General features: G+C 55.2%; 113 protein-coding genes. 67 read left to right on the forward strand and 46 right to left on the reverse strand.

Annotated elements, in window-relative coordinates; translation table 11 throughout:
* Positions 1-50 precede the first annotated feature (50 nt).
* The 39 genes from AB8846_RS19475 (at position 51) to AB8846_RS19665 (ending at position 30,289) form a co-directional block, all read left to right on the forward strand.
* Positions 51-275 carry a DinI family protein gene (locus AB8846_RS19475; protein ID WP_063441146.1) on the forward strand — a complete coding sequence of 75 codons (225 nt, stop codon included), beginning with the start codon at positions 51-53 and terminating at the stop codon, positions 273-275.
* A 107-nt stretch (positions 276-382) separates the two neighbouring features.
* On the forward strand, positions 383-625 hold the full coding sequence (locus tag AB8846_RS19480) for a hypothetical protein (RefSeq protein WP_072034227.1): 243 nt from the start codon (positions 383-385) through the stop codon (positions 623-625).
* A gap of 39 nt (positions 626-664) precedes the next feature.
* Positions 665-1,267: a DUF1367 family protein gene (locus tag AB8846_RS19485; RefSeq protein WP_370733438.1), complete on the forward strand. Its 603-nt coding sequence runs from the start codon at positions 665-667 to the stop codon at positions 1,265-1,267.
* Between the two features lie 4 nt (positions 1,268-1,271).
* On the forward strand, positions 1,272-1,472 hold the full coding sequence (locus AB8846_RS19490) for a hypothetical protein (protein ID WP_071957454.1): 201 nt from the start codon (positions 1,272-1,274) through the stop codon (positions 1,470-1,472).
* Positions 1,473-1,474: 2 nt separating this feature from the next.
* Positions 1,475-1,837: a crossover junction endodeoxyribonuclease RusA gene (gene rusA, locus AB8846_RS19495; RefSeq protein ID WP_370733439.1), complete on the forward strand. Its 363-nt coding sequence runs from the start codon at positions 1,475-1,477 to the stop codon at positions 1,835-1,837.
* Positions 1,834-2,667: an antitermination protein gene (locus tag AB8846_RS19500; protein ID WP_370733440.1), complete on the forward strand. Its 834-nt coding sequence runs from the start codon at positions 1,834-1,836 to the stop codon at positions 2,665-2,667. Before rusA ends, AB8846_RS19500 begins: the two co-directional genes overlap by 4 nt.
* Before the next feature lie 192 nt (positions 2,668-2,859).
* The gene (locus AB8846_RS19505) at positions 2,860-3,051 is read left to right on the forward strand and encodes a hypothetical protein (protein ID WP_370733441.1); all 192 of its coding nucleotides are present in this window, start codon (positions 2,860-2,862) and stop codon (positions 3,049-3,051) included.
* Between the two features lie 612 nt (positions 3,052-3,663).
* Entirely contained in the window at positions 3,664-3,888 is a 225-nt protein-coding gene (locus AB8846_RS19510) for a class II holin family protein (protein ID WP_370733442.1), read from the forward strand.
* Entirely contained in the window at positions 3,866-4,360 is a 495-nt protein-coding gene (locus tag AB8846_RS19515; RefSeq protein WP_370733443.1) for a lysozyme, read from the forward strand. The genes AB8846_RS19510 and AB8846_RS19515 overlap by 23 nt, the downstream gene beginning before the upstream one ends.
* On the forward strand, positions 4,357-4,818 hold the full coding sequence (locus tag AB8846_RS19520; RefSeq protein WP_370733444.1) for a lysis protein: 462 nt from the start codon (positions 4,357-4,359) through the stop codon (positions 4,816-4,818). Before AB8846_RS19515 ends, AB8846_RS19520 begins: the two co-directional genes overlap by 4 nt.
* A gap of 935 nt (positions 4,819-5,753) precedes the next feature.
* Positions 5,754-5,927 (forward strand): GnsA/GnsB family addiction module toxin, encoded by a 174-nt coding sequence (locus AB8846_RS19525; RefSeq protein WP_065419808.1) that lies wholly within the window; start codon positions 5,754-5,756, stop codon positions 5,925-5,927.
* Positions 5,928-6,004: 77 nt separating this feature from the next.
* The gene (locus tag AB8846_RS19530) at positions 6,005-6,994 is read left to right on the forward strand and encodes a terminase small subunit (protein ID WP_370733445.1); all 990 of its coding nucleotides are present in this window, start codon (positions 6,005-6,007) and stop codon (positions 6,992-6,994) included.
* Positions 6,972-8,279: a terminase large subunit domain-containing protein gene (locus tag AB8846_RS19535; protein WP_181616708.1), complete on the forward strand. Its 1,308-nt coding sequence runs from the start codon at positions 6,972-6,974 to the stop codon at positions 8,277-8,279. The genes AB8846_RS19530 and AB8846_RS19535 overlap by 23 nt, the downstream gene beginning before the upstream one ends.
* A 1-nt stretch (position 8,280) precedes the next feature.
* On the forward strand, positions 8,281-9,669 hold the full coding sequence (locus tag AB8846_RS19540) for a DUF4055 domain-containing protein (protein ID WP_211437932.1): 1,389 nt from the start codon (positions 8,281-8,283) through the stop codon (positions 9,667-9,669).
* A gap of 1 nt (position 9,670) precedes the next feature.
* Entirely contained in the window at positions 9,671-10,768 is a 1,098-nt protein-coding gene (locus tag AB8846_RS19545) for a phage minor head protein (protein ID WP_370733446.1), read from the forward strand.
* Between the two features lie 80 nt (positions 10,769-10,848).
* Positions 10,849-11,619 (forward strand): hypothetical protein, encoded by a 771-nt coding sequence (locus tag AB8846_RS19550; RefSeq protein ID WP_370733447.1) that lies wholly within the window; start codon positions 10,849-10,851, stop codon positions 11,617-11,619.
* 11 nt (positions 11,620-11,630) lie between these two features.
* Positions 11,631-12,584, forward strand: a complete 954-nt coding sequence (locus tag AB8846_RS19555) for a major capsid protein (protein WP_046092056.1) — start codon at positions 11,631-11,633, stop codon at positions 12,582-12,584.
* Between the two features lie 53 nt (positions 12,585-12,637).
* Complete coding sequence (locus AB8846_RS19560; RefSeq protein ID WP_370733500.1) at positions 12,638-12,865, forward strand: Ig-like domain-containing protein; 228 nt, start codon at positions 12,638-12,640, stop codon at positions 12,863-12,865.
* A 36-nt stretch (positions 12,866-12,901) separates the two neighbouring features.
* The gene (locus AB8846_RS19565; protein ID WP_370733448.1) at positions 12,902-13,384 is read left to right on the forward strand and encodes a DnaT-like ssDNA-binding protein; all 483 of its coding nucleotides are present in this window, start codon (positions 12,902-12,904) and stop codon (positions 13,382-13,384) included.
* Entirely contained in the window at positions 13,384-13,734 is a 351-nt protein-coding gene (locus tag AB8846_RS19570) for a hypothetical protein (protein WP_370733449.1), read from the forward strand. Before AB8846_RS19565 ends, AB8846_RS19570 begins: the two co-directional genes overlap by 1 nt.
* Position 13,735: 1 nt before the next feature.
* A complete protein-coding gene (locus tag AB8846_RS19575; protein WP_370733450.1) occupies positions 13,736-14,320 on the forward strand; it encodes a hypothetical protein in 585 nt (194 codons plus the stop codon).
* Complete coding sequence (locus AB8846_RS19580) at positions 14,317-14,727, forward strand: DUF4128 domain-containing protein (RefSeq protein ID WP_370733451.1); 411 nt, start codon at positions 14,317-14,319, stop codon at positions 14,725-14,727. Before AB8846_RS19575 ends, AB8846_RS19580 begins: the two co-directional genes overlap by 4 nt.
* 66 nt (positions 14,728-14,793) lie before the next feature.
* Positions 14,794-15,465, forward strand: a complete 672-nt coding sequence (locus AB8846_RS19585; protein ID WP_370733452.1) for a phage tail protein — start codon at positions 14,794-14,796, stop codon at positions 15,463-15,465.
* Positions 15,466-15,529: 64 nt separating this feature from the next.
* Entirely contained in the window at positions 15,530-15,841 is a 312-nt protein-coding gene (locus AB8846_RS19590) for a phage tail assembly chaperone (RefSeq protein WP_024907206.1), read from the forward strand.
* A gap of 47 nt (positions 15,842-15,888) precedes the next feature.
* Positions 15,889-16,152, forward strand: a complete 264-nt coding sequence (locus tag AB8846_RS19595) for a DUF1799 domain-containing protein (RefSeq protein WP_370733501.1) — start codon at positions 15,889-15,891, stop codon at positions 16,150-16,152.
* Positions 16,149-19,061: a phage tail tape measure protein gene (locus tag AB8846_RS19600; RefSeq protein ID WP_370733453.1), complete on the forward strand. Its 2,913-nt coding sequence runs from the start codon at positions 16,149-16,151 to the stop codon at positions 19,059-19,061. The genes AB8846_RS19595 and AB8846_RS19600 overlap by 4 nt, the downstream gene beginning before the upstream one ends.
* A 113-nt stretch (positions 19,062-19,174) precedes the next feature.
* Positions 19,175-19,456 (forward strand): hypothetical protein, encoded by a 282-nt coding sequence (locus AB8846_RS19605; protein WP_370733454.1) that lies wholly within the window; start codon positions 19,175-19,177, stop codon positions 19,454-19,456.
* A gap of 62 nt (positions 19,457-19,518) precedes the next feature.
* Positions 19,519-19,866 (forward strand): phage tail protein, encoded by a 348-nt coding sequence (locus AB8846_RS19610; protein WP_370733455.1) that lies wholly within the window; start codon positions 19,519-19,521, stop codon positions 19,864-19,866.
* The gene (locus tag AB8846_RS19615) at positions 19,863-20,618 is read left to right on the forward strand and encodes a phage minor tail protein L (protein ID WP_370733456.1); all 756 of its coding nucleotides are present in this window, start codon (positions 19,863-19,865) and stop codon (positions 20,616-20,618) included. The genes AB8846_RS19610 and AB8846_RS19615 overlap by 4 nt, the downstream gene beginning before the upstream one ends.
* A gap of 1 nt (position 20,619) precedes the next feature.
* A complete protein-coding gene (locus AB8846_RS19620; protein WP_370733457.1) occupies positions 20,620-21,330 on the forward strand; it encodes a C40 family peptidase in 711 nt (236 codons plus the stop codon).
* A 33-nt stretch (positions 21,331-21,363) separates the two neighbouring features.
* Positions 21,364-21,993, forward strand: coding sequence for a tail assembly protein (locus AB8846_RS19625; protein WP_370733458.1), 630 nt, complete (start codon positions 21,364-21,366; stop codon positions 21,991-21,993).
* A complete protein-coding gene (locus AB8846_RS19630; protein ID WP_370733459.1) occupies positions 21,990-22,256 on the forward strand; it encodes a hypothetical protein in 267 nt (88 codons plus the stop codon). The genes AB8846_RS19625 and AB8846_RS19630 overlap by 4 nt, the downstream gene beginning before the upstream one ends.
* A 54-nt stretch (positions 22,257-22,310) precedes the next feature.
* Entirely contained in the window at positions 22,311-25,760 is a 3,450-nt protein-coding gene (locus AB8846_RS19635; protein WP_370733460.1) for a host specificity protein J, read from the forward strand.
* Positions 25,760-26,062, forward strand: coding sequence for a hypothetical protein (locus AB8846_RS19640; protein ID WP_370733461.1), 303 nt, complete (start codon positions 25,760-25,762; stop codon positions 26,060-26,062). The genes AB8846_RS19635 and AB8846_RS19640 overlap by 1 nt, the downstream gene beginning before the upstream one ends.
* The gene (locus AB8846_RS19645; protein WP_370733462.1) at positions 26,062-26,739 is read left to right on the forward strand and encodes a hypothetical protein; all 678 of its coding nucleotides are present in this window, start codon (positions 26,062-26,064) and stop codon (positions 26,737-26,739) included. Before AB8846_RS19640 ends, AB8846_RS19645 begins: the two co-directional genes overlap by 1 nt.
* A 111-nt stretch (positions 26,740-26,850) precedes the next feature.
* Complete coding sequence (locus tag AB8846_RS19650) at positions 26,851-27,084, forward strand: cor protein (RefSeq protein WP_370733463.1); 234 nt, start codon at positions 26,851-26,853, stop codon at positions 27,082-27,084.
* Positions 27,085-27,142: 58 nt separating this feature from the next.
* Entirely contained in the window at positions 27,143-28,402 is a 1,260-nt protein-coding gene (locus AB8846_RS19655; RefSeq protein ID WP_370733464.1) for a phage tail protein, read from the forward strand.
* Between the two features lie 196 nt (positions 28,403-28,598).
* The gene (locus AB8846_RS19660; protein WP_252046687.1) at positions 28,599-29,018 is read left to right on the forward strand and encodes a translesion error-prone DNA polymerase V autoproteolytic subunit; all 420 of its coding nucleotides are present in this window, start codon (positions 28,599-28,601) and stop codon (positions 29,016-29,018) included.
* Positions 29,019-29,020: 2 nt separating this feature from the next.
* A complete protein-coding gene (locus AB8846_RS19665) occupies positions 29,021-30,289 on the forward strand; it encodes a Y-family DNA polymerase (RefSeq protein ID WP_370733466.1) in 1,269 nt (422 codons plus the stop codon).
* Positions 30,290-31,204: 915 nt separating this feature from the next.
* On the opposite strand, the gene AB8846_RS19670 is transcribed toward AB8846_RS19665, so the two are convergent.
* From AB8846_RS19670 to rstA, 4 genes are all read right to left on the reverse strand, one after another.
* On the reverse strand, positions 31,205-31,882 hold the full coding sequence (locus AB8846_RS19670) for an SOS response-associated peptidase (RefSeq protein ID WP_047647951.1): 678 nt from the start codon (positions 31,880-31,882) through the stop codon (positions 31,205-31,207).
* An 88-nt stretch (positions 31,883-31,970) separates the two neighbouring features.
* Positions 31,971-32,426 carry a hypothetical protein gene (locus AB8846_RS19675; RefSeq protein WP_370733467.1) on the reverse strand — a complete coding sequence of 152 codons (456 nt, stop codon included), beginning with the start codon at positions 32,424-32,426 and terminating at the stop codon, positions 31,971-31,973.
* Between the two features lie 450 nt (positions 32,427-32,876).
* Entirely contained in the window at positions 32,877-33,137 is a 261-nt protein-coding gene (locus AB8846_RS19680) for a hypothetical protein (RefSeq protein WP_063142992.1), read from the reverse strand.
* Positions 33,138-33,387: 250 nt separating this feature from the next.
* A complete protein-coding gene (gene rstA / locus AB8846_RS19685; protein ID WP_063143057.1) occupies positions 33,388-34,104 on the reverse strand; it encodes a two-component system response regulator RstA in 717 nt (238 codons plus the stop codon).
* A 128-nt stretch (positions 34,105-34,232) separates the two neighbouring features.
* Between rstA and AB8846_RS19690 the strand changes: the two genes are divergently transcribed.
* Positions 34,233-34,568 carry a GlpM family protein gene (locus tag AB8846_RS19690; RefSeq protein ID WP_063142993.1) on the forward strand — a complete coding sequence of 112 codons (336 nt, stop codon included), beginning with the start codon at positions 34,233-34,235 and terminating at the stop codon, positions 34,566-34,568.
* On the opposite strand, the gene folM is transcribed toward AB8846_RS19690, so the two are convergent.
* The 3 genes from folM to ydgH all read right to left on the reverse strand — a co-directional run bounded on the left by folM (position 34,565) and on the right by ydgH (position 37,838).
* Entirely contained in the window at positions 34,565-35,287 is a 723-nt protein-coding gene (gene folM, locus AB8846_RS19695) for a dihydromonapterin reductase (RefSeq protein ID WP_121423518.1), read from the reverse strand. The genes AB8846_RS19690 and folM overlap by 4 nt on opposite strands.
* 39 nt (positions 35,288-35,326) lie before the next feature.
* Entirely contained in the window at positions 35,327-36,709 is a 1,383-nt protein-coding gene (locus tag AB8846_RS19700) for an amino acid permease (protein ID WP_023311472.1), read from the reverse strand.
* A gap of 184 nt (positions 36,710-36,893) precedes the next feature.
* Positions 36,894-37,838: a DUF1471 family protein YdgH gene (gene ydgH / locus AB8846_RS19705; protein WP_024909331.1), complete on the reverse strand. Its 945-nt coding sequence runs from the start codon at positions 37,836-37,838 to the stop codon at positions 36,894-36,896.
* Between the two features lie 535 nt (positions 37,839-38,373).
* Here ydgH and pntA point away from each other — a divergent pair.
* Together pntA and pntB are read left to right on the forward strand one after the other, a co-directional pair.
* Complete coding sequence (pntA, locus tag AB8846_RS19710; RefSeq protein ID WP_370733468.1) at positions 38,374-39,903, forward strand: Re/Si-specific NAD(P)(+) transhydrogenase subunit alpha; 1,530 nt, start codon at positions 38,374-38,376, stop codon at positions 39,901-39,903.
* 10 nt (positions 39,904-39,913) lie between these two features.
* Positions 39,914-41,302, forward strand: a complete 1,389-nt coding sequence (gene pntB / locus AB8846_RS19715; RefSeq protein ID WP_063142995.1) for a Re/Si-specific NAD(P)(+) transhydrogenase subunit beta — start codon at positions 39,914-39,916, stop codon at positions 41,300-41,302.
* 123 nt (positions 41,303-41,425) lie between these two features.
* Here the strand turns inward: pntB and uspE are convergent, their stop codons facing one another.
* The 7 genes from uspE to AB8846_RS19750 form a co-directional block, all read right to left on the reverse strand.
* A complete protein-coding gene (uspE, locus tag AB8846_RS19720) occupies positions 41,426-42,376 on the reverse strand; it encodes a universal stress protein UspE (RefSeq protein WP_023335478.1) in 951 nt (316 codons plus the stop codon).
* A 109-nt stretch (positions 42,377-42,485) separates the two neighbouring features.
* A complete protein-coding gene (locus tag AB8846_RS19725) occupies positions 42,486-42,668 on the reverse strand; it encodes a hypothetical protein (RefSeq protein ID WP_014883604.1) in 183 nt (60 codons plus the stop codon).
* Positions 42,669-42,814: 146 nt separating this feature from the next.
* Positions 42,815-43,567 carry a fumarate/nitrate reduction transcriptional regulator Fnr gene (fnr, locus tag AB8846_RS19730; protein WP_006174991.1) on the reverse strand — a complete coding sequence of 251 codons (753 nt, stop codon included), beginning with the start codon at positions 43,565-43,567 and terminating at the stop codon, positions 42,815-42,817.
* A gap of 183 nt (positions 43,568-43,750) precedes the next feature.
* Positions 43,751-44,266 (reverse strand): methylated-DNA--[protein]-cysteine S-methyltransferase, encoded by a 516-nt coding sequence (gene ogt, locus AB8846_RS19735; protein WP_047647947.1) that lies wholly within the window; start codon positions 44,264-44,266, stop codon positions 43,751-43,753.
* Positions 44,267-44,276: 10 nt separating this feature from the next.
* Positions 44,277-45,803 carry a p-aminobenzoyl-glutamate transporter gene (gene abgT, locus AB8846_RS19740; RefSeq protein WP_063142997.1) on the reverse strand — a complete coding sequence of 509 codons (1,527 nt, stop codon included), beginning with the start codon at positions 45,801-45,803 and terminating at the stop codon, positions 44,277-44,279.
* A 33-nt stretch (positions 45,804-45,836) separates the two neighbouring features.
* Positions 45,837-47,282, reverse strand: a complete 1,446-nt coding sequence (locus AB8846_RS19745; protein ID WP_370733469.1) for a M20 family metallopeptidase — start codon at positions 47,280-47,282, stop codon at positions 45,837-45,839.
* On the reverse strand, positions 47,282-48,592 hold the full coding sequence (locus tag AB8846_RS19750; protein WP_370733470.1) for a M20 family metallo-hydrolase: 1,311 nt from the start codon (positions 48,590-48,592) through the stop codon (positions 47,282-47,284). The genes AB8846_RS19745 and AB8846_RS19750 overlap by 1 nt, the downstream gene beginning before the upstream one ends.
* A gap of 175 nt (positions 48,593-48,767) precedes the next feature.
* On the opposite strand from AB8846_RS19750, the gene AB8846_RS19755 reads away from it, so the two are divergent.
* Complete coding sequence (locus tag AB8846_RS19755) at positions 48,768-49,679, forward strand: LysR family transcriptional regulator (protein WP_370733471.1); 912 nt, start codon at positions 48,768-48,770, stop codon at positions 49,677-49,679.
* Positions 49,680-50,035: 356 nt separating this feature from the next.
* On the forward strand, positions 50,036-50,599 hold the full coding sequence (smrA, locus tag AB8846_RS19760; protein WP_063143001.1) for a DNA endonuclease SmrA: 564 nt from the start codon (positions 50,036-50,038) through the stop codon (positions 50,597-50,599).
* Between the two features lie 27 nt (positions 50,600-50,626).
* Here smrA and AB8846_RS19765 read toward each other — a convergent pair whose 3' ends face one another.
* Entirely contained in the window at positions 50,627-52,288 is a 1,662-nt protein-coding gene (locus AB8846_RS19765) for a methyl-accepting chemotaxis protein (protein WP_370733472.1), read from the reverse strand.
* Positions 52,289-52,431: 143 nt separating this feature from the next.
* On the opposite strand from AB8846_RS19765, the gene AB8846_RS19770 reads away from it, so the two are divergent.
* Positions 52,432-53,298, forward strand: a complete 867-nt coding sequence (locus AB8846_RS19770) for an aldo/keto reductase family oxidoreductase (protein ID WP_063143003.1) — start codon at positions 52,432-52,434, stop codon at positions 53,296-53,298.
* Between the two features lie 45 nt (positions 53,299-53,343).
* On the opposite strand, the gene AB8846_RS19775 is transcribed toward AB8846_RS19770, so the two are convergent.
* Positions 53,344-53,544 carry a hypothetical protein gene (locus AB8846_RS19775; protein ID WP_032657653.1) on the reverse strand — a complete coding sequence of 67 codons (201 nt, stop codon included), beginning with the start codon at positions 53,542-53,544 and terminating at the stop codon, positions 53,344-53,346.
* A 287-nt stretch (positions 53,545-53,831) separates the two neighbouring features.
* Here AB8846_RS19775 and umuD point away from each other — a divergent pair, with 287 nt between their 5' ends.
* Positions 53,832-54,266, forward strand: coding sequence for a translesion error-prone DNA polymerase V autoproteolytic subunit (gene umuD, locus AB8846_RS19780; protein ID WP_111965702.1), 435 nt, complete (start codon positions 53,832-53,834; stop codon positions 54,264-54,266).
* Positions 54,250-55,512 carry a translesion error-prone DNA polymerase V subunit UmuC gene (gene umuC / locus AB8846_RS19785; RefSeq protein ID WP_370733473.1) on the forward strand — a complete coding sequence of 421 codons (1,263 nt, stop codon included), beginning with the start codon at positions 54,250-54,252 and terminating at the stop codon, positions 55,510-55,512. The genes umuD and umuC overlap by 17 nt, the downstream gene beginning before the upstream one ends.
* A gap of 7 nt (positions 55,513-55,519) precedes the next feature.
* On the opposite strand, the gene AB8846_RS19790 is transcribed toward umuC, so the two are convergent.
* Positions 55,520-56,416: a LysR family transcriptional regulator gene (locus AB8846_RS19790; RefSeq protein ID WP_331412452.1), complete on the reverse strand. Its 897-nt coding sequence runs from the start codon at positions 56,414-56,416 to the stop codon at positions 55,520-55,522.
* 97 nt (positions 56,417-56,513) lie between these two features.
* On the opposite strand from AB8846_RS19790, the gene AB8846_RS19795 reads away from it, so the two are divergent.
* Positions 56,514-57,569, forward strand: a complete 1,056-nt coding sequence (locus tag AB8846_RS19795) for an SDR family oxidoreductase (RefSeq protein WP_370733474.1) — start codon at positions 56,514-56,516, stop codon at positions 57,567-57,569.
* 75 nt (positions 57,570-57,644) lie between these two features.
* Positions 57,645-58,091, forward strand: coding sequence for a hypothetical protein (locus AB8846_RS19800; protein ID WP_063143013.1), 447 nt, complete (start codon positions 57,645-57,647; stop codon positions 58,089-58,091).
* A gap of 66 nt (positions 58,092-58,157) precedes the next feature.
* On the opposite strand, the gene AB8846_RS19805 is transcribed toward AB8846_RS19800, so the two are convergent.
* Positions 58,158-59,138 carry a nitronate monooxygenase family protein gene (locus AB8846_RS19805; RefSeq protein WP_063143014.1) on the reverse strand — a complete coding sequence of 327 codons (981 nt, stop codon included), beginning with the start codon at positions 59,136-59,138 and terminating at the stop codon, positions 58,158-58,160.
* A gap of 135 nt (positions 59,139-59,273) precedes the next feature.
* Between AB8846_RS19805 and AB8846_RS19810 the strand changes: the two genes are divergently transcribed.
* A complete protein-coding gene (locus AB8846_RS19810) occupies positions 59,274-60,158 on the forward strand; it encodes a LysR family transcriptional regulator (RefSeq protein WP_370733475.1) in 885 nt (294 codons plus the stop codon).
* On the opposite strand, the gene AB8846_RS19815 is transcribed toward AB8846_RS19810, so the two are convergent.
* Complete coding sequence (locus AB8846_RS19815; RefSeq protein ID WP_370733476.1) at positions 60,130-61,584, reverse strand: PLP-dependent aminotransferase family protein; 1,455 nt, start codon at positions 61,582-61,584, stop codon at positions 60,130-60,132. The two genes, AB8846_RS19810 and AB8846_RS19815, sit on opposite strands and share 29 nt — an antisense overlap.
* Positions 61,585-61,680: 96 nt before the next feature.
* Between AB8846_RS19815 and AB8846_RS19820 the strand changes: the two genes are divergently transcribed.
* On the forward strand, positions 61,681-62,448 hold the full coding sequence (locus tag AB8846_RS19820) for an arylamine N-acetyltransferase (protein WP_370733477.1): 768 nt from the start codon (positions 61,681-61,683) through the stop codon (positions 62,446-62,448).
* Positions 62,449-62,470: 22 nt separating this feature from the next.
* Here the strand turns inward: AB8846_RS19820 and AB8846_RS19825 are convergent, their stop codons facing one another.
* From AB8846_RS19825 to AB8846_RS19840, 4 genes are all read right to left on the reverse strand, one after another.
* Positions 62,471-65,548 (reverse strand): efflux RND transporter permease subunit, encoded by a 3,078-nt coding sequence (locus AB8846_RS19825; protein WP_370733478.1) that lies wholly within the window; start codon positions 65,546-65,548, stop codon positions 62,471-62,473.
* Positions 65,545-66,693 (reverse strand): efflux RND transporter periplasmic adaptor subunit, encoded by a 1,149-nt coding sequence (locus AB8846_RS19830; protein WP_331412444.1) that lies wholly within the window; start codon positions 66,691-66,693, stop codon positions 65,545-65,547. Before AB8846_RS19830 ends, AB8846_RS19825 begins: the two co-directional genes overlap by 4 nt.
* A gap of 78 nt (positions 66,694-66,771) precedes the next feature.
* Positions 66,772-67,968: a sensor histidine kinase gene (locus AB8846_RS19835; protein ID WP_370733479.1), complete on the reverse strand. Its 1,197-nt coding sequence runs from the start codon at positions 67,966-67,968 to the stop codon at positions 66,772-66,774.
* Complete coding sequence (locus AB8846_RS19840; RefSeq protein ID WP_193939780.1) at positions 67,965-68,660, reverse strand: response regulator; 696 nt, start codon at positions 68,658-68,660, stop codon at positions 67,965-67,967. The genes AB8846_RS19835 and AB8846_RS19840 overlap by 4 nt, the downstream gene beginning before the upstream one ends.
* 124 nt (positions 68,661-68,784) lie before the next feature.
* On the opposite strand from AB8846_RS19840, the gene AB8846_RS19845 reads away from it, so the two are divergent.
* The gene (locus AB8846_RS19845) at positions 68,785-69,570 is read left to right on the forward strand and encodes a MipA/OmpV family protein (protein ID WP_331412442.1); all 786 of its coding nucleotides are present in this window, start codon (positions 68,785-68,787) and stop codon (positions 69,568-69,570) included.
* Between the two features lie 12 nt (positions 69,571-69,582).
* On the opposite strand, the gene AB8846_RS19850 is transcribed toward AB8846_RS19845, so the two are convergent.
* Both AB8846_RS19850 and yajD read right to left on the reverse strand, forming a co-directional pair.
* Complete coding sequence (locus AB8846_RS19850) at positions 69,583-69,852, reverse strand: hypothetical protein (protein ID WP_063143023.1); 270 nt, start codon at positions 69,850-69,852, stop codon at positions 69,583-69,585.
* Positions 69,853-69,904: 52 nt separating this feature from the next.
* Positions 69,905-70,252 (reverse strand): HNH nuclease YajD, encoded by a 348-nt coding sequence (gene yajD / locus AB8846_RS19855; protein WP_003857471.1) that lies wholly within the window; start codon positions 70,250-70,252, stop codon positions 69,905-69,907.
* A gap of 178 nt (positions 70,253-70,430) precedes the next feature.
* On the opposite strand from yajD, the gene AB8846_RS19860 reads away from it, so the two are divergent.
* The gene (locus AB8846_RS19860) at positions 70,431-71,456 is read left to right on the forward strand and encodes an LLM class flavin-dependent oxidoreductase (RefSeq protein WP_331412440.1); all 1,026 of its coding nucleotides are present in this window, start codon (positions 70,431-70,433) and stop codon (positions 71,454-71,456) included.
* 28 nt (positions 71,457-71,484) lie between these two features.
* Positions 71,485-72,432 (forward strand): zinc-dependent alcohol dehydrogenase family protein, encoded by a 948-nt coding sequence (locus AB8846_RS19865; RefSeq protein WP_370733480.1) that lies wholly within the window; start codon positions 71,485-71,487, stop codon positions 72,430-72,432.
* A 3-nt stretch (positions 72,433-72,435) separates the two neighbouring features.
* On the opposite strand, the gene AB8846_RS19870 is transcribed toward AB8846_RS19865, so the two are convergent.
* Positions 72,436-73,470: an AI-2E family transporter gene (locus tag AB8846_RS19870; RefSeq protein ID WP_213328439.1), complete on the reverse strand. Its 1,035-nt coding sequence runs from the start codon at positions 73,468-73,470 to the stop codon at positions 72,436-72,438.
* Positions 73,471-73,891: 421 nt separating this feature from the next.
* Here AB8846_RS19870 and mdtJ point away from each other — a divergent pair, with 421 nt between their 5' ends.
* The 3 genes from mdtJ to AB8846_RS19885 all read left to right on the forward strand — a co-directional run bounded on the left by mdtJ (position 73,892) and on the right by AB8846_RS19885 (position 76,816).
* Positions 73,892-74,254, forward strand: a complete 363-nt coding sequence (gene mdtJ / locus AB8846_RS19875) for a multidrug/spermidine efflux SMR transporter subunit MdtJ (protein ID WP_029739354.1) — start codon at positions 73,892-73,894, stop codon at positions 74,252-74,254.
* Positions 74,241-74,570 (forward strand): multidrug/spermidine efflux SMR transporter subunit MdtI, encoded by a 330-nt coding sequence (gene mdtI, locus AB8846_RS19880; protein WP_024909144.1) that lies wholly within the window; start codon positions 74,241-74,243, stop codon positions 74,568-74,570. The genes mdtJ and mdtI overlap by 14 nt, the downstream gene beginning before the upstream one ends.
* A gap of 83 nt (positions 74,571-74,653) precedes the next feature.
* Positions 74,654-76,816, forward strand: coding sequence for an EAL domain-containing protein (locus AB8846_RS19885; RefSeq protein ID WP_370733481.1), 2,163 nt, complete (start codon positions 74,654-74,656; stop codon positions 76,814-76,816).
* A 1-nt stretch (position 76,817) separates the two neighbouring features.
* Here the strand turns inward: AB8846_RS19885 and AB8846_RS19890 are convergent, their stop codons facing one another.
* The 8 genes from AB8846_RS19890 to puuD all read right to left on the reverse strand — a co-directional run bounded on the left by AB8846_RS19890 (position 76,818) and on the right by puuD (position 85,749).
* Positions 76,818-77,639 (reverse strand): serine protease, encoded by an 822-nt coding sequence (locus tag AB8846_RS19890; RefSeq protein ID WP_063143028.1) that lies wholly within the window; start codon positions 77,637-77,639, stop codon positions 76,818-76,820.
* Positions 77,640-77,919: 280 nt separating this feature from the next.
* Entirely contained in the window at positions 77,920-78,390 is a 471-nt protein-coding gene (gene asr, locus AB8846_RS19895; RefSeq protein WP_370733482.1) for an acid resistance repetitive basic protein Asr, read from the reverse strand.
* A 148-nt stretch (positions 78,391-78,538) separates the two neighbouring features.
* Positions 78,539-80,026: a carboxypeptidase M32 gene (locus tag AB8846_RS19900; protein ID WP_370733483.1), complete on the reverse strand. Its 1,488-nt coding sequence runs from the start codon at positions 80,024-80,026 to the stop codon at positions 78,539-78,541.
* A gap of 150 nt (positions 80,027-80,176) precedes the next feature.
* A complete protein-coding gene (puuE, locus tag AB8846_RS19905; protein ID WP_370733484.1) occupies positions 80,177-81,448 on the reverse strand; it encodes a 4-aminobutyrate transaminase in 1,272 nt (423 codons plus the stop codon).
* Between the two features lie 25 nt (positions 81,449-81,473).
* Complete coding sequence (locus AB8846_RS19910) at positions 81,474-82,754, reverse strand: FAD-binding oxidoreductase (RefSeq protein ID WP_331412435.1); 1,281 nt, start codon at positions 82,752-82,754, stop codon at positions 81,474-81,476.
* Positions 82,751-84,244, reverse strand: a complete 1,494-nt coding sequence (puuC, locus tag AB8846_RS19915; RefSeq protein WP_370733485.1) for an aldehyde dehydrogenase PuuC — start codon at positions 84,242-84,244, stop codon at positions 82,751-82,753. Before puuC ends, AB8846_RS19910 begins: the two co-directional genes overlap by 4 nt.
* Positions 84,245-84,401: 157 nt before the next feature.
* Entirely contained in the window at positions 84,402-84,959 is a 558-nt protein-coding gene (puuR, locus tag AB8846_RS19920; protein ID WP_013096835.1) for an HTH-type transcriptional regulator PuuR, read from the reverse strand.
* Between the two features lie 25 nt (positions 84,960-84,984).
* Positions 84,985-85,749, reverse strand: coding sequence for a gamma-glutamyl-gamma-aminobutyrate hydrolase (gene puuD / locus AB8846_RS19925; protein WP_063143032.1), 765 nt, complete (start codon positions 85,747-85,749; stop codon positions 84,985-84,987).
* A 214-nt stretch (positions 85,750-85,963) separates the two neighbouring features.
* On the opposite strand from puuD, the gene AB8846_RS19930 reads away from it, so the two are divergent.
* Together AB8846_RS19930 and AB8846_RS19935 are read left to right on the forward strand one after the other, a co-directional pair.
* The gene (locus tag AB8846_RS19930) at positions 85,964-87,382 is read left to right on the forward strand and encodes a glutamine synthetase family protein (protein WP_063143033.1); all 1,419 of its coding nucleotides are present in this window, start codon (positions 85,964-85,966) and stop codon (positions 87,380-87,382) included.
* A 356-nt stretch (positions 87,383-87,738) separates the two neighbouring features.
* The gene (locus tag AB8846_RS19935) at positions 87,739-89,130 is read left to right on the forward strand and encodes an APC family permease (RefSeq protein ID WP_370733486.1); all 1,392 of its coding nucleotides are present in this window, start codon (positions 87,739-87,741) and stop codon (positions 89,128-89,130) included.
* A 75-nt stretch (positions 89,131-89,205) separates the two neighbouring features.
* On the opposite strand, the gene AB8846_RS19940 is transcribed toward AB8846_RS19935, so the two are convergent.
* On the reverse strand, positions 89,206-90,459 hold the full coding sequence (locus tag AB8846_RS19940) for an MFS transporter (RefSeq protein ID WP_370733487.1): 1,254 nt from the start codon (positions 90,457-90,459) through the stop codon (positions 89,206-89,208).
* A 121-nt stretch (positions 90,460-90,580) separates the two neighbouring features.
* Between AB8846_RS19940 and AB8846_RS19945 the strand changes: the two genes are divergently transcribed.
* From AB8846_RS19945 to bioD, 3 genes are all read left to right on the forward strand, one after another.
* Positions 90,581-91,513 carry a LysR family transcriptional regulator gene (locus tag AB8846_RS19945; RefSeq protein WP_370733488.1) on the forward strand — a complete coding sequence of 311 codons (933 nt, stop codon included), beginning with the start codon at positions 90,581-90,583 and terminating at the stop codon, positions 91,511-91,513.
* 94 nt (positions 91,514-91,607) lie between these two features.
* On the forward strand, positions 91,608-92,828 hold the full coding sequence (mlc, locus tag AB8846_RS19950) for a sugar metabolism global transcriptional regulator Mlc (RefSeq protein WP_063143038.1): 1,221 nt from the start codon (positions 91,608-91,610) through the stop codon (positions 92,826-92,828).
* A gap of 130 nt (positions 92,829-92,958) precedes the next feature.
* The gene (gene bioD, locus AB8846_RS19955) at positions 92,959-93,654 is read left to right on the forward strand and encodes a dethiobiotin synthase (protein ID WP_063143039.1); all 696 of its coding nucleotides are present in this window, start codon (positions 92,959-92,961) and stop codon (positions 93,652-93,654) included.
* Here bioD and clcB read toward each other — a convergent pair.
* The 6 genes from clcB to AB8846_RS19985 all read right to left on the reverse strand — a co-directional run bounded on the left by clcB (position 93,589) and on the right by AB8846_RS19985 (position 99,657).
* Positions 93,589-94,899, reverse strand: a complete 1,311-nt coding sequence (gene clcB, locus AB8846_RS19960) for a voltage-gated ClC-type chloride channel ClcB (protein ID WP_370733489.1) — start codon at positions 94,897-94,899, stop codon at positions 93,589-93,591. The genes bioD and clcB overlap by 66 nt on opposite strands.
* Positions 94,900-95,001: 102 nt before the next feature.
* Entirely contained in the window at positions 95,002-96,150 is a 1,149-nt protein-coding gene (osmV, locus tag AB8846_RS19965) for an osmoprotectant ABC transporter ATP-binding protein OsmV (RefSeq protein WP_370733490.1), read from the reverse strand.
* Positions 96,150-96,797: an osmoprotectant ABC transporter permease OsmW gene (gene osmW / locus AB8846_RS19970; RefSeq protein WP_023311514.1), complete on the reverse strand. Its 648-nt coding sequence runs from the start codon at positions 96,795-96,797 to the stop codon at positions 96,150-96,152. The genes osmV and osmW overlap by 1 nt, the downstream gene beginning before the upstream one ends.
* Positions 96,798-96,805: 8 nt before the next feature.
* Entirely contained in the window at positions 96,806-97,705 is a 900-nt protein-coding gene (gene osmX / locus AB8846_RS19975) for an osmoprotectant ABC transporter substrate-binding protein OsmX (RefSeq protein ID WP_033145383.1), read from the reverse strand.
* Between the two features lie 18 nt (positions 97,706-97,723).
* Positions 97,724-98,434, reverse strand: a complete 711-nt coding sequence (gene osmY, locus AB8846_RS19980) for an osmoprotectant ABC transporter permease OsmY (RefSeq protein WP_045356906.1) — start codon at positions 98,432-98,434, stop codon at positions 97,724-97,726.
* Between the two features lie 275 nt (positions 98,435-98,709).
* On the reverse strand, positions 98,710-99,657 hold the full coding sequence (locus AB8846_RS19985) for an NAD-dependent epimerase/dehydratase family protein (protein WP_370733491.1): 948 nt from the start codon (positions 99,655-99,657) through the stop codon (positions 98,710-98,712).
* Positions 99,658-99,749: 92 nt separating this feature from the next.
* On the opposite strand from AB8846_RS19985, the gene AB8846_RS19990 reads away from it, so the two are divergent.
* Positions 99,750-100,199 (forward strand): MerR family transcriptional regulator, encoded by a 450-nt coding sequence (locus AB8846_RS19990; protein WP_048989567.1) that lies wholly within the window; start codon positions 99,750-99,752, stop codon positions 100,197-100,199.
* Here the strand turns inward: AB8846_RS19990 and AB8846_RS19995 are convergent.
* From AB8846_RS19995 to AB8846_RS20010, 4 genes are all read right to left on the reverse strand, one after another.
* Positions 100,149-100,886, reverse strand: a complete 738-nt coding sequence (locus tag AB8846_RS19995) for a YoaK family protein (protein ID WP_370733492.1) — start codon at positions 100,884-100,886, stop codon at positions 100,149-100,151. The genes AB8846_RS19990 and AB8846_RS19995 overlap by 51 nt on opposite strands.
* Before the next feature lie 155 nt (positions 100,887-101,041).
* Complete coding sequence (locus AB8846_RS20000) at positions 101,042-101,665, reverse strand: glutathione S-transferase family protein (protein ID WP_370733493.1); 624 nt, start codon at positions 101,663-101,665, stop codon at positions 101,042-101,044.
* Between the two features lie 72 nt (positions 101,666-101,737).
* On the reverse strand, positions 101,738-102,934 hold the full coding sequence (locus AB8846_RS20005; RefSeq protein ID WP_370733502.1) for an MFS transporter: 1,197 nt from the start codon (positions 102,932-102,934) through the stop codon (positions 101,738-101,740).
* 49 nt (positions 102,935-102,983) lie between these two features.
* Positions 102,984-104,111, reverse strand: coding sequence for an alpha/beta hydrolase (locus tag AB8846_RS20010; RefSeq protein WP_370733494.1), 1,128 nt, complete (start codon positions 104,109-104,111; stop codon positions 102,984-102,986).
* Positions 104,112-104,224: 113 nt separating this feature from the next.
* Here AB8846_RS20010 and AB8846_RS20015 point away from each other — a divergent pair, with 113 nt between their 5' ends.
* A complete protein-coding gene (locus AB8846_RS20015; RefSeq protein ID WP_370733495.1) occupies positions 104,225-105,109 on the forward strand; it encodes a LysR family transcriptional regulator in 885 nt (294 codons plus the stop codon).
* Between the two features lie 329 nt (positions 105,110-105,438).
* Positions 105,439-105,894, forward strand: a complete 456-nt coding sequence (locus AB8846_RS20020) for a hypothetical protein (RefSeq protein ID WP_370733496.1) — start codon at positions 105,439-105,441, stop codon at positions 105,892-105,894.
* Between the two features lie 44 nt (positions 105,895-105,938).
* Here the strand turns inward: AB8846_RS20020 and AB8846_RS20025 are convergent, their stop codons facing one another.
* The gene (locus tag AB8846_RS20025) at positions 105,939-106,349 is read right to left on the reverse strand and encodes an SgcJ/EcaC family oxidoreductase (RefSeq protein WP_370733497.1); all 411 of its coding nucleotides are present in this window, start codon (positions 106,347-106,349) and stop codon (positions 105,939-105,941) included.
* A gap of 673 nt (positions 106,350-107,022) precedes the next feature.
* Between AB8846_RS20025 and AB8846_RS20030 the strand changes: the two genes are divergently transcribed.
* Entirely contained in the window at positions 107,023-108,246 is a 1,224-nt protein-coding gene (locus AB8846_RS20030) for a reverse transcriptase family protein (RefSeq protein ID WP_370733498.1), read from the forward strand.
* A 16-nt stretch (positions 108,247-108,262) separates the two neighbouring features.
* Positions 108,263-108,717: retron Ec48 family effector membrane protein (locus AB8846_RS20035; protein WP_370733499.1), on the forward strand; the 455-nt coding region annotated here is incomplete at its 3' end.

Consider the following 108,717-nt stretch of genomic DNA (forward strand, 5'->3'; position numbering starts at 1 on the left):
GTTTATAAATATACTGTATATACATACAGTAATTCATTGCGGAGGGAAAAATGAAAATCGAGTTAACCATTGATCGCATGAAGAAACTTCCTGATGGATCTATACCTGCGCTCGAGTCAGAACTGCTGAAAAGGCTCAGCAAGCAGTTTGATGATTGCCAGCTTACGATTAAGCGTGCCAGCCATGATGGGCTGACTGTTTTCGGGGGTGACAAGAAAGAGGTCGAACATATCGTGCAGGAGACCTGGGAAAGCGCTGACGAGTGGTTTAATTAATCGCGTGAATTTCACTGGAGCAGTTTCAAAGAGTATTGCTGTTTGCGCTCCCCTGGCTGTTCCCGATTACTGTTTATCGTGTCAATAAGTCGCTCTGGGGGAAAATAGTGTGTAGTGCAGATGCCTTTAATGCAGATGATCAATGGTACGACGTGGTCAGAAGGGCCGATAACGCAGTCATCTATAGCTTCCCGGCGGAAGGGAGATATCTGGTTTATCGAGTAAATGGAATAGTTTCATTACGACCGTTACTCGACGAGGAAGAAATCTTCACTCTCAACGGGTTTATGCAATTTGCAAAACGACTGGGGTACCGAGTTACACCACCGTCTGATATTATTCTTTCATAGGCCTGAACACCCTATACCTGATGCGCCACGGAGAGAACCATGGCGCTAGAATTACAACTTATCAAACACCATTCAGGAATACTGATCCCGGCTACTCCCGAGACCAGCGATATCCTGCAATCCAAAACCCGGCTCGGCGATGTTCTTGTGGCCGAGTTCAGACGTGTACGAAACCCGGCATTCCACCGACGCTTTTTCGCGCTTCTCAATCTCGGTTTTGAATACTGGGAACCAACCGGCGGGGCTATCTCGAGTAACGAGCGGAAGCTGATCACCGGCTACGCCAAGTTCCTGGCTTCGTATGGCGGGAATGAAGGCGCGCTTATCGATGCTGCCGAGCAGTATCTTGAGCAGGTTGCTTACCGGCGCGTCACGAATGGCATTAGCCTGTGTAAATCCTTCGATGCTTACCGCTCATGGGTGATCGTCGAGGCAGGGCACTTTGATGCCATTCAGCTACCTGACGGCACACTCAAAAAGCATCCTCGCAGCATTTCATTCGCCAACATGGACGAGCTCGAGTTCCAGCAGCTCTATAAAGCCGCGCTCGATGTCCTCTGGCGCTGGGTCCTGTCCCGTTCATTCCGCAGTCGTGATGAGGCAGAAAATGTCGCCTCTCAGTTGCTTGGCTTCGCGGGGTGATGGAATGAAGTATTCCTGGTTCCACCACACCGATTGCAGCACCGAACAGGCCGATGAACTGGTTAAGCGTTACAAAGCACGTGGCGTCCGGGTTGAGCGTAGCCTTAACCCGGATTACGTGACCTGGACTGTCAGTGCATTTCTTCCGACCTCAAATACGCCAGCCCGCCCGGATAGCCGCTGGCGAAACCGGATGTGGGGGTGAACGTGAAGACATATCAAATCACTTTGCCCTGGCCGCCGAGCAACAACCGGTATTATCGACACAACCGCGGGCGCACGCATATCAGTGCTGATGGCGTCGCGTACCGCTATGACGTGGCCAGTATCATTCGAAGCGCCCGGCTTAATATCCGGACGGCTGCACTACTCAAAATCCGAATTGAATGTCACATGCCCGACCGCCGGCGCCGCGATCTGGATAACCTGCAGAAAGCTACATTCGACGCTTTAACCAAGGCGGGATTCTGGCTGGATGACTGCCAGGTTGTCGACTATCGCGTTGTGAAAATGCCTGTCTTTAAGGGCGGGAAATTAGAACTCACCATTACTGAGCTGGAGACCGCATGAACCTTGAAAACACCCTCAAATATCACTTCGCCAAATCGACAATGATCTGCGACTCTCCGCGTGCAACGGCGTCAGACTCGTTAACCGGGACGGATATCATGGCTGCGATGGGCATGACGCAGGAACGGGCAGCTTTGGGATACAGCGCCTTTCTCGGGAAGATGGGTATCAGCAACAATGACCGGAAGAGGGCGATCGAACTGCTGGCCCAGTACTCGTTGACTAAGTGCGATCGGGTGGCTGCGCTGCGCAAACTGGATCCAGGGGTTAAACCATTGGTGATGCATCAGCTGGCCACCTTCGCGTTCGAAGACTATTCCCGCAGCGCCGCCAGCGTGAAGCAGTGCTATGGCTGCAATGGGGAAGGGTTTATTGACGCTGAGGTTTTCAGCATGAAGTCTCACACTCCGGCAAAAGAGAAGAAGTTCGTGAAGATCTCCCTGAACATGGGCGCAGAGGATATTCGTCCTTCTGAGTATGAGGTGCGTAGAGAGGTCAGGGAAGTAGCGCGCGTAATCTGCCCGCAGTGTAAGGGGAAGAAGGTTGTCAGCTGCGCCTGTAGAGATTGTCATGGACGCGGGAAAGCCGTTAATCAGGCTCTTACAGAACAGCAAGGTGTTCCGGTTCTGGCTGATTGCAAGCGCTGCAGCGGGCGCGGGTATGAACGAATTCCATCAACTGAGGCTTACGCCGCGATGTGCCAGATAACGGATGCAATCAGCCTCGATACCTGGAAGAAGTCTGTTAAGCCATTCTACGATCAGTTGATTACTAAGTTTGACATCGAAGAGGCATGGACAGAAGCGCAGCTCAAGAAGATAACAGAATAGGGCATGAATTTATCGTGAGCTATTTACTTTTCCCGAATCTGTGGTAATTTTGCTCTAACGATGGGTTATTGCCTTCGTTTAAAGCCCTGCGGTTAACACCGTGGGGCTTTTTGCTTAATAGCGATTTAAGAATTTCTAAAACCAACCACCCCCGCGGTGACTTATAATTTTCCCAACCACGCAGGAGGGAAAATGGAAGAAGGTTTCTACTGGATACAGCACAACGGCAGGATTAAGGTTGCCTACTACACCAATGGTGTAACCGAGGATCTTGAAACTGGCCAGACTATAACTGGTGTCTGGCATCTGACGCAGGGAGATCCCCTCTGCGATAACGGAGAAGCGGAAGTTCTCTCCGGCCCGCTTTCTCCACCAATTAGCTAAGAAGATTTATCGCACGTTATTGCACTGTATTTATTGCACTTCATCCTTTTCGAACTACTCTTCTAAATATCCGGTGGAATGGATATGGAAGTGCTTTGTATTTAGTGCGTTCACTAACAGCGTGCATGCTGTTAGCGTCTGGTTGCCTGCTCCTATGAGTAGGCTTTTTTTTGTTCAAAGATAATTCATTGACCACAGGAATGAATAGCACGTAAATTATTTCTGTGGTGAATCCTTTTTAAGCGAAAGGGCGTTCCAGTCAACTGCTATCTGCAGGTATGCGCGCGTCTTTGCTGACTGAGGTAGAGTCACCGGGAGGCACCCGGCACCATGACAACAACAATACAAGTTTCAAATTCCTTGAGAGCCTGCCATAAAAAGCAGGCCTTTTTTTATGGTTTTGTAATCTCCTGCTACAGCTTTGAGCTGTGGGATGTGCCTAATTCTTCGGTGGTTCTCCTGAGCCTATAGTGAATCAGCCGATACAGTTTCACTCCTGAGCATAGGTCTCACTCACACCTACCTTGCAAATAGTCAACTCATTGGCCCGCTTCGAAAGAGCGGGCTTTTTTTATTCCCAAATTTAGCACCCGCACAGAGCGAGGTGAGAGCATGTATCGCATGGACAAATTAACCACCGGCGCTGCATACGGCGCTTCAGCCGGCAGCATCCTAAACGGCATGCTGAATGCCTACAGTCCCGAACAGTGGAACGCTATCGGCGTGCTGGTGGGCATCATCATTGCAGTGATGACGTACCTTACAAATCTCTATTTCAAAATCCGCGAAGACAACCGCCGTTGCAGGAGTCAAGATGAACCCGACACTCAGAAATAAGCTGGTGGGCGTCATTGTTGGCGGATCCGGTGCAATCTCTATAGCAGCGATCATGCTGGGTAATGCTGATGGTCTGGAAGGGCGACGATATTACGCTTATCAGGATGTCGTTGGTGTCTGGACTGTTTGCGATGGGCACACCGGTGTCGACATACGCCGAGGTCATCGCTATACCGATAAAGAATGTGATGCCTTACTGCAGTCAGATCTGCGCAAGGTTGCTGCAGCTATCGACCCGCTAATTAAGGTCCACGTCCCTGAGCCTACCCGCGCCGCACTTTACTCTTTCACCTATAACGTGGGGGCTGGCGCATTCAGCAGATCAACGCTTCTGAAAAAACTGAATGCCGGTGATGTTCCGGGAGCATGCAAAGAGCTGCAGCGCTGGACGTATGCCGGTGGCAAACAGTGGAAGGGGCTGATAACCCGTCGTGAGATTGAGCGGGAAGTATGCGAGTGGGGCCAGAAATGAGCCGATTAACAGCCATCATCTTCGCTGTCGTTATCAGCCTTCTAGTTTCCATGGCTTGGGCGATTAACCACTACCGCGACAACGCCATCGCTTATAAAGACCAACGCGATAAAGCCACTGAGAAACTCAGCCTGTCGATCGCCACCATCAAAGACATGCAGACCCGCCAGCGTGACGCAGCGGCACTGGATGCTAAATACACGAAGGAATTAGCCGATGCGAAATCTCAGCTTGCAGATCTGCAGCGTTGCGTTAGCACTGGTAAGTGTGGGCTGCACGTCAACGCCAGATGTCCCGCGAACGGAGCGACCAGCACCGGCGGCATGGGCGATGCTACCAGCCCCAGACTTACTGACTCCGCTGAACGGGATTATTTCACCCTCAGAGAAAGAATCGTCACAGTGACAAAGCAGGTCGGATATTTGCAGGACTACATCAAAGAGCAATGTTTGAAATAGAGCCGCATCCGTAAGGTTCTGTCACTATCTCGCTCTTGGACACTAGCATTATCTAAAATTTTAAGCGCAACCTGATAGGTTGGGTGATGCCAAAAAAAAAGCCCTCGCAAGGAGAGCTAAAGGAGTCTCAGTTTCACTTGCTCTTTTTATCGATGATTCCCTGGAGTTGGCATTCTCCGCATCAGAGTCTTGGATAGCCTGGCAGTCAACCAATAATCAACAAGCGTAAGCGAAAAGTATTAGGAATTTCCTCAGGCTGACAGTCTTTGATAGTTCTTACTTGTTGCATATGCTTCACATGATATTCCCAATAATCAGATTAAATTTTACTCGAAATCACATGCACAAAAAGGAATGGGTAGAACTGCGTTCTGCCATAAAAAATGCCCCTTGTGAGGGGCAATTATGAGTTGAATCTTTTGTTTTATTTGTGTGCTTCTTGCTCTAAGGCTTTGGCAAAATAACATCTCACACAAATATTGCAAACTAAATACACCTTTAAATGCAATAATGTGAAACCTCGCATCTTGCGGTTGTTGATCCTTGACGGAAAAGATAACCACTGCCTACAGGTTTCGCTGTAGTGGAAGGTTCCCTGTTCATAGTGGCAGTGACGTGTCTGATGGGTCTTCTTGTCATGCGCCAATCTTTAACAAATTAGGCTGCGGGCTTCCGGTGACTAAGCGACGATTCATCAGGAGGTATCCTGCACCATATGGCAAAAGCCCTTGTAATGATGATGGAGATTTTTTTATCATTCTTTAGGGCATTACTGATGCTGGGGTCCTCCTGTAGGTGACTAGTTGAACGTTAGCCCATTCAGCATCTGTTACACAGGTAGTCTACTATTTACATACAGTTAGGTTAGCGGCAATTTATCGATAACTGTCGCCTCACTTGATAATGGAAATAGTAAACGGCCAAAAGAGGTAATAATGAAAATTGAAGAACTGACGCACAAGGCAGAAGAAGAAATTTCTGCCCTCATATCAAAAAAAATTTCAGAGTTACGAAAAAAAACAGGCCATGAAGTTTCCGAAATTGAGTTTATCGCTCGTGAAGCGATGACAGGTCTTGAGGGGTACGAGGTCAAAATCAAACTCCTTTAATCGTATCTTCACAAAACAAGGTCGCTCATGCGGCCTTTTTTATTGCTATTTGACAGTGAGTGACGCAAGGAAAAAACATGGCAAAACCGGACTGGGGCGAGCTTCAGCAACGGTTCCTGTCCGAACATGCCGCAACCGGCGTATCACCGAAAGAGTGGTGTGAAGCGCAGGGACTGAATTATGCGACTGCCCGCCGATACATCAAAAAACCTCATGCGCAAACTGCGCAAAATTCTGCGCAAAAAAAAGTGCGCACAACGCAGAAAGAACAATGCGCAGAAGAGCTGGTGGACATAAAGCTTAGCGCGAAGGTAAAGCGCTTTATTGCTGAATACCTGAAGGACAATAACGCGACAGCCGCCGCTGCACGTGCTGGTTATAGTGACTCAAACTACGGTCGTCAGCTCATAGCGAATCCTAACGTTGCGCAGGCAATTGCGCAGCAGCAAAAAGCCTCCATTGCGCGCACGCTTGGCAGCGCCGATGAAGTCCTTGCGCAGATGTGGCAGCTCGCCACTTTCGATGCAAACCAGCTTTCGCAGTATCGCCGCGGCGCGTGTCGTTACTGCTGGGGCTTCGGTCATCATTACCAGTGGCGCGATGCAGTTGAGTTTGACGAAGCACTCGCAAAAGCGGAAGGCAAAGAGGGTGTAAGACCACCCAAGGACACTGGCGGCTACGGTTACGATCACAACCGAGAGCCTAACCCTGAATGCCCGCGCTGTAATGGTGACGGCATTGGCCAGCCTTACTTCCCTGATACACGCAAACTCCCGGCTGTTTCCAAGCTTGCCTATTCAGGCGTGAAGGTTGGCAAGAATGGTGTCGAAATCACAGCCATCAGCCGCGAAAGAATGTTCGAAGCGGTGATGAAGCGCCTGGGCCTGGCTGACAGCGAGTTCGCGCAGCGCCTGCAGCAGATTGAAATCGAACGCCGGCAGCTTGAGGTCGAGAAACTCCGTAAAGAGCTGGCCGGTGATGGTGACGACGACGAGCCAACCCCAGTACAGATCAATATCAATGTAGTGGACGCGAGGGCAGATGATGGGGATCAGCCCGACACTTAATATTCCTCAGGCGCGCTTCCTGGCAATGCAGCACAAGTTCAAAGCCTACGTTGCCGGATTCGGTTCCGGTAAAACGTGGGTGGGTTGTGGCGGCATCTGCAAAGGGATGTGGGAACACCCGAAGATTAACCAGGGCTATTTCGCGCCGACGTACCCACAAATCCGCGACATCTTCTACCCGACGATTGAAGAGGTAGCCTTCGACTGGGGGTTAACCGTCAAAATCAACGAAGGGAACAAAGAGGTTCACTTCTACGAGGGACGGCGCTACCGCGGGACAACCATCTGCCGTTCGATGGAGAAACCCGGCTCGATAGTCGGCTTCAAAATCGGTAATGCGATGGTGGATGAGCTGGACGTCATGGCGGCTGCCAAAGCGCAGCAGGCGTGGCGAAAAATCATCGCTCGTATGCGTTACAAGGTTGATGGGCTGCGTAATGGCATCGATGTAACGACGACGCCAGAAGGGTTCAAGTTCGTCTACCAGCAGTTCGTGAAGGCGGTACGTGAAAAGCCAGAGCTTGCGGCGCTGTATGGACTGATTCAGGCCAGCACATTCGACAATGCGAAGAATCTGCCGCCTGATTACATACCATCGCTGCTGAGTTCTTACCCTGACGAACTGATTCAGGCCTATCTGCGCGGGAAGTTCACCAACCTTAACAGCGGGACCATTTACCACACCTTTAACCGCAAGCTGAATAACTGTTCTGACGAGATTCAGGACGGGGATCCGCTGTTTATCGGTATGGACTTCAACGTTGGAAAAATGGCCGCGATTGTTCACGTTAAGCGTAATGGCCTGCCGCGTGCGGTTCGTGAGCTGGTGAAGGTCTACGACACGCCGGCGATGATTAAGCGCATTCAGGAAGAGTTCTGGCGCTACGAGGATGGTCGCTACGTGAAGAGCCGGGAGATTTACATCTATCCGGATGCCTCAGGCGACTCCCGCAAATCCCAGAACGCCAGCAAGACCGATATTGCTCAGCTCAATGATGCCGGATTCAGCGTCATTGTTGATGATGCCAACCCGCCGGTTAAGGACCGTATCAACTCAATGAACGCCATGTTCTGCAACGCCAACGGCGAACGCCGCTATCTGGTGAACGTTCAGAACTGCCCGGTTTACACCGAGAGCCTCGAGCAGCAAATCTGGGCGGCCAATGGCGAACCGGACAAATCAGCTGATAACGATCACCCCAACGATGCTGGTGGGTACTTCATCGTGAAAGATTACCCGATCGTGAAACCGGCATACTCAATCACCATGGACACCACTTTCTGATATGGCAAACGACGACATCACCTGGGTTCGACCAGAACACCGGGCGGCTTCTGCTGCTTGGCGGAAATACAGGGACTTTTGCAAAGGGGCTGAAGCTGTAAAGGCAGCGGGTAATAAGTACCTACCTTATCTTGATCCAACCGATAAATCCACGCGCAACCGTAAACGTAATGAGGACTATCTGAACCGCGCGGTGTTCTATGCCATTGCGGGCAATACGAAGATCGGCATGCTTGGGATGGCGTATCGCAAGGACCCCACGTTTAACGGTCCTGAAAAGCTGAAATACCTGCTGGACAATGCTGACGGGGCCGGTACCAGTATCTATCAACAGTCACAGCTGGTGGCCGAGAACGTGCTGGAGGTTGCGCGAGAGGGGCTTTATGTCGACTACGCACAAGCATCCGATGAGGCGATCATCCTCCGCTATCCGGCAGAGAACATTATCAACTGGCGAACAAAGCGAATTAACGGGCGCGATCAGCTGGTGCTTGTGGTTCTGCGCGAATGCGTAGAAGAGCCGGATGGTTACGCTTACAAGGACGAAATACAGTATCGCGAGCTGGCGCTGGAAGAAGGGCGATTCATCTGCCGGGTGTGGCGCCGGGCTGGTGGCACAGCAAGCGGAACCTACACCGTCGATAGCGAATATCATCCTAAGCCTAAAGGGCAGGACTACTGGGATGAAATTCCGTTCACATTCGTCGGGGCCCAGAACAACGATCCTACCATTGATGATTCACCGCTGGCTGCGCTGGTGGAGATAAACCACGGGCATTACCGTAACAGCGCTGACTATGAAGACAGCGTATGGTTCTGTGGCCAGGTGCAGCCGTACATGACCGGGCTTGATACCAACTGGCGCGATCACCTCGAAAAGAAGGGCGTGAAAATTGGTTCCCGATCACCGCTTTTGCTTCCCAAGGAGGGGGCGTTTGGCTATGCCCAGGCGCAGCCGAACATGCTTGCTAAAGAGGCCATGGACAGCAAGCGCGATTACATGGTGCAGCTTGGCGCCCGGTTGATTGAGCAGAACGCCACGGCGAAGACGGCAACCCAGGCAAGCGGGGAGCAAACATCCTCAACGTCGGTGCTCGGTATCTGCGTATCAAACGTTTCTGAGGCCTATACGCTGGCGCTGGGATGGTGTGCGAAATACCTCGGCATCAAGGGCGAAACGACGAGTTACACCATCAATCAGGAATTCATAGCGAAGGTTGCCGAGTCGGGCATGGTGACGGCAATCGTCAACGCCTGGCAGTCCGGTGCGCTGCGCGATAGCGATATGATTCGTGCACTGCAGAAACTCGATCTCATTGACCCGGCCGACAGCCCGGACGAGGTTATTGATGCGCTTCGCAATCAGGCACCCATGTTGACGGGAGGCTGATATGCCCACCATTAACGAAAACCTGCATGATGAATCGATTGCGCATTCCGTCTGGTTAAGCCGCTACGCCACCGGCGTGGCAAACCGGATGGTGAAGTTGCTTAACGAGATGGATGCTGACCTGTCGGCACGTCTACTGGATGCGCTGGACAGATTGCCTCCTGAGAGCTTCACCGTTAGCCGTCTGCAGAGTTTACTGGGCAACGTGCGTGAGCTTAACCATCAAGCCGTAGCGTCCATGCAGGCAGGGCTCGAGAGTGAGCTGGTGGCGCTGGCAAAGAACGAAGCCAGTTATCAGCTGAGCCTGTTCGATTCCCTTCTGCCATCACAGGTCTTGTCTCACTATCCGCTGCAGGGCATCACCGCCGATATGGTGTATGCCGCGGCGATGGCGCAGCCCTTTCAGGGGCGGCTGCTGAGTGAGTGGGCGGTTAATCTGGAATCGGACAGGCTGGCGCGTATCGTGAACGCTGTCCGCAGGGGTTATCTTGCCGGCGACACGGTAGAAACTATAGCCCGCAATGTTCGTGGCCACGCCAACAAAGACTATCGCGACGGCGCGCTGCAGATGAGCAGGGCAAATGCCGCCAGCATCGCTAAAACAGCCGTAAATCATCTGGCTGCCACAGCACGCAACAGCTTCACCATTGCCAACAGCGATATCGTAAAAGGCAAACAGTGGCTGTCTACGCTGGACAATAAAACCAGCCACGACTGCATTATTCGTGACCTGCTGCGCTATACCCTGGATAACAAACCGGTCGGGCATAAGGTGCCTTACCTACAGGGACCCGGGAAAATTCATTTTTGCTGTCGTTCTACTGAAACCCTGATCCTCAAGTCGTGGCGCGAACTCGGCATTGATATTGATGAGATGGACGAGGGCACTCGAGCCAGCATGGATGGGCAGGTACCGGCGAAAACCTCATATCTGGAATGGCTCGCGCGTCAGCCCGCTCAAAGACAGGATCAGGTTCTGGGTGCCGAGCGTGGCCGTCTGTTTCGAGCGGGTGAAATCGACCTGGCTGATATGTTCACTGACAAAGGGGAATGGATCAGCCTGGAACGTCTGAAGCAGCTCTCAGGCACAGACAACTAACAATCACATCTTACTCCACGCCCTGGCATCCGCCGGGGCTTTTTTATGGGCTAGGCCCGGCAAAATCCCGAGGGGAAATTATGTTAATTCGAAACATGCTCTTGAAATTTTACGCACCAGAAAGTGGCGGCGAGGGCAGAGGTGGCGGTGGTATCGAAATCACCCCAGAAATCCAGAAGCTGATTGATGAGCGTGTGACCAGCGAAGTCACTGGCCTGAAATCGAAAAACTCTGAGCTGCTGGGCACCATTAAACAGCAGAAAGAAAACCTGTCCCGCTTTGAAGGTATCGATCCAGACGCTGTACGCGGCATTCTCCAGCGTTTTTCCGACGACGAAGAGGCAAAGCTGATTGCCGCAGGGAAAATCGATGAGGTGCTCGATAAGCGCACCGAGCGTCTGCGTGCTGACGTCGATAAGCAAATCAAAGCCGCAAACGAGCGCGCGGACAAAGCCGAAGCGTTCTCCAATAAATTCCGGGATCGAGTTCTGGGCGATGCAATCCGTGCAGCAGCCTCAAAAGCTGGCGCGCTGCCGGAAGCATCCGACGATCTGATCCTACGTGCCAAAGGCACATTCCAGCTCAACGACGAAGGCGAGGCCGTAGCAGTTGATGCAAATGGCGATGTTCTGTTCGGTAAAGACGGCAAAACTCCACTAAGCCCGCTTGAGTGGGCGGAGTCTCTTAAGGAGACGGCTCCGCATCTGTTCCCACGCGCAGAAGGCACCGGCGCGGGCGGACACAAACCAAACGGCGGTGGCAGCCTGAAACGTTCCGAAATGAGCGCCAGCGACAAAGCGGACTACATCCGCAAGCATGGCCAGCAGGCCTTCCTCAAACTTCCGAAATAAGGAATTAACCCATGTCTACCACTGTTAATAGTGACCTTATCATTTATGACGATCTGGCGCAGACCGCTTTCCTCGAGCGCCGCCAGGACAACCTGGCAATTTTCAACGCGTCCTCCAACGGTGCGATCCTGCTGGATAACGAGCTGATTGAAGGCGATTTCCGCAAGCGAGCTTTCTACAAAGTGGGCGGCTCAATCGAATCGCGTGACGTTAACTCCACCGAAAAAGTGACGGGTAAGAAGATTGGCGCCGGTGAAGCCGTATCAGTCAAAGCGCCGTGGAAATACGGTCCATACGAAACTACCGAAGAAGCGTTCAAACGCCGCGGCCGCTCGGTTGACGAGTTCTCCGAAGTGATCGGCACTGACGTGGCTGACGCGACGCTGGAAGGCTACGTGAAATACGGCCTGAAGGCGCTGACGGCAGCTATTGGCGCCAACGCGGATATGGTGGTCACCGCCGATATCGAAACAGACGGTAAGAAGACCCTGACGCGCGGCCTGCGTAAGTACGGCGACAAGTTCAACCGTGTTGTGCTCTTCGTTATGCACTCCGCCACTTACTTCGACATCGTGGATGAGGCGATCGCCAACAAAATCTACGAAGAAGCTGGCGTGGTGGTCTACGGTGGTCAGCCAGGCACCCTGGGTAAACCTGTGCTGGTGACCGACACCATGGACGCTGATGCGATTCTTGGGCTGGTAGCCGGAGCGGTTACCGTCACCGAGTCTCAGGCGCCGGGGTTCCGTTCCTACGACATCAACGATCAGGAAAACCTGGCGATCGGGTACCGTGCTGAAGGCGTGGTGAATGTCGACCTGCTAGGTTACAGCTGGGATACCTCGAAAGGTGACAACCCGGACCTGACCAAAATCGGCACTGCAGGTAACTGGAAGAAGCACTTCACCAGTAACAAATCTACGGCTGGCGTGCTGATTAAGCTGGGATCCGCAGCGGGGGAGTAACGCTGTCAGCGGATAAAACCTCCGCAACCGCTGACAGCACCGATGCGGTCACCATTTCCCTTAAGTACGCGCTAAACGGCGCAGGTGTTTCCGGCAAAACCGTTGCCTGGAATTCAACCGGCGGCACGCTCAGCACTGTCAGTTCTCTAACCGGCTCTGCTGGTGGGGCGACGGTCAAACTTACCTCTGATATGGCAGGTACTTTCACAGTCACTGGTACTGTTGATGGTATTGCTAAATCGAGTGAGGAAATCACCTTCACCGCACCTGCAGCTGGCTAATCGATGGGGCGTAAGCCCCATTCACCGGATGCTCAGATGATTAATACTGATATCACCGCCGCTGACGTTAACAGTTACGCCAGCGAAGATGAACTGGCGTCATTTGCCGCGCTGAGAGGGATTGAGCTGCCTGAAAAGCTCGCACCGTTACTGATTAAGGCGATGGACTACCTGGAAGGGCTTGATTGGGTAGGTTCCAAAGCAGACCCTCGACAGCCGCTGGCATGGCCACGCGTGAATGTAGTTCTGGATGAACATGATTTCCCGCCGGATGAAGTTCCACGGCAGGTTATAACCGCGCAGTGCATGCTGGCGGTAGAGGCAGTCGACGGCGATTTACTCTCCAGCGTGCGCGAAGCCGCTGTGAAAACCGAACGTGTCGAAGGCGCCGTAACCATGACCTATGCGGTTGCCGACGGTGAGGTGTTTACGCCAACTTACCCGGCGGTAATGGCTATTCTCGGCGACCTGGCTGGTGGGCGTGGATATGCAATCAATACTTTCGCGGAGCGCGCGTAATGGCCATCAACTATCAGCGAATGCAGGCGACAACGACTCGTATGCTCAAGCAGAACGGCATTGCATACAACGTCACGCGTAAGGGCACGTTAATCGTCATCGGTGGTGTGGAGCATCGTTACGAGGATATCCAGTTCACCGCCACAGGAGTTAAGACGGATTACGCGCCAGGCGAAATTGATGGAACCGTCATTGAAAACGGTGATGTACGGATTGTCTTCACTGCTGAGAAGGTAATTAAAACCGGCGATCTGATCGTCGTGGACGGCGTAATCCACCGCGTAGTTAAACCTAACCCCGTGAAACCGGGCCCTGTGGTGATCTGCTACAAAGCTCAGTTGAGGGCATAACATGGACGATAATAAGGCGTTCACGGCTGCCATCACCGCGTTCGTGGACAAAGCCAAAGCTAATCAGGTAGCGGTCGTACGTGCTGTCGGCATTCGGATCCTTAATCAACTGGTGATGATGTCCCCAGTGGGCAACCCGGAGTTGTGGGAAGTTAACCAGACAGCCGTTTCCTATAATCGCGCTGTGTACGACCACAACGAGGCGCAACGGGCGAACCCCGACAACCTGACCAAAACAGGACGGCTTAAGAAAAAGGCACGGCTGGTGGATGGGATGGATATCAAAGCGCCGCCCGGATATACCGGTGGACGGTTTCGGGGCAACTGGCAGGTGTCTTTTGATGCACCGACAATAGATGAAACAGGCCGTATTGATAAAACCGGAAATCTGACAAAAGCCGCAGGAAATTACACGCTGTCGCTGTTCAAAGTCGGGATGAAGGCTATTTATTTCTGCAACAACGTCCCTTACGCGTATCGACTGGAGATGGGGCACTCTTCCCAGGCTCCGGGAGGGATGGTACGCATTACTGCTGCTGAGTTTCAGCGATTTTTTGAGGAAGCAGTAAGGGAGGTGACTAAATGATCCCCGATATCGCGGCGGCGCTAGCCGCAAGGCTAGGCGAGTGGGCTGATGCCGAAGATGTCCCGGTTGCCTGGGAAAACGTACCGTTCACACCGCCATCTGATGGGCTCTATCTTGCTGTCCATGACATGCCCGCCACGCCGCGTACGGTAGACCTTGGATTGCGCTGCCGCATTTATTCAGGTGTATACCAGATTAACGTTGTGGCCCCAGCAGGCACAGGCCGTACCGATGTTGCGGCCCTGGCTGATCGCGTGGCTGAATTGTTCCCCGAGGGGCAAGAGATTGAAGGCAGTGGCTTTACATGCTGGATAGATCAAACGCCTGGTGTTTTCCGCGGTATCACTACATCTGTCTCTTATACCGTTCCCGTTAGTCTCAATTATCGAGCCGATATCTCCAGCTAATCCTTGCAACCTTCTAAACCTGACCGGCACTTTGCCGGTTTTCCCGTTTCTAAAGGAGTAACCAATATGGGCTTTGCATTGCCTAACGGCGCTCACGTCTATCTGGCATCGGGTTATGGCCCAGCCATTACTTTCACTGGGGCGACGAACGCCGAAAATATGGTGATCACCGTGAGTGAAGCGGACGCACTCAAGGTGGGTGATATTGTTCATGTGAACTGCAATTGGTCCGGTGTTGATAACGTCATTGCAAAAATTGATGCGATTGCCGAAAGCGCCGTAACTCTTCGCAATATCAATACCACCAACAAAAACAAATATGCCGCTGGTGGCGGTACCGGTTCGATCCGCAAGGTGCTTGAATGGACCGAGCTGCCGCAAATTACTGAGGTGTCGAAATCTGGTGGCGATCAGAACACCACACAGATTCAGTTCCTCAGCGATGATCGCCAGCGCAACCTGAATACCTATAAATCCGCAGTCTCCCAGACCTACTCGATCGCGCATGACTCCACTCTCCCCGTATATTCGCTGCTTCGCCAGTTGGATGAAGACGAAGAGACGGTTGCGGCTTACATGTACGTGCCGAAGGCGAAGGAAAACCGTTACTGGGCGGCCACGGCGTCTTTTGACGATACGCCAACTACTGCGGTTAACGAGGTAGAGACAGTAAGTGTGGTGCTGAACCTGCAGTCACCGGCGATGACGTTCTACAAGGTGACTGACGCTGCCGCCTAGCCGTCAGAGCTTTCACTATTCCATGCCTCCCATTGTGGAGGCTTTTTTCCGTTAAGAGGTATCGATGGCGACCAAATTCACTCTTCAGCCCAAACCAACATTTAAGGCCAATGTCTCGATCCCCCGGGCCGGCGATGAGGATGGCGTGTTGACGTTCACGTTTAATCACAAACCACTTAAAGAACTGGCTGACCTGGAAAAACTCGAAGGCAAAACCGCCACTGATTTTCTGATGGAAATCATTGCTGGCTGGGCACTTCCCGACGCATTCAACGCGGAAAACCTGTCGGTGCTGCTGGAGAACTATCCGGCGGCGATGAAGGCCATCCCGGAAACCTACTACCGTGAGCTGATGGGACAGCGCGAAAAAAACTGATAGCGGTTGCCTCTGCGTTCTATACGCCTGAACCCACCGCGGCAGATCTGGCGCCTTACGGGCTTACGCCGGATGACTATGACGATAATTTCGTAGATGTCTGGCCCGATATCTGGCCTTCATTCCTGGTGTTTCAGGCTGTCAGCACGCAATGGCGAACGGGAATGGGCGGCGCGTCCGGGCTCGACTATAACGTTTTGCCCTGGGTAATGCGTCTGCACAACATTGACGACGAGGTAACCGCGCTTTCTGATATCCGGGTGATGGAGAGCGCCGCACTAAAAGTTATGCATAAAGAGAGGGCGGAATGAGTAACGATATCGCCACGATTTCCCTGCGTGTAAATACCGGCGAGCTGGAGCGCGGTAATCAGGCACTGGATCGCTTTCAGGAGACCGCGTCCGCCGCGGCAGGTAAAGCGGATGACCTGAACAGTACGTTCCGCACCGGTATCGACAACCAGAAGAAGAACAGCGAAAGCCTGAAGCAACAGCGCCAGGAGCTGCAGAACCTGCTGAATAAAATCAGCCCGGTCAACAAGGCGCTGGATGAACTGGATACTATCCAGGAGAGCCTGGCGAAATTTCGCGTTAAAGGGCTGGTGGGAGACGAGGATTTTACTCGCTACAACAGCGTGCTTGAGACGACCCGAGCTAAACTGGCGCAGGTCATGGAGTCTGAGACCGCAGAGGGGCGGGCTCGCATTGAACAGGCACAGGCAGCGCAGCGTGCAGCTGCGGCGGGCAAAACCTTTATCGATTCGCTGGAAGAGCAGGTCACAGCAATCGGGAAAACGCGCGCAGAACTGTTAGAGCTAAAAGCAGCCCAACTTGGCGTGTCCGATCGTGCTGCACCGATGATCGCCCGACTGAAAGAGCAGGAGGAAGCGTGGAAGTCAGGAGCGATCAGCGCGGGGCAATACCGCAACGCGATGCGTTATCTTCCAATGCAAATGACCGACATTGTAACTTCATTGGCGTCCGGTATGCCGGTTTATATGGTAGCCATTCAACAGGGCGGCCAGCTGCGCGATTCGTTTGGCGGAGTAGGCAATGCTCTGAAAGCGATGTTGTCGATGGTGACTCCTGCCCGAGTGGCCATTGGTGGCCTGGCCGGTGCTGTACTGATTGCGGCCAAAGCGGGATCGGACTACTTCACCGCCTACGACGAAATCAACAAGGCCATTATCAGGACTGGCAACATTGCCGACACGTCAGCGCTCCAGATCATGGCTTCCTCCCAGTCTATTGCTGCCTTTACTGGCGCTACTGTAGGTACCGTTCAGAGTTTGATGACTGAGCTGGTTGGTATGGGATCGATGACACAGCAGCAACTTGAAAAAGCGGCGGGCTCCACGGCGATGGCGGTTCAGACCGGTATAGTCTCGGCGCAGGACATCGCCAAAGCCTATAAGGACATCGAAAAAGACCCTGTTAAAGCGCTGCAGAGTCTCAACGAACAATACAACTTCCTGACCGTTTCACAACTTAAGCATATTGACGATCTGATAAAGCAAAAGGACCAGACCGCGGCCGTTACGCAGGCTATGGACCTGTTTGGCGATACGATGGCAAAACGTGGAGAGCAGGCTTACGACTCGCTGACACCGTTTGGGCGCCTGTGGCTGGATATCAAAGGCTGGGCGTCTGAGGCCATGCAGAGTATCGGTCAGTGGGTTGCTGAGCTGACATCAAACACACTGAAGGAATTCAACGCAATTTATTACAGCGTTGCGATCGTTTTCCAGAAGCTGAACCAGATTATTTCTTCCTCTATCGCTGCCGCGATTAATCTCGTTCCCGACTGGGCGAAAACAGATACTCTGCAGGGATGGCAGGACTACAACGAACAAATGGCAGGTGCTTATGGCGACAGCGTTTCTCAGCTGAAAAAAGACTGGGATGCGGCTGATATCAGTGCAGGTAAATACCTCGATATGACCAGAAAGATAAGTACCGCAACCACCCAGAAGGATCGTGAAGGAGTCGCTTCTTTTGGTAAAAAGACGAAAACCGGAAAGCAGGGCGCTTTATCGGCTGGCGATCGCAGCACGGCTGCTGCCCAGGCCGAGCTACTGGCGCTTCAGGCACAGTTACGCGCGCTGCAGCAGCATAAAGGGCTGAACGACACTATCAGTCAGCAGCGCAAAGATCTGTGGACGACTGAAGCGAAATTTCAGGTGCTGGAGGAGGCCTCGCGTTCACGTTCACTGACAAAGCAGGAGCAATCCCTGCTGGCGAGTAAAGACCAGGTGCTTCAGTTGGCACGGCAGAAAGCCCTGTTAGGTGATCAGATTACCGCGCAGGAACAGCTAAACAAGCGAATGGATACCTCGCAGAAATACGTCACGCAGATGGCAGAGAAACAGGCTGCATTAGTGAACGGTGCCGGGATGAGTGACCGTCAGGCACAACGTGAGCTGGCAAAAAGCCAGCTTTCTTCTGGCTGGATCAACTCCGGCGGCACGCTTGACGACGAGGGATATCAGAAGCAGCTTAAAGCGGCGAATGATTACTATGATGCAGAGGACAGGTTGCGTGACGACTGGTTGACCGGCGCGAAAAAGGGCTGGGCTGAATTTGAGGACAGCGCGACCAATGTTTACTCGCAGGTGCAGACGATTACCAGCAATGCGTTCACCGGGATGGCCAGCACACTCACTGACTTTTTTACTACTGGTAAATCTAACTTCTCAGACTTCCTGACTACCTTCCTGAAGGGCATAGCCCAGATGCTGACTCAACTGGCTCTGGTTAATGGAATGAAGTCAGCCTTTGGTGGGACGAGTATCGGGGCTTTTTTTGGTTTCTCTGGTGGCGGTCTGGTGCCGGGATTCGATAGCGGCGGTTACACCGGTGATGGCGGCAAATACCAACCGAAAGGTGTAGTTCATGGTGGTGAGTTTGTATTTACGAAGGAAGCGACCAGTGCATTGGGTGTGGGCAATCTCTATGCGCTTATGCGTGGAGCTCAGGGGTATGCAAACGGCGGCTATGTTGGTACTGCCCCATTGTATGGGCTGCAATCAAATGCAGCTGGTGGCGTAACCGTTCAAACTTCCGTGGTCGTTCAAAACCAGAACACTCACCAGCAGACTTCTGGAAACAACGAAGCTATTTCTCGGGCCTACAAGCAGACCATTGATCAGTCAGTGCGTGCAGGGATTGCGAGGCAGCTCCAACCAGGTGGTTTGATCTGGAATGCAACGAAATCACGTTAGAAGGCAAAACGACTATCCAATGAATCAATGCGCGTAAAACCGCGTAAATCCGCTAGGTTGTTCTAGAACTTGGCCGATAAAACACTCTACAAGCACTTTTCATGGAGTTGGCAGTGAAAGCAAAAATTGCTATTTGGTTAATTGGTTTTGTATTGGGCGTGCCGGTGACGATAGCAGGTGTCGAATGGGCGATGTTCAAATACAACAAGCAACTTGTTAACTGCGGTACAGATGCTGTTCATGCCAGCATGAGCGTGATGGATTTGGAGAAGTACTCTAAAAGTACTCAGGAGCTGAACCTAATAGCTGAAAATTTGGGCAAGTGTAAGAATGAAGCTAGCCCTCTTAAATCTAATCTCGATTTCATGCGTGATGAAATGGGTCGAAGGAATTAATAACCTATTTTCAGTTTTATTTTTAAACCCGCTTCTGCGGTTTTTTTATGCCCGGAGAAAGCATGGCAATCGAAACGTTCACCTGGCGAACACAGATACAGGCGGGAATGGAAGGATCGTTCAGCCTTAAAGCGCGCTCTGCAACCTTTGGCGACGGCTATGAGCAGATCGCCGGGGAAGGCATTAACCCTGAAAAGCAGTCATGGCCTGTCACGCTGACGGGGAAAAAAGCGGACATGCTTCAGGCCCTGAAATTCTTTCGTTCTCACGTCACAAAGTCATTTATCTGGACATCGCCAGTTGGCGAAACAGGGCTCTATCGGATTGAGGCCGAATCAATCAAATCACAGCCCTTATCCAGCAATGTTATGACCATTTCCGCAACATTCAAACAGGCGTACGCTCCATGATCACAGCAGACTATCAAAGCCTTGAGCCCGGCAATAAAGTCCGGCTTATCGAAGTTGATGGCTCTACGTTCGGCGTGGATGATGTACTGCGATTTCACGCGTACAACCTCCCGCACACGGAAGAAGAAATCGCCGCCGCTGGTGGTGATGAATCAAAGCTGAAGGCGAAAAGCATCTGGTGGCAGGGGGAAGAATATGCCGCCTGGCCGTATCAAATTGAAGGGCTAGAAGCCTCCACAGAAGGCAACAGTGCCCAGCCAACGCTGACGGTTGCAGATATCGAAAGCAAGATTACAGCGCTGTGCCTTGCCTATGACGATATGCTACAGGCGAAAGTCACTATCCATGACACCTATTCGCACTATCTCGATGCGAAGAACTTCCCTGCAGGTAACGCAACAGCTGATCCGCAACAGGTCAGAAAACGAGTTTTTTACATTGATAGCAAAAGCAGCGAAATTCCGGGAGAAAGTATCGAATTCGTACTCGATAGCCCGATGTCGTTACAGGGAAAGATGATCCCTACACGTCAACTTCATTCTCTGTGTACCTGGTGTATCCGGAATAAATATCGCACCGGCGACGGCTGCGACTATGCCGGTACCCGCTATTTCGACATAAACAACAACTCGGTGAGCGATCCGTCGCTGGATGAATGCAACGGCACGCTGACGGCCTGCAAACTTCGATTCGGCGAAAATAACGAACTCTCATTCGGTGGTTTTCCGGGCACGTCTTTGATCAGGAGCTGATATGCGCCAGAAAACCATCGATGCGATTATGGCCCATGCTGCAGCTGAGTATCCTCGCGAGTGTTGCGGCGTAGTGGCGCAGAAAAGCCGTGTTGAACGTTATTTCCCGTGCCGGAATCTTGCCGCGGCACCGGAGGACAATTTTGTACTTTGCCCCGAAGACTACGCAGCTGCTGAGGACTGGGGGAGGGTGATCGCCATCGCTCACAGTCACCCTGATGCCTCGACGCAACCGAGCGAACTGGATAAAGCGCAATGTGATGCAACCCTTTTACCCTGGCATATCGTGAGCTGGCCGGAGGGGGATTTACGGACCATCCAGCCACGTGGAGAGCTGCCGCTGCTCGAGCGTCCGTTTGTGCTTGGTCACTTTGACTGCTGGGGGCTGGTGATGAGCTATTTCCGGCAAACGCACGGGATAGAGCTTCACGATTACCGGGTCGATTATCCCTGGTGGCAAAACGACTATCCGGACAACTTCTATCAGGATTGCTGGTATGCGTGCGGATTCCGTGAATTCGACGGGCCGCCAAAACCTGGCGATATGGTGATCATGCAGGTTCAGGCTGATAAGTGGAATCATGCGGGGATTCTGCTGGAAGGCAACATGCTACTGCATCACCTTTATGGGCATCTTAGCCAGCGCGTACCTTATGGCGGTTACTGGCGTGAGCGCACAATGAAAATACTGCGCTTTAAAGACTGTTTCTGATAACCGCCTGTGACAGTTTTTTATGGGGGAAAAATGGCTGCATTACTCAATGTTGAGCCGGTCCGCACAATTCGATTGTACGGCGTGCTGGGCGCCACCTTCGGGCGTGAATATCGTTTATCAGTAGCTTCACCAAAAGAGGCCATTCGTGCCCTGAGCGTTATCGTGCCGGGTTTTGAGCGTTTCCTGAATACCAGTAAGCAACGAGGTTTAACTTATGCGGTATTCAGCGGTAAGCGTAACCTCTTAAACGATGAGCTCAGTATGGACAGGAGCACAGAGGAAATCCGCATCGCGCCGGTGATCATCGGCAGTAAGCGAGCCGGGGTGTTTCAGACAATCCTCGGGGTTGCCCTTGTCGCTGTTGCTGCGTTCTTCACGGGAGGGGCCGCGATTGGGATTGGTGGTACCGCTTTCGCTGGTGGATGGGGCGCTGTGGCGGGGATTGGGGCATCAATGGCGATCGGCGGCGTAGTCCAGATGCTTTCTCCACAGACAACCGGGCTCGCCAGTAAGCAATCTGCGGATAACCAAGCCAGCTACGCCTTTGGTGGAGTAACAAACACGACAGCCCAGGGGAATCCGGTACCACTTCTTTATGGCCGCCGGCGAATCGGCGGCGCGATTATTTCTGCCGGGATTTATGTCGAGGATCAACAATGAAAAAATACTTGAGAATGACTATTTCAGGCCTACAGCGAGTCGATGAAGGCATTTTAATCGGTGGGAGTGCGAAAGTGACAGTAACACGTGGTGAAGATGTTATTTGCCGCGAGAATTTTTCAGGAAAGATTTCTGATAAATATTCCAAGCTATATGACGTTGAAGATAACGGTCTTCCTGTATCAGTAACGACTTCAAGCGATTGTCCGTTTTTCAAAGCTGAAGCTGACTTTGTAAACCCATTTAGCGAAACAAATATCTAACTAATTTTCTTCAGAAATAAGCCACCTTCGGGTGGCTTTTTTTATGGGCGCAATATGGCAACTGCAATCGCTATAAAAGGCCGCAAGGGCGGAAGCTCCAGTTCCCGCACCCCTACCGAACAGCCTGATGATCTGCAATCTGTAGCAAAGGCAAAAATCCTCGTTGCACTGGGGGAGGGTGAATTTGCAGGGCAGCTGACGGCGAAAGATATCTACCTGGACGGAACGGCTCTGGAGAATGCTGACGGCTCCCAAAACTTCAGCGGCGTCACGTGGGAATTTCGCGCGGGAACTCAGGCGCAAAAATATATTCAGGGCATACCCGGTACCGAAAACGAAATCAACGTGGGAACTGAGGTATCGAGCGCTACAGCGTGGACGCGCACGTTTACCAATACGCAGCTTTCAGCTGTTCGCCTGCGTCTGAAATGGCCCTCGCTTTTCAAACAGGAGGACGACGGCGATCTGGTCGGTTACTCGGTTAATTATGCGATTGACCTGCAGACGGACGGCGGCACATGGCAGACGGTACTCAATACCAGCGTGACCGGCAAAACGACGTCAGGTTACGAGCGCAGCCACCGTATTGATTTACCTCAGGCTGGCAGCACCTGGACAATCCGACTCCGTAAGATTACGTCTGATGCCAACAGCGCGAAGATCGGCGACACGATGCTGCTGCAGAGCTTCACCGAGGTAATTGACGCCAAATTACGCTATCCGAACACAGCGCTGCTTTATATCGAATTCGATTCCAGCCAGTTTAACGGCTCTATCCCGCAGATCTCCTGCGAACCCCGCGGCCGCGTTATCCGCGTACCGGATACTTACGACCCCGAAACCCGCACTTATAGCGGTACGTGGGCTGGGACATTTAAATGGGCCTGGACAGATAACCCTGCATGGATTTTCTACGACCTGGTGGTTAGCGACCGTTTCGGACTTGGGGATCGTCTGACAACGGCCAACATAGATAAATGGACGCTCTACCAGGTTGCACAGTATTGCGATCAAATGGTACCGGACGGCAAAGGCGGAAGTGGTACCGAACCACGCTATACCTGCAACGTGTACATTCAGGAACGCAACGACGCTTATACGGTCCTGCGCGATTTTGCTGCCATCTTCCGTGGGATGACCTACTGGGGCGACGACCAGATTGTGGCGCTGGCGGACATGCCGAGAGATGTTGATTTTACATACACGCATGCGAACGTTATTGATGGGCGCTTTACCTATTCCAGCAGCACCACAAAGAACCGTTACACCAATGCGCTGGTGTCCTGGTCTGATCCTGATAACGCTTATTCTGATGCGATGGAGCCTGTTTTTGAGCAGGCGCTGGTTGCTCGTTATGGGTTTAATCAACTTGAGATAACTGCGATCGGTTGTACCCGTCAGTCGGAAGCGAATCGCAAAGGGCGATGGGGGATCCTAACCAACAATAAAGATCGTGTTGTTACTTTCAACGTAGGGGAAGATGGCAACATCCCACAGCCTGGCTATGTAATTGCTGTAGCGGACCGAAATCTCTCCGGGCGCGACCTGGGCGGTCGTATTTCTGCGGTGAATGGTCGCGTGCTGACGCTGGACAGGGCGCCGGATGCTTCGGCAGCCGACAGGATGATTGTCAATCTTCCATCGGGTGTTTCTCAGTCACGCACCATTCAGTCGATTACGGGCAATAAAGTGACCGTTACGACCGCTTACAGCGAAACGCCTGTGGCTGAGGCCGTATGGGTCATTGAGTCTGATGAGCTCTACGCACAGCAGTATCGCGTTATTACGGTAACTGATAATAATGACGGCACGTTCACAATCGTCGGTGCAAATCACGATCCGGATAAATTCGATCGCATTGATACCGGAGCCATCATTGACCAGCGGCCGGTGAGCGTGATCCCGCCGGGCAACCAATCGCCGCCTGCGAACATCGTGATCAGCTCGTTTTCTGTGGTGCAGCAAAATATCAGCGTCGAAACGATGCGCGTGAGCTGGGACCAGGCGCAGAACGCTATCGCCTATGAAGCGCAATGGCGCCGCAATGACGGAAACTGGGTTAACGTACCGCGCAGCTCTACCACGTCATTCGACGTCCCGGGGATTTATGCCGGGCGCTACCTGGTGCGCGTGCGCGCAATCAATGCCGCAGAAATTTCATCCGGATGGGGTTATTCAGATGAGAAAACGCTGACGGGTAAAGTGGGCAATCCACCGAAGCCGGTTGGCTTCATCGCTTCTGAAAACGTGGTATTCGGTATCGAACTGAACTGGGGATTCCCGGCGAATACCGACGACACGCTGAAGACCGAAATACAGTACAGCCTGACCGGTACAGAAGACGATGCGATGCTACTGGCCGATGTGCCTTACCCGCAGCGCAAATATCAGCAGATGGGCCTTAAGGCTGGGCAGATTTTCTGGTACCGCGCGCAGCTGGTGGACCGAACCGGCAACGAGTCCGGATACACCGACTGGGTGCGCGGACAGGCGAGCATCGATGTTTCCGATGTCACCGATGTAATCCTGGACGAAATAAAAGATTCCGACACGTTCAAAGACCTCATCGAGAACGCTGTGGACAGCAATGAAAAAATTGCTGGCATAGTCGACGACATTAAACAGAACGCCGACGCACTGGAGCAGCAGGCAAAGGCTATTCAGGAAAATGCCGATGGTCTGGCCCAGGCCGAAGTGAAGATCGACGAGATGTCGGTATCGAAGGATGGAATGTCCAGTGGTGTAAAGAACTCTGCAATCGCCATTATTCAGAACGGGTTGGCACAGGTTACATCCCGCCGTTCTCAAACCGTAACGAACGCCGGGAACAGTGCCAGCATCGACCGTATCGACACCACTATTGCGGATACCAGCCAGGCAGTTTCCCGCGCGCTGGTGACGCTGGATGCCTCAGCCGGCGGGAACATCTCCAACGCGTCTGACCTGACCGAAACCCTTGCTAACTTTACGCAGGCTTCGGCCACGAAGATCAACTCCATCACCGTAACGGTGAATGGACAGACCGCGGCTATCAACCAGACGGCGCAAGCGGTGGCTGATGTAAACGGCAACATCAACGCGATGTACAACATCAAGGTGGCGGTGGACGCCAACGGTCGTCAGTATGCCGCCGGGATGGGGATCGGAGTTGAGAATACGCCTTCCGGCATGCAATCGCAGGTGCTGTTTGTGGCTGACCGTTTCGCGGTAATGGCGCAGGCTGGTGGGTCGGTCTCGTTGCCGTTCGTAATCCAGAACGGACAGACCTTCATCCGGGATACGTTCATCCAGGACGGTACCATCAGCAACGCCAAGATCGGCAACTTCATCCAGTCGAACAATTACGTTGCAGGTTCTGCAGGGTGGAAACTGGATAAAGGCGGCACATGGGAAAACTACGGCAGTGATGGTGAAGGTGCGGTGAGGCAGACAAACATTACCTGGAGCGTACGAGATAAAAACAGGCTTCGTGTTCAAATTGGGAAACTTACAGGAGTGTTTTAATGGCTTGGGGTATTCAGACTTGGGACGCCAACGGCAAGCCGAACAACTACGGTATCAAGCCTGTATCAGTGGTGGGGCGTATTCAGCTTTCTGAGGGGCAAACTTCGGGAAGCTGGTCGTTTACCATTCCGGCAGGGATGAAGGTTGGATTTGTCGTATCTCTGGATAAGGGCGGCGTCTCGGTGGGCCGTCGCATTATCGCTAACGGGAAAACTATCACTCTCAGCACTGCCAGCGAAGTTGGCATTGGAAATTATCCCGCTTCGGAATGTGAACTGGTAGTTTTCGTGGAGAATGCATAATGGCAGATTTTGGCGCACTGATTGCGCTGGAAAGCGGAAATCCGTTTATTACGCCTCAGTCCACGCCGTTTTGTCTATACAGAAAGGTAGTGGTTAATTCAGCAGCAAACGGGGCATATCACGGAGCCTCTGCAACAGTAGCACTGGATGCTTCTTATCCCGCGATGGTTTTTTGCAAAACGAGTAATACAGCTCAGCCCACTACGGTCGGGGCAACCAGGTCAGGAGGAAATATACTCGTTGGCTCCAGTAACGCTTATGGTCAGTCACATACTTTAACTGCGTACATCTTTGCTATCTTTCCACAGACGTTGCCCGACTGGGGATTTGCTGTCTGGGATGAAGCCGGGAAGCTGGTACTGACAAACGAAAGCCGCGTACTCACTGACCTCGTTACTGTCGGAACGCCAGGAGCCTCAACGGGGGGGATAAACATTGATGTTACTTTGCAGGGTAGCTATGCGGTAGCGCCTGCAATTCTGGGCTCTCAAATCGTCCAGAATAACAATACCAAGCCTCCAACAATCGTGAATATAACAGCCTATGCAGGATGCCGCTTTAACGGTTCGTCGACCAGAATAAATGCCGCGCCTTCTACAACAGCTACCGGTTCTGCAGCAGGAGGGACAACAACAGGAATAGCATTGACGGCCATCAACACCACAGCCTATGACTGATTGATCGTTTTGAGCGATCAATAACAAATAATTGATCTATCTAATCAATTATACCCATCAATTTTGTATTGATATCGTCTAAGCTACTGAATTGCTCTGGATACTAACAAAATGAAAAAGCTAGTTATCAGCATGGCGGGCGCTTTAATGCTGTCTGGTTGCGCTGGTGTACTTGAGAAACAGGAACCGATTTGCAGCGGCACGGCATATATGGGTGGACATGAGAATAACGTGATGATTTACGGCGTTCGAAGACAAAACAACCAGACGCAATACCGGGCCGGATATCCCTTTAACTGGCGTTGGGTAAGTGCGAACACATTTACAAGCACGACCTGCAAATAACTCACGACCTTGAATGCAAACCTCACTACGGCGGGGTTTTTTATTGCATGGAGAAAATATGCTTTATAACACTGGCACCATTGCCATTAACGGAAATACCGCAACCGGCACCAGCACAAACTGGACGGCGCCCGCCAGCCAAGTTCGCGCTGGCCAGACGATTATCGTCATGTCTAACCCGGTTCAGATGTTCCAGATTTCAGCAGTGAACAGCGCCACGTCAATGACGATCACGCCTGCTGCATCCCCGGCGCTGAGCGGCCAGAAGTATGGAATTCTTGTGTCGGACAATATCTCGGTCGACGGCCTGGCACAGGCTATGTCGCAGCTTATCAAAGAGTATGACGAGAACATTGGCGCGTGGGAGACGTTCGCAACCACGAACTCCAACCAAAACATCACCGTCACGATCAATGGCTCCAGTTTATCAATCCCGGCCATTGGGAAATTACTGCAGAAGGGGAGCAACGGAGCTTTGCCGGTTAACCAGGGCGGTACCGGCGCAACGAAGGTGGAAGACGCTCGCACAAACCTCGAGTTGGGAAGTAGCGCCACGAGAAACGCCTACAGCACCTCCGGGGATATGCTTTCCGTTGGTGATTTTGGTGTGGGGGCTGTATTTCCTAGCGGAGCAAGTATCCGCTTACAAGATGGCAGTACCCCATCAGGATTTTATGGTTCTGCAGGGGATGGGTACTCTGAAATTGGTGTTTCAGCGGATCTGACAACTTTGACCATTAACAGAGGGAACAGGCCAACCCGTATTCACCAGTCGTATTCACTCAGGAGAACCTGGTTCTCATATTACAGTGGCTCGTCCTGGTCATATCATGAGGCTTACACCACGGGCAATACCACCAGAGCCAGCGATGGCACGCTCAAAGCAGCATCGCCTGTGGTTAAAGTGTTTTCGGATGGATCATACCAGACTAATGATGAATCAGATGGCTGCACTGTAACTCGTCTGGGCATCGGTGAATATCTGGTTGAAGGGTGTGAGGGGCTTAACTCTGATGCGGCCTGGGGCGGCATTGATGGCGGTTTTGATATCCCAACTGACAGGAACAAACAGCCTCTCATCTGGCTGGATTATGAAGTAAATGCTGATGGTTCTGTGCTGGTAAAAACCTATCATCGAACACATCCTGGCGCGCCTGCATTCGCCAGGAACGAAATACAGGGTATTAGCGAGGGGGATCCGGTCGATATTCCCCGCGACCAGTTTTTGTCCGTCCGTGTAGAAATGCCAGTCGATTCTCTGCACAACCAAAGAATTATCGCGGCGGAGTTGGCCATGACTGCAGATGAAGGTGAATAAGGGTCCGTTTCAATACTGGTTTAAATCTGTTCAAGAATGGTTACGAGTATAAAATTTACAAAACTCATAATTCGAAACGAGAGAGAAACTTAGAAACGAAACGGCGAAGCTTTAAGCAGTGACGGTAGGGCCTGTATCTTGCGGACACTAACAAATAAAACTACTGTATATAAAAACAGTATTTGAGGTGTATACAATGGAATTCATCAGGCCAACAGAACTGCGAGAAATTATCTCTCTTCCGCTTTTCAGTGACTTAGTACAGTGTGGTTTCCCAAGCCCCGCGGCTGATTACGTTGAACAGCGTATCGATCTCAATGAGTTACTTGTTGCTCACCCGAGCTCAACATACTTCGTTAAAGCCGCGGGTGATTCAATGATCGAAGCCGGGATCAGCGACGGTGATCTGCTGGTGGTGGACAGCTCACGCACTGCTGAGCATGGTGACATTGTCATCGCCGCGGTGGAAGGGGAGTTCACTGTTAAGCGCCTGCAGCTGCGCCCGACCGTACAGCTCAATCCTATGAACAGCGCTTACTCGCCGATTATTGTCGGTAGCGAGGACACGCTTGATGTTTTCGGCGTTGTTACTTTCATCGTTAAATCTGCGAGCTGAATATGTTTGCGCTCTGTGATGTGAATTCTTTCTACGCATCATGCGAGACGGTGTTTCGGCCCGATTTGAAAGGGCGGCCAGTGGTTGTTCTCTCGAATAATGACGGCTGCGTAATCGCGCGCAGCGCCGAGGCCAAAGCCGCCGGAATTACCATGGGAGAGCCTTTCTTTAAGCAAAAGGATCTATTCCGGCGCGCTGGTGTTGTTTGCTTCAGCAGTAATTACGAGCTCTATGCTGACATGTCCAACCGGGTGATGACAACGTTGGAGGAAATGAGCCCCCGCGCCGAAATTTACAGTATCGATGAAGCTTTTTGTGACCTGACTGGTGTTCGAAATTGTCGTGACCTGACAGACTTCGGGAAAGAGATCCGCGCTACAGTTCTGAAGCGTACGCACCTGACGGTCGGTATTGGCATTGCCCAGACAAAGACACTGGCGAAGCTCGCAAACCATGCCGCTAAAAAATGGCAGCGGCAAACGGGCGGGGTAGTGGACCTATCCAATATCGATCGCCAGCGCCGACTGCTTGCTCTGGTTCCGGTGGAGGACGTCTGGGGAGTCGGCAGGCGCATCAGTAAGAAGCTCAACGCCATGGGCATCAAAACGGCTCTCGACCTCTCAGAGCAGAGTACGTGGATTATTCGGAAGCACTTCAATGTCGTCCTGGAGCGAACTGTCCGGGAGCTGCGCGGCGAACCATGTCTGGATCTGGAGGAGTTTGCACCAGCTAAGCAGGAAATCGTCTGCAGCCGGTCATTCGGAGAACGCGTTACTGAGTATGAACAGATGCGCCAGGCTATCTGCAGCTATGCTGCCCGTGGTGCTGAAAAACTGCGGGGTGAACATCAGTATTGCCGTTTTATCTCGGCGTTCGTGAAGACATCACCCTTTGCCCTAAATGAGCCATATTATGGCAACAGTGCATCAATGAAGCTTCTCACCCCCACTCAGGATTCACGTGACATTATCAACGCTGCAGTAAAGTGCTTGGACAAAATCTGGCAAGACGGTCACCGGTACCAGAAAGCCGGAATCATGCTAGGTGACTTCTTCAGCCAGGGCGTGGCACAGCTCAACCTTTTTGACGATAACGCGCCGCGGTCCGGTAGTAAAAGGTTGATGGAGGTGCTAGATCACCTGAACGCGAAAGAGGGTAAAGGAACTCTCTACTTTGCCGGGCAGGGAATACAGCAGCAGTGGCAGATGAAGCGTGAAATGTTATCTCCTCGATATACGACTCGACTAACAGATCTGCCAGTAGTTAGATAATTGCTATCGTTTAGTAGCGATACAAAAATTTTAAGTCCTGGCAAAGAATAAAAAATTATACTAGCCTCAAAATGCTTGAATCTAAGCAATGCTATGGTACACAACCTTTCTGAACCTTCAGTACCCCGCTTTGTAATGGCGGGTTTTTTTCATCGTATACTTAAAGTGCCAAAAATTGCATGTTTAGCCCGGGAGATAATTATGTATGATTGAGACTGAAAGCATAATGCTTATTTTTTTTGACTAGATTTCGTAAATCTAATAGTTTAAATATGTGGTGAATCCCCCTAAGCGGAGGGGCGAACAGTCAAATTTTGCAGTATGCTCGCGTTTCTTGAGACTGGAAGAGAAACACCGGGAGGCACCCGGCACCACATTCTATTTTATCAATGATTATTTGTGCCTTCTTTATGGTTTTGTGATCATTATGTTACTATAAGCTCAATGTAAACTAAAAAAGGGGGACATCACCCCCAAATGAAGAACAATATAGTTATAATGACTGCTGGACTATTTTCTATATTTTGGAAGGGGAGTAAAAGTTAATAATTCTTGACTAATCGTTATTGGTTAGGTGATGTCAATCAATAGGAATAATTAGAGGAATATCATTCTAAAATACCAATATCAATGATATTAATGTCTTGCGATTTATTTCGTTGGGAGTGGTGAAGGGGGGGCGTGCTTTAGCTATGATGAATAAACTAAAAAAGTTAATATTTTCTCAGGTGTTTGTATTGACTTTATTGTCTTCACTAGAAAATATGTTCTGGCCTCCCTGTGTTTTGGGTGGTTATGTCATTGCTGTTGTAATTTATAAAGAATGTTCAATATATGTAACGTGACGTGGTGTATAATGTCAATGGAGATTTATGGATTTGAGCATAAAATCATTCTATTTCTTTTTTCGTTCGATTATATTGCATTTATTGCCTCGATTAACTCCGGCCTCTGATTTTTAACATTACCCACAGCGCGCGATACCACGTGCCAGAAAAACTTGTCTGCTTGCACTGCACCGTCGGCTGCTATCTCTTCAGCTTCCTTCCCGCCTATATCTTGGCGCATCCATTCGCGTGCTGCTTCCGGTGACAAAACCAGTGGCCGCCTGTCATGAATATCAACCAGACCTTTACCAGCTGCGGACGTAACTATCAGAAAGCCCTCTGCTTCGTCTCCACGATCAAATGGCGTGCTGCCGATTGCCGCCATAAATATGGGTTGCTCGTCGGCCCGGTGAATGAAGTAGGGCTGTTTCTTTTCGCCTTCCTTCTTCCATTCGAACCAACCGTCTGCGAAGCAGATTGCCCGACCGTGTTGCCATAACGGCTTAAACATGCGGCTTGTGGCTGCAGTTTCAACGCGCGCGTTAATCAGTGGCGGCTTATTCCACCACCCGGGCGCGTAACCCCAGAGCACCGGATCGAGATGCAAATGCTCGTCGCGTTCGCTCAACAGCAGTACTTTTGTGCCTGGCGCCACGTTGTAACGTCCGATCGTTTCGGGGTCATAGGCGATGTTGCGATCTGCTTCATCGGCCAGGTATGCCAGATATTCTTCACGGGTTTGGGATTGTGCAAAACGTCCACACATCGGGCACCTCCAGTTGTCAGACTGAAAGTATAGGCACAGATAAGCACGCTAAATGGGTACCAATGCATTGCCTGTCTATCTACTCCAGTTAAAGCATTGGTTCAACGATCGCTTTATTGAAAATTCCTGTTTCAATAACTTCACTGTGAAGGCTATGAGGGATGATAACAGGAATTTTTATACCAGGATAAAGTTGAGTAAGAGCCAGGGTTCTGTGCCGACCATCCATGATACGGAATGGCGAGGTCATCTCCGGATACTCGACAATACCGTTGGCAATGTAGCTTTTAACTTTGTGCCAGCGAATTGGGTCGATGTTAAATGCCTCATCCCCCATGCTTTCCAGAATTTTTAAACCATCGGCAACAATGATGCATCCACCCTCTTGAGCAAACACTGGAGGTAGAATGAAACGAATGTCGCTGAACTTAGGGTAGACAAACGGTTCATCGTCTTTTGGAATGTCGTCAAAGGATCCAAATCTGAATTTACCGAGGTGAGTGTGGAGGAATTCCTCCGGAAGGCGAGAGAATAATTGTTTCATAAAAGTCCTTCTCAAATGTCAAAGGGGAGTGAAGTAATGCCATGCAAACAAGCAGTAATCAAAAAAATAGCGCACGCCGATTAAGTCATACAACTCATTCACGGTGATTATGCTGTTGGGAGTTGGGGGCAGTAAAGCAGGAGGTTTAAAAACTGGAAACGTGCGCGCAAATCAGCTAATCGAATCAGAATTTTGGGGGCAAATTTGGGGGCATTTTGAAAGTAGGGACACCGATAGGGGCACAAAAAAGACCGTGCACGTCCGTAGATGTCTGTTAAACGTTTCGGGCTAACTCACTGATATCGTGGGAAATAATTGAATTTCAATGAGTTGCGAATTTTCTGCACACTAAAACTGCACAAACAGCTTTTTCATTGGATCTCACCGAAGAAACGCTTTGTGCAGAATATACATGAAAACCCGGCGATATTTTCATGTCTGTGAAGCGTGTTACATGGCTTTCGCGCTGTTTTTTACCTTGGCGATGAGCGTTTCCGTTACGGCCAGTCCTTCCGCAATGTGCATATCAATCACATCGGCCCCAAATTCGTTAATTAAATCCAGGAGAATTTCGTAAGACTGGATGAGTTCAAGGAGATCAAAGAGCGCTTTCCGATCGGCGCGTGAGGGGGAGGAATGGCTAAGCGCTGCCTGATTAACAATCCATTCAAGATTGGTTTTGATGGCTTCTACCTGACTGTAGCTATACATATTTCATGGGCTTAAATCCTCATATCAAGATTTTATGGGAGAGGTATCGTGAGAGCTTCACGGTGAAAATGAGTAAAACGGTCGCATGAGCGGGGCGAGCTGAAAAAAGGAGAGTCGAGAAGGTAATTATGGAATAGTTCGCGTGCTTAGCAAGTCAATTGTTGCGCAAACGTAAAAATAAACGCGCGAAAGAAGGGCATCGTCGCGCAATGCCTTCATTTCGCACGGGTTGTCTTATCGGGAGACGCGATCAGGTTTCCCACGCATGTGGGGCAAACAGGTAACCCTTATTACGCACGGTTTTAATGCGGTAGGGCTCGGTAGCGTTATCCTGCAGCTTTTTACGCAGACGCGAAATCGCCACGTCAACGCTGCGGTCCATTCCGTCATAGCTCACGCCACGCAGGTTTTTCAGCAGCGCGTCGCGGTCCATGATTTGCCCGGCGTGCGTTGCCAGCTCCCACAGCAGGTCAAAATCCGCGGTGGAGAGGGCGATAAGCTCGCCAGAGAGCAGCACCTGGCGGTTAATGGGGTCAATAGACAGCGTACCGAAGCGCATCGCTTTGTGCGGCGTCAGAGACGGCGCGGGCGCTTCGCGTTCGATGCTGGCGTGCTGGCGCAAATGCAGGCGCAGGCGTGCAAGCAGGACGGCAGGCGGTGTGGTTTTCAGAATGTAGTCATTGGCACCCATCTCCAGCGACAAAATGTGGTTCATATCGCTGTCCAGTGAGGTGAGCAGGACGATAGGCCCCTCCCACTGGGCGCGCAGGTCGCGGCAGAGCGTCATGCCGTCTTTGCCTGGCAACATGATATCCAGCAGCACCAGATCCGGATTTTCACGGACGACCACCTCTTCGGCACGATCGCCGCGAGGTTCAACAATGACGTCCATATCATGTTTACCCAGATAGGCAGCGATCAGTTGCCCGACTTCGGGTTCGTCTTCAACATAAACAATCTTATTCATACAGCGTCTGTTTTCGTGAAAAAAGCCAACATACACCGCGAAACCTTAACCTTCCATTAATCTTTCAAAATTAACGCCGGTTCCGTTATTCTGGCTCATATTGTGAGTTGATTATTCCAGGGAAAAATATGGGGCTGGTGATCAAAGCCGCGCTGGGCGCGCTGGTGGTGTTACTGATTGGCGTTCTGGCAAAAACGAAAAACTACTATATTGCCGGGCTAATTCCGCTGTTTCCGACTTTTGCGCTGATTGCTCACTATATTGTGGCTTCTGAACGGGGCACGGAAGCGTTACGCACGACCATCGTGTTTGGCATGTGGTCTATCATTCCGTATTTTCTCTACCTGCTTTCGCTGTGGTATTTCACCGGTTTTCTGCGTCTTCCCCTGGCGCTGAGCGGGGCGGTTGTCTGCTGGGGACTCAGCGCCTGGGTGTTAATTTTCTTCTGGAGCCGCTTTCACTAGCGCAGCGGTCGGCCGCCGTCCACGGCAAAGGTTCTGCCGGTGACGTAGCAGCTGGTGAGCAGGTAATCCACAAGGTCGATGACCTCTTTCTCGCCCGGGGCGATTTTCATGAGCGACTTATTCAGCGCCTGCTGGCGATACTCCGCATCATCGTTTTCGTTAAACAAAATCATCGCCGGGGCGATGGCGTTCACCTTCACCTCGGGCGCGAGCTTGCGGGCAAACGAGCGCGTCATGTTATCCAGCGCGGCTTTGCTGGCCGCGTAGGCGATGTGCTTGTCGCTTCCGCGCTCCACCACATAATCGGTAAAGTGAATAATATCGCCCGCAGCGTGCCCATGACCGCGCAGAAGATCCTGCAGGGCGTGGTTGAGCAGATAAGGGGCATTTACGTGGATCTGCAACATGGCGGAGAGCGTTTCGCTGAGTGACGTACCGGGTTTTTCGGCACGCCATGCGCTGGCGTTATGGATCACGGCGCGCAGCCCCGTCGTGGTGGATTTCACCTCTTCCGCGAAAGCCAGAATGCCTTCATCGGTTGAAAAATCAGCCTGAATGCAGACAGCACCGGCTTTGCGTAACCCTTCAATCGACGGGTATTCCGTACGGTAGCTGACAATGACCGGATGGCGAAGGTTGAGGAAGTGATGGGCGAGGGCGAGGCCGATACGGCGGCCTCCGCCGGTAATCAGTATTGGGCGAAGCGGTGCATTTCCCATCGTATTCTCCTTAACAGTTCAACAATGGGAAAGGCGATGCTATCCCATTAACATCCAGGTTGCCGGTAGGGCAGCAACCAGTAGCAGTCCAATTAATGCCATCTCACGGCGTTTCAGCGCGTTCTCCAGCTGATGCGTGCGGCGGGCGTAGATAAACACCAGCAGACCCGGTGCGTACAGCACTACCGACAGCAGCAGATGCATAGGTCCGGAAGCATACAACAACCACAGGCCGTAAATACAGGCTCCGACGCCCACGACATAATGCGCCGGGCGTGTGGCAATTTTTAACAGATACGCACCCACTAAGAAATAGGGTACCAGAATCATCTCCGAGGCGATGGTCAGCAGAGTGTTATAGTCAGAACCTGTGAGCCAGATCAGCACCAGACAGACCTGAACGCTGATGTTGGTCAGCCAGAGTGATGCCGACGGCGCGCTGTTTTGGTTTTGACGGGCAAACAGGCGTGGAAACGCCTTGTGCGTCGCGGCCAGGAACGGCACTTCAGCCGCCATGATGGTCCAACTCAGGTAAGCGCCGCAGACGGAGACGATCAGCCCTGCGGCAATCACCACATCGCCCCAGGGGCCGAGCATTTTCACCATCAGGCCTGCCATTGACGGGTTACGCATTTCCGCCAGCTCAGGACGCGCCACGACGCCAAGCGACAGCAGCGTCACCAGCAGATAGACCCCGAGCGCAGCCAGTACGGCCAGCAGCGTAGCGCGGCCCACATCGCGTTTATTCCGGGCCCGGGCAGAAACTACGACCGCGCCTTCAACGCCGATGAACACCCACAGGGTAATCAGCATCGTGTTTTTCACCTGCTCCCAGACGGGAACGCCCAGCGCAACGCCGCTGAAATCGAGCTTGAATACGTCCAGACGGAACGCAATAAAGGCCAGAACGATAAACAGTCCTAGCGGAACCAGTTTCGCCAGCGTCGCCACCAGGTTGATGCTGGCGGCCGTTTGTACGCCACGCAACACCAGCCAGTGGACGAACCACAGCAACACCGAGGCGCCCACAATAGACTGCCAGGTATTCCCGTCGCCAAAGAGGCGCAGCTCAGGCGTATCGGTAAAGAAACTGAGCGCCGAGAAGACGATAACCAGATAGGAGACGTTGGCGATAACCGCACACAGCCAGTATCCCCACGCGGAACAGAAGCCAATCAGCTCGCCGAAACCTTCACGCGCATAGGTGAAAATGCCGCCGTCCAGGTCCGGACGAATGCGGGTGAGCAGCAGCATGGCGAAGGCCAGCAGCAGTATTCCGACACCCGTAATGCCCCAGCCAATGATGAGCGCGGAAGGGCTGGCGACGGCCGCCATATTCTGCGGCAAACTGAATACGCCTGCACCCAGCATTGAGCTTAAAACGAGTGCAGTCAGAGCACTCAGGCCAAGTTTCTTTTCCATTGGCTTCCTGTTATGAAAGGTCAAAATCCAGAATAATTATTTCGCTCAGGCGCATAAAAATGGTGGATCACACTAAGGCGCGGGATTTTACGGAGTGTAACGAAAGCATGCAATGACGTGGGACAGAAATTCAAAAAAAGTAACAAAAAAGGCGGCATTGCGCCGCCTTTCGTAAACGATTTTGTTACTTGTACAGATCGGCGCTGATGGTCACGTTGTTACCACGTTCCTGCCACTGGCGGGTGATGTGGTAATACTTCGCCCCTTTCTTCGCCGCACGCTTCGCGACCTGGTAAGAGACTTCCGTCATGTTGCCGTAGTTGCCGGTAAACTTGATGCTGTCGAACGGCACCATCTGCGCGGCAGTGGCGTTGTTCAGCTCTTCAATTTTGGTACCGTCCGGCAGCGTAACGGAGTAACGGCCACCTTTCGTGGACTGCGTTTCAAAGAAACGGCCCACTTCAGCGCTTGGGGCAGCCGTCGTTGCTACGCCTGGAATTTCAACTTTCTTCGCTTCTTCGCCGCCTTTTGCTATTGCCGCGCGACCTGCTTCTGAATTCGCCGGGATGGCATCCGGGCTCTGCAGAACACGTTTTTTCGCATCTTTTTTATAGATGAACGCGGTAATACGCTGGTTGCCACCCTGGTTAGCATCGACCTGACGCACGATGAAGAAAGAGTAGGCCCCTTTCTCTTTCGCGGCTTTGGTGATGGCATCGTTCACTTCAGGCTGGCTGCGATAGAAGCCCTGAACGGTGACGGTGTCGTAAGGTTCCAGCTCAATCGCCTGATCTTTCGGCAGTTCAACAACACCGTTGATCACGCGGTTTTTCGGTGCGTCAGCTTTTGGCGCATTGTCTTTGAACAGCGCAATGGTCACGCGCTGGTTACCGCTGTTGCCGTAATCGGACTGGTCAACGACATAAAACGAGGCAGCCCCGTTTTTATCAGCAGCTTTTGATGCCGCGGCGACGGCGTCGCCAATAGAATTATAACGACCCACAATGACCGTATGGTCAAAAGGTTTTAACGCTGCCGCTTGCTCCGGCGTTAACTCTGTTGCGGCATTCGCAGACAGGGCGGTCGCGGAAAGAAGTGCGGACGCCAGGAGTGTGTTCTTAAGCTTCATAAAAATGATCCTTCGCCTTGCGCAAACCATGTACTGGTATTGTTGTTAATTTGAGACGGTCCCGATTATTGCATTTAAAACCCGTCGCTGTCTGCGCCATTTTTCACTGCCTGTGCTGACTGAATCACCAATTTCTATAACATTTAGTGATATGTTGAAAAAACACGCGTTTGACAAGTAAAACTGATAAAGCATATGACTTTTACAAGTTAATTTAATGTTAATAAGTTGTTCTCTTATGGCGCTATATCATGTTTTTACCGCTTCGTTTGCGCGATTTATCGGTTCTGGCAATGAATTTAAGGTAAATATCACTGTCAGTGACGCCGATCGCTTATTTTTCACAGATAAAGTAAGAAATAGTGTTTTCTGGCGGTAGATCGCGGGCGCTATTTTCAGTAGGTTATAGGCAGTTTGTTACTGTTTTATTTTCCGGGGTTAATCATATTTCGTCGCTCGCGTGATGGCGAATATTGATACAAACCGCGGGCATTTATCGATAAACCATCATCAAAAACCGATGGAAGGGAAAACTATGCGTATTGGGGTACCAAAAGAACGGTTAGCCAATGAAACCCGCGTAGCGGCAACACCGAAAACGGTGGAGCAACTGCTTAAGCTGGGTTTTACGGTCGCGGTTGAAAGCGGCGCAGGCAAACTGGCGAGTTTCGATGACGAGGCCTTTATCCAGGCTGGCGCGGAAGTGGTCGACGGTGCCGACGTCTGGCAGTCGCCGGTGATTCTGAAGGTCAACGCACCGGAAGAGAGTGAGATTGCGCTGCTGAATCCGGGGACGACCCTGGTGAGCTTCATCTGGCCTGCGCAAAACCCGGAGCTGATGGAGAAGCTGGCGGCCCGCGGCGTGACCGTGATGGCGATGGACTCCGTGCCGCGCATTTCGCGCGCGCAGTCGCTGGATGCCTTAAGCTCCATGGCAAACATTGCCGGCTACCGCGCCATTGTTGAAGCGGCCCACGAATTTGGTCGCTTCTTTACCGGTCAAATCACCGCCGCGGGTAAAGTCCCTCCGGCGAAAGTGATGGTGATTGGCGCGGGCGTGGCGGGCCTTGCCGCAATCGGTGCGGCAAACAGCCTGGGCGCTATCGTACGTGCCTTTGACACCCGTCCTGAAGTAAAGGAACAGGTCCAGAGTATGGGTGCCGAATTCCTTGAGCTGGACTTCAAGGAAGAGGCAGGCAGCGGCGACGGTTACGCGAAGGTGATGTCCGAAGCGTTTATCAAAGCCGAAATGGAGCTCTTCGCCGCCCAGGCGAAAGATGTCGACATTATTGTCACCACCGCGCTTATTCCGGGTAAACCGGCGCCGAAGCTGATTACCCGTGAGATGGTTGACTCCATGAAGTCGGGCAGCGTGATTGTCGACCTGGCCGCCCAAAACGGCGGTAACTGTGAATATACCGTACCGAATCAGGTGACCACGACCGCGAACGGCGTGAAGGTGATCGGTTATACCGATCTGCCGGGCCGTCTGCCAACGCAGTCTTCTCAGCTCTACGGCACTAACCTGGTCAACCTGCTGAAGCTGCTCTGCAAAGAGAAAGACGGCAACGTCACCGTTGATTTCGACGATGTGGTGGTACGCGGCGTCACCGTCGTCCGCGAAGGTGAAATTACCTGGCCTGCGCCGCCTATTCAGGTTTCTGCTCAGCCTCAGGCGGCATCGAAAGCGGCGCCAGCGCCAAAAGAACCCGCCAAACCGGCTTCTCCGTGGCGCAAATACGCGATCATGGCGCTGGTAATTATTCTGTTCGGCTGGCTGGCTGACGTTGCGCCGAAAGAGTTCCTCGGCCACTTTACCGTCTTCGCGCTCTCCTGCGTCGTAGGCTACTACGTGGTGTGGAACGTCTCCCATGCGCTGCATACGCCGCTGATGTCGGTAACCAACGCCATCTCCGGGATCATCGTGGTGGGGGCGTTACTACAGATTGGTCACGGCGGCTGGATCAGCTTCCTGAGCTTTATCGCGGTGCTGATCGCCAGTATCAATATTTTCGGTGGTTTCACCGTGACTCAGCGCATGCTGAAAATGTTTCGTAAAGGCTAAGGGGTAGCATATGTCTGGAGGATTAGTGACAGCCGCATACATTGTTGCTGCAATCCTGTTTATTTTCAGTCTGGCGGGGCTTTCCAAACACGAAACGTCTCAGCAGGGGAATAACTTTGGTATCGCCGGGATGGCGATTGCGCTGATTGCCACCATCTTCGGGCCGGATACCGGCAACGTGGCGTGGATCCTGGTGGCGATGATCATCGGCGGCGCGATTGGTATTCGCCTGGCAAAACGCGTTGAAATGACCGAGATGCCGGAGCTGGTTGCCATTCTGCACAGCTTCGTGGGTCTGGCGGCGGTGCTGGTGGGCTTCAACAGCTACCTGTATCACGAACCGGGCCTGGAACCGATTCTGGTAAACATCCACCTGACGGAAGTGTTCCTCGGTATCTTCATCGGTGCGGTGACCTTCACCGGCTCTATTGTGGCGTTCGGCAAACTGCGCGGGAAGATCTCCTCTAAACCGCTGATGCTGCCAAACCGTCATAAGCTGAACCTGGCGGCGCTGGTGGTGTCGTTTGTACTGCTGGTGGTCTTCGTGCGTACCGAAAGCGTCGGTCTGCAGGTGCTGGCATTGCTGGTAATGACCATCATCGCGCTGGCGTTCGGCTGGCACCTGGTGGCGTCCATCGGTGGTGCGGATATGCCGGTGGTTGTCTCAATGCTGAACTCCTACTCCGGTTGGGCGGCAGCGGCGGCAGGCTTTATGCTGAGCAACGACCTGCTGATCGTCACCGGTGCGCTGGTGGGTTCTTCCGGTGCGATCCTGTCTTACATCATGTGTAAAGCGATGAACCGCTCGTTCATCAGCGTTATCGCCGGTGGTTTCGGGACCGACGGGTCATCTTCCAGTGCGGATGAAGAAGTGGGTGAGCACCGTGAAATTTCTGCGGAAGATACCGCAGACATGCTGAAAAACTCGCACACGGTCATTATCACCCCGGGCTACGGCATGGCGGTGGCGCAGGCGCAGTATCCGGTTGCGGAAATCACCGAGAAGCTGCGCGCGCGGGGCATCAAGGTTCGCTTTGGTATTCACCCGGTGGCAGGGCGTCTGCCTGGCCACATGAACGTGCTGCTGGCGGAAGCGAAAGTGCCTTACGACATCGTGCTGGAAATGGATGAGATCAACGATGATTTCGCCGACACCGACACCGTGCTGGTCATTGGTGCCAACGATACCGTTAACCCTGCTGCACAGGACGATCCGGGTAGCCCAATCGCCGGTATGCCTGTTCTGGAAGTGTGGAAGGCGCAGAACGTGATTGTGTTTAAACGCTCCATGAATACCGGCTATGCCGGGGTTCAGAACCCGCTGTTCTTCAAAGAGAACACCCACATGCTGTTTGGCGATGCCAAAGCCAGCGTGGATGCGATTCTGAAATCACTCTGACAGGGTAAAGCCCGGTGGCGCAAGCTTACCGGGCCTACCAAACCCGTAGGCCGGGTAAGGCGAAGCCGCCACCCGGCAAAAAAAAACCGCCGGTTCCCCGACGGTTTTTTTTCATCTTACTGGTTAATCGTCTTCAGGATCGTCCAGCTCAACCGGCGTCTGGTACTCATCCGGCTTAATGACCAGCAGGTCGCAGCGCAGGTGGTCGATCACCTGTTCGGCGGTATTGCCGAGGAACGCGGCAGAAATACCGGTCCGGCCAATGGTGCCCAGCACCACAATCCCCGCCTGCAGATGTTCCGCCAGGTCCGGGATCACCTCTTCAGGCAGCCCTTTTTCCACGTGGGTCATTTTCTCATCAATGCTGAATTTCTGGCGCAGCGCTTTCATGGCCAGCAGGTGCTGACCGCGGATCGCGTCGTTGTACACGCTCGGGTCAAATTCAGGCAGCTCAATGGCAATGTTAATCGGGGTGACCGGATAGGCGCCCACCAGATGCACTTCGGTATGATTCACCTGATCGGCAAGCTGGATGGTCTCCTTCACCAGCTTCTCGTTCAGCGAATTGTGGTAATCCTCTTCGCTCGCGAGGTTTACCGCCACAACGGCTTTACCGCCTTCAGGCCACGGCTGGTCTTTCACCATCCAGACCGGGCAGGGGCATTTACGCAGCAGGTGCCAGTCGGTCGGGGTGAAAATCACGGACTCCAGCTTGTCGTGCTGGTGCGCCATCTTCAGCAGCAGGTCGTGCCCGCCGGCGACAATCTCCTGGATGATGGCTTCGAAAGGTCGGTTATGCCAGACCACTTTAATATCAATGGGCACGCCCGCTTCCAGGTAATACTTCGCCTGTTCACGGATCCACGCGGTACGCTGGCTGATGACGCCCTGACGCATAGCGGTGCGCTCGTCAGGCGACAGAAGGGTGGTCATCTCATACGAGAAGTCATAGATCGGCAAAAACGCTTTGATTTTGCCACCAATCCGTTGATGCAAATACACAGCACGTCGTAATGCTGGCTGATCGTCCTGATTCGGATCGATAGCTACCAGCATGTTTTGATACTTGGCCATACAGGTCTCCTTACTACTGTCACCACAGTCTGTAATTAAAAGAGTAACCTATATATCCTGAATGAAACAGAGGGGAGGTTTTACCAGATCAATAATTAATGAAAAATTATCAGAGGAAAAGTACCGTGGTCGTCACCGCGATAAACGCAATAAACAGCAGCACCATCACCGCTATCGCAAAGGTCGTGGAGTCCTGAACGTAGGTTTTTTCCTCCCCCTTCATCGGGCCGACAAGCATGATCCAGATGAAGATAAAGGTCACAGAGGCAATCACGACTGAAACGAAAAACAAACTTTCTCTCAATTCATAACCTCAACGAGAACCTTTCGGGCGCTGTGTGGGGACGTGCTGCGGTGAAAATATCTTGAAACGGAAGTGATTATACCAGACCAATAAATCACAAGAATTTATCAGTCTGGTCATCAACAGGCGGGAAGTTACGCCACGTTGCGGGCGTGCCCGGCAAGAACGGCCAGCGCTTCACCGTTTTCGATAGTGATGTATTTACCCTTAACGGCCAGCATCCCGCTTTTCTGGAAACGGCCCAGCAGACGGCTGATGGTTTCCACGGTCAGACCCAGGTAGTTACCGATATCGCCACGCGTCATCGTCAGACGGAATTCACGCGGCGAGAAGCCACGCTCGGCGAAGCGGCGGGAGAGGTTGTAGATAAACGCGGCCAGGCGCTCTTCCGCATTCTTTTTGGAAAGCAGCAGGATCATGTCCTGATCGCCTTTGATCTCACCGCTCATCAGACGCATCATCTGCTGACGCAGGTTAGGCATCTTGCCGGACAGATCGTCCAGGGTTTCAAACGGGATTTCGCAAACCATCGAGGTTTCGAGTGCCTGAGCAAAGCTCGGGTGATGGCCCGTGCCGATGGCGTCAAAGCCCACCAGGTCGCCCGCCAGATGGAAGCCGGTGATCTGCTCATCACCCTGTTCGGTGATGGTGTAGCTCTTGATGGTGCCAGAACGGATAGCATAGAGCGATTTCAGTTCGTCTCCCGCTTTAAACAGCGTCTGCCCTTTCTGAATAGGCTTTTTGCGCTCGATGATATTATCAAGCTGATCGAGTTCATGCTCATTCAGGGTAAACGGGATACAGAGCTGGCTGATGCTGCAATCCTGGCAATGGATAGCACAACCGCCAGACTGAATGCGTCGTATAATTCGCTTTTCCGGGATCATAGGTTTGCTCAAGCCTTAATTGATATTGGTCAATTTTAACATCTTTTTGGTAAGTACGTAAGCCTGACAAAACCTCAATAAGGACAAGAGACGGCAACGTGTCGCCATCTTCTTGAAATTCCACAGCTTGATTATGGATTTTTAGCCTAACCGGAAGAAAATTAAGCACTAAAAGCCTGGGAACTAAAGCAAGAGATACCCTTCGTGACGCAGCAACCACTCTTTGCGTTGCACGCCGCCGGCATAGCCCGTCATGGTGCCGTTGCGGCCAATGACGCGATGGCAGGGCACCACGATGCTGACCGGGTTGGAGCCGTTCGCGGCACCCACTGCACGTGCGGCCCCTGCGCGGCCTAGCTGCTCCGCGAGCTGGCCGTAATGCATAACCTGCCCGCACGGTATCGACCGCAGGGCCTGCCACACTTCGCGCTGAAAAGGCGTGCCTGCCGTGGCGGTCGGCAGAGTATCGATGATGCTGAGATCGCCTTCGAAGTAGGCCGCAAGCTTGTCGCTCAGCCCGCCCGGGTTGGTGGCGCGAATACGTTCATACCCCTGCGCGCGGTAGTGAACATGGAGCAGTTCTTCCATGCGGTCGCTGTGCTCTTCCCATTCGACGGCGCGCAGGCAGAACTGCTCGTCCGCGATCACCCACAGCGGCCCGAGCGGCGTCGCAATCTTATCTTCGAGTAATCTCAGCATCCTCATCCCTTTAGTTCAGCCTCGGGTATATCCCCGGCCCAATCGGCAGGCCGACAAGATACCATGCCACCAGCATCACCAGCCATACCCCTAAAAAGATAAGCGGGTAGGGTAAAACCAGCGAATAGTAGGTACCCAGTTTGGCCTCCGGTTTATAGCGCTGCAGGAAGCCTAAAAACAGCGGAACAAACGGCGAAACCGGCGCCAGCGGAATAACCGAGGAGTCCGCGATGCGGAACAGGATCTGGGCAAACGCCGGGTGGAACCCGAGCATCATAAACATCGGCACGAAGATCGGGGCCAGAATCGACCAGATGGCGGAGCCGCTGGCGATAAACATGCACAGCAGGGATGACAGCAGCGCCAGGCCGACAAACGCCGGTACGCCGCTTAATCCGGCCGCCTCCAGCGCGTCGGTCAGGCCCACGGCCATAAACTTGCCCATGTTGCTCCAGTTAAACATCGCCACAAACTGCGCCAGCGGGAACACCATCACGATAAAGCCCGCCATCTCCTTCATCGGCTCGATCATCAGCTGTGGCAGATCGCCCTGACGGCGGATTTTGCCGGTCGCGATGCCGTAGGCGAGCGAAACGACAAAAAAGAAGAGGATAATCAGCGGCACGATGCCCTGAATAAACGGCGACGGCAGGACGGTATGTTTAACCGGATCGCGCAATATCCCGTTTTCCGGCACCACCATCAGCGCCACCAGCGCGATAAAGGCCAGCGAGACCACGCCAGCCACGCGCAGGCCGAAGCGCTGCTCTTTGCTCAGGGTGTCCAGCTTTTCATCGCTACGGCCTTCCCATTTGCCCAGGCGCGGCTCGATGATTTTATCGGTAATCAGCCCGCCGACAATCGTCAGGACAATGACCGAGCAGGCCATAAAGTACCAGTTGTCGATCACGCTGACGTGCATTGCCGCATCAATGGTCTTCGCCGCCTCCGTGCTGATGCCCGACAGCAGCACGTCGGTGGTGACGATCAGCAGGTTAGCGGTGAATCCACAGCCCACGCCCGCAATCGCCGACAGCAGGCCCGCCACGGGATGACGCCCGACGGCGAGGAAAATCAGCGCCCCCATCGGCGGCATGATCACCAGCGCGGCGTCGGAGGAGATATGGCTGAAGAAGGCGATAAACAGCACCATATAGCTGGCGTAACGCGCGCTGACGTGTGAAGCCATCTTCACCATTAATGCGGGCAGCAAGCCAACGCGTTCCGCCAGCCCGGCGCCCAGCACCAGCGCCAGAATGGCGCCCAGCGGGGCGAAACCGCTGAAGTTTTTGATAACGTTCGGCAAAAACCAGTGCAGCCCGTCAACGCTGAGCAGGTTCTTTACCGCCACCAGGCTGCCGTCAGCCGGGCTGCGCACGCTCACGTCAAAGGCGGAGAGCACGGCGGTGGCGACCATTAAAATCACAATCAGATAGATAAACAGCAGGAAAGGGTGCGGCACTTTATTGCCGATCCTTTCAACCCAGCCATAGAGCTTACCGGATGGGGAATGCGAAGGTATGGATGACATACTCATGGGCGTTCCTCGGGAGTGTTGTGTTGTGTTTTTTTATTTTAAAGGTGACGGTGTCACGCCCTGGGGGATCGGACACACGTACGGTTTTTCTTGTAATTGTTGTTCGAACTCTTCACGGCATTTTTTCAGCAGCGCTGCGTCCTGGAGCAGATTGAGCGCGGTCGCGCCCATTACTTTTCCGGCCAGCAGCATGCCTTTGTGGGCAATGGAGGTACGCCCCTGCGCCACCAGTTGCCAGGTGTGCAGCGGCGTGCCGACGGTAAAGCAGGGGCTGAAGCACTGGGCGACCGGCATTTTCCAGCTGACGTCGCCCACGTCGGTTGAACCCGCCAGCACGTTGTCGGTGATGGCATAGGGCGCGACTTCATCCACCAGCAGCGTCTCCTGATGACGACGGGCAAAGGATTTACCCGCGTCACCCCCCGTTGCGGCAATATTTTTCAGGCTATTTTGCAGATCGTTGGGCGTCAGGGTGGCGCGGATCTCGCGGGCGAAGGCGCGTTCTTCCTCCGTCCAGTGCGGCGTGCCGTAGTGCTGCAGGGCGCGATACATCGCCGCCTCGAGCGTGCGGTTCGGCAGGTAGCTGGAGCAGGCTTTATCAAAGCGACACTCGACGGTGGTTTCGGTCATCATCGCCGCGCCCTGGGCGATTTTCTCGATACGTTCGTAAATCTGCTGCGCATCGGCCATCTCCGGGGCGCGGATCAGGTACAGCACTTCAGCCTGCGCCTGCACCACGTTGGGCGAAATCCCGCCGGTATCGGTAATGGCGTAATGGACGCGCGCTTTCTCAATGATGTGTTCGTTGAGGAAGTTGGTGCCGGTGGTCATCAGCGTCACGGCGTCCAGCGCGCTGCGTCCCAGATGAGGGGAGTTGGCCGCATGCGCCGCCACGCCGTGAAAACGCCAGGCGGCCTGAATATTCGCCAGCGTGCTGACGTTAAACATCCCGGCGAAGGCTTCCGGGTGCCAGGTGACGGCGGCATCGACGTCATCAAACAGACCTTCGCGCACCATAAAGGTTTTCCCGGAGCCACCTTCTTCACCGGGACAGCCGTAAAAACGCACCGTTCCGCTGCCGCCGTGCTGCTCCAGCCAGCTTTTCACCGCCACCGCGCCCGCAAGCGCCGCGGTGCCTAAGAGGTTATGCCCGCAGCCGTGGCCGTTGGCCCCCGGAGTGGCGGATTGCGCCGTTGCGCAGTGCGCCTGCTGGCTAAGTCCTGCCAGCGCGTCGTATTCGCCCAGCAGGGCGATGACCGGTTTCCCGCTGCCGAAGCTGGCGATAAAGGCATTTGGAATACCGCCTGCCTCGCGCGTCAGCGTAAATCCTTCTGACTCCAGCTCGCTGGCGAGCCGTTCGGCGGACCAGAACTCTTCAAAGCGGGTTTCAGGACGATCCCAGATCGCGTCGGCAATATCGGTTAACGTCCGACATCGCGTGTCGATCGCATCGGCAATAAAATCGTAGTTCTCCTGCATTACACACCTCGCGTCCACGGGAAATTGAGCGCGGTCCGCGCCAGCGTTTCGATGGCGATAGTCATGACCTGCTCATCAAAGTCGAATTTTTCATTGTGATGTCCGGCGCTCAAATCCGTGCCGAACACCATATAGGAAGCCATGCCGCCGTTCTGCTGCACGCGGGCCATCATCAGCGTGGCGTCTTCGGAGCCTGCTGGCGCCTTTACCTTATCGATGGCGTGAACAACCCCGGAAACCTGGCTTGCCTGTTCGCGCAGATAATCAACCCACGCCGGTGTCGGCGCGCTGGACGTCGCGGCACCCATCAGGCGCATTTCGGCGCGCACGCCGTAGAGCGCCGCTGCGCCGGTGATAACCGCCTGCGCGCGTTCAAAGACGTACTGATTAATCGCTTCGCTTTCGCCGCGGGTTTCAACCTTTATCAGGGCATTCGCGGGCACCACGTTGCGTCCGCTGCCCGCCTGCATCACCCCGACGTTCACCCGGGAGGCGCCTTCGCTGTGCGGGGCGATGCTGTGCAGGGCCAGGGCGGCCTGCGCGGCGGCGAGCAGGGCGTTACGTCCGTCCTCAGGTTTACCGCCCGCGTGTGCGGCTACGCCGGTAAAGTTCACGTCGAACTTGGTGGTGGCCATAAAGTTATCGCTGCCGCAAATCACCGTTCCGGCAGGGACGCCGGTACCAATATGGATGGCGGTGAAATAATCCACGCCGTCCAGCGCCCCGGCGGCAACCATGGCGCGCGCGCCGCGGGTGCCTTCTTCGGCAGGCTGGAAGATAATCTTGAGGGTGCCGTTGAGCTGCGCTTCATTCTGCTTTAGCACCCGCGCCAGCCCCAGACCAATCGTGGTGTGGCCGTCGTGCGCGCAGGCGTGCATCATTCCCGGATTGCAGGAGGCAAAACCGTCGCGGAACGGGCGATGGCTTTCATCCAGCGCTTCGCTTAAATCAAGGGCATCCATGTCGACGCGAAACGCCAGGGTGGGTCCTGGGCGGCCGGTATTGAGGGTCGCCACAATGCCGGTAAACCCGCCTTCAAACGGTGCCAGCCATTTATCAGGCGCGCCCTGCGCGCCCGCGCGGGCAAACTCTCGCGCCAGGGTAGCGGCATCGGGCAACCCCATCCGGCTTTCGGCATCCACCACGTCGCGACCCATCGCCAGCTCGTAACCCAGCGAGTCGAGGATTTCCGCGACTTTCGCGGCGGTACGAAACTCTACCCAGCCGGATTCCGCATAATGGTGAAAATCACGACGCCATGCGCTCAGCTGCGGGGATAACGTCTGGATGTACTGCGCCAGTGTGTCCATATCTGTTCCTGTCATCATTAAAATATGTGAACTGCTTCACGCTGTGATAGTTTTTACTTATCACTAACCGATTTTTCACAGTTTTAACCGTTCAGGAATTACCCTCGCACATCCCTTTCCATTAAAGTAGATGACAGTTTCTTTACTCTGATAAACAACGGTTATCGGTCGGGCTATGACATTCCAGATTAAATTTCATCAAATCCGGGCGTTCGTTGAGGTTGCGCGTCAGGGCAGCATTCGCGGTGCCAGCAGGACGCTGAATCTTTCCCAGCCGGCGCTGACCAAATCCATCAAAGAGCTGGAGGAGGGCATGGCGGCGCAGCTTTTCGTGCGCAGGAGTAAGGGCGTCGCGTTGACCGAATGCGGCGAGGGTTTTTACCAGCGCGCCAGGTTGATTCTGGAAGAGCTGCGTGCGGCGCAGGATGATATCCGTCAGCGGCAGGGGGAGCTGGCCGGGCAGATCAACATCGGGATGGGGGCCAGCGTTTCACGAAGCCTGATGCCCGCCGTTATCACCCGCTTTCACGCGCAGCATCCGCAGGTCAAGGTGCGGATTATGGAAGGGCAGCTGGTGTCGATGATCAATGAATTACGCCAGGGCGAACTGGACTTCACCATCAACACCTATTATCAGGGGCCTTACGACCAGGAGTTTACGTTTGAAAAGCTTTTCGAAAAACCGTTTGCGGTATTTTGTCGGGAAGGGCATCCGGCAACGGAAGCAACGTCTATTAATGAACTTCTGCATTATAACTGGACAATGCCGACCCCGCGGGGAAGTTATTATAAGCAATTAGAAGAGGTATTTAGCGATCGTTCGCAAATACCGCGAATTGGCGTGGTTTGCGAAACATTTTCTTCCTGTATTAGCCTGGTTGCGCAAAGTGATTTTTTAAGCATATTGCCGCAGGAGCTTGGCTGTGACCCGCTGCTGGCGCACCGCCTGGTCATGCTGCCGGTAGTCGAATCGCTTCCAAAAGCAACCTATTATTTAATTCAGCGCCGTGATTCACGTCAGACACCCCTTGCCGAGTCATTAATTACGCAATTCAGAAGGGAAGCGAGAAAAATAGTCGTGGCGTGAAAAAGAAAACATAAAAAAACAGGATCTGCCCGACATCAGACAGACCCTATAGTACACACAGCAGTGCATCCTTTCGCCAATCCTGAGTATTATTTCCATGAAGCAGGTTTATTTAGGTATAACACCTTTCCCGAAAAAGGGAAGGCTATTGAGTGGTTGATTTTACGAAAATTTAACACAAATCACTTATTTTACCTTTGCTGAAATTTTAGTTAAGTCGTATTTAAGTCTATTTTATAAATACTATATATATTCATCAGGTTAATATTACTGCCACGCATCGCCCTGTAACGGTGATTGAGGCCGGTCTCTGGCGCAGGTATAGTACAGTCCTCAGATGTAGCCGGAGGATGCCCATGAACCCTGACGACAAATCATTTTTTCTTGACGCCATGGAAGATGTCCAGCCCCTGAAGCGCTGCGCGGATATTCACTGGCAGCCCTGCCGCAATACGCGGGCGCGCGAGGAGGTGGATAGCGAACAGCTGGATAACTTCCTGACGCTGGATTTTCTCGACATGCTTCCCCTGGAAGAACCGCTGGCGTTCCAGCGCGAAGGGGTACAGCAGGGCGTTATGGATAAGCTGCGCACGGGTAAATATGCCCGCCAGGCCAGCTTAAACCTCCTGCGTCAGCCCGCCGAACGCTGCCGTCAGATGCTCTATTCTTTTATTCGCCAGGCCGGACGAGACGGGTTACGCAATCTGATTATCATTCACGGGAAAGGGCGCGAGCAGAACTCGCATCCCAATGTGGTGCGCAGCTATCTGGCGCGCTGGTTAACCGAGTTTGAGGAAGTGCAGGCCTTCTGCGTGGCGCTGCCGCATCACGGCGGCAGCGGGGCATGCTATGTTTCACTGCGAAAATCAGATGAAGCAAAACAGGAAAACTGGGAGCGGCACGCTAAGCGTAGCCGCTAGCGGGCGATATCCTCGCCCGCCGGTGACTCAGAAGGTTTCCCAGTTGCTGTCGGTGGAGGCGGCTGTCGTGGCCGGGCGCAGCAGCTGCGGCGTTTTCAGATTGGCCGGGCGTGGGGCTACCGCTTTTTCTTTGCCGTTCAGGCGAAACGCCGCTACGGCCTGGCGCAGCTGTTCGGACTGATCTTCCAGTGCCGCCGCCGCCGTGGCGGACTCCTGCACCAGCGCGGCATTTTGCTGCGTCACGCTGTCCATCTGCGAAACGGCCAGGCTCACCTGCTCAATACCGCGGCTCTGCTCGTCAGAAGCCGATGAAATCTCACCCATGATATCGGTCACGCGGGTGACGGCGGCGACAATTTCCTTCATGGTGGTGCCAGCCTCGCTGACCTGCTCAGAACCGGTGTTTACCCGGCTGACGGAGTTCTCAATAAGCCCTTTGATCTCTTTTGCCGCCTGCGCGCTGCGGCTCGCCAGCGTTCGGACTTCGCCTGCAACAACCGCAAAACCACGACCCTGTTCCCCGGCGCGCGCCGCTTCCACCGCTGCGTTAAGCGCCAGAATGTTGGTCTGGAACGCGATGCTGTCAATCACGCCGGTAATATGCGCAATTTGCTGCGAACTGTCGGCGATTTCGTTCATGGTGCGAACTACGTTATCCACGACGTGACCGCCGCGCGCGGCGGTTTCAGAGGCGTTTTTCGCCAGCAGCGTGGCCTGACGGGCGTTATCGGAGTTCTGTTTAACCGTCGCGGTCAGCTCTTCCATGCTGGCGGCGGTCTCTTCCAGCGAGGCGGCCTGCTGCTCGGTACGGGCGGAAAGATCGTTGCTTCCCGCGGCAATTTCGCCTGCGCCGGTGTAGATGGAGTCGGTACTTCCACGTACGGCGCTGACGGTGGTCACCAGCGACTGCTGCATCTCATGCAGGCCGGCGGCCAGCTGGCCCATCTCGTTGCGACCAGAGATGGCGATATCCTGCGTCAGGTCGCCCCCTGCAATGGCGCGAATATGGTTCATAATGGAGTGGAGTGGTTTTAACAGCAGGTGCTGTAAACCCTGCCAGATGACCACCAGAACCGCGATAACGGCCAGCAGAATAGCCGCCAGCGTCCACTGCATCTGCGTGAAGCTACTCTGGTTCTCTTCGGTTGCGGCCTTCAGCAGGGTGTTGTTTTCGGCGCGCCAGCGGTTATAGACCGCTTCCATCTCGTCCTGCGCCTGCTGCGCGTCCAGATCGCCATAGGCCTGATAGTTGTCGGCACGCAGATACTCAATTGATAAGCGCATCACTTCGTGCATCTGGTTCCAGGATTTCTGCATCTCGTCGGTTAATGCCGCCTCCTGGCCGTTAACCTGCGGCAGCTTCTGCCACTCTTTGTTATAGGCTTCGGCTTTTGCCAGCGAGTCGCCTGCGGTGCCAAGCAGTTTATTGATCGCCGCAAGGGAAGCCGGGTCGTGCTGGTTCTTCAGGTAGCGGATCGCCACGCGGGTGACGGTGACGCGCGTTTTCACCAGCGTGTTCACGCTGTCGCTCAGGCTTTCCTGCTGGGCATTGAGCACGCCGGAATTCTGGAAGTTATGGCGATCGTTGCTGACGGCAGAGTAGAACAACCCTCCCGTGACAACTTGCAGCAGACAGAATATGGTGAGGGCAAAGATAATACCGGTAATCACGTGCAGGTTTTTCAGCATAGCGGTTGTCCGTTAGAGAAGATGCAGGGTTACTTCATTACTATCGTCGTAGAGAATTTAAACTTTAATTAACTCGCGCTTAACTAAAGGTTCTTTGAGGGAACCTGTTGTAAATCCGGATCATTTTTATGAGGAAGGTTAACATGAGCAGTATTGATAAAAGCGGGACGTACGCGCTCGGGACGCGGACGGTTAAACGACTGGGCTACGGTGCGATGCAGCTCGCCGGGCCGGGCGTCTTTGGTCCACCGAAGGATAAGCAGGCCGCGCTGGACGTGCTGCGCGAAGCGGTGGCGGCGGGGGTGAACCATATTGATACCAGTGATTTTTACGGTCCTCATGTCACTAACCAGCTGATCCGCGAGGCGCTTCACCCGTACCGGGACGATCTGACGCTCGTCACTAAGATTGGCGCCCGTCGCGATGACAAAGGCGCCTGGCTGCCGGCCTTTTCCGCGCAGGAACTGACCCAGGCGGTGCATGACAATCTGCGTAATCTGCAGCTGGACGTGCTGGACGTGGTGAATCTGCGGATCATGTTTAGCGCACACGGGCCGGCGGAAGGATCGATTGCTGAACCGCTCTCCACCCTCGCCGAATTACAGCAGCAGGGTCTGGTGCGTCATATTGGCCTGAGCAACGTCACGGCCACCCAGGTTGCGGAAGCGCAGAAGCTGGTGCCGGTGGTGTGCGTGCAGAACATGTACAACATTGTGAACCGGGGTGACGACGCGCTGGTGGATCTGCTGGCGCAGCAGGGGATTGCTTATGTGCCGTTCTTCCCGCTGGGGGGCTTTACGCCGCTGCAATCTTCCGGGCTGAAGACCGTCGCGGATTCACTGGGCGCGACTCCAATGCAGGTAGCGCTGGCATGGCTGTTGCAGCGTTCTCCGAATATTCTGCTGATCCCGGGCACCTCTTCCGTGGCGCATCTGCGGCAAAACCTCGCGGCGGGTGATCTGAAGTTACCGCCTGAAGCACTGGAAACGCTGAATTCGCTGATGACTTAAACGTGACATGCGCAAAGTCCGAAGGGGACTTCCGGCTTTGCGCGCTTAGGGTCCTGTCTGACTTTTCTGCCTGTGAAGCGCTAACGCTTCCGCCACAATCTCTTGCTTACTCTTACGCGTCTCAAAGGCGGTGGTTCTGATGTACTCCATCAGATCGGGATCGATGCGGGCGCTCAACATCCTGAGATCGGCCTCCTTTGCCAGACCGCGTGCAACACGCTTGTCTGGATAGTCACGGGCTGGCATGGAAAATATTCTCCAGTAAGTCTTGTTAATTCGTGCCGTAAAATATGCTTTTATCTGACTTTAAAGTCAATATGTAGTTATTGAGTAGTGATGTTATTTTTTATAAGTCATAAACTAGATGACTTTTATATGACTTATACTGTCAGGCCTGTTATCGGCGGGCGATGTTGCTAAATTAAAATCGCTCAAACTTCAACGCGTTTGGGTTCGCTTCCGGAAATGACCTTGATCCTTGTCCATAATCCGTAATACTGTATTTATATACAGTATCTGGCGAGAAAGGCATTATGGACACTCTCTTTTCTTATCAACCAAAACAAATCATTGAATTACCTTTATTTTTAGAACGTGTTGCCTGTGGGTTTCCCAGCCCGGCGCAGGATTATGTGGAGGATCGTCTCGATCTTAACCGGCTGGCAGTCAGACACCCCAGCGCGACCTATTTTATCAAGGTGAGTGGAGACTCAATGATTGGGGCGGGGATCGGCGACGGCGATCTGCTGGTGGTCGATCGGTCGTTAAATGCCGAACATGGGGATATCGTCGTGGCGTCGGTCGCCGGTGAGTTTACGGTGAAAGAGCTACAGACCCGCCCGGTTCTGAGGCTGCTGCCACATAATGTCCGCTATCAGCCGATTACCTTTCAGTCCGAAGAGGAGCTGCAGATCTTCGGTGTCGTCACCCACACGCTCAAAACGCATAAACATGTTCGCGCTGGTTGATGTGAATAGCTTCTATGCCTCCTGCGAGAAGGTATTCCGTCCCGATCTCGAGGGGAAACCCATCGTGGTGGTGTCCAATAACGACGGCTGCATTATTTCACTGTCGCGGGAGGCAAAGCAGTTCGGCATAAAAATGGGTGAGCCGTATTTTAAATTCAAAGAAAAGCTATACCCGTCGCGGGTTTACGTCTTTAGCTCGAACTATGCGCTGTATGCCGATCTCAGCAGCCGGGTCATGCAGACGCTGACCGATCTCGCCCCGGCAATAGAGATTTACTCCATTGATGAGGCGTTCGTGAACGTTTCAGGGGTCAGTCACTGCCTGTCACTGGAAGCGTTCGGTCACCAGATGCGCACGCAGGTCTTTAAAAATACGGGCTTAACCGTTGGCGTCGGTATTGCCCCGACCAAAACGCTGGCAAAGCTGGCCAACTATGCGGCGAAACGCTGGGCCAGCACGGGCGGCGTGGTCGATCTCTCAGGCCGCGAGCGGCAGCGTAAGCTGCTGGCAAAGGTTCCGGTAGAGGAGGTATGGGGAGTAGGGCGGCGCATCACGAAAAAGCTGAACGCGATGGGCATTACCACAGCGCTGGAACTGGCGGAAGCGTCGTCCTGGGTCATCCGCAAACATTTCAACGTGGTACTGGAACGTACGGCCCGCGAGCTTCGCGGCGAGCCCTGCCTTGATCTGGAAGAGTTCACCCCCACGAAGCAGCAAATCATCTGTAGCCGTTCGTTTGGACACCGCATTACGCAATATGAAGAGATGCACCAGGCGATTTGCGCCTACGCGGAACGCGCCGCAGAGAAACTGCGCGGCGAGCATCAATACTGTCGTTTTATCAGCGTGTTTGTGCGCACCAGCCCGCATGCTGAAAACGAAATTTATTATGGCAATCAGGCTTCGGTCACCCTGATGACGCCCACCAATGACTCGCGCGATATCATCCGCGCCGCCACGGAGGCGCTGGGGCGTATATGGCTCGACGGATATCGCTATATGAAAGCCGGGGTCATGCTGGCGGACTTTTTCAGCAGCGGCGTCGCCCAGCTGAATTTGTTTGACGATAATCGTCTGCGCGCCAACAGCGCGGCGCTGATGGAGATGATGGACAGCGTAAATCATTCCGGTAAAGGGAAGATATGGTTCGCCGGGCAGGGTATTGAGAAATCCTGGGCGATGAAGCGTGAGATGCTGTCACCGGCCTATACGACGCGGTACGCCGATTTGCCGGTGGCAAAGTAGAAGGCGGCTATTTTGTGGTTTCATGCGTCGCGATCTCAGGCAGTAACTGCTCAATCACGCTGACGACCTTTCTGACGCGCTGTGGAATAAAGCGGGCGTCAGGATATACGGCATAGAGGAAGCGATCGGGTAACCGCCAGTCGGGCAGTACCGGTACCAGCGTGCCCGCCTGCAGCGCCCTGGACACGAGCGGTCGCTGCATGCCGCCGATACCGATGCCTGACTCCAGCGCCTGCAGCAGCGCGTCGCTGGTGTTGGCACGGAAAACGGTATTTACGTTGACCTCGACCGTTTCCTCGCCAGAAATCAGGCGCAGAGGGGCATCCAGCGGAATACCGCTGAACCGTACGTGTGGCAGCGTGGCCAGCTCGCTAACGCCGTGTACCGCCTGAAAACCGGGAGCGGCAAACAGCGCGGCTTCAATACGCGCCAGCACGCGAGCCGCGTGCGCCTGCGGAGGCTCACTGCTCAGCCGTATCGCAACATCCACGCCCTCCGTCACCAGATCGGCAAGGCGGTCATCCAGGGAAATCATCAGCTGCAGTTCGGGATGCAGGTGCTGTAGCGCCAGCAGATGCGGCAAAACGATCTGCCCCAGGCCGCTCGGTAACTGGACATGGACGCGCCCCTGAACGCGATGATCGACAGGATGTAAACGCCTCTCAGCTTCCCCCATGGCGTCCAGCACAAGCTGCATATCACGCCGGTAACGCTCACCCTGTTCGGTCAGCTTCATCGTACGCGTCGTACGGTGCAGCAGTACCACACCCAGCGCTTCCTCAAGTGCCGCGATCTGTTGACTGACGGCGGACTGCTTAATACCGGTCTGACGGGCGGCCGCCGAAAACGAGCCCGCTTCAGCGACGCGTAGAAAGGTCGAAATGGCAGTGAGCTTATTATTCATTTAATGATTCTGCTTATAAGTGCCATCGGTTTCAGGGGATATCTCCAGAAAAAATAATATATCACACTGCGTCTGTCACCCTTTCCGGAGAAACACCATGAATAAGATGCAGCAACGCAACGTCGCCCTGGTCGCGGGCGCCAGCGGCATTGTCGGCAGACAGCTGGTCAACACGCTCCTGCACCATCAGTGGGAGGTGATCGGCCTCAGTCGCCACGCGGTAACCCACCCGGACGGCATTCCCGTGGTGAACGTCGATTTACTGGATGCGCAGGACACTGCACGGGCGCTGCACGCCCTGAGCGGTGTCACCCACCTCTTTTACAGCGCCTGGGCGAACGCGGCGAACTGGACGGACATGGTTGAGCCGAACGTCACCATGCTGCGTAATCTGGTCAGCACACTCGAAAAAACGGCACCTTTGCAGACGGTGAGCCTGATGCAGGGATACAAAGTCTATGGTGCGCATCTGGGGCCGTTTAAAACCCCGGCGCGGGAAAGCGATCCCGGCGTACCGGGTGCTGAATTTAACGCCGCGCAGCTCACGTGGCTCAGCCAGTTTCAGCGGGGGAAAGGCTGGCACTGGAATGCCATCAGGCCGGGCGTGGTGGGGAGTGCGGTACCGGGCAATGCCATGAACCTTGCGCTGAGCATTGCCCTGTACGCTTCCCTGTGTAAGGCTCTAGGTTTACCGCTGCGTTTTCCCGGTTCGGAACAGGCCTGGCACAGCATCGTGGACCATACCGACGCCGGGCTGCTGGCCGAGGCAACCCTGTGGGCCGCCACGTCACCTGCGGCACAGAATCAGGCCTTCAACGTGAATAACGGCGATGTCTGGCGCTGGAGCGAGCTATGGCCGCGCATCGCACGCTGGTTTGAACTGGACTCTGCGCCGCCGGTGAGGCTGTCATTTCATCAGCTGTTTAACGACTATCGCGGAGTATGGCGCGAGCTTGCCGAAGCGCGGCTGGTGGAGGCGGATATTCTGCAGCTGAGCGACGGGCGGTTTGCCGATTTTGTCTTTAGCTGGAACTACGACATGTTCGGTGACGGGAGCAAGCTGCGCAGGGCGGGCTTCACGCAAATGCAGTCGACCGATGAGATGTTTTTCCGCCTGTTCGCGCAGCTGAGAGCCGGGCAGATTATTCCCTGACCGTAAGGGTTGTTGTCATCAACGATCGGCGCGTTATACTCACGCGTTGAGAATAATAGATGGTGGGGCAGGGATATGCACGAGAGTCTAAAAATGATATCAGTCGCGCTGCCCCTGATTGCGCTTTTCATTCTGTTAAGCTTTTTTGTCAGACGCATTCGCCAGGCAAAACGCATCATTTCAGACTGTAACGGGATGAAAAAGATATCTGCCAACCCCTCAATATTTGGCGGGAATGCAGGTAAAACCTGGTTTTATGATGACCAGTTTTTATATGAAGTTAAAAACAACGCCACCCGTAAAATTGCGCTGGCTAATATCATTAAGATCGGGCCGGGGAATACCGAGATAAATAGCAGACGGGTCTGGATTGTTATTTACCGTGACGGTGCTAGTGAAAAGCAGGTGCAGTTTTATAACAATCTCACCCTCTGGAACCATAACTTCACGGCTTTTCTGGCAGCGATAAAAAATGCCAATCCTGACGCTGTCGTTAAAGAACGCTCAATCCTCAATCTGTGAAAAACAACCGCAGACGGTTTGCGGACGCTGCTCTTGTGCAGCGTCCATAGCATCCGGATTAAGGGCTTACTCAACCGTTAACGCATTAACAACCTCGGCCACGCTTTTCACGCTGCGGATGTTCCCAATCCCCGTGCCGAGTGCGATATAGCCTTCATCGGTGTTATCTTCCAGCATGCCAAGACGCAGGCCCCGTAATCCTCCCATCGCCTTGCCCAGCGCTTCGTTGCTTGCGCCTGCTTTATCCATCGCCGCCAGTTTGTCCGCCAGCCTGCCGGGAAGAGAGCGGTAGTAATGAGGCACGGTGCGGAAAAGCAGCAGATCGAGGCCGTTGGCGGCAACAATTTTCTCTTTGACCCCCTGCGGCACGCGGCTTTCTTCCGTGCTGATAAAGACCGACCCGGCAAACACGCCTTCCGCACCTAATGCATGGGCCGCTCTGGCGGTGCGATTATCGGTAATGCCGCCCGCGGCCATCACCGGGATGTGCTTCACGGCATCGGCAATCAGCGGCACGATGGAAAAGGTGCCAAGCGCCGTTGCGGGTAACGTCCCGCCCTCATCAAAACCGGTGGCGACGATAATGTCAGCCCCCATTTCTTCCGCGAGGCGGGTGTTCTCCGGCGTTGGGTTGATGTCGCGGTAGATAATGGCGATACCCGCCTCTTTTAACTCGCTGAACAGCGCGGGAATAATGCTGCCTTCCCCATATCCCGTATACACCACGGCCCTGACGCCTTCGTCTTTCACCACCTGAAGAATAGGACCTGTCCAGACGTCATTAACGGCCGTGGGGATCAGGTTCACGCCAAAGGGCTTTTCGGTTAGCCGTTTGGTTTTACGAATTTCTTCGCGCATTTTTTCGGCGGTCTCTTCCGGCGTGGACACCGCGGTGTCGGCGGTTAAACCGGCATTGGGTCCCAGCACGCCGAGCCCTCCGGCATTGCTGACCGCAGCGACCAGGCGGGCATCCGTGAGCCAGGATAACGGCCCCTGAATAACAGGTTTTTCGATACCCAGGATCTGACAAATACGGTTATTTTTCATAGCAGACTCTCCCTTACGTTTGAATGGGGAAGAGTGTAGGGCGCAGGATTGTTAGGAAAAATAGCCAAAAAGATTCATCACTGTTATAAAATTAATAACAATTATTCTATCCCGCTCGCGGCAAAAGCGTCCCTTATGCAAATGAACCTATTTGAATCTATTCGAATTTTTATTGAAATTGTCGAGTCAGGCAGTCTTACCCAGGCGGCGGAGAATTTGCAGATCCATCGTCCGGCGGTCACCAAAGCGTTACAGCTTCTGGAGCAGCACAGCGGCACGCGGCTACTGCAGCGCACAACGCGTCGGATTAGCCTGACGCCGGATGGGGAAGCGTTTTATCGCCGGAGTAAACCCCTGCTGGCACAGGCGGACGAATTACTGGAGTCGTTTGGTTCGGACCGGGCAATACACGGTCAGCTGCGTGTGGATATGCCAGTCTCTTTTGCCACGCTGCGGGTCATCCCCAATCTGCCTGATTTTTATCGTCAGCATCCTGAGATCGACATCATTCTGAGCAGCTCTGACCGCCGTCGGGATATGCTGCGGGATGGCTTGGACTGCGTGCTGCGGGTGGGAGAGCTGGAGGACGGCGAGTATATCGCGCGTAAAATCGGGAACATCAAAATCACGACCTGCGCCAGCCCGGCCTGGCTGGCACAACACGGTACGCCAGAAACGCCGGATGATTTACGCAAACATCAGGCCATCAACTGGATTAATAACCGCAGCAGACAAATTCATCCGTGGACGTTTACCACGCCAGAAGGCGTCGCGGAGATTACCCTGCCCGGTAAGCTTGTCGTGGATAACTCCGAGGCCTACATCGCGGCAGGCCTGGCCGGGCTGGGGTTAATGCAGGGAATGAATCTCTTTCTCCAGCCTTACATAGACCGCGGTCTTCTGGTTGAAGTCCTGCCGGACTATCGCTCGCCGGACCGCAGGCTGTCACTGCTCTATCCACACCGTCACCTCTCCCGCAAGGTGCGGGTCTTTACCGAATGGCTGGAAAGTCTGGTGTGAAAACAGCCAGCTCGTGACACAGCGCGCCAATCTGGTCCACGGCGTTCAGCAGGCGGGGCGTGGGTTCGTTTGCGCAGTTCAGCCGCAGAAAGTGCGTTAACTCGGCGGCCGGGGAAAACAGGGGACCTGGGCTGACGCCAATGCCCAGCGCCAGCGCGCGGCGATGCACCTCCAGCGCGTTAACCTGCTGAGGCAGTTCTACCCACAGCAGGAAACCGGCTGCGGGTACGCTAACGCGCGTGCCGGGTGGGAAACTGGCCACGACCCTCGCCACAACGGCGTGGATCCCCTCGGCGACCCGGCGCTTCAGCCGCCGCAGGTGACGATCGTAGTCGCCGCTTGCCAGCATCTCGCTCGCCGCGGCTTCCAGCAGCGGCGTGCCGGCCCAGTCTCCGGCCATGCGGGCCTGTAGGACCTGCGGGTGGTAGCGTCCGGGCGCAATCCAGCCGATTCGCCAGCCCGGCGCAAGCGTTTTAGACAGGGAGCTGCAGTAAATCACATTCCCGCTCTGGTCGAACGCCTTGCAGGCCGGAGGGCGCTGCCCCTCGCCGACCAGGTCACCGTAGACATCGTCCTCAATCAAAGGAATTCCCGCCTCTTCAAGCAGGGCAACCAGTTCCTGCTTGCGCGCGACGGGCATGCTGGCACCTAAAGGGTTTTGCACGGTGGGCGAGGCCAGAACGGCAGCGGGGCGGTGGCAGCGAATGGCGTCCGCCAGCGGTTCCAGCAGCAGGCCTTCGACAGGGTCGGTGGGGATCGCTAAGGCCTTCAGGCCTAAATCCTCCAGAAGCAGGAGCGTGCCAAAGTAGGCTGGCTGTTCAATCGCCACGACATCGCCCGGCTGACACACGGCCCGAAGGGCCAGGCGCAGCGCCTGCGTTGCGCCTGCGGTAATGATGAGATCGTCCGCGCCGAACCGGGCTCCCCACTGCGCAGAACGCGCGGCAATCTTACTTCGCAAATCCCCCCTTCCCGGAGGCAGGCTGTAGCTCTGTCCATGCGCGTCCAGGCGACGGCCCGCAGAGTGCAACGCCCGCTGCAGCGCGTCTCCCGGCAGCCATGCGGGATCGGGCAGGGCGGCGCCCAGCGGGATCAGCCGGGCTTCTGCACTGCTGAACAGCGACCGGGCCACGGCGGACATTGTGACGGGGACCGGGCCTGGTGAGGAACGCGCGGGCTCTACGCGCGGTGGCAGGCTGGTCTGGCGGATGTAATAGCCTGAACGCGGGCGCGCAACGATCAGCCCTTCAGCCTCCAGGCAGCGAAGGGCCTCCAGCGCCGTCGGAAGGCTAACGTGCTCGCGTTCGGCCAGTTTGCGTGCGGAGATCATCCTGTCACCGACGCGCAGCGCGCCAGACGTCAGCGTGAGGCGCAGCATCTCGGCAATTCGGCGATAGTGTGGGGACGACGGGGACGGGGCAGACATGGGTATCTGTTCAGGCTAATTTTCGATAAAACTGACTATACAGCCAATGATGTGCGCCATCTATAGTGTCCGGCATGTTCAGGACAAGGAGGCATTATGCACAGCGATAATTTCAACATTTCCACCTATTTCAAACGAATAAACTACACCGGACCGGCGTCTGCCGATACGGCCACCCTGCATGCGCTGATGCGTCATCAGCTCTTTTCCGTTCCCTTTGAGAATCTGGACGTGCAGGCGGGTAAAATTGTCTCGCTGGCGCCAGACGACATTGCCGATAAGGTGTTAACGCAGGGGCGCGGCGGCTACTGCTATGAGGTAAACGGGCTTTTTGCCATGGCGCTGGAGGCGTTAGGGATACCTTACCGTTTCGTGGCGGCGCGCCCGATGTTCTACCCCGCGCGGCGGCCGAAAACCCATATGGCGCTCGTCGCTGAGGTAGATAGCCGACAGTGGCTCTGCGACCTCGGGTTTGGCAGCTACGGCATTCGTGCGCCGATGGCGCTGGACGCGCTTGATGTGGAAATCACGCAGGATTTCGACACGTTTCGGCTAAGCCGCAGCGCGGAGGGTGAGTATCTGCTTGAGGCGAAGGTTGAAGGAGAATGGGCCCGGCAATACGGCTTTGATCTCACGCCTCAGGAATGGATTGATTTCGTCCCGGCCAACTACCTTAACTCCACGCACCTGGATGCGATCTTTGTGCAGAAGCGGGTGGTGGTGGTGCATAGCCCGGAGGGACGCCAGATTTTACTGGGCGATATGCTGAAAACCATCACGGCGAACGGCACTGAAACGCGGCAGCTGGCGGAGGAGGAAATCCGCCATGTCCTGAAAAACCGTTTTGCGCTGACCGCCGCGTAATCAGCCGGGAAACGGTGGGGCCTCAGCGCAGTCCGTCTTCTGTGGCGTTGCGCTGAGTGCCCCACTGTAACAGCAGGCTAAACGACGCAGGTAACACGGTCAGCGTCACCAGCGTCGCAGCCAGCAGTCCGCCGATGATGGCATAGGCCATTGGGCCCCAGAAGACCTGGTGAGAAATGGGGATCATGCCCAGAATGGCGGCACAGGCGGTCAGACAGATGGGTCTGGCCCGGTGTTCCGCAGCCGCCATAATCGCGGCATCGTTTGCCATCCCCTGAGCAAGATTGCTGTCAACCTCGCTAATTAATATCACCGCGTTTCGCACGATCATCCCCGCCAGGGCGATGACGCCCAGCAGCGCGACAAACCCCATCGGCGTTCCGCCGGGCAGCATAGCCAGCACGATCCCCGGTAAACCAAACGGGGCCATCAGGAGTGCCAGCAGCATCCGGGAATATCGCCGCAGCTGAAGCATCAGCAGCAACAGCATGATGACCAGCGTCACCGGAAGAACGGTAAAGACGGAGCTGTTCCCCTTATCCGATTCGGCAACCGCGCCGCCTTCTTCAATGCTGTAACCTGCGGGCAGGCTCGCGCGCAGTTTATCGACCGCCGGACGCAGCGCCGCTGATACCGATTCAGCCTTCAGCCCCGGGGCAAGATCCGTTTGCACCGTGATAAAGGGCACGCGCTGGCGACGCCAGATGACCGGATCGTCCACGCCCCAGACCGGCGTCGCGACGGCGCTGAGCGGAATTTTTTTACCGTCATTCCCCTGAATCGTGAGCGAGGAGAGGGTAGCGGTGCTGTGACGTTCACTGTCCGAGGCCCGGAGCACCACGTCGACAAGGCGGTCGTTATCCCTGATGGACGTGACAACGCTGCCGGACCAGACGGTGTTCAGCGTGCGGGCGAGGCTTTCTGACGATAATCCCGCCGCCCTGGCCGCCGTCTGATTCACCTCAAGGGTTATGACCCTCTCCGGCTCTCCGGCCGTCTGGTTAACGTCGCGTGAGAACGGGGACTGCCCAATCGCGTCCGTGAGACGGTTCGCAAACGCCCGGACCTGCACATAATCAGGCCCGCTTACCCGGTATTTGATTGGCCAGCCGACGGGCGGCCCCAGCTCAAGGGGCGACACGCGCGTGATGATGTCGCTAAACTGCGTCGCCAGGATCTTGTTGAGCTGCGCATGCAGACGATCCCGCGCCTCAAGGTCTTTAGCCACTACAACCATCTGGGCGATATTTTCATTTTCCAGCAGCACGTCCATCGGCAGGTAAAAACGGATGGCGCCCGACCCGACGTAGGTCGAGTAGCGATCGATGTTGCCGTTGCCGACCAGCGCCTTTTCCAGCTTTTCCACCTCTCTTAACGTTTCCGCCTGCGACGCGTTGGCCGGAAGCGTCAGGCTGACCAGCAGCTCAGGCCGGTCCGAAGCGGGGAAAAACTCGCCCTGCATAAACGTCGTGCCGTACGCGGACAGCCCCAGCGCGGAAAGGGCGAACAGCACGGTAGCGAGCCGGTGACGCAGTGCCAGGCGTAAAAGCCTTCCGTACCCGCGCGCGATCCTTCCGGGTCCCGCCGCGCGATGTCTGACTTTTTCCGGCAGCAGCCACGTCCCCGTCAGCGGCGAAAACAGGATCGCGACAATCCAGGAACAGAGCAGGGCAATGAGCACCACCGCAAACAGGGAAAAACAGTATTCACCGGCGCTGGAGGCCGCAAAACCAACGGGAATAAAGCCGGCAATCATCACCAGAGTACCGGTGAGCATCGGGAAGGCCGTCGTTTTGAATGCATGGGTGGCCGCATGCCGACGGGAATCCCCCGCTTCCAGCCGGGAGACCATCGTTTCGACGGCGATCATGGCGTCATCCACCAGCAGGCCCAGGGCAATGATCAGCGCCCCGAGCGAGATACGCTGAAGGCCGATGCCAGCGAGCATCATGCCGGCAAACGTCATGGCGAGCACCAGCGGGATGGCCGTCGCCACCACCAGCCCGGCCCGTAAGCCCAGTGAGACAAATGAAACCGCCAGCACGATAATAACGGCTTCGATAAGCACCCGGATAAACCCGCTCACCGCGTCACTGACCACCGCTGACTGATCGGCGACTTTTACCATCTCGATACCGTGCGGCAGCCCGGCGCTGAGGGTCGCCATTCTGGCGTTCAGCGCAGCACCGAAACGCAGCATGTTGCCCGTTGGCGCCATCGACACCGCCAGCCCGATAGCCGGTTTGCCGTTCACCCGGTAGGCCGGGGCCGGTGGCTCGGCGATTTCCCGGGTGACGGTGGCAATGTCGGTCAGCGGAATATAGCGATTGTTCACGTGCAGCGTGACGGCACGTAAACTCTCTTCGGTCGTGAGCGCCCCGCTGACCTTTATCGCCATATTCTCCTGCCCGGTACGCAGAGTGCCTGCCGGAACAACCGCGTTCTGCGCCCGAAGGGCGTCGGCGACTGCCTGAATATCGAGCCCCATCCCGGCCAGGCGTGCCGGAGAAAAGGCGAGAACCCACTGCTCCTGCTGTTCGCCCAGCAGGGTGGTTTTGCCCATATCCGGCAGGGACATTAGCTCGCGACGTAGGGTCTCTACGCGATCCCGCACCTCCCGCAGGGTGAAACCTTCGGGAATAAAGGCATAAATTGTGCCGAACGTGTCGTCAAACTCGTCGTCCACGGCAGGACCCTGCACCCCTTCAGGCAGGGACGGCGCGATGTCCTGCATTTTTTTGCGAACCTGATACCAGATGTCCGGCACGCTTTGCGGGGGCGTATCGTCACGGAGGTTGACGTGGATAACGGTGCGTCCGGCCCGGGTTTCACTTTCGAGATAGTCCAGCCAGGGCGTTTCCTGGAGCTTTTTTTCAAGCGTATCGGTCAACAGACGGGTGGTATCCGCCACGGATGCTCCCGACCACTGCGCGGAGACGACGGCCGTTTTAATGGTGAAAGCCGGATCTTCGTTACGCGGCAGCTTCTCATAGCAGAACACGCCCATCGCAATGACCAGCAGCATGAAAAAGCTGACCATCTGCTGGTTCTTCAGCGCCCAGGCAGAGAGGTTAAATTTGTCTTCCGATCCTGAGTTCATGGCTGAACCTCTCCGGGCATCACCGGCTCGCCGGATCGTAATGTGCTCACGCCCGCCGTAATCACCCGATCGCCGGGCTCAAGGCCGGAGGCAATCATGACGGAGGAGGCCGTATAGCTCGCGGGCACCACCGCGCGCAGCTGCGCCCGCGACTGCGGGGTAATCACAAAAACCGCCGGTTTGTCGCCGGCGCGGGTCAGCGCCGACGCGGGAAGGGTGTACCCGTGCGGGGCTGACGATGGCAACGTGACGGTAACGCTGGCACCCAGCGCCATGGCCGTCGGCGGGTTTTGCAGGGTGGCTCTGACGCGCCAGGTACGGGTCTGAGGATCGGCCTGCGGGGTGATATCCCGCAGCACGGCAGCTGCCTGCAGCGACGGGTCGCTGAGGAGGGAAACCTGCAAAACCGCCTTAACCAGAGGCGGGATCGCATCGGGGGTGGCTATATCAAACGCCACGTCGCGATCTTCCCCGGTCGCCAGCGTCAGCACGGACTGACCGTCGCTGACAACCTGTCCCGCTGAGGCGTTCACGGCCGTGATGACGCCCGCTTGTGGCGCGATCAGGCGCGTCCAGCCGAGGCTTTCGCGGGCATTTCGCCGCGCGGCCTCGCTGCTTTTTAAGCGTGCGCTGGCGACAAGCCAGTCCGCACGGGCGCTGTCGAGCTGCGTGCGGGCTATCGCACCCGTTGGCATGAGCTTTTGCATGCGACTGACGTTAAGCGCGGCGACCTGCGCTGAGGCTTTGGCGCCTTCATAGTCGGCCTCAGCGCCGTCGAGCTGGTTTTGCCCGGTCGTGTTGTCAAGCGTGGCCAGCAGCTGTCCGGCGGTGACACTGTCACCAATATCGACGCTGCGCGTCAGTATCCGGCCCCCGGTGCGAAAGCTCAGGGTCGTTTCATCGTGGGCACGGATCTCACCGGTTCTTTCCAGCGCGGGAAGGGTTTGGGCGGTGCCAACGACGACGTAGCGTACCGCCCGCACGGGGCCGGGCTTATTTTCGTGTTTATCACCGCAGCCGGTCAGCGGAAAAATCGCCAGCGCAAGCAGGGCCAGGGGAAGAAAATTCAGCCAGGAAAGGGTGCGCGCCACGCCGTACAAATGATGCAGGCAGTGGCGGAGGGAGAGAAAGAATTCGTCTGACATAACGCCGCTCCATAAAGGGAATGGCGTTATTAAATGCGGGCTACGTCGAGAAAGATTCGATGTTCTGTCAAGGCTTTATCAAGAGTGGAGATTTTCATTATCGGACGGATGCCAGGGCAACAAAATGCGCACGGCGAGGCCGCCGGTTTCCGGTAACGACGCGCTAATCTCACCCCCATGCGCCTGACAAATCGCCCGGGCGATGGACAAACCGAGGCCGCTGCCGCCGGAATGCCGCGCGCGGGACTGCTCCTCGCGGCTAAAGCGTTTAAACATTTCCGGTAGGAACTGAGGCGATACCCCCGGCCCGTCATCGGTAAATTCGAGGGTGTAATGCCCGCTGGCGTAGTGCAGCGTCACCTCAAGATGGCCGCCATCGCGTCCGTAGCGTAGCGCATTTTCCATGAGGATGGTCACGGCCTGTCCCAGACGGAACGCATCGCCTCTGAAGGGGCAGGTACGCGGGTTACGAAGCGTGATCCGGAAATGATGCGCATCAGCCTGGGGCATAATCCAGGCAGCCCGCTCCTGAATCAGCTCATCCAGACAGAACGGCTGGTCCTCCAGCACAAGGTTACCCGCGTCGGCCAACGAGAGAAGGTGGAGCTCATCGGTAAGGCGGTTGAGGTGCTGGAGCTGTTTCATCACCATGCCCAGCTGCGCCGGGCTGGCATCAAACACGCCGTCTAACATGCCCTGCAGACGCCCAATGGCGGCCGTCAGGGGCGAGCGCAGCTCGTGCGCCATCGCGACGTGTGAGGCGCGGAGCTCTTTTTCATAGCGGGCGAGTTGCCCCGTCATGGAGTTAAAGTCGGTCGCAAAGCTGACCATTTCCGCCGGCGCATCCTTGATAAGTTCCGCCTGACGGCCGAACTGCCCGTCGGCGACATCCTTGGCCGCATCGCGAAGACGGCTGAACTGCAGCGCCAGCGGCCGGGCGTGTTTTAGCCCCATCACCACGATAAACGGGATCATTACCAGCACCAGCAGGGCCACCGTGACCCAGTCGGCTGAGGCGATAGACGGCGTGGAATAGCTCAGGCCCCACCAGGTGTCCACAATCGTGTGGAAGCGGGCCGGATTGGCCTGCGGGTTCTGGCTGAGCGTAAGAAACTCCTGCCGGACCGCCGACGGCATCTTGCCCATTATCCAGTAGTTCTGCACCGCATAGCGTAGCCACATACAGGTGGCAATGACGATCACGCTGCCGATGGCCAGCGCTAAGATGCGAGCGCAAATCCAGCGCCACAGAGAGGAGTGCCGGTTTTTTATCATGGCTGTCTGAACCTGTAACCCACGCCGCGAACGTTGATCAGCACGCCGGAAATACCCGCCGCTTCGAGTTTTTTACGCAGGTTATAAATATGGGTGTCCACCACGCGCTCCAGCGCCTCGCTTTCCGGCAAGCAGTGTTCCAGTAAATACTGACGGGAAAACGGGTGCGCAGGAGAACGCAGCAGCGTTGCCAGAAGCGAGAATTCCGTTGGCGTAAGATCGAGCATCACGGGCGCGTCGCCGCCGTTATCCACGCTCGCCACAATGGCGGCGACATCCACCTCCAGCGTTTGCCAGCGAAGGATCGCTTCGTCAGCCTCTTTTTTACTGCTGCGCCGCAGCACCGCCTGCACCCGAGCCACAACTTCTCCCGGATGATAAGGCTTCACAACGTAATCATCGGCACCGTACCGCAGGGCGCCAATGCGGTCGGGGGTATCCCCCATGGCCGTGACCATAATCACCGGCACGTCGCTTTTACGACGCAGTCCCGCCAGCACCTCGGTGCCGTTAAGCCCCGGCAGCATCACGTCCAGCAGGATGAGGTCGGGCTTCCACCGCTGCGCCATATCCAGCCCGGAAAGACCGTCCCCGGTAATGGTCACGTCGTAATTTTCACGCCGTAAATAGGCTTCGAGCACGCCAGCCGCATCGGCGTCATCTTCAATAATCAGCACTCTTCTGGACAACATCCGTTCACCTTGACCATTTCTTAACACTTTCCCGACGATTCATTGATTCAGCCAAATCATACTGCGCCAACATTGTATGGCCGCCCCTGAATCAGGAGACGCCAGCGTCTGTATGGAGAGCAGTATGATAGCGATAAAAAAAGTCCTGTATATGTCCGTCCCGCTTCTGATGGTCGTGACGTCCGGCGTGCAGGCGGATGATGGCTCCGCTTCCGATTCCTTAACCGTCGGGCTGGGAGGGCAGTATGCCCCGCGTTACTCAGGCTCAGACAAGCAGGTGTGGCAGGTGGTTCCGGTGCTGCAGGGTCGTAAAGGCGCTTTCTTTATTGATGCGCAAAAAGGGGTGGGATATGACCTGCAAAACGACAGCGGTTGGTATTTCGAACACACGCTGGGGTACGACTTCGGAAGGGCTGAGAAAAATTCTGGCTGGCGTGAGGGCGCAAACAATCTGAAAGGGATGGGGGACATTGATGCCACCCTGAATACCGGCCTTGCCGTGGGCTGGCAGGCCGCGCCCTGGCTGAGTGTGGAGGGGAAAGCGACGCTGCCGATAACGGACAGCCAGGGGGCCAGCTATCAGGCCTCCGTGACGCTAATCCCCGTACAAAATAACCAGGACACGATCGCCTTTCAGTCCGCGGCCCTGTTTGGCGACGGCCGTTATCTGAATACCTGGTATGGTGTCAGCGAGCAGCAGAGCAGCCGCACCGGATATCGGCGCTATTCAGCGCCGGGTGGATTTTACGGCGTCGACACCAGTCTGACCTGGAGCCATCAGTTCGATGCCCACTGGGGGACGGTTCTGAGCGCGGACTATACCTGGCTTGGCGATCGTGCGAATGACAGCCCGATCGTGATGCGGCGTAATGAAGGGTCTGCAACCGCCGCTATCACCTGGACATTTTAACCAGGGACAAGGTCAGGCAAAGAGTCCCTTAATAAGCATCCAGAAAAGTGAGAGCAGGCAGAGGAGTTGTACCGTTCGCAATGACCACAGCTGAAAACGCCATTGATACCGCTCCCGGGCATCGGCTTCTGCGATCGGGCCAGCGGCATCAGCAGCGTTTTTCCTTATGCGGCGCAGAAAATCATGGCACAGCCAGACCAGAAGTATGAGGCTAAGTATTCTCGTGAAAAGTAAACCGTAGGCGGTATAAAACATATCCCAATAGCAGCGGAGGGTGTCCATGGCCTTTATCCTTTTCTGAGCCGCCCATACGGCAGGTATGGGCGGTGAACGATTATTTCTTCTTATCCATCATCGCTTTTAAATCGGCAAACGGGTTAAACGTGGCGACGCCCACGTCTTTTTGCGCGTCTTCCCCGGCAACCACGGTGGTGCCGTACTGATCCGCTTCGGTGTATTTCGAATGCTCGTGATCGTGACAAAACAGGCACAACAGCTCCCAGTTGCTGCCATCTTCCGGGTTGTTGGTATGGTCGTGATCGATATGGTGTACCGTCAATTCACGCAGATTGGAATAGACGAACTCCCGCGAGCAGCGTCCGCAGACCCATGGATAGATTTTTAATGCTTTCTCGCGATAGCCGCTTTCCAGCCGCGCGTAGTTTTTGGGGATCAGAGCCATTGCCGGTTTTACCTGCCATGAAAAAAGTGGGGGATATTATATCCCATTATGGCGCGTAATGACGCCCCGCTCAATTCTGTCAATTTATTTGAATCATTCCGTTAAAGAAACGCCATTTATTCTCACCCGGTAATGCGTAAAGTAGGTACAACGCAAAGCATTATCAGGACACAGGGTTATGAAAAAGATCGGTTTTTTATCGTTTGGCCACTGGACGCCTTCACCGCAGTCCGGCACGCGTTCGGCGGCAGACACGCTGCTGCAGTCCATCGATTTAGCCGTGGCGGCTGAAGAGCTGGGGGCAGACGGGGCGTATTTCCGCGTGCACCACTTTGCCCGACAGCTTAGCTCGCCGTTCCCACTGCTGGCGGCAATAGGCGCAAAAACGAAAACCATCGAAATCGGTACCGGCGTGATTGATATGCGCTATGAAAATCCGATGTACATGGCCGAAGATGCGGGCGCTGCGGATCTGATTTCCGGCGGTCGTTTGCAGCTTGGCATCAGCCGCGGCTCGCCGGAGCAGGTCATTGATGGCTGGCGTCATTTCGGCTATGTCCCGCAGGAAGGGGAAAACGAATCGGATATGGCGCGCCGTCATACCGAGGTGCTGCTTGAGGTACTGCGCGGTGAAGGGTTTGCAAAACCTAACCCACAGCCTATGTTCCCGAATCCGCCGGGGCTGCTGCGCCTGGAGCCTTATTCTGAAGGGCTGCGCGAGCGTATCTGGTGGGGCGCCGGTTCAAATGCGACGGCCGTATGGGCCGCAAAGCTGGGAATGAACCTGCAAAGCTCAACCCTGAAGGACGATGAAACCGGTGAGCCGTTCCATATTCAGCAGGCAAAACAGATCCGCGCGTACCGCCAGGCCTGGAAAGAGGCAGGGCATACGCGAGAGCCGCGGGTGTCGGTCAGCCGCAGTATTTTTGCGCTGATAGACGACCGCGACCGGATGTATTTCGGTGCCAGCCGTAACGACAGCGATAGCGTGGGTTACCTTGATGAGAAAACGCGCGCCATCTTCGGACGCAGCTATGCGGCGGAGCCGGACAAGCTGATCGAACAGCTGAAAAAGGACGACGCGATTGCCGAAGCCGATACGTTATTACTGACCGTGCCGAACCAGCTGGGTGTGGATTATAATGCGCACGTGATTGAGTCTATTCTCAAACATGTCGCACCGGCAATGGGCTGGCGCGAGTAGTTGTTCCGCTATCAGCCGTGAGATCGTAATGGAAAACCTGGCCCTCTGGTATCGCCGTTTTGGCGAGCCAGAAACCGTTCTGCAACCTGAAACCGCGCCGCTGGGGGCGCTTGCGCCGGGTCATCTCCGCGCGCGAATGCTGTTTTCCCCGGTGAACGCGTCCGATCTCATTCCCATCACCGGCGCCTACCGCCACCGAACCCCGTTACCGGCGGTAGCGGGATATGAAGGTGTCGGCGTTGTCACCGACGCGCCCGCGTCGTTTGCGCATCTGCTGGGTAAACGCGTCCTGCCGCTGCGCGGTCAAGGCACCTGGCAGCGCTATGTTGATTGCCCGGCAGAGTATGCCATCCCCGTTCCGGACGCTGTTGACGCACATCTGGCCGCGCGGGCCTATATCAACCCGCTGGCGGCGCAGATGATGCTTACCCGCTATCCGCCTCAGGGAAAGCGGGTGCTGCTCACGGCAGCCGGGTCGGATTGCGCCATCCTGCTGGGGCAGTGGGCGCGTCAGGCGGGTGCTGAAGCGGTGTACGGAATTCACCGTTCCGCCGTTCACGCTGAACGGCTGGAGGCGATGGGGATCATTCCCGTCGCGCAGCATGACGCCCAGCGGATTGGCTCCGTCGCCGCGCGTACCGACGTCGTCTACGATGCCACCGGCGGGCCGCTTGCGGAAGCGATCCTCAGCGTGATGCCCGAGCAGGGCATGTTTGTCTGCTACGGGCTGCTCTCCGGGCAAACGTTCAGACAGCAACGGCCCTTGCCGCGCGTGGCGTGGTTCCATATCCGAAACGGTCTGGATGCGCTCAGCGCCGAGGCGTGGCGCGCGGAGTTTGACCGCATCTGGCTTAATTTGCCCAACAGCGGGTACAGCGACGTTACGTTGTATCCACTGGAGGAATGGCAGAGGGCGATCGGTACGTATCGCGAAGGAGGAAGGACCCGCAAGCCCCTCCTGTCGATGGTGGATTGACCGCTATTGATGGCTCATATCGCTCAGCAGCACGGCGATGCTTTGCCCGCCTGCCGTCTGTTCCAGTCCAATCTTAACGATGATGGTCAGCGGGACGGAGAGCAGCATCCCAACCGGCCCGAGCAGCCAGCCCCAGAAAATCAGGGACAAAAAGACCACCAGCGTGGAGAGTCCCAGACCTCGTCCCATCATGCGCGGCTCAAGAATGTTACCGAACACCAGATTGATGACCAGGTATCCGGCCAGCAGGATCAGCGCGTCATAAAGCCCGCTGAAAACCAGCACCTGAAGGATAGGGGGGATCGCCGCCAGCACGGAGCCGATGTTGGGAATGTAGTTAAGCGCAAACGCCAGCAGCCCCCAGACGAACGCAAAGCGAACGTCCAGCGCCAGAAGCATCACCCAGACGACGCCGCCCGTGACCAGGCTAATGGCGGTTTTCAGCACCAGATAGCGGGAGACGCTGTCCAGCGCGCGCTGAATCGCCCCCATTCCTTCAACCGGACGGACCATAATCTGCTGCAGCTTTGCCGGCAGCTGCGGCACCTCCAGCAGCATAAACACCACCGTTAAAAACAGCAGGAAAATGGAGGTCATGGCATTGGAAAGCTGCGCCAGCAGGCTGGTGACGATCGTCATGGCCGCATTGGGGTCGATATATTTCAGGAGTTCCTCAACCGAGACTTCGATGCCCGCGCGCTGCAGCCAGGGTTCCAGCTGCAGCAGCGGGATTGCCAGCGAAGAGCGGTACTTCGGCAGCGTTCGCGCCAGTTCGTTTAGCGAGGTCCCCAGATACGCCATCAGCAAGACCATCGCCACAATAATGATACTGATAAGCAGCGTGATGGCCAACACGCGCGGAATGCGTAGCCGCGTCATGCGCTGTACCAGCGGATTAAGGATCACCGCAACAAACAGGGCCAGAATAAAAGGCACAATAATGTCGGCGGCAAAACGAACGCCTGTCAGTATGATCACCAGCATGCCCAGCATGATGACAATTTTTAACCCGTTCAGGGTAATGATGGGTTTAGCCATGGTGACTCCGGAATAATCTTTTTATTTATAATAAAGGTGAAAGGCGTTGCAATAAACTAACCAAAATCAAACGGGATGGGTAAAGAATTGCAAAGACTTTGAGTAAAATCCTAGCTTATGGTACAAATTTGGTGTGTTTAACTACCGAGGACAATTTTCATCCGCAAAGACGAGAAGCAACAACGCGGATAATTGTAATTTTATGGACAATATGTTCAGGACGTACTCTTCAAACAATACCGCTGTATACTCCACCTCCTTCTGCCTGCTTTCTGGTGAGCAACACTGGCGCACCGCACTATAGTCATTTCTTCTGCCTGAGCTGGCGCTAAGCGCTTAGCTGTCTGATTTCAATTCGTATTTTTTGGTTTGCTGCATGCAGCGGGCCACGATGGATGATATTCTCAAGCAGGAGAAAAACATGTTTTACTGGATCCTATTAGCGCTGGCAATTATCGCTGAAATTACCGGCACGCTGTCTATGAAGTGGGCAAGCGTCAGCGATGGCAACACCGGATTTATTTTGATGCTGGTGATGATTTCGCTTTCTTATATTTTCCTCTCGTTTGCGGTGAAAAAAATTGCGCTGGGCGTCGCGTATGCACTCTGGGAAGGGATCGGTATTTTGTTGATTACGCTGTTCAGCGTGCTGATATTTGACGAAACATTAACAACAATGAAGGTCGCCGGATTAACGACGCTGGTCGCGGGTATTGTGCTGATTAAATCCGGTACCCGAAAGCCTGGCAAACAGCAGAAGGAGCAGAACCATGCAACAGTTTGAGTGGGTTCATGCGGCCTGGCTGGGGCTCGCCATCGTGCTGGAAATCCTGGCAAACGTTCTGCTGAAATTCTCGGACGGTTTTCGCCGTAAACTCTACGGCCTGATGTCGATTGCCGCGGTTCTGGGGGCGTTCAGCGCCCTGTCCCAGGCGGTAAAAGGGATCGATCTTTCGGTGGCCTATGCGCTGTGGGGTGGTTTTGGTATCGCCGCCACGCTGGCCGCAGGCTGGGTACTCTTCGGCCAGCGCTTAAATAACAAGGGCTGGATGGGGCTAATACTGCTGCTTGCCGGCATGATCATGATAAAACTCGCCTGACAGACCTCAATCCATGATTTACAGGCAGCGAAATTCGCTGCCTGTATTACGCTTAGAAAAGCAAAACATGAAGAGGATGGCTGATGTATCGCACATTAAGCTGGCGCAATATTCCCAATGCGAGAACGTTGTTTGCCATGGTCTTCATGGCGGGGATCGGCTTAATCATCTCCATCGTCGCGCTGCTCTATCTTTCCCTGCACCTTATCAGCACTAAAACCAACGAAATTGATGAACACCGCACGGCGCTTTCCGTGCAGGGTGCCATTCAGACCTCGGTTAACCGCGTCTCCTCTCTGGTACTTGATAACGCCGTCTGGGACGATGCGGTGCGGGAGGCCTACCGTCCCACGCTTGATACCGACTGGCTGTACAACACCTGGGGTACCGGCTTTAAAATCAATAACCTCTATGACGGGACCTTCGTGCTGGATGAGCATTTCAACGTCCTCTGGGGATCGTTCCAAAGCCGGTCCTTTAACGAAAAAAACCTCGACTTCTTTGGCAACGGCCTCAAAGCACTTATCGACCAGCACGGGCGAGCGCTCGCGGGTGAAAAAAATATCTATGCGGGGATCAGCCAGACGCGCACCGGCGTGGCCTTTGTCGGCATTGGGCTGATTCGCCCGATGGTCGGCAGGTTACAGATCCACGACGGAACGCGTCGCTATCTGGTGATTACCCGCCATCTGAACGCCAGAATCTTATCTGACCTGGGCAGCACCTTTCAGATCGATAACCTCCACTTTACCCCAGACAAAATTAACGAGCGCAGCATGCCGCTGCACAGTGCAGCAGGGGAGTTAGTCGGATTTCTGAACTGGCAGGCGCGGCTTCCGGGCGCGCAGGCCGCCCGGGCGGCATCTTCTGATATCAGGCAGATTGTGGTGCTGGCGTCGGCACTGATCCTGCTTTTCATTCTGGTGAGCAGCGTGGGGCTGTACAAGCTCGCGCGCGGCGAAAGCCAGGCGCGTCTGGTTGCAAGAACGGACTGGCTAAGCCACTTGCCTAACCGGCGCGCGCTCATCGAGGCGCTGGATCGGGTGCGTTTACGCGGCGATACCGACGTCAAAAGCGTGGTGTTTATCGATCTCGATGGCTTTAAGGATGTGAATGACATCTACGGCCACAGCGTGGGTGACGATCTCATCGTGGCGATAGCAAAAACGCTGAATGAACGCGTGCCGCCCGGCGGGATGCTGGCGCGCATGGGCGGGGATGAGTTCGCCATGACCATCGGCGGTGATGATGCAGAGGAGCAGGCTACCGCCTTTGCCGTTTCCGTGCTGGATTTTCTCACCACCCCGGTTCAACTGGGGGAACGCACAATCCATATCGGTGCCAGCATCGGTATCGCCAGCGGAACCCTGACCGAATGCAACAGCTCGGAACTGTTTCGCCGCGCCGATATTGCCATGTATCACGCCAAAATGAGCGGGAAAGGGCGTATCACCCACTACGACGCGGAGCTGAACAGCGTCCGGGAACGCAAGCTGGCGATTGAAAATCAGATTCGTGACGGTCTGGAGCGCGATGAGTTTGAGGTCTGGTATCAGCCGATCGTTGACGCCCGCAGCCAGACAATGAGCAGCGTCGAAGCGCTGGTCCGCTGGCCGCGTCGCCCGGAGGGGCCGCTTGGTCCGGATACCTTTATCGCCATTGCGGAGACCAGCGGTCTGATTTACAAACTGGGTCAGTTTGTGCTGCAGCGGGCCTGTGAGGATCTGCAGCCGTACGGTGAATTAAAGCTTTCCGTTAATATCTCGCCCGCGCAGTTTCGCGATCCTGCCTTTGAAGAAAAAGTGGCCAGCGTGCTGGAGAGCACCCGTTTCCCGGCCCACCGTCTGCAGCTTGAGGTCACGGAGAGCTATGTGCTGGAAAATCCGGAGCGTGCCCGCATGGCGATAGCCAATCTCAAAGCGCTGGGCACCGCGGTGGCGCTGGATGATTTTGGCACCGGCTATTCCAGCATTGGCTATTTGCGGCGTTTTAACTTCGACACCATCAAGATCGACAAATCCCTGGCCGGGCTGGTGGACCACGATGAACAGGCGGCAGCGCTGGTGAGCGGCACGGTGCGGATCGCCAATGCGTTAGGCATGGCGGTGGTGGCAGAAGGGGTGGAAACCGAGAAGCAAATGAAACTGCTGCGGCTGGCTGGCTGCGATCAACTGCAGGGTTTTTGGTTCAGCCAGCCGATGCCGATTGAGTCAATCAGAGCGTTACGTAAGGTCAGACGCTGCTAATTTACTGCTGCGCCAGCGCTTCCAGCTGGTCGCGGAAACCGGTAACGGACAGGGCCCGGTTGTCGGCACGCCACCGGTCTTTTGCCGCCGGGGCCGAGCTCTGGACTCCGATCAGCTGCCAGCCGTTTTCCGTTTTCAGCATCAGCGGTGAACCGCTGTCGCCCGGCAACGTATCGCACTGATGCGAAAGCACGCTGTTTTGCGCCCAGCCCGTCACAATACAGTCGGTATGCGTATAAAGCGTATCAAGATGATCGACAGGATAGCCCGACTGCGTCACCTTTCGGTCGGCGGCTTTCAGCGCGGCGGTGAGTGCGGCTTTGTCGCCGTCAAATAACGGCAACGGCGTAATGCCTGAAGGCGGGTAGCGTAAAACGATCAGGCCAAAATCCCATGAGGCGGCCGCCGGTGGCACTATCCAGCCGTCACCATCCGGTTTCAGACGTTTGCCGAGAGACGGATCGACCCGGCCTTCAATGCCGTGGATTTCATAGCGCCAGGTCCCTTTTTGCGACACAAACCGCAAGGCAACCGCTTTATCCGGCTTGCCGTTTGGCGGTGTTAACAAACAGTGGCCTGCCGTCAGGGCTAGCTGTGGGGTGATCAACGTCGCAGTACATAAGTTACCGCTGGCGGTTTCCAGTTGACCTATTGCATCCCAGGGGGCCTGGGTGGGATCGGCGACGCGCGTACGATCGTCATGACCGAAAAAAAGCGTCTTTAGCTCTTTCGCGCTAATGGTGTCATCACCGCCATCATCCGCATGTGAGAATCCAGAAAAAAGACCAAACGTTCCCAGTAACAACACAACAGATTTACGCATATCACACTCTGGTGGGGGTAATTATGATTATTAAAAGTGAACCCTATGAAAATACTATAGACGGGACAGCGCTAAAGTGGGAGTAAAATCAGCGTGCTACAATCAGGAAAGATAAAAATGGCTTGCGATGAGCGCGCATAAAATAAGCAGGATCAGAATCAGCTCAAACCGATAGCGTCGCAGCATACGCCCTCCGGATAAAAAAAAACGGCGCGGAACCTGTTCCGGTTCAGCGCCGGTTTACCAACGTGCCCCGAAGGGCACGGTTAAGCTTGTACTCTTACGCAGCTGGCTGTGCAGCTGGTTTAGCAGCTTCGTGTTTTACTGCTTTTTTGTGATGCTTTTTAGCAGCCTGAGCTTTCTGTTCTACAGCCGGTTTAGCGGCTTTTTTGTGGTGATGTTTTTTAGCAGCCTGCGCTTTCTGCTCTACAGCGGGTTTAGCGGCTTTCTTGTGGTGGTGCTTTTTAGCCGCCTGTGCTTTCTGTTCTACAGCGGGTTTAGCGGCTTTTTTGTGGTGCTTTTTGGCAGCCTGAGCTTTTTGCTCGGTTGGTGCTGCGGTTGCTGGTGCAGCGGCTTCTTTTTTCGCTGCAGCTTTGTGATGTTTCTTATGGTGAACCGCTTTTGCTGGCGCAGCGGTGGTGGTTGCAGCAGGTGCGGCAGCCGGTGCAGTAGTTGCGGTAGTGTCAGCAGCAAACGCAGCAGAAGACAGACCCATAGCAGCGGCAACAACCAGAGCTAATACTTTATTCATTCTCATACCCTCGAATTTGGTTTTTCATTTAACCCCACTGCGGGGCCGTTGAAATAACTATATCCCTGTAAATTCGAGGTTTCCGTGAGTGATTGGTATCGGCGTGTAACCATATGTACATTGCCGGGGTTCCCCCCGGCGATGCAGATTACAAATAGCGCGAGGTCAGATGTTCGCGGAAGTAACGGATATTCAGATCCTCGCCCGTCGCCTGGGTGATTAACTGCGACGTGCTGAAGCGGCTACCGTGCTGCCAGATGTTCTGACGCAGCCACTCAAAGAGTGCGGAAAAATCGCCCTCAGCGATGGAGGCCTGCAGACCCGGCAGTGCGGTCCTGGCGGCATGGAACAGCTGCGCGGCATACATAGCGCCAAGCGTATAGGACGGGAAGTAACCAAAACCGCCGTCGGTCCAGTGGATATCCTGCATACAGCCGTTGCGGTAGTTGTCTTTGGTGGATAACCCGAGCCAGGCCTGCATTTTCTCATCCCACAGGGCAGGAATATCGTCCACCTCAATCTCGCCGTTGATCAACGCACGCTCAATCTCATAGCGCAGCACCACGTGTGCCGGGTAGCTCACTTCGTCCGCATCGACGCGGATATAGCCAGGCTTCACGCGCTGGTTCCAGGCAATAAAGTTCTCTTCGCTGAACGCCGCCTGGCTGCCAAAGCGGGCATGCACCGCAGGGAGAAGATGCTTGAGGAAGGCTTCACTGCGTCCCAGCTGCATTTCAAAGAACAGGCTCTGTGACTCATGGATTGCTGTTGAGCGCGCCAGGGCAATCGGCTGTCCTGCCCACGCGCGCGGCAGGTTTTGTTCGTAGCGGGCGTGTCCGGTTTCGTGGATCACGCCAAACAGCGCGCTGAGCAGTTCATCCTCGTCATAGCGCGTGGTGATGCGCACGTCCTCCGGGACGCCGCCGCAGAACGGGTGCGCACTGACGTCCAGGCGACCGCCGTTAAAATCGAAGCCGAGCATCTTCATGGCTTCCAGGCCCAGCTCGCGCTGGGTTGCCGTCGGGAAGGGGCCCTGCGGGGGAATAAACGACCGCTGAGCCTGTTTTTCCACCACGTTTGCCAGCAGGTCCGGTAGCCAGGACTTCATATCGCCGAACAGAACGTCCAGACGGGCGCTGGTCATGTCGGGCTCAAAAATATCCAGCAGCGCGTCGTACGGCGTACAGCCTTTGGCTTCGGCACGCAGGCGAGCCTCTTCGCGGCTGAGTTTGACCACCTCTTTCAGGTTGGCGGAAAAACCCTGCCAGTCGTTGGCTGGGCGCTGCGTGCGCCAGGCGTGTTCACACCTGCTGCCCGCGAGGGATTTGGCTTCCACCAGCGATTCCGGCAGCAGGGTGGCCTGCTGATAGTGGCGCGTCATTTCGCGCAGGTTGGCCTGTTCGACGTCATTCAGATCTTCACCTGCCGCCGCCGCTAACAGGTCACCGACTTTTTTATCGGTCAGGATCTGGTGCTGCAGGACGCTCATCTCCGCCAGCGCCTCGCCGCGCGCGGCGCTGCCGCCTGGCGGCATCATGGTAAACATGTCCCAGCTGGCGATAGAGGAGAGGTGCGAGAAGCGGGAGAGGCGCTGGAAGGTTTTCACAAGTGACTGATAGGCGGATGTTTTTTGCAATTCTTATTTCCTCTTGCCAGGGATGTGTTTCAGGGAGCATACAATGAAACAGACCAAATTCCCCAACATTTCCCACACGGAGGAAATCTATGCAGACCTCCTCCGTGGAAACCGTCGCCGCAATTCCGGGAGACGGTTTTCGGTGGGCGCTTAGGCCTTATCACGCATAACCTGCTGCAGGATCGCCAGCGCCTGGTTGAACTGGGCATCCGGAATGGTCAGCGGATAAAGGAAGCGGATCACGTTGCCGTACTGGCCGCAAATCAACAGCAGCAGGCCCTGGGAGAGCGCCTTTTGCTGGATCGCCTGCGCGATGGCGGCCGACGGTTCACGGCTCTCGGGATCAAAAAACTCCGCCGCAATCATCGATCCTCTTCCCCTTATCGCCACGAGCGCAGGAAAACCGCCCTGAATCTCCTCCAGCGTGGCTTTCAGTCGATCGCCCAGATGACGGGCGCGCGCGCAGAGTGACTCGCTGTCGATAATATTCAGCACCGCGTGCGCGGCGGCCACCGCCAGCGGGTTGCCTGCATAGGTCCCCCCCAGACCGCCGGGAGCCGGCGCGTCCATTATCCCGGCGCGGCCCACCACGCCGGACAGCGGCATTCCGCCTGCGAGGCTTTTAGCCATCGTCATCAGGTCGGGCTTGTCCGCGTAGTGTTCCATGGCAAACAGTTTACCCGTCCGGGCGAAGCCGCTCTGCACTTCGTCTGCAATCATCACGATCCCATGCTCGTCGCAGATACGGCGGATGGCGGCCACCAGCTCAGGCGGGGCGACGTTAAATCCGCCTTCACCCTGAATGGGTTCAAAAATAATCGCCGCCACCTGTTTCGCCTCAATATCAGCTTTGAACAGGCGTTCTATCGCCGTGATGGCATCCTGGGTCGTTATGCCGTGCAGCTCGGAGGGATACGGCACGTGATAAACCGACCCCGGGAAGGGGCCAAATCCCAGCTTATAAGGCGCGACCTTGCCGGTTAACGCCATGGTCATATAGGTTCGGCCGTGAAAGCCTCCCCCGAATGCAATCACGCCCGGTCTGCCGGTGTGGGCCCGGGCGATTTTAATGGCATTTTCCACCGCTTCCGCGCCCGTAGTGAAGAACGCCGTTTTGGCCGGGCTCTGCACCGGGGCCAGCTCGTTAAGTTTTTCGGCTAATGAAACGTAGCTTTCATACGGCACAATCTGGTAGGCCGTGTGGGTGAACTGGTGAAGCTGTTTTTCCACTGCGGCCACCAGTTCAGGATGACGATGCCCGGTATTGAGTACCGCGATCCCGGCGGCGAAATCGATATAGTCGTTGCCTTCCACGTCGGTAAGCGTGGCATTCTCCGCCGTGCGGGCAAAGAAATCACACATTACGCCTACGCCGCGCGGGGTGGCAGAAAGTCTGCGCTGATGAAATTCCTGGTTACTCATGTCAGATACCTTTTTGTCGAAACGATCATACGCCAAGACGATCGCGCAGGCTGTAATACGCCGCGCCCATCGCCGTGAATGGGATCCGCAGGCTGCGACCGCCCGGGAAGGGGTAGTGCGGGAGTTTGGCAAACGCATCAAAGCGCTCAGCGTCACCGCGCAACAGTTCCGAGATCAGCCGTCCGGCCAGGTGGGTGCAGGTCACGCCGTGGCCGCTGTAGCCCTGCATGTAATAGATGTTTTTATCCAGACGACCAAACTGCGGCATGCGTGACAGGGTCAGCAGGAAGTTGCCCGTCCAGCGGTAGTCGATTTTGACGCCTGCCAGCTGAGGGAAGGTTTTCAGCAGCTTTGGCATCACCATGCGCTCGACATCGTCCGGATCGCGCGCGCCATAGACGACGCCACCGCCGTACAGCAGGCGGTTGTCGGCGGTGAGACGGTAGTAATCCAGCAGGTAGTTGCAATCTTCCACGCAGTAGTTATTGGGGATCAGCGTGCGGACGACCTCTTCCGGCAGCGGGGCGGTGGTCACCACCTGGGTGCCGCAGGGCATGCTGCGTTTTGCCAGTTCCGGTTCTATCTTATCGCCCAGATAGGCATTCCCGGCGACGATCACGTAGCGGGCCGTCACCTGGCCATGCTGCGTGCTCACCACGGCCGGGCTGGTGTGCTGAATGGCGGTCACCGGGGACTGTTCATACACCCGCCCGCCGTTCAGGCGAATGGCGTCCGCTTCGCCGATCGCCAGGTTCAGCGGATGAATGTGCCCCCCACTGCGGTCCAGCAGCGCGCCGGTATAGCGCTCGCTGTCGACTTCCCGGCGGATGGCGCTGGCGTCCAGCAGCTCGAGCTGCGTGTTGCCGTAGCGTTCCCAGTTGGCTTTTTGCTCCTCCAGCGTCTCGAGCTGCTTATCGTTTAGCGCCACAAACAGCCCGCCGGGACGATAGTCGCACTGGATCTGATAGCGCTTGATACGCTCCCGGATGATTTCCCCGCCTTCAAACATCATGCTTCCGAGGACTCTGGCGGCATCAGGTCCGTAGTTTTTCTCAATCACGTCGATATCGCGGCTGTAGGAGTTAACCAGCTGGCCGCCGTTACGTCCGCTGGCGCCGAAGCCGATGCGCGCGCCTTCAAGGAGCACCACGTCGTAGCCCATTTCGGCGAGATGCAGCGCGGAGGAGAGGCCGGTATAGCCGCCGCCTACCACGCACACGTCGCAGCTGATCGACTCGTTAAGCGTCGGGAAAGGTTCGTAAGCGTTCGCGCTGGCCGCGTAGTAGCTGGTGGTATGTTCGGTCATGATTGAGGCTCCAGGGCAATCCAGATGGTTTTCAGTTCGGTAAATTTTTCCAGCGCGTGCAGGGACTTATCGCGACCGTTGCCGCTCTGCTTATAGCCGCCAAAGGGTACGGTCATATCACCGTCGTTATAGTTATTGACGAAGACCGAGCCTGCCTTCAGACGGCGGCTCATGCGGTGCGCGCGGGAGAGATCGCGGGTCCATACCGCCGCGCCAAGCCCATATTCACTGTCGTTGGCCAGCGTTAAGGCTTCCTCTTCGGTTTTAAAACGGGTGACGACCAGCACCGGCCCGAAAATCTCTTCCCGGCACAGCGGGGAGGCAGGGTCGATGTCGACAAAAATGGTTGGACCTACTGCGGAAGGCCATGATTGTTCCCGCCCGTCCAGCAGCAGCGTACCTTTTTGGGTTCCCTCGCGAATAAACGTGTGGACGGTATCGGCGTGCGCAGCGTCGATGAGCATTCCCATCGTGCTGTCGGGGTCGAGCGGATCGCCCGGCTGCCAGTGACGGGCCTGCGCTTTCAGCCTTGCCAGGAAGTCATCGGCGATGCCGTCTTCGAGCAGCAGACGGGTGCCGGCGATGCAGACTTGCCCCTGGTTATAAAAAATCCCGGCGGCGGTTGCGCTCACGGCCTTGTCCAGGTCCGGACAGTCGGCAAAGATAATGTTGGCGCTCTTGCCGCCTGCCTCGAGCCAGACGCGCTTCATGTTGCTTTCACCCGCGTCCTTCAACAGCTGCTTGCCGGTACGGGTAGAGCCGGTAAACGTCAGCACCTCGACCTCCGGATGCAGTGCCAGCGCCTGGCCCGCTTCGTGGCCGTAACCGCTTATCACATTCAGCACGCCGTCCGGCAGGCCCGCCTCTTTCGCCAGCCCGGCCAGCCGCAAGGCGGAGAGCGGCGATTTCTCCGACGGTTTTAATACCACGCTGTTGCCCGCGATCAGCGCCGGGCCCAGCTTCCAGCAGGCCAGCAGCAGCGGGAAGTTCCAGGGGACGATGGCAGCGACAACCCCGATCGGCTCGCGCACGATCATCGCCAGCTCGCCCGGACCCGTAGGCGCCACTTCGCCGTAGACTTTATCCGCCGCTTCGGCGTACCAGCGAATGGCGCGCGCCGCGCCGGGAATATCGTCGCGCAGGCTGTGGCGAATGGGTTTACCGGTATCCAGCGTTTCCAGTAAGGCCAGCTCTTCGCCGTGGCGTTCCATCAAATCGGCGAGCTTATGTAGCACGGCCTTGCGCTGCGCCGGAGACGCCTGCGACCAGTCACCGCGCTCAAATACCTCACGCGCGGCCTGAACCGCGCGGTCCACGTCCGCCTGCTTGCCCCGGGCCACGTTCGCCAGGGTCTGCCGGGTCGCGGGATTGACGGTTTCAAACGTGGCATTATCGGCGGCGTCACAATAGGCACCGTTAATAAATAACCGGGTCTCAATGGCGCTGTTTTTTGCTTTATCCTGCCAGTAAGTCAGGTGCTGAAAATGCATATTCACTCCTTTCTTTCGCAATCAGATAAATAAAGGCATGGCCGTTTCAGGCAATACGAAGCCGTGAGGCATCCCGGGAATTAACCCGTTGAATGCCGACATTGATCGTTTTTATTTGTCCCGGCGTAAGCGCGCTTACGCCGGGACTGAGTGGTAATTAGAACGTGGTAGGGGTGTGGGCACTGATAATGCGGCAGATTCCTGCCGAGGTGTTGCTGAAGCTGTGCGGTATGCCGGTATTGATGGCATAGCTCTGCCCCGCAACCAGGTGATAAGGCTGGCCATTAATGGTCAGCACTATTTCACCTTCCAGTATCGTACCGATCTCCTCGCCCTGATGTTTGATCCTCTCTCCGGTCGTGGTTCCAGGCTGGTAAGTTTCAAAAATCATCGCCAGCGTACGGTTCGGATTTCCGTTATGAACCAGCTTCATCGAAACCCCCTGACTGCCTATTTCGATAAGGTCTTCCTGATTAATAACCACCTGCGGTTCATCAGGTTTTTCCGGTTCCGAAAAGAATTCCGAGAGCGACAGCCCATAAACTTTCAGCAGCTTTTGCAGCGTACTGATGGCAGGACTGACTTTGTCCTGCTCAATGGTGCTGATGGCACTGTGTGTTAACCCAGACAGTTCGGCGGCACGCCGCTGCGAGAGACCCAGCTGCTGGCGGATCTCTGACAGACGTTTCCCTGGCGCCAGTCCGTCATCGCTCATAGTTGCATTTCCTTTACGATAGTGGTCAAAGCCGTTGCTTCTCGGCAACGTGGCTTTGACAGGCGGTGATAAAACCTTCAAACAACATGCGTGACAGGGCGTACTCGCTGCTGTTCCATTCGGGGTGCCATTGCACGCCGAGGGCAAAAGGGTGGTCATGAACGCTAACCGCTTCGACCAGCCCGTCCGTCGAGCGGGCCTCCACGCGAAGCCGTGGTCCTAACGTTCGTGCACCTTGCCCGTGTAACGAGTTTACCCAAAATTTGTTACAGCCTGGTATTAATTGAGACAGCAGTCCTCCCTCCTGAACCTGAACTTCATGAGACGGGGCGTATTGTAGCTCAACCGGCAGTTCAGCATCCTCCCGGTGTTCAAGCAGGTCGTTCTGCTCGAACAGGCGACGATATAGCGTCCCTCCCGTCGCAACAACCAGTTCCTGCAGCCCCCGGCAGATGGCGAAAATGGGGATGCGCCTTTCGAGCGCGGCGGCAATCAGCGCCATACTCAGAAGATCTCGCCCGGGATCGGCGTTAGGCTCATCGCCGTTTTCACCATACAGGTGCGGCTGCACGTTACTTGGGCTGCCCGGCAGGTAAATTCCGTCCAGGGTTGGCAGCAGAGCGGTCATTAGCTCTGGCTCTGCCAGCGCATGCGGTAAGGCAATAGGTAAGCCCCCCGCGTTAATAACGGCATTCAGGTACTTTTCTTGCAGGGTTTGGGTCTCATGACCCTTAAGCCTGTTTCTGCACATCACCACGCCAATAACTGGCTTGTTCATTATATTTTCCATGATCGCCCTCACAAAGTGGACTAAATTTAGGCCATTATCGCCTCTGAAACGGCCTTTTCGTTCAATATTTTCTCAATCTAGCAACGGGATCTGCCTTTTGCAAACTTAATTTAACATTTGACAAACAATTTGTTTGCATACAGATTCGATAGAGTGGACATTATATTTGACAGTCCTGAGCAGCGAACGCAAAACCCAAAAACGGTGGTAAATCATGGAAACCAATATCGTAGAAGTTGAGAACTTTGTGCAGCACACGGATGAAAGGCGGGGCAGCGCCTTTACGCAGGAAGTGAAGCGCTATTTAGAAAAGTATCCTGACACCCAGTTTATTGACGTCCTCCTGACCGACCTGAACGGCTGTTTTCGCGGCAAACGCATCCCGGTTGCCGGACTGAGCAAACTTGAAAAAGGCTGCTATTTCCCGGCATCGGTTTTCGCCATGGACATTTTGGGTAACGTAGTGGAAGAGGCGGGCCTGGGGCAGGAGCTCGGCGAGCCGGACTGTATCTGCGTGCCGGTGCCGGGCACCCTGACGCCGTCCGCCGCCGACCCGGAATACATTGGTCAGGTGCAGCTCACCATGGTCGATGAAGATGGCGCTCCCTTTGACGTTGAGCCGCGGAACGTACTCAACCGACTCTGGCAGCAGCTGCGCCAGCGCGGTCTGTTCCCCGTGGTAGCGGTAGAGCTGGAGTTCTATTTACTTGACCGCAAACGCGATGCCGAAGGCTATCTGCAGCCACCCTGCGCGCCGGGCACCGACGTGCGTAACACGCAGAGTCAGGTCTACTCGGTTGATAACCTGAACCACTTTGCTGACGTGCTGAATGACATTGACGAACTGGCGCAGCTGCAGCTGATCCCCGCCGACGGAGCAGTGGCCGAGGCCTCTCCGGGCCAGTTTGAGATTAACCTGCACCATACGGAAAACGTGCTTGATGCCTGCGATGATGCGCTGGCGCTAAAACGTCTCGTCAGGCAGATGGCGGAAAAACATAAGATGCACGCCACGTTTATGGCAAAGCCGTATGAAGAGCATGCGGGCAGCGGGATGCATATCCACATCAGCATGCAAAACAACAGAGGCGAAAACGTGCTCGCAGACGCCAGCGGCGAGGATTCCGCGCTGCTGAAACGCGCGCTGGCCGGGATGATCGATCTGATGCCGGCGTCCATGGCGCTACTGGCACCGAACGTCAACTCCTACCGCCGTTTCCAGCCGGGAATGTACGTGCCGACGCAGGCGTCATGGGGACACAACAATCGCACGGTTGCCCTGCGTATCCCCTGCGGCGATCGCCATAACCACCGGGTCGAGTACCGGGTGGCGGGAGCAGACGCGAACCCGTATCTGGTGATGGCGGCGATTTTTGCCGGCATTTTACACGGGCTGGATAACGATTTACCCCTGCAGGAAGAAGTTGAAGGCAATGGCCTGGAGCAGGACGGGCTGCCGTTCCCGATCCGTCAGAGCGATGCGCTGTGGGAATTTATGCAAAACGATAATCTTCGAGAGCGGCTGGGCGAACGTTTCTGCCACGTCTATCACGCCTGCAAAAATGATGAGTTGCTGCAGTTTGAACGCCTGATTACCGAAACTGAAATTGAGTGGATGCTGAAAAACGCCTGATGACGTGCCCCGGTAAGGGGCAGCTTTGTTTCATCGCATACGTATCACCAAACGGCCTGCGCGGAGCCTGGCCGAACTGTTCGCTGGCACGCCAGCTATCTCCCGGGAGTCGCGTTATGGAGCGCAGGCGGCACAGGGATTTTCTTAACGACACTGTGTGACGAGGTAGGAAATGATGCAGATGTTCAACTATCCGCAGGGCGAAGGGGGCCAGTCAGGCTCCTGCTGTGAGTGCGAGCCAGAGACGGTGCGCTGGTACGATCGCGTTTGTTCTTTACAATTTCCCCCTTTGCTAAGCAGGTTTGCGTTAAGGTCAACGCGATTGCAAACCACGGTAAGCATAGGGGGGACGGTTTATGGCGACTAACACGTCTCTTGACTCGCCGGGCATGGCCGGAAAAACCCGGCTGCGCAGCTCCCTCAAGCTCTGGCAGGTGGTCATGATGGGGCTGGCTTACCTCACCCCCATGACCGTGTTTGATACCTTCGGCATTGTGTCTGGTATCAGCAATGGCCACGTGCCCGCCTCGTATCTCCTGGCGCTGGCTGGCGTCATGTTTACCGCCATCAGCTACGGCAAGCTGGTGCGACAGTTCCCGGAAGCGGGCTCTGCGTACACCTACACGCAGAAATCGATCGGACCCCATCTGGGTTTCATGGTCGGCTGGTCATCGCTGCTGGACTATCTCTTCCTGCCGATGATCAACGTGCTGCTGGCGAAGATCTACCTTTCCGCGCTGTTCCCCGAAGTTCCGCCGTGGGTCTGGGTGGTAGGGTTTGTGACGATCCTGACGCTGGCGAACCTGAAGAGCGTTAATTTGGTCGCCAACTTTAACACCCTGTTTGTGCTGGTGCAGGTCGCCATCATGGTGGTGTTTGTCATACTCGTGGTGCATGGCCTGCACAAGGGAGAGGGCGTCGGCACCGTGTGGTCGCTCCAGCCGTTTATCAGCGAGAACGCGCACCTGATCCCTATTATTACCGGCGCGACTATCGTCTGCTTCTCTTTCCTCGGCTTTGACGCGGTCACCACGCTGTCGGAAGAGACGCCAAACGCGGCGCGGGTGATTCCCAAAGCCATTTTCCTGACCGCACTGTATGGCGGGCTGATATTCATTGTTGCCTCGTTTTTCATGCAGCTCTTTTTCCCGTCGATCGCGCGCTTCAAGAACCCGGACGCCGCGCTGCCGGAAATTGCGCTGTACGTGGGCGGCAAGCTCTTCCAGTCGGTGTTTCTGTGTACCACGTTTGTGAATACGCTCGCTTCAGGCCTGGCCTCGCACGCCAGCGTCTCGCGCTTGCTGTATGTGATGGGGCGTGACAACGTTTTTCCGGAACGGGTGTTTGGCTACGTGCATCCGAAATGGCGTACTCCGGCCCTGAACGTCATTATGGTAGGGATAGTGGCGCTGTCGGCCCTGTACTTTGACCTCGTGACCGCGACGGCGCTGATCAACTTTGGCGCGCTGGTGGCGTTTACGTTTGTTAATCTCTCGGTGTACAACCACTTCTGGCGGCGTAAGGGGCTGAACAAAACGTGGAAAGACCGGTTCCACTATCTCCTGCTGCCGCTCATTGGTGCCGTAACGGTCGGCGTGCTGTGGATAAACCTCGAAGCAACGTCCCTGACGCTTGGCCTCATCTGGGCGGCACTGGGGATCCTTTACCTGACATGGCTAACGCGCCGTTTCCGAAAGCCGCCTCCGCAGTTTGAAGCCGCTAAGATAGAGCAGGCCTGGGATTCCTGAACGTGAAACGGCACCAGTACGCTGGTGCCGTTTATCTGAATAGCTCGTCTTACCGGACATCAGCCCGCAGGCTTATTATCTCAGACGTTTATGAAGACTTGCTCCCACCAGCAGCGCCGCGCACAGCATCAGCGCGATAAACCCGCCCACGCCGTTCCAGCCGTAGTTATGCCAGAACACGCCGCCGAGGGTCCCGGCGATGCTGGAACCCAGGTAATAGCTAAACAGATACAGCGACGATGCCTGGCCTTTGGCGCGACGCGCGCGCGGGCCAATCCAGCTGCTGGCGACCGAGTGAGCGGCGAAGAACCCCGCGGAGAAGAGCAGCATTCCGGCAAAAATCAGCCACAGGGAGGAGAAGAGCGTCAGCAGCAGGCCGACCAGCATCACCGCCGTGAAGAACAGCATCACCGGGCCGCGCCCATAGCGTGCGGTCATCGCCCCGGCCTTCGGTGAGCTCCACGTTCCGGTCAAATAAGCAACCGAGAGTAAACCGACAATAGCCTGGCTCAGGTGCCACGGCGAGAGCATCAGGCGGTAGCCAATATAGTTAAACAGCGTGACGAACGAGCCCATCAGCAGGAAGCCGACCAGAAACAGGCGCGGCAGCCCTTTGTCACGCCAGTGCAGGCGGAAGTTGATAAACAGCGTTTTTGGGCGCAGGGAGGTCGGGCGGAAATGGCGCGATTCCGGCAGAATTTTCCAGAACATCAGGGCTGATGCCAGCGCAAAACACCCGATGACCGCCAGCGCAATACGCCAGCTAAAGAAGTCGGTAAACACCCCGCTAAGCAGGCGTCCGCTCATTCCGCCAATCGAGTTCCCGCTGATGTAAAGCCCCATAGAAAAAGCAACAAAGCTCGGGTGGATCTCCTCGCTGAGGTAGGTCATCCCAACTGCCGCCACGCCGCTGAGCGAGAGCCCAATCAGCGCGCGCATCACCAGAATGCCGTGCCAGCTGGTCATCATCGTCGAGAGCAACGTGCAGACCGATGCCAGCATCAGCGCGGTCACCATCACCTGTTTACGGCCTATGGCATCCGAGAGCGGGCCGGTAAAGAGCAGGCCAACCGCCAGCATCCCGGTTGAAATTGAAAGTGAAATACTGCTGCTGGCAGGCGATACGCCAAACTCATGAGAGAGAACGGGCAGGATCGGCTGAACGCAATAGAGCAGGGCGAAGGTCGCCAGACCGGCGGAAAAGAGCGCCAGCGTGACGCGCATAAATTGGGGGGTACCACGTTTAATGAACTGGACCGGCTGCGGTGCTGCGGGTAAATCATTGATATCTCTTGCCGGATCGATATCAATAGTAGTTGTACGACTCACACAGTTTCCTTGCTTAAACATCCCCGTGATTTCTGGTGACGGGTATGACCACGTGTTCAGGGTAGGAAAATGTAAATATTCTGTCTAATATATTAATAATCTCAAATGATACTTTAAAAATATGAATATCGAGCTGCGTCATCTTCGCTACTTTGTCGCCGTCGCCGAGGAGCTGCATTTTGGCCGCGCGGCGGCACGGCTGAATATCTCTCAGCCACCGTTAAGCCAGCAGATACAAATCCTGGAACAGCAGGTCGGGGCGCGCCTTCTGGCCCGCACCAACCGCAGCGTGAGCCTGACGGCGGCGGGTAGGCAGTTCCTGATCGACAGCCGACAAATTCTGAGCATGGTCGATGACGCCGCCGCTCGGGCAGAACGGCTCTATCTCGGGGAGGCCGGAGAACTGCGAATCGGGTTCACCTCGTCCGCGCCGTTTATCAGCGCCGTCTCGGAGACCCTTTCGTCATTCCGTCGTAACTTTCCGGATGTTCATATTCAGACGCGCGAAATCAACACCCGCGAGCAGATTGCGCCGCTGAATGAAGGTTCGCTGGATCTGGGGCTGATGCGTAACACCCAGCTGCCGGACACGCTGGCGTGGGAGGTGATCCTGCGCGAGCCGCTGATGGCGATGATCCCACACGATCACCCGCTGGCGTCGCGTCCGGCGGTCTCGCTGGCAGAGCTGGCAAAAGAGCCGTTTGTCTTTTTTGACCCGCAGGTCGGGACGGGTCTGTATGACGATATCCTGGGACTGATGCGCCGCTACGATCTTGCCCCGGTCATCACCCAGGAGGTGGGGGAAGCGATGACGATTATAGGCCTGGTCGCGGCCGGGCTGGGCGTGTCGATTCTTCCGGCCTCCTTTAAGCGGGTACAATTGCGCGAAATGCGCTGGGTGACCATTGCCGAAGAGGACGCCGTTTCAGAAATGTGGCTGGTCTGGTCGAAACATCGCGAGCAGAGCCACGCCGCGCAGCGCTTCAAACAGCAGTTAATTAGCGCCTCTGCCGGACGGCATTCCCAGGGAAAAGGGGGCAAAAATGTGCGGTAAATCACATGGCTAAGTAAATATTTGACGACGGACATGGAAGTGCTTCACCATAGCAAACAGTTTATTTCGAAGCTCGAAAATAAGGGAGTACGAGGTGGTTGCTGATAGTCAGCCAGGGCACATCGATCAGATTAAGCAGACCAACGCTGGCGCGGTGTATCGCCTGATTGATCAGCTTGGTCCGGTTTCGCGTATCGATCTTTCGCGCCTGGCACAGCTGGCACCTGCCAGTATCACCAAAATTGTCCGCGAGATGCTGGAAGCGCACCTGGTTCAGGAGACGGAAATTCAGGAGCCGGGCAGCCGTGGCCGTCCGGCAGTCGGGCTGGTGGTTGAAACGGAAGCGTGGCACTACCTGTCATTGCGCATCAGCCGGGGGGAGATCTTCCTCGCGCTGCGCGACCTGAGCAGCAAGCTGGTGGTGGAAGACCGCCTTGAACTGCCGCTCAACGCGGAGGAACCGCTCCTCGACGCGATTGTGTCGCACATCGATCACTTCTTTATTCGCCATCAGCAGCGGCTCGAACGCTTAACGGCGATTGCCATCACCATGCCGGGGATTATTGATACCGAAAACGGTATTGTTCACCGCATGCCGTTTTACGACGACGTCAAAGAGATGCCGCTGGGCGAGGTGCTGAAAAATCATACCGGCGTGCCGGTCTATATTCAGCATGACATTAGCGCCTGGACGATGGCAGAGGCGCTGTTTGGCGCGTCCCGCGGCGCGAGGGATGTGATTCAGGTGGTCATCGACCATAACGTCGGGGCGGGCGTGATCACCGACGGACGTCTTCTCCACGCCGGAAGCAGCAGCCTGGTGGAAATTGGCCACACCCAGGTCGACCCGTACGGCAAGCGCTGCTACTGCGGGAACCACGGCTGTCTGGAGACCATTGCCAGCGTGGAAAGCGTGCTGGAACTGGCGCAGGTCCGGCTCGGCCAGTCCATGAGCTCCTCGCTGCACGGACAACCCTTAACGGTGGACTCTCTCTGCGCCGCCGCGCGCGAGGGCGATCTGCTGGCGAAGGACATTATTACCGGGGTGGGGAATAACGTTGGCCGCATTCTGGCCATTATGGTGAACCTCTTCAACCCGCAAAAAATCCTCATTGGCTCGCCGCTGAGCCAGGCGGCGGAGATCCTCTTCCCGGCGATCTCGGCCTGTATCCATCAGCAGTCGCTTCCCGCCTACAGCAAAAATATTGCGGTAGAAAGTACCCAGTTTTCCAACAAGGGTACGATGGCCGGGGCGGCGCTGGTCAAAGATGCCATGTATAACGGCTCGCTGTTGATCCGCCTGTTACAGGGTTAACTCTTTTCCGCAGATGTAAGAAAAATTGCGCTATCTCAAGCCGGGTAGCGCACGCATCCCGTAGACTTCCTCCACTGAATTATTTACCTGGTTTATATTTTCGAAGCATACCCAAGAGGTGGAGTGAGTCATGCTTAAGCGTTTCTTTGTTACTGGTACAGATACCTCTGTCGGCAAGACCGTCGTATCCCGCGCATTGCTGCAGGCGCTGGCAGCAAGCGGTAAACGCGTGGCAGGGTACAAACCGGTCGCAAAAGGCAGTAAAGAGACGCCAGAGGGATTGCGTAATAAAGACGCCCTGGTGCTGCAAAGCGTCTCGTCACTGGAGCTGCCTTATCACGCGGTCAATCCCATTGCGTTAAGCGAAGACGAGAGCAGCGTGGCGCACAGCGGCCTGATTAATTATCCCCTGCTGTCCGACGGCCTGGCGAACCTGAGCGAGAAGGTTGACCACGTGGTGGTTGAAGGGACGGGCGGCTGGCGCAGCCTGATGAATGACCTGCGTCCGCTGTCTGAATGGGTCGTGCAGGAGCAGCTTCCGGTAGTGATGGTGGTGGGGATCCAGGAAGGGTGCATCAACCACGCGCTGCTGACGGCGCAGGCGATTGCCAATGACGGCCTGCCGCTGGTTGGCTGGGTGGCAAACCGCATTAACCCAGGCCTGGCGCACTACGCGGAGATCATCGACGTGCTGAGCACCAAGCTGCCCGGGCCGCTGGTGGGCGAGCTGCCTTATCTGCCTCGCGCCGAGCAGCGCGAGCTAGCGCAGTACATCGATCTCTCTGCCCTCGGTGGCGTGTTGACCGTAGATCGAGTCGTGGCGTAACGTCCGCGACAACACGGACGCGACCACGCAGGCGACCAGCAGGCCGGGCAGTAGAAAATACTGCCCGGTCATTTCACAGACCATCAGCGCCGACATAATGGGCGCATGCGTGGTCGCGGCAAGTAGCGTTGCCATCCCCGCCAGCCCCAGCAGAATCGCCGTCTCAGAACCCGGCAGCCACAGCGCAAACAGCTGTGCGAACAGCATCCCCGATGCCATACCGACAAATAGCGTAGGCGTAAACACCCCGCCCGGCGCGCCCGAACCGCTGCTCGCCAGTACCGCCAGCAGTTTACAGATGAACACCCCGGCAATCACCGACAGCAGCGGCGGCGCGAGCAGAAAAGCCTGAACCACGCTGTAGCCATTCCCCCACACCTTCGGCGTCAGGAGAGACAGCAGCCCGACGATCGCACCGCCCAGCGCTAATTGCCACGGCGGCGAAAGCTTGAGGCGCAGGAAAAGAGCGTGGCTGAACGCCATCAGCCACATCAGCAGCGGTCCGCAGAGGCCTGCCACCAGCCCCATCGCGACCAGCAGGGCATAATCGGCCGCGGTGAGGATGCCGCTCAGATGGACCGCGTAGAGCGTACCGGCACCCGGAGCCAGAAGCTGCGTGGTAAGAAGCGCCACCACCGCCGCAATAACCACGGGGCCGAGCGAGGCCAGCATCAGCGTGCCAAACAGAATCTCAGCAATAAACAGGCTTCCGGCCAGGGGAGCATGGTAGGCGCTGGCCATCCCGGCGGCGGCACCGCAGGCTATCCATAATTTCCATTCGGATTTCGGCGTAAAGCGCCGGGCGAAAAAGGAGGCGGCGAGGGCGGCAAGCAGGATCATCGCCCCTTCACGCCCGATGGCGCTTCCGCTGGCCACGACCAGCAGCGAGGCAAGGGATTTCACGAGGCTGGCACCGTAATCAAACTGGCCGTCCCCGGTCTCCAGCGCTTCCATATAATCGGTGGGGGCGTGAGGCCGCTGGGCGTTCAGCCGCTGCCATCCCCAGAGCAGCAGCCCGGCAGCCAGGCCGCCCAGGGCTGGCGTCAGCGCGCGCCGCCAGGGAGAGAGCGACGCGGCGGCATTCACCAGGCTGCCGCTGTCGTTGCTGAGAAGCAGCCACTCCAGCAGGTACATGCTGTGGCGGAACACCGCCACGGCCAGCGCGGCCAGCACGCCGGTGACGGTGGCAATCAGCAGTCGGCGAAACATCGCGCGGATGTCGGGGTACGTATGAAGACGTTGCATGAGTCGCGATTAAACGGGGACGATACAATATTGTGGCGGCAAATCGCGGGGTTAGCAAAAGGTATGCGTGCGAAAAAGCCGGGCGATGCCCGGCCAAAAGGGTTAGCTGTCGCTGTGAATATTCAGCGCCCGACGCGTACGCCCGGAGCTCAGGTACTCGGCAATATAGTCTTGCGAAATCTCGCCGTTGTAGCGACCGTCCTCATCGACTATCGGCATCCAGCTGGTATTACTCTCATACAGACGGGAAAGCACCACGCGCAGGTTGTCTTCCGCCTTGCCGGTCATGCGGAACGGATGCAGGATGTCGGCGCAGGTACCGCTGGCATTGCGCGCTTCGCGACGCTTCACAAAGCCCAGCGGTTTGCCGTGCTCGTCGACCACCGTCACGGCACGAATGTCGTTATCATCCATGGTCGCAAAGGCGTCGGGAAGGGGAGTAGAGCCCCGCACCGTAATGGTCGGCTGCTGGTCGGTGACGTCGCCCGCCGATACCAGCAGCAGGCGCTTCAGGGTGCGGTCCTGGCCGACAAACGAGCCGACAAACTCATTCGCCGGTTTCGCCAGCAGCTCATCCGGGCTGGCGCACTGCACGATTTTCCCCTGACGGAACACCGCTATACGGTCGCCGAGCTTCAGGGCTTCGTCGATATCGTGGCTCACCAGCATGACGGTTTTTTTCAGCTTGCGCTGCATCTCCAGGAACTGGTTCTGGATCACCTCGCGGTTGATCGGGTCCACCGCGCCGAAGGGTTCATCCATCAGCAGCACCGGAGGATCCGCCGCCAGGGCGCGGATGACGCCGATACGCTGCTGCTGGCCGCCGGACATTTCGCGCGGGTAGCGATTCAGGAACTTATGCGGATCCATCGCGACCATATCCATCAGCTCTTCGGCGCGGGTTTTGCAGCGCGCTTTATCCCAGCCCAGCATGCGCGGCACGACGGTAATGTTCTCTTCGATGGTCATGTTCGGGAACAGGCCGATCTGCTGGATCACGTAGCCGATGTTGCGGCGCAGGGTGACGGTGTCCATCCCGCTGGTGTCTTCACCGTTGATCAGGATCGTCCCGCTGCTTGGGGTAATGAGGCGGTTAATCATCTTCAGGGTGGTGGTCTTCCCGCAGCCGGACGGGCCGAGCAGGACGCACATTTCCCCTTCGGGCACGTTCAGGTTGACGTTATCGACGGCCTTAAAGGTCTGGCCGTGCTTCTGTGAAAATTGTTTGGTGAGGTTTTCCAGTTTTATCATTATCGAATCCCCTTTGGAGTCAGAACCACCTGCAGACGGTGCAGCAGCCAGTCGAGCACAATTGCTAAAAGACAGATCATCAGCGCGCCCGCAATCAACATGCGAATATCGCTTCCACCGATGCCGTTGAGCAGCAGCAGGCCCAGGCCACCCGCGCCGATCACGGCGGCAATCGCCATCACGCCGATATTCATCACCACGGCGGTGCGGATCCCGCCGAAAATTACCGGCAGCGCCATCGGGATTTCAACCCAGCGCAGGCGCTGCCAGAAGGTCATGCCGATGCCGCGGCCGGCTTCGCGCAGGCCCGGCGGCAGGCTGTCGAGCGCCGTATGGGTGTTACGCACAATCGGCAGCAGCGAGTAGAGAAACACCGCCGTAATCGCGGGCAGGGCACCAATACCCTGACCGATCAGCGAAAACAGCGGGATCATCAGGCCAAACAGGGCGATGGACGGAATGGTCAGCACGATGGTGGCTATCCCCAGCACCGGCGTTGCCAGCCACCTGTGGCGGACAATCAGAATGCCCAGCGGTACGCCGATGATGATGGCTAAACCTACGGCCAGCGCCACCAGCCACAGGTGCTGCAGCGTCAGGGTTAAGAGGTAATCCCAGTTGTCCAGAATGTAGTGAATCGTCTCCATAGCGCCTCCTACAGCAGCTGTTTGCTACGCAGGAAATCGCGGGCGACCTGCTGCGGTGACTGATGGTCGATATCCACCTTCTTGTTCAGCTCGGTGATAACGTCGTTGTTGAGCTGGGCCGAGAGGGTGTTGAGTGCCTCTTCCAGACCGGGGTTGGCCTCCAGCGTGTCCTTACGCACCACCGGCGTTACCGCGTAGCTCGGGAAGAAGCCTTTATCATCTTCCAGCACCTTGAGGTCGAAGCCTTTCACGCGCCCGTCGGTGGTGTAAATCAGACCGGCGTCAACGAAGCCGTCGCGCACCGCGTTATAGACCAGACCGGGGTCCATCTGACGAATTTGCGGGCGGTCCAGATCCATCTTGTAGGCCGCCTGAAGCGGCTTCATGCCGTCGCTGCGCCCGGCAAACTCCAGGTCTAAGCCCAGCAGCCAGTTTTTGTCCGGATTGGTTTTACGGACCTGCTCAATCTTCGCCACCATCTCCGACATGGTGTTGATATGTTCCGCCTCGGCGCGCTTGCGCTGCATGGCGAAAGCGTAGGTGTTGTTCATGTCGGCGGGTTTGAGCCAGACCAGACCGTGCTTCGCGTCCAGGCGTTTCACCGTCTCGTAAGACTCCTGCGGCGACATGCGCTTGTTGATGTGGTTAAAGATGATCAGCGACGTGCCGGTGTACTCCCAGGTCATATCAATCTGCTTGTTGATCATCGCGTTGCGGGAGATCACCGTGGCAATGTTGGTTTGCGGCTGGACCTGAAAACCTTTCTTTTGCAGGTACTGCACGGTCATCGCCGAGAGAATGTGCTGCTCGGTAAAGCTCTTGGTCGCCAGAATCAGCGGGGCCGCCATCGCCTGGCTGGTAAACAGCGCCGCGGCACACAGCGCCGTCAGGCCGGAAAACAGTCTCATAAAAGCTCCTTGTTATTGTTATCGAGCGAGATGGGGGCTCATCGCGCGACCCAGCGCCGCCAGCAGGGTATCGAGGATCAGGGCGAACAGGGCGGTGGCCGCCGCGCCGAGGATCAGGGTCGGGAAATCGTTCAGGTAAATTCCGGGGAAAATCAGCTCGCCGTAGCTGCTGGCGCCAATCAGGAACGCCAGCGGTGCGGTACCGACGTTAATGGCGGTAGCGATGCGGATCCCCGACAGCATGACCGGCCAGGCGGCTGGCAGCTCAACCTGACGCAGGCGCTGCCATTTGGTCATCCCGATGCCGTTTGCCGCTTCCAGCAGCGACGGCGGGACCGAGCACAGCCCGGCGTAGGTGTTACGCACTATCGGCAGCAGCGAGGCGAGGAACAGGGCGATGATGGCGGGCGTATCGCCAATGCCAATCACCACCATCGCCAGCGCCAGAACGGCCAGCGGCGGCAGCGTGTTGCCGACGTTGAAGATTTGCATCACATATTCGGCGATACCCCGCGCGGCCGGGCGGCTCAGCAGAATACCGGCTGGAATACCCACCAGCAGGGCAAAAAACATGGATGAGAAAACCAGAATCATGTGCTGTTGCCCGAGATAGACCAGGTCAACCTGGCGCGCCCTGATCGTTTCCAGCCCAATGCCCCAGACGAGGAGGGCGAGGACCACGATAATGGCGCCGACAAACAGCAGCGAACGTTTGAGTAATGGGTGCATTGCGGTGTGTCTCCCTGTGCGCATGCGTTATAGCAACCACCGGTTGCCTGTTGTTATGCCATGTTTCGGCAGGGGTATTTCACCTATAGCAAGCGTTTGGGAAGGGTTCCAGCGAAGGGGTAAAATCAGTAACCCTATGAAAACAGTGGCAACCTTAAGCCAGGCCTTATGGCGTAAGGGCTGATTGAGGGGCAGGCAGAATTGTCCTAAAGACGATAAGTGAAAGTGACGTTGTCACGAATGAGGGCCGCACCACTGACGGTGCGGCAGCGCAGTTACGCTGTTTTGTGGGTTTTTGATGTCCATTCCTGCCAGATGTTTTCAAGACCATGCCGGTATGAGGTGACGATGAAGTCGGGAAAATGTTGCTTAAACTTCGTCGAATCAAACAGGTTATCAACGTCGTACCTGGGCAACAGCTCCCGCATTTCGCGCGCGCCCTGCGAAAACAGCGCCGTCGCAGCGAATGCCAGCTTGCCCAGTACGGCGTAGTCCACCTTCTGGCCGAAGATATCGCAGGCGAGAGTGACAAACTGTTGATACGTCAGCCTTTCGTCGCAGCAGGGCAAATGCCACGTTTGCCCGTAGGCCTCGGGCGTATTGCCCAGCAGGGCAAGCGCGCGACTGGCATCCGGCGTCCAGATGAGGGTGCGAAGCGTATCGTCACGTACCGGAACGCGCGGGCGTTTGTGCTGCTTCAGCCTGTCGATAATGAGCGTGTTCGTGAAGCTCTGCGTTCTCTCAGGACCGTAAAACTCCGGTGCCCGACCGATGAGAACGGGAATGTCGCCCCGCTGCATTTCGGCAAGCACCCGGTTGGCCATCAGCGCACGCACGTTGCCTTTCCGCCCCCGGGGCGCAAAGCGCGTCTCTTCAGTTTGCGGCACGTCGCTCTGGGGGTACATGTAGGTATTGTCAAAATAGACGAATCTTGCGCCCGCCTTTCGCGTGGCCTCCAGCGCATTTTCCAGCATGGTTGGGAACTGACGCTCCCACAGCGCGGAATCCGGCGGCAGGCCGGCGGTAAAATAGACCGTATCGCTGCCGTTAACCGCCTCCTGCGTCTGCTGCGCATCCAGAAGATTGGCCGCAGCCGTGATATCGCTGGCGTGGACTTTCTGCGGATGGCGGCTGACCAGCCTGATATCGTCGGTATAGGCGCGTTTTAATTCGCGGGTCAGTTCACGGGCGATTTGCCCGCTGGAACCCAGAATAGTTTGCATATTAGCTCCCTGATGAGATGACGATCCGGTTGACCGTATAAAAAGTTTAAGCTTAAAGTTAACTTTAAGGTCAAGACGTAAGAGCAGATGAAATGAAAATTGGCGAGCTGTCGAAAATGACGGGTATTTCCCCGTCGCGCATTCGGTTCTATGAGGCGGAAGGTTTACTGCCGCGGCCCGTCAGGCAGGGGAACGGCTACCGATCGTATTCTAAAGAGGCGGCTGCGCTGCTGAACATCATCGACAACGCGCAACGTACCGGGTTCTCACTGGAGCAAATACGCCGCTTCCTGCCGCAGCCGCAACAGCACTGGGATCATGAGGGACTGATCCAGTCCCTGAAAACGCGTATTGCCGAAATAGAAGCGATGCAGAAGCAGCTTGAGGAAAACCGCAGGGAATTGCTGACGCTGGTCGCGAGCATCACCAACCGGCCGGATGGGATCTCCTGTGACGACAACATGCAGCGCCTGCTGGGGCAGCTGCAACACTCAGACGGCAGCGCGAACCCGTCGAACCCGCGTCGAGACGGTGATAATTGAAACGATAGCGACCACGGCGAGCATCAACCCGAGCGCCAGCATGGCGTTAAACCCGATCCATCTGAACAGCAGCAGCCCCGCGATACCGCCCGTAATAAACGAGAACAGGGTGGTTAAGTGGGTTTTCAGCTGACTTTTTTGCGCCGCCGTATCTTTGGAGTAATCCCTGCGCAGCATCGCCACCAGTACGGAGGCCAGGGATATTCCCGCGTCCGTCAGCGTGCCGGTAATGTGCGTCGATCTCACCCGTCCGCCGGAAAGCTGCGTGGAGGTGGAGTTGTGAATGCCCATCAGGCCGCAAAGAAAAAGAATAATCTCGCGGTTGCTGGTGAGGGCATGAAAATACATCTCGTAGAACGAGACGCCGGTCAGCAATATCCCCTCGACAAACAGGATCTGGCAAAAAATTAGCCTGACGTTATGGATAATGCCCCATATCACGATCGTGCGCGCAATAATGGCGCCTGCCACAAAGGAGAGAATAATCGAGCCGAAGAAAATAATATCGCTCAGGTCGGTGGAAGAGACTTCGCTGGATAACTGTGAAGTATTGCCGGTCATGTGTGAGGGGAAAAAACCAAATGCCCCGAGGGCGATGGCATTCAGCAAACCTGCCGAGGTCGCCAGCCAGAGAGCAAGCCGGCGATCCTCCTTATGCGTTCGTTCTTTCTTGAGTCTAATCAGCAAGAATACCTCCGGGTTGAGCTTTGCCTGAATAGTCAGGCTAGCAAAGCGGTGCGACAGGCTGTCCAGGATATGGCTTAATTATTATTCCCTCTGACGCGTTTAAGGGTTAAGTAATTAAATAAAATATCCTTGCTCAACATGGGGGCGTAAATACTTTATATCATGCCGTTATTCCCGTGACGCAAAAATGCCGGGCGCTGGTTAAGACGTTCAAACCAGGCCTCAATTGCAGGCACGTCGGGCTTATCAAACGGCGTCATTTTCCAGCGATTCACCGACAGCCCAAGCACCACGTCCGCAAGGGTAAACGTCTCGCCTGCCGCAAAGGCCCCGGTGCGCTGCAGCTGGTTTTCCAGAATGGTGATGCAGTGGTTCCACTCTTTTATTCCCGCCGCAATGCGCTCAGGGTCGTTAAAGTCCGGGTTTTTACGCCCCAGCGCCGGGAAGACGTAGCGCCAGGCGTTATTAAATTCGGTTGCCTGCCAGTCCATCCAGCGCTCGACGTTGGCGCAGGCCTGCGGTTCTGCGGGCAGCAGATCGTGACGTCCGGCCTTGCGCGCCAGATAGCGGCAGATGGCGTTGGACTCCCACAGCACGAAATCATCATCCATCAGCACCGGCACCATGGCGTTGGGGTTCAGGGCGCGGAAGGCATCCGTTTCCGTTGAGGCAAAACCGCTGCCGTAATCTTCCTGCCTGTAGGCGATGCCTGCTTCTTCGCAGGTCCAGAGCACTTTACGCACGTTGATGGAGGTGGTTTTGCCGAGGATGTGAATCATGTCGCCGCTTCTCTTCAGAGTGATGAATCGTTTAAAAACAATACACCAGCGGTGAAGAAAAGCGTCAACAAATCATCCGACGAGTGATTTGTGAAGACGCGAAAGCAGAAGCGTCAACCCAACCGCGCCCAGCAGCAATATGCCGCTCAATGCAAACGTGCTCTGCCAGCCGCTATGGTCGAACACCATACCGCCCGCCGTTGAACCTAGCGCAATAGAAAGTTGGATCACGGCGACCATTAACCCGCCACCGGCTTCAGCATCTTCCGGAAGCGTTCGCGCAATCCATGTCCACCATCCGGTTGGCGCCGCCGTCGCCAGCATCCCCCAGAGGCCTAACAGCAGGGCAACGATCCACATGCTGTGGCCGGTCAGTATCAACGCGCCTGCAATGACGGCCATCAGCAGGGGTATGGCGATTAACGTCAGGTAAAACGCCGCGTTCAGAACAATGGCAACGAGCAGTGTGCCAACAAAACCCGCAATGCCGATGGTGAGTAAAATCAGCGATAGGCCTGAGGGGGTGACCTGCGTGACGGTTTCGAGAAACGGACGCACATAGGTAAACAGCGCAAACTGTCCCATAAAGAACAGGCCGCAGGCCAGCAGACCGATGGAAACCACCCGTTGGCGGAATAGCCGAAAGACGGATGCGCGTGACGCCGTATTTTTATTGCCGTTCATATCGGGCAGGCTAAAGCATTGCCAGAGGAACGCCAGTATCGCCAAGGGAACCAGGCACAGGAAGGCGCCGCGCCAGCCAATGGTGGCGCCGAGATAGCTCCCGAGCGGGGCGGCGACTACCGTCGCCAGCGCGTTTCCCCCGTTGAATATCGCCAGCGCGCGAGAGACCTGATGCTGCGGAACGAGGCGAATGGCCGTTGCGGCAGACATGGACCAGAACCCGCCGATAGCGATACCGATCAGCGCGCGGCCGGTCATGTAAACCAGATAGTTTGGGGCGAAAGCGATAATCATCCCCGAGAGCGCCATCAGGAGCGTCATGCCCAGCAGAAGGTGTTTGCGGTTCATATTCCCGGCAAGCCGGGAAAGGAAGAGGCTGGTCAGAACCGCCAGCGCGCCGGAGATGGCGATCCCCTGGCCAGCGAGCCCCTCCGTAACCCCCAAATCTCTGGCAAGGGGGGTAAGCAGGCTGACGGGCATAAATTCCGAAGCAATCAGGACGAATACGCACAGGGTCATGGCAAAAATACCGCCCCAGTGCGCGCGTTCCTCATTCTGTGAGGTGGTAGGGTTCAGAGTGGACATAGTCATCTTTCACGAAGGGCCGCCCGCTAAAGACGGGCGGCGGAGAGGTTTATTTCAGGCTGGTTTTGAAGAACTGTTCAAACTGGCCGAACGGGATCTTCCCGGCAGCATTGTCGTAGAGATCGACATGGTTTGCGCCCGGAACAATCACCAGTTCCTTCTGCTTGCTGCCGACCGCTTTAAACGCATCTTCTGCAAAGTAGCGGGAGTGTGCTTTTTCACCGGTGACGATAAGCGTCGGGATAGTAATTTCCCCGGCGTAGCTCAGCAGCGGCATATTCATAAAGGATAATGGCGTGGTCGCGGTCCACGCGCCGGTGGAGTTGACGGAACGCGCGTGGAAGCCGCGCGGCATGCGGTAGTAGTCATAGAACTCCTTCAGTACCGGATGCGGGTCTGCTGGCAGCGTCTCTGGCAGAATACGTTCAGCCGCCGTCACCTTGCCGTTCTCATCGACATAAATGTCATGGCCGCCGTGCGCGAAGGTACCGTTCTCAGCATCTTTCCAGCGCTGTTCATTCAGATACTGCAGAACGGCACGGCGGTCAGACGTTGAATAGCGATCTTTCCCGTCGCCCACGCCGTGGCCCATCGCCCGGCTCATGTCATACATCACGCTGGTGGCGACCGCTTTCACGCGGGTGTCCATGGAGGCCGCATTCAGCGCCATACCGCCCCAGCCGCAGATGCCGAGAATACCGATGCGGTTACGATCAACCTCTTTCTGCAACCCCAGGAAATCCACCGCCGCGCTGAAGTCTTCGGTGTTGATATCCGGAGACGCAACGTTGCGCGGCTGGCCGCCGCTTTCGCCCGTATAGGACGGATCGAACGCCAGGGTCACAAACCCATTCTCCGCCAGGGTCTGCGCATACAGGCCGCTGGACTGCTCTTTGACCGCGCCAAACGGCCCGCTGACCGCAATAGCCGCCAGCTTGCGGTCACCGCGGTTTTTAGGAAGATAAAGATCGCCTACCAGGGTGATCCCGTACCGGTTCTGGAAGGACACCTTGCGGTGATCGACTTTGTCACTTTCGGCGAAGGTTTTATCCCATGTGGTCACCATCGAAACCGGTGCGTTTGGGTTGGTGGTTTCTGCATAACTCATTGTTGTCACTCCACTTAATGATGCGCATAGCAGCATCGCAACGGACAGTTTTTGGGTGAATGTTTTCATGAAAATGGACCCTGTGGTGTTGTGTTGCGGTCATTATAGTTAGCATAAATAGTGCTGATTAGAGGCCGAAAGCTGCTAGGATTCATATCATATTGTTATAAATTGGGGGCGTGATGGCGAAGCGGGAAAACTACAATGAGCTGTACCTGTTTATGCAGGTGGTGCGGGAAGGGAGCTTCACGGCGGCTGCACAGCGGCTTGGGCTGGCGCAATCCGGGATTAGCCGCTCGGTTCGCGAGCTGGAAGAGAGGTTGGGCGTTCAGCTTCTGGTCCGCACCACGCGCAAGCTGTCGCTAACCCACGCGGGGGAACAGCTTTACCGGACCGCCGAGTCCGCGTTCGATACGCTCGATACGGGCCTGGCGACCCTGGCACACTATCGTCAGACGCCGTCCGGCACGGTACGCATTAATGCCAGCCAGCACGCTATCGACAAATGTCTGCTGCCAAAGCTCGCCATTTTTAAACAGCGTTACCCGGACATCAGGCTGGAACTGATGAATGAAAGCCGCTTCGTCGACATTATCGCCGAGCGGTTCGATGCGGGTGTCAGACTGGGGCCGGAAGTGGGGCAGGGAATGATTGCAGTGCGTATCACGCCTGATATGGAAATGGCCGCAGTGGCTGCCCCGGAACACTTCAGACGCTACGGTTTTCCCCAGACGCCTGCGGATTTAGTGGCGCACCCCTGCATTGCCTACCAGCTTGCCGACGGTAGTGACTATCAGTGGGAGCTGGTGCAGGACGGGAAAAAAATCACCCATCGGCCAGAGGGGCAATGGGCGCTGTCTGACAGCTACATGGAAGCCGAAGCCGCCCGACTTGGGCTTGGGCTGGCCTATGTCCCGGTGGAGCTGGTGGCTAACGATCTGGAGCGCGGAACGCTGATCCGGGTGTTGCAGCGCTATAGCCTGCGCATGGACGGGTTGTACCTCTATTATCCGCACCGTAACGTGTCGCCCGCGCTTAGAGCGGTGATTGATACGCTTAAAATCTAGGGCAGCGTTGTTATTCTGGAAGGCGCCTCGCAAACCGCAAATTAACCGCGTGAAATTCAGGGTTATGTCTTTTCTTCGACCGATCGGGGTCGTAAAGTGCCTGCGTTGCGGCACATCCGCAATCGGGCGTAGGAACCCGCATCTACAGAGCGATATTTATATGTCGCGGCAGCGCCGAACTCGTTAAAATTGCGGTGGCGCTGGCGGAGCAGTCGCAAGGCTGGCCGTTTTCTCTGTGGGCGGCATTCCTACCTCTGTCAGCGCTACCCCCTCGAGCGTAGGAACTCATCGGGTGGTTCACCCAATTTACACACTGAGGATGCCTTACTATGGCTACTATCCCAACCCTGACTTATCTCCCGTCTGACGAAAGCTTCATTTTGCAACTTATCTCCCGGCCGCTTCCGGCTGATGCCGATCTGTTTGACGTCGCCGACAACTGCGCCGCGCTGGTGAGCGTGCTGGTCGAAATCGAGGATGCGAAGATGTTTACTGCGCTCTGCGAGCGTCTCCTTCAGGCTCTGCGTAAGCTACGGGAACTCTGCGATGCCGATCTGCCGCCTGACCTGATCGCGCAACTGATCATGGGTGAGAAACTGAACTCCTGCGTGCCGGACTGCTGGCAGGACACCCTGACTCAGGTGGACTATGTTCTGGCGCTGACGCAGGCGGTTATGGGGGGAACGCTGCCCGCTCACGTAGCGAAAGAGCTGACGGGCCTGCTGCACGATATGGTGTGGCTGCTGGCTGAGTTTGTGAGGGAGCCGCGCATCACTACACACTAAGGGCGCTGGGGTGGAGGGGCGGCAGCGCCCCTTTGAAGCTGTGATTAACGTGATGCATTCCCCGTATCCAGAAGCGACGTACCGTAGGAGTTGTCGATGGTACAAAGCCAGCGACCTTCGCTTTCCTGCCGAAAAACATAGGTCGCGCGGCGCGACAATTCCGTTATCCCACCCTGACCATCAGGAAAACGCAGAACGGTTTCCATGATAACGAGGGCATTGCCGCCACCTTCGATTACCTGCATCTCTCCTTGTTCGACGATCAGCTGATCCTGAAAATAATCAGAGATGGCAATAAACGCGCTGCGGATGTTTTCTTTGCCTTTAACCGTCATACCGGGCTTGACCACCAGAGCCGCGTCGTCGGCGTAATACTCCATCAGGGCGTCATAGTTTTTGGTGGTGATGGCGTGGTCGCAGGATTCAATGATCTGGCGTAGCGGATGTGGGGTCATGCGCGATTCCTCGTTGATGGGGGGAGCGCGTATTAACATAACAGTCTGGCGTGTTTGTATAGCTACCAGGTTTTGTGGCGGGTGGCTGTGGGGGGAAGTGGAGGGGGAACGTTAGGTTTGCTATGAGCGAGGAGCTGACGTTTGCAATTCTACTTATTGTTGGTTTATAGGGAACTCCGGAACCACAGCTATGAATGAAGCAGGATTTAATGCTGATGTGATCGAGGCCGTGTAAACAGATAACATAAAAATGAGGTCGTAAAGCATATAATCGCTATACGTACATTGAGTAACGCAAAGGTTTAATGGAAGGGTATGTATTTTTTCTATCAGCTGCGCTGATTAATTAGTATGCGTATAATAACATTAGCAAAACTTTGACAGTTATATCAAATGAGTGTATATATAATCCTGCATTAGCGAACCGCTTTTTTGCAACAATCGGCTGAGATTACTTGTCTTTAATTGACTAAAGCCGCAAGGCGCTTAGTTTGACTAAGCTATTCGGGAGAGGGCCCCACGCACGCCCCTCTCTCGGCTACGCAGAGTAGAGTTGGACGGTAAGCTCGATCATGGGGATTATGGCAGTTGTCAGTTATAGCCGATAAAAGCAACATAACCCCCTGTCCTCTTTATTCGAGGTGATCGAGCTTATATTGTATAAAGGATTATTATGTCTCTTCATATACGCCATACTAAAAAGAACACTAATTCCGCGATAAACTCAATTGATTCATTATGTTCTACTCTGAGTATAACAAGAACTGAACTTGAAACAGTGTTATCAATTCCTGATAAAGATAGATATACTCCTTCTGAAGTTGAAAAAAGTGATGGTACTACAAGGAATGTGTATAATCCAAAATCATTGATTAGAAAAATTCAACGTCGCATAAACAGGAGGATATTTAATATATACACTCCAACAGGACGAGAAAAAAAGAATCCTCCTATTATTTGGGCCTCGTATCTATTTGGCTCAATTCCAAATCAATTTTTGGATGAAGATATTGAACAAAAAGATTACATCGCATGCGCGCGAGTTCATTGCCAATCGAAAAGCCTTCTAAAAGTAGACATTAAAAATTTTTTCGATAATGTTCAGGCAATACATGTCGAGAGAATTTTCACTAATTTTTTCTTTTTTAGTGGTGATGTATCAAAGGCTTTGACAAATATCTGCTGTTATGAGGGGCATTTAGTGCAAGGGGCTTTAACGTCAAGCTATTTATCCTGCTTATGTCTACATGACGTAGAATGGAAGATTGTTGATAGGTTATCTCGAAAGAATTTAAGGTATACTCGCTTAGTTGACGATATAACAGTATCATCAACAGTAGCTAATTATGACTTTTCATATGCAAAAGATATAATTATTAATATGCTACATGAGAAAGATTTACCAGTTAATTTAAAGAAAACCCAACAGTATTATACTTCGACTACTCCATTAACGGTTCACGGGTTGCGTGTTTCATTTTCTGAACCTCGTCTCCCTTCAGACGAGGCAAAGCGAATTAGAGCATCCGTGCGCAATATTGAGAGCTTAGCCGCTGAAAGAAATTACCGTACAACACATGCTTATAGAAGGGACTTCAATAGATGCATGGGGCGAGTCAATAAACTTAAACGTGTTAATCACTCTCAATATGAAAGCTTAGTAAATCGGCTTTTTAAACTTTTCCCTTTGCCATCAAAAAAAGATCTTGAAAGAGTGACTATTTCCTTGGCCAACCTTGAAGATGATTTTCGCAAAGGTAAGCATGATACTTATTGGTATTGGAAAAGATATCATAGAGTGCATGAGCGTATAAATATTTTGCAGCGAACCTTTATGCGTGAAGCAATAATGTTTCGTAATAAAACAAAGCTTATAAAACCGAGCTACATACAATAATATTCAGGTTAAAGTAATGAAAATTTTTTTAAAAAATTATTTCCTCCTTAAAAAAATAGATTCACACTCCCTTAGAGTTTTGCTTCTGTGTTTAATTGCCATTGTTTTTCTAGGTGCTGTATTTTTTGTAATTTCATTTATTTCAACTGGAATACAAGAAAGGTTTTTTGAGCGGGATTTTTGCTTCCATAATACATGTATTTTAAATTTTACCAATGGCTACTCACAATCATTATTAATACTGCAAGCAACTTTTATATTGTTGGGGTTAGTAGCTAGCATAGGTGGAATAGTTGTTGCATTGCTTGGTTATACTAATAGTGTCAGCGTGTCAGCTCTCGGCAACCATATATCGCATTTTAAAATATTTCAAGAGTACTTATCATACGAAATAAATAAAAGAGATCGCCTGTCTTCATCTTCATTTGATATATTCAAATGGTATAATATTATTTTTAACAAGTCTCGTTC

The organism is Enterobacter sp. KB-221C9 (assembly GCF_041320715.1).
GTDB classification, from domain to species: Bacteria; Pseudomonadota; Gammaproteobacteria; order Enterobacterales; family Enterobacteriaceae; genus Enterobacter; species Enterobacter asburiae_D.

Bases quoted from the DNA above. Each gene is read 5' to 3' on its own strand.
- pntA (WP_370733468.1), top strand. From the start codon at position 38,374: ATGCGTATTGGGGTACCAAAAGAACGGTTAGCCAATGAAACCCGCGTA.
- folM (WP_121423518.1), bottom strand. From the start codon at position 35,287: ATGGGAAATGCACCGCTTCGCCCAATACTGATTACCGGCGGAGGCCGC.
- puuD (WP_063143032.1), bottom strand. From the start codon at position 85,749: ATGGAAAATATAATGAACAAGCCAGTTATTGGCGTGGTGATGTGCAGA.
- puuC (WP_370733485.1), bottom strand. From the start codon at position 84,244: ATGCATTTTCAGCACCTGACTTACTGGCAGGATAAAGCAAAAAACAGC.
- AB8846_RS19850 (WP_063143023.1), bottom strand. From the start codon at position 69,852: ATGGACACCCTCCGCTGCTATTGGGATATGTTTTATACCGCCTACGGT.
- AB8846_RS19745 (WP_370733469.1), bottom strand. From the start codon at position 47,282: ATGCAGGAGAACTACGATTTTATTGCCGATGCGATCGACACGCGATGT.
- mdtI (WP_024909144.1), top strand. From the start codon at position 74,241: ATGCAACAGTTTGAGTGGGTTCATGCGGCCTGGCTGGGGCTCGCCATC.
- AB8846_RS19885 (WP_370733481.1), top strand. From the start codon at position 74,654: ATGTATCGCACATTAAGCTGGCGCAATATTCCCAATGCGAGAACGTTG.
- AB8846_RS19540 (WP_211437932.1), top strand. From the start codon at position 8,281: ATGGCAAACGACGACATCACCTGGGTTCGACCAGAACACCGGGCGGCT.
- AB8846_RS19500 (WP_370733440.1), top strand. From the start codon at position 1,834: ATGAACCTTGAAAACACCCTCAAATATCACTTCGCCAAATCGACAATG.
- AB8846_RS19550 (WP_370733447.1), top strand. From the start codon at position 10,849: ATGTTAATTCGAAACATGCTCTTGAAATTTTACGCACCAGAAAGTGGC.
- AB8846_RS19635 (WP_370733460.1), top strand. From the start codon at position 22,311: ATGGCAACTGCAATCGCTATAAAAGGCCGCAAGGGCGGAAGCTCCAGT.
- AB8846_RS19530 (WP_370733445.1), top strand. From the start codon at position 6,005: ATGGCAAAACCGGACTGGGGCGAGCTTCAGCAACGGTTCCTGTCCGAA.
- AB8846_RS19945 (WP_370733488.1), top strand. From the start codon at position 90,581: ATGAATATCGAGCTGCGTCATCTTCGCTACTTTGTCGCCGTCGCCGAG.
- AB8846_RS19800 (WP_063143013.1), top strand. From the start codon at position 57,645: ATGCACGAGAGTCTAAAAATGATATCAGTCGCGCTGCCCCTGATTGCG.
- AB8846_RS19585 (WP_370733452.1), top strand. From the start codon at position 14,794: ATGGGCTTTGCATTGCCTAACGGCGCTCACGTCTATCTGGCATCGGGT.
- fnr (WP_006174991.1), bottom strand. From the start codon at position 43,567: ATGATCCCGGAAAAGCGAATTATACGACGCATTCAGTCTGGCGGTTGT.
- AB8846_RS19490 (WP_071957454.1), top strand. From the start codon at position 1,272: ATGAAGTATTCCTGGTTCCACCACACCGATTGCAGCACCGAACAGGCC.
- AB8846_RS19755 (WP_370733471.1), top strand. From the start codon at position 48,768: ATGACATTCCAGATTAAATTTCATCAAATCCGGGCGTTCGTTGAGGTT.
- AB8846_RS19580 (WP_370733451.1), top strand. From the start codon at position 14,317: ATGATCCCCGATATCGCGGCGGCGCTAGCCGCAAGGCTAGGCGAGTGG.
- AB8846_RS19660 (WP_252046687.1), top strand. From the start codon at position 28,599: ATGGAATTCATCAGGCCAACAGAACTGCGAGAAATTATCTCTCTTCCG.
- AB8846_RS19475 (WP_063441146.1), top strand. From the start codon at position 51: ATGAAAATCGAGTTAACCATTGATCGCATGAAGAAACTTCCTGATGGA.
- AB8846_RS19525 (WP_065419808.1), top strand. From the start codon at position 5,754: ATGAAAATTGAAGAACTGACGCACAAGGCAGAAGAAGAAATTTCTGCC.
- AB8846_RS19680 (WP_063142992.1), bottom strand. From the start codon at position 33,137: ATGTATAGCTACAGTCAGGTAGAAGCCATCAAAACCAATCTTGAATGG.
- AB8846_RS19505 (WP_370733441.1), top strand. From the start codon at position 2,860: ATGGAAGAAGGTTTCTACTGGATACAGCACAACGGCAGGATTAAGGTT.
- umuC (WP_370733473.1), top strand. From the start codon at position 54,250: ATGTTCGCGCTGGTTGATGTGAATAGCTTCTATGCCTCCTGCGAGAAG.
- rstA (WP_063143057.1), bottom strand. From the start codon at position 34,104: ATGAATAAGATTGTTTATGTTGAAGACGAACCCGAAGTCGGGCAACTG.
- AB8846_RS19625 (WP_370733458.1), top strand. From the start codon at position 21,364: ATGGCTGCATTACTCAATGTTGAGCCGGTCCGCACAATTCGATTGTAC.
- AB8846_RS19520 (WP_370733444.1), top strand. From the start codon at position 4,357: ATGAGCCGATTAACAGCCATCATCTTCGCTGTCGTTATCAGCCTTCTA.
- AB8846_RS19570 (WP_370733449.1), top strand. From the start codon at position 13,384: ATGGCCATCAACTATCAGCGAATGCAGGCGACAACGACTCGTATGCTC.
- AB8846_RS19750 (WP_370733470.1), bottom strand. From the start codon at position 48,592: ATGGACACACTGGCGCAGTACATCCAGACGTTATCCCCGCAGCTGAGC.
- AB8846_RS19985 (WP_370733491.1), bottom strand. From the start codon at position 99,657: ATGCAAACTATTCTGGGTTCCAGCGGGCAAATCGCCCGTGAACTGACC.
- AB8846_RS19835 (WP_370733479.1), bottom strand. From the start codon at position 67,968: ATGATAAAAAACCGGCACTCCTCTCTGTGGCGCTGGATTTGCGCTCGC.
- AB8846_RS19675 (WP_370733467.1), bottom strand. From the start codon at position 32,426: ATGAAACAATTATTCTCTCGCCTTCCGGAGGAATTCCTCCACACTCAC.
- AB8846_RS20000 (WP_370733493.1), bottom strand. From the start codon at position 101,665: ATGATTCACATCCTCGGCAAAACCACCTCCATCAACGTGCGTAAAGTG.
- smrA (WP_063143001.1), top strand. From the start codon at position 50,036: ATGAACCCTGACGACAAATCATTTTTTCTTGACGCCATGGAAGATGTC.
- AB8846_RS19865 (WP_370733480.1), top strand. From the start codon at position 71,485: ATGGAAAACCTGGCCCTCTGGTATCGCCGTTTTGGCGAGCCAGAAACC.
- AB8846_RS19545 (WP_370733446.1), top strand. From the start codon at position 9,671: ATGCCCACCATTAACGAAAACCTGCATGATGAATCGATTGCGCATTCC.
- AB8846_RS19650 (WP_370733463.1), top strand. From the start codon at position 26,851: ATGAAAAAGCTAGTTATCAGCATGGCGGGCGCTTTAATGCTGTCTGGT.
- puuR (WP_013096835.1), bottom strand. From the start codon at position 84,959: ATGAGCGATGACGGACTGGCGCCAGGGAAACGTCTGTCAGAGATCCGC.
- AB8846_RS19670 (WP_047647951.1), bottom strand. From the start codon at position 31,882: ATGTGTGGACGTTTTGCACAATCCCAAACCCGTGAAGAATATCTGGCA.
- bioD (WP_063143039.1), top strand. From the start codon at position 92,959: ATGCTTAAGCGTTTCTTTGTTACTGGTACAGATACCTCTGTCGGCAAG.
- AB8846_RS19535 (WP_181616708.1), top strand. From the start codon at position 6,972: ATGGGGATCAGCCCGACACTTAATATTCCTCAGGCGCGCTTCCTGGCA.
- ogt (WP_047647947.1), bottom strand. From the start codon at position 44,266: ATGCTGAGATTACTCGAAGATAAGATTGCGACGCCGCTCGGGCCGCTG.
- AB8846_RS19775 (WP_032657653.1), bottom strand. From the start codon at position 53,544: ATGCCAGCCCGTGACTATCCAGACAAGCGTGTTGCACGCGGTCTGGCA.
- AB8846_RS19825 (WP_370733478.1), bottom strand. From the start codon at position 65,548: ATGAACTCAGGATCGGAAGACAAATTTAACCTCTCTGCCTGGGCGCTG.
- AB8846_RS19485 (WP_370733438.1), top strand. From the start codon at position 665: ATGGCGCTAGAATTACAACTTATCAAACACCATTCAGGAATACTGATC.
- AB8846_RS19600 (WP_370733453.1), top strand. From the start codon at position 16,149: ATGAGTAACGATATCGCCACGATTTCCCTGCGTGTAAATACCGGCGAG.
- puuE (WP_370733484.1), bottom strand. From the start codon at position 81,448: ATGAGTAACCAGGAATTTCATCAGCGCAGACTTTCTGCCACCCCGCGC.
- AB8846_RS20005 (WP_370733502.1), bottom strand. From the start codon at position 102,934: ATGTCCACTCTGAACCCTACCACCTCACAGAATGAGGAACGCGCGCAC.
- pntB (WP_063142995.1), top strand. From the start codon at position 39,914: ATGTCTGGAGGATTAGTGACAGCCGCATACATTGTTGCTGCAATCCTG.
- AB8846_RS19690 (WP_063142993.1), top strand. From the start codon at position 34,233: ATGGGGCTGGTGATCAAAGCCGCGCTGGGCGCGCTGGTGGTGTTACTG.
- AB8846_RS19655 (WP_370733464.1), top strand. From the start codon at position 27,143: ATGCTTTATAACACTGGCACCATTGCCATTAACGGAAATACCGCAACC.
- yajD (WP_003857471.1), bottom strand. From the start codon at position 70,252: ATGGCTCTGATCCCCAAAAACTACGCGCGGCTGGAAAGCGGCTATCGC.
- AB8846_RS19930 (WP_063143033.1), top strand. From the start codon at position 85,964: ATGGAAACCAATATCGTAGAAGTTGAGAACTTTGTGCAGCACACGGAT.
- osmY (WP_045356906.1), bottom strand. From the start codon at position 98,434: ATGCACCCATTACTCAAACGTTCGCTGCTGTTTGTCGGCGCCATTATC.
- AB8846_RS19840 (WP_193939780.1), bottom strand. From the start codon at position 68,660: ATGTTGTCCAGAAGAGTGCTGATTATTGAAGATGACGCCGATGCGGCT.
- AB8846_RS19815 (WP_370733476.1), bottom strand. From the start codon at position 61,584: ATGTCTGCCCCGTCCCCGTCGTCCCCACACTATCGCCGAATTGCCGAG.
- clcB (WP_370733489.1), bottom strand. From the start codon at position 94,899: ATGCAACGTCTTCATACGTACCCCGACATCCGCGCGATGTTTCGCCGA.
- AB8846_RS19770 (WP_063143003.1), top strand. From the start codon at position 52,432: ATGAGCAGTATTGATAAAAGCGGGACGTACGCGCTCGGGACGCGGACG.
- AB8846_RS19510 (WP_370733442.1), top strand. From the start codon at position 3,664: ATGTATCGCATGGACAAATTAACCACCGGCGCTGCATACGGCGCTTCA.
- umuD (WP_111965702.1), top strand. From the start codon at position 53,832: ATGGACACTCTCTTTTCTTATCAACCAAAACAAATCATTGAATTACCT.
- AB8846_RS20015 (WP_370733495.1), top strand. From the start codon at position 104,225: ATGGCGAAGCGGGAAAACTACAATGAGCTGTACCTGTTTATGCAGGTG.
- AB8846_RS19830 (WP_331412444.1), bottom strand. From the start codon at position 66,693: ATGTCAGACGAATTCTTTCTCTCCCTCCGCCACTGCCTGCATCATTTG.
- AB8846_RS20020 (WP_370733496.1), top strand. From the start codon at position 105,439: ATGGCTACTATCCCAACCCTGACTTATCTCCCGTCTGACGAAAGCTTC.
- AB8846_RS19820 (WP_370733477.1), top strand. From the start codon at position 61,681: ATGCACAGCGATAATTTCAACATTTCCACCTATTTCAAACGAATAAAC.
- AB8846_RS19575 (WP_370733450.1), top strand. From the start codon at position 13,736: ATGGACGATAATAAGGCGTTCACGGCTGCCATCACCGCGTTCGTGGAC.
- AB8846_RS19765 (WP_370733472.1), bottom strand. From the start codon at position 52,288: ATGCTGAAAAACCTGCACGTGATTACCGGTATTATCTTTGCCCTCACC.
- AB8846_RS20030 (WP_370733498.1), top strand. From the start codon at position 107,023: ATGTCTCTTCATATACGCCATACTAAAAAGAACACTAATTCCGCGATA.
- osmW (WP_023311514.1), bottom strand. From the start codon at position 96,797: ATGGAGACGATTCACTACATTCTGGACAACTGGGATTACCTCTTAACC.
- AB8846_RS19990 (WP_048989567.1), top strand. From the start codon at position 99,750: ATGAAAATTGGCGAGCTGTCGAAAATGACGGGTATTTCCCCGTCGCGC.
- abgT (WP_063142997.1), bottom strand. From the start codon at position 45,803: ATGAGTATGTCATCCATACCTTCGCATTCCCCATCCGGTAAGCTCTAT.
- osmV (WP_370733490.1), bottom strand. From the start codon at position 96,150: ATGATAAAACTGGAAAACCTCACCAAACAATTTTCACAGAAGCACGGC.
- AB8846_RS19610 (WP_370733455.1), top strand. From the start codon at position 19,519: ATGGCAATCGAAACGTTCACCTGGCGAACACAGATACAGGCGGGAATG.
- AB8846_RS19620 (WP_370733457.1), top strand. From the start codon at position 20,620: ATGCGCCAGAAAACCATCGATGCGATTATGGCCCATGCTGCAGCTGAG.
- AB8846_RS19810 (WP_370733475.1), top strand. From the start codon at position 59,274: ATGCAAATGAACCTATTTGAATCTATTCGAATTTTTATTGAAATTGTC.
- AB8846_RS19640 (WP_370733461.1), top strand. From the start codon at position 25,760: ATGGCTTGGGGTATTCAGACTTGGGACGCCAACGGCAAGCCGAACAAC.
- AB8846_RS19795 (WP_370733474.1), top strand. From the start codon at position 56,514: ATGAATAAGATGCAGCAACGCAACGTCGCCCTGGTCGCGGGCGCCAGC.
- AB8846_RS20010 (WP_370733494.1), bottom strand. From the start codon at position 104,111: ATGAAAACATTCACCCAAAAACTGTCCGTTGCGATGCTGCTATGCGCA.
- AB8846_RS19630 (WP_370733459.1), top strand. From the start codon at position 21,990: ATGAAAAAATACTTGAGAATGACTATTTCAGGCCTACAGCGAGTCGAT.
- AB8846_RS19790 (WP_331412452.1), bottom strand. From the start codon at position 56,416: ATGAATAATAAGCTCACTGCCATTTCGACCTTTCTACGCGTCGCTGAA.
- AB8846_RS19805 (WP_063143014.1), bottom strand. From the start codon at position 59,138: ATGAAAAATAACCGTATTTGTCAGATCCTGGGTATCGAAAAACCTGTT.
- AB8846_RS19845 (WP_331412442.1), top strand. From the start codon at position 68,785: ATGATAGCGATAAAAAAAGTCCTGTATATGTCCGTCCCGCTTCTGATG.
- ydgH (WP_024909331.1), bottom strand. From the start codon at position 37,838: ATGAAGCTTAAGAACACACTCCTGGCGTCCGCACTTCTTTCCGCGACC.
- AB8846_RS19615 (WP_370733456.1), top strand. From the start codon at position 19,863: ATGATCACAGCAGACTATCAAAGCCTTGAGCCCGGCAATAAAGTCCGG.
- AB8846_RS19590 (WP_024907206.1), top strand. From the start codon at position 15,530: ATGGCGACCAAATTCACTCTTCAGCCCAAACCAACATTTAAGGCCAAT.
- AB8846_RS20025 (WP_370733497.1), bottom strand. From the start codon at position 106,349: ATGACCCCACATCCGCTACGCCAGATCATTGAATCCTGCGACCACGCC.
- AB8846_RS19910 (WP_331412435.1), bottom strand. From the start codon at position 82,754: ATGACCGAACATACCACCAGCTACTACGCGGCCAGCGCGAACGCTTAC.
- AB8846_RS19700 (WP_023311472.1), bottom strand. From the start codon at position 36,709: ATGGAAAAGAAACTTGGCCTGAGTGCTCTGACTGCACTCGTTTTAAGC.
- AB8846_RS19935 (WP_370733486.1), top strand. From the start codon at position 87,739: ATGGCGACTAACACGTCTCTTGACTCGCCGGGCATGGCCGGAAAAACC.
- AB8846_RS19890 (WP_063143028.1), bottom strand. From the start codon at position 77,639: ATGCGTAAATCTGTTGTGTTGTTACTGGGAACGTTTGGTCTTTTTTCT.
- AB8846_RS19645 (WP_370733462.1), top strand. From the start codon at position 26,062: ATGGCAGATTTTGGCGCACTGATTGCGCTGGAAAGCGGAAATCCGTTT.
- AB8846_RS19555 (WP_046092056.1), top strand. From the start codon at position 11,631: ATGTCTACCACTGTTAATAGTGACCTTATCATTTATGACGATCTGGCG.
- AB8846_RS19870 (WP_213328439.1), bottom strand. From the start codon at position 73,470: ATGGCTAAACCCATCATTACCCTGAACGGGTTAAAAATTGTCATCATG.
- mdtJ (WP_029739354.1), top strand. From the start codon at position 73,892: ATGTTTTACTGGATCCTATTAGCGCTGGCAATTATCGCTGAAATTACC.
- asr (WP_370733482.1), bottom strand. From the start codon at position 78,390: ATGAATAAAGTATTAGCTCTGGTTGTTGCCGCTGCTATGGGTCTGTCT.
- AB8846_RS19860 (WP_331412440.1), top strand. From the start codon at position 70,431: ATGAAAAAGATCGGTTTTTTATCGTTTGGCCACTGGACGCCTTCACCG.
- AB8846_RS19665 (WP_370733466.1), top strand. From the start codon at position 29,021: ATGTTTGCGCTCTGTGATGTGAATTCTTTCTACGCATCATGCGAGACG.
- osmX (WP_033145383.1), bottom strand. From the start codon at position 97,705: ATGAGACTGTTTTCCGGCCTGACGGCGCTGTGTGCCGCGGCGCTGTTT.
- AB8846_RS19515 (WP_370733443.1), top strand. From the start codon at position 3,866: ATGAACCCGACACTCAGAAATAAGCTGGTGGGCGTCATTGTTGGCGGA.
- uspE (WP_023335478.1), bottom strand. From the start codon at position 42,376: ATGGCCAAGTATCAAAACATGCTGGTAGCTATCGATCCGAATCAGGAC.
- AB8846_RS19565 (WP_370733448.1), top strand. From the start codon at position 12,902: ATGATTAATACTGATATCACCGCCGCTGACGTTAACAGTTACGCCAGC.